73 protein-coding genes and 1 pseudogene (2 of these 74 cut by a window edge) are annotated in these 115,343 nt (G+C 61.7%); 41 read left to right on the forward strand and 33 right to left on the reverse strand.

Annotated features, from left to right (window positions below; all coding sequences use genetic code 11):
* The 8 genes from pheT to ACYU70_RS10115 form a co-directional block, all read left to right on the forward strand.
* A protein-coding gene (gene pheT, locus ACYU70_RS10080) for a phenylalanine--tRNA ligase subunit beta (RefSeq protein ID WP_342296882.1) crosses the window boundary here: on the forward strand, window positions 1–2,127 show its 3' portion. The gene continues 309 nt to the left of window position 1, outside the view; only the last 2,127 of its 2,436 coding nucleotides appear in the window; its start codon lies off the left edge, out of view; it ends in the stop codon at window positions 2,125–2,127.
* 308 nt (window positions 2,128–2,435) lie between these two features.
* Window positions 2,436–5,447 (forward strand): M16 family metallopeptidase, encoded by a 3,012-nt coding sequence (locus tag ACYU70_RS10085; protein WP_342296881.1) that lies wholly within the window; start codon window positions 2,436–2,438, stop codon window positions 5,445–5,447.
* A 256-nt stretch (window positions 5,448–5,703) separates the two neighbouring features.
* Window positions 5,704–6,000 (forward strand): hypothetical protein, encoded by a 297-nt coding sequence (locus tag ACYU70_RS10090; RefSeq protein ID WP_342296880.1) that lies wholly within the window; start codon window positions 5,704–5,706, stop codon window positions 5,998–6,000.
* A gap of 39 nt (window positions 6,001–6,039) precedes the next feature.
* Window positions 6,040–6,333, forward strand: coding sequence for a cell division protein ZapA (locus ACYU70_RS10095; RefSeq protein ID WP_342296878.1), 294 nt, complete (start codon window positions 6,040–6,042; stop codon window positions 6,331–6,333).
* A gap of 147 nt (window positions 6,334–6,480) precedes the next feature.
* Complete coding sequence (gene rny, locus ACYU70_RS10100) at window positions 6,481–8,151, forward strand: ribonuclease Y (protein ID WP_342296876.1); 1,671 nt, start codon at window positions 6,481–6,483, stop codon at window positions 8,149–8,151.
* Window positions 8,152–8,251: 100 nt separating this feature from the next.
* Complete coding sequence (locus tag ACYU70_RS10105; protein ID WP_342296874.1) at window positions 8,252–9,220, forward strand: N-acetylmuramoyl-L-alanine amidase; 969 nt, start codon at window positions 8,252–8,254, stop codon at window positions 9,218–9,220.
* Between the two features lie 79 nt (window positions 9,221–9,299).
* Entirely contained in the window at window positions 9,300–10,544 is a 1,245-nt protein-coding gene (locus ACYU70_RS10110) for a pyridoxal phosphate-dependent aminotransferase (protein ID WP_342296873.1), read from the forward strand.
* A gap of 19 nt (window positions 10,545–10,563) precedes the next feature.
* Window positions 10,564–11,235, forward strand: coding sequence for a cytochrome b/b6 domain-containing protein (locus ACYU70_RS10115; RefSeq protein WP_342296871.1), 672 nt, complete (start codon window positions 10,564–10,566; stop codon window positions 11,233–11,235).
* A gap of 206 nt (window positions 11,236–11,441) precedes the next feature.
* Here the strand turns inward: ACYU70_RS10115 and ACYU70_RS10120 are convergent, their stop codons facing one another.
* The 4 genes from ACYU70_RS10120 to ACYU70_RS10135 all read right to left on the reverse strand — a co-directional run bounded on the left by ACYU70_RS10120 (window position 11,442) and on the right by ACYU70_RS10135 (window position 20,067).
* On the reverse strand, window positions 11,442–13,802 hold the full coding sequence (locus ACYU70_RS10120) for a M1 family metallopeptidase (RefSeq protein WP_342296869.1): 2,361 nt from the start codon (window positions 13,800–13,802) through the stop codon (window positions 11,442–11,444).
* A 235-nt stretch (window positions 13,803–14,037) separates the two neighbouring features.
* Window positions 14,038–14,634 (reverse strand): HupE/UreJ family protein, encoded by a 597-nt coding sequence (locus ACYU70_RS10125; RefSeq protein ID WP_342296868.1) that lies wholly within the window; start codon window positions 14,632–14,634, stop codon window positions 14,038–14,040.
* A gap of 147 nt (window positions 14,635–14,781) precedes the next feature.
* Window positions 14,782–18,984: a beta strand repeat-containing protein gene (locus ACYU70_RS10130; RefSeq protein WP_342296866.1), complete on the reverse strand. Its 4,203-nt coding sequence runs from the start codon at window positions 18,982–18,984 to the stop codon at window positions 14,782–14,784.
* Between the two features lie 402 nt (window positions 18,985–19,386).
* On the reverse strand, window positions 19,387–20,067 hold the full coding sequence (locus tag ACYU70_RS10135; RefSeq protein WP_460615978.1) for a hypothetical protein: 681 nt from the start codon (window positions 20,065–20,067) through the stop codon (window positions 19,387–19,389).
* A gap of 437 nt (window positions 20,068–20,504) precedes the next feature.
* Between ACYU70_RS10135 and ACYU70_RS10140 the strand changes: the two genes are divergently transcribed.
* Window positions 20,505–21,233, forward strand: a complete 729-nt coding sequence (locus ACYU70_RS10140; RefSeq protein WP_460615979.1) for a hypothetical protein — start codon at window positions 20,505–20,507, stop codon at window positions 21,231–21,233.
* Window positions 21,234–21,336: 103 nt separating this feature from the next.
* On the opposite strand, the gene clpB is transcribed toward ACYU70_RS10140, so the two are convergent.
* From clpB to ACYU70_RS10160, 4 genes are all read right to left on the reverse strand, one after another.
* Entirely contained in the window at window positions 21,337–23,946 is a 2,610-nt protein-coding gene (gene clpB, locus ACYU70_RS10145; RefSeq protein ID WP_460615980.1) for an ATP-dependent Clp protease ATP-binding subunit, read from the reverse strand.
* Between the two features lie 152 nt (window positions 23,947–24,098).
* Window positions 24,099–24,923: a hypothetical protein gene (locus ACYU70_RS10150; protein WP_460615981.1), complete on the reverse strand. Its 825-nt coding sequence runs from the start codon at window positions 24,921–24,923 to the stop codon at window positions 24,099–24,101.
* A gap of 408 nt (window positions 24,924–25,331) precedes the next feature.
* Entirely contained in the window at window positions 25,332–25,883 is a 552-nt protein-coding gene (locus ACYU70_RS10155) for a hypothetical protein (protein ID WP_460615982.1), read from the reverse strand.
* 245 nt (window positions 25,884–26,128) lie between these two features.
* Complete coding sequence (locus ACYU70_RS10160; protein ID WP_460615983.1) at window positions 26,129–26,833, reverse strand: DUF4142 domain-containing protein; 705 nt, start codon at window positions 26,831–26,833, stop codon at window positions 26,129–26,131.
* Window positions 26,834–27,327: 494 nt separating this feature from the next.
* Here ACYU70_RS10160 and ACYU70_RS10165 point away from each other — a divergent pair, with 494 nt between their 5' ends.
* Window positions 27,328–27,999 (forward strand): T9SS type A sorting domain-containing protein, encoded by a 672-nt coding sequence (locus ACYU70_RS10165; protein WP_342295996.1) that lies wholly within the window; start codon window positions 27,328–27,330, stop codon window positions 27,997–27,999.
* Window positions 28,000–28,079: 80 nt separating this feature from the next.
* Here ACYU70_RS10165 and ACYU70_RS10170 read toward each other — a convergent pair whose 3' ends face one another.
* Window positions 28,080–29,003, reverse strand: coding sequence for an aromatic alcohol reductase (locus tag ACYU70_RS10170; protein WP_342295995.1), 924 nt, complete (start codon window positions 29,001–29,003; stop codon window positions 28,080–28,082).
* A 463-nt stretch (window positions 29,004–29,466) separates the two neighbouring features.
* Here ACYU70_RS10170 and ACYU70_RS10175 point away from each other — a divergent pair, with 463 nt between their 5' ends.
* A complete protein-coding gene (locus ACYU70_RS10175; protein WP_342295994.1) occupies window positions 29,467–34,839 on the forward strand; it encodes a carbohydrate-binding protein in 5,373 nt (1,790 codons plus the stop codon).
* Window positions 34,840–35,175: 336 nt separating this feature from the next.
* On the opposite strand, the gene ACYU70_RS10180 is transcribed toward ACYU70_RS10175, so the two are convergent.
* Window positions 35,176–36,189: a LacI family DNA-binding transcriptional regulator gene (locus tag ACYU70_RS10180; RefSeq protein WP_342295993.1), complete on the reverse strand. Its 1,014-nt coding sequence runs from the start codon at window positions 36,187–36,189 to the stop codon at window positions 35,176–35,178.
* Window positions 36,190–36,497: 308 nt separating this feature from the next.
* On the opposite strand from ACYU70_RS10180, the gene ACYU70_RS10185 reads away from it, so the two are divergent.
* The 8 genes from ACYU70_RS10185 (at window position 36,498) to uxuA (ending at window position 50,297) form a co-directional block, all read left to right on the forward strand.
* Window positions 36,498–39,701 (forward strand): SusC/RagA family TonB-linked outer membrane protein, encoded by a 3,204-nt coding sequence (locus tag ACYU70_RS10185; RefSeq protein ID WP_342295992.1) that lies wholly within the window; start codon window positions 36,498–36,500, stop codon window positions 39,699–39,701.
* A 48-nt stretch (window positions 39,702–39,749) separates the two neighbouring features.
* The gene (locus tag ACYU70_RS10190) at window positions 39,750–41,264 is read left to right on the forward strand and encodes a RagB/SusD family nutrient uptake outer membrane protein (RefSeq protein ID WP_342295991.1); all 1,515 of its coding nucleotides are present in this window, start codon (window positions 39,750–39,752) and stop codon (window positions 41,262–41,264) included.
* A 125-nt stretch (window positions 41,265–41,389) separates the two neighbouring features.
* On the forward strand, window positions 41,390–43,261 hold the full coding sequence (locus ACYU70_RS10195) for a glycoside hydrolase family 2 protein (protein WP_342295989.1): 1,872 nt from the start codon (window positions 41,390–41,392) through the stop codon (window positions 43,259–43,261).
* On the forward strand, window positions 43,261–44,703 hold the full coding sequence (locus ACYU70_RS10200; protein ID WP_342295988.1) for a hypothetical protein: 1,443 nt from the start codon (window positions 43,261–43,263) through the stop codon (window positions 44,701–44,703). The genes ACYU70_RS10195 and ACYU70_RS10200 overlap by 1 nt, the downstream gene beginning before the upstream one ends.
* A 3-nt stretch (window positions 44,704–44,706) precedes the next feature.
* Complete coding sequence (locus tag ACYU70_RS10205; RefSeq protein WP_342295987.1) at window positions 44,707–45,573, forward strand: sialate O-acetylesterase; 867 nt, start codon at window positions 44,707–44,709, stop codon at window positions 45,571–45,573.
* Between the two features lie 255 nt (window positions 45,574–45,828).
* Window positions 45,829–48,102 (forward strand): glycoside hydrolase family 3 N-terminal domain-containing protein, encoded by a 2,274-nt coding sequence (locus ACYU70_RS10210; protein WP_342295986.1) that lies wholly within the window; start codon window positions 45,829–45,831, stop codon window positions 48,100–48,102.
* A 58-nt stretch (window positions 48,103–48,160) separates the two neighbouring features.
* Window positions 48,161–48,982: an SDR family oxidoreductase gene (locus tag ACYU70_RS10215; protein WP_342295984.1), complete on the forward strand. Its 822-nt coding sequence runs from the start codon at window positions 48,161–48,163 to the stop codon at window positions 48,980–48,982.
* Between the two features lie 148 nt (window positions 48,983–49,130).
* On the forward strand, window positions 49,131–50,297 hold the full coding sequence (gene uxuA / locus ACYU70_RS10220) for a mannonate dehydratase (protein ID WP_342295983.1): 1,167 nt from the start codon (window positions 49,131–49,133) through the stop codon (window positions 50,295–50,297).
* Between the two features lie 22 nt (window positions 50,298–50,319).
* Here the strand turns inward: uxuA and ACYU70_RS10225 are convergent, their stop codons facing one another.
* Together ACYU70_RS10225 and ACYU70_RS10230 are read right to left on the reverse strand one after the other, a co-directional pair.
* The gene (locus ACYU70_RS10225; RefSeq protein ID WP_425293314.1) at window positions 50,320–51,663 is read right to left on the reverse strand and encodes a PQQ-dependent sugar dehydrogenase; all 1,344 of its coding nucleotides are present in this window, start codon (window positions 51,661–51,663) and stop codon (window positions 50,320–50,322) included.
* Window positions 51,664–51,748: 85 nt separating this feature from the next.
* Window positions 51,749–52,150 carry an NUDIX hydrolase gene (locus ACYU70_RS10230; RefSeq protein WP_342295982.1) on the reverse strand — a complete coding sequence of 134 codons (402 nt, stop codon included), beginning with the start codon at window positions 52,148–52,150 and terminating at the stop codon, window positions 51,749–51,751.
* 98 nt (window positions 52,151–52,248) lie between these two features.
* Here ACYU70_RS10230 and ACYU70_RS10235 point away from each other — a divergent pair, with 98 nt between their 5' ends.
* Both ACYU70_RS10235 and ACYU70_RS10240 read left to right on the forward strand, forming a co-directional pair.
* Complete coding sequence (locus tag ACYU70_RS10235; RefSeq protein ID WP_342295981.1) at window positions 52,249–52,608, forward strand: winged helix-turn-helix domain-containing protein; 360 nt, start codon at window positions 52,249–52,251, stop codon at window positions 52,606–52,608.
* A 48-nt stretch (window positions 52,609–52,656) separates the two neighbouring features.
* On the forward strand, window positions 52,657–55,275 hold the full coding sequence (locus ACYU70_RS10240; protein WP_342295980.1) for a TonB-dependent receptor: 2,619 nt from the start codon (window positions 52,657–52,659) through the stop codon (window positions 55,273–55,275).
* 153 nt (window positions 55,276–55,428) lie between these two features.
* Here ACYU70_RS10240 and ACYU70_RS10245 read toward each other — a convergent pair whose 3' ends face one another.
* From ACYU70_RS10245 to nuoK, 3 genes are all read right to left on the reverse strand, one after another.
* Complete coding sequence (locus ACYU70_RS10245) at window positions 55,429–56,958, reverse strand: OmpA family protein (protein ID WP_342295979.1); 1,530 nt, start codon at window positions 56,956–56,958, stop codon at window positions 55,429–55,431.
* A 370-nt stretch (window positions 56,959–57,328) separates the two neighbouring features.
* The gene (nuoL, locus tag ACYU70_RS10250) at window positions 57,329–59,281 is read right to left on the reverse strand and encodes an NADH-quinone oxidoreductase subunit L (RefSeq protein WP_342295978.1); all 1,953 of its coding nucleotides are present in this window, start codon (window positions 59,279–59,281) and stop codon (window positions 57,329–57,331) included.
* A gap of 95 nt (window positions 59,282–59,376) precedes the next feature.
* Window positions 59,377–59,721 (reverse strand): NADH-quinone oxidoreductase subunit NuoK, encoded by a 345-nt coding sequence (nuoK, locus tag ACYU70_RS10255; RefSeq protein WP_342295976.1) that lies wholly within the window; start codon window positions 59,719–59,721, stop codon window positions 59,377–59,379.
* 495 nt (window positions 59,722–60,216) lie between these two features.
* Here nuoK and ACYU70_RS10260 point away from each other — a divergent pair, with 495 nt between their 5' ends.
* Window positions 60,217–68,232 (forward strand): T9SS type A sorting domain-containing protein, encoded by an 8,016-nt coding sequence (locus ACYU70_RS10260; protein WP_342295975.1) that lies wholly within the window; start codon window positions 60,217–60,219, stop codon window positions 68,230–68,232.
* Between the two features lie 480 nt (window positions 68,233–68,712).
* Here ACYU70_RS10260 and ACYU70_RS10265 read toward each other — a convergent pair whose 3' ends face one another.
* The gene (locus tag ACYU70_RS10265) at window positions 68,713–71,082 is read right to left on the reverse strand and encodes an IPT/TIG domain-containing protein (protein ID WP_342295974.1); all 2,370 of its coding nucleotides are present in this window, start codon (window positions 71,080–71,082) and stop codon (window positions 68,713–68,715) included.
* Between the two features lie 336 nt (window positions 71,083–71,418).
* Between ACYU70_RS10265 and ACYU70_RS10270 the strand changes: the two genes are divergently transcribed.
* The 6 genes from ACYU70_RS10270 (at window position 71,419) to ACYU70_RS10295 (ending at window position 74,876) form a co-directional block, all read left to right on the forward strand.
* Window positions 71,419–71,988, forward strand: coding sequence for an RNA polymerase sigma factor (locus ACYU70_RS10270; RefSeq protein ID WP_460615984.1), 570 nt, complete (start codon window positions 71,419–71,421; stop codon window positions 71,986–71,988).
* 114 nt (window positions 71,989–72,102) lie between these two features.
* Entirely contained in the window at window positions 72,103–72,480 is a 378-nt protein-coding gene (locus tag ACYU70_RS10275) for a hypothetical protein (RefSeq protein WP_342295972.1), read from the forward strand.
* Window positions 72,481–72,588: 108 nt separating this feature from the next.
* Complete coding sequence (locus ACYU70_RS10280; RefSeq protein ID WP_342295971.1) at window positions 72,589–72,843, forward strand: autorepressor SdpR family transcription factor; 255 nt, start codon at window positions 72,589–72,591, stop codon at window positions 72,841–72,843.
* A gap of 28 nt (window positions 72,844–72,871) precedes the next feature.
* Window positions 72,872–73,534, forward strand: a complete 663-nt coding sequence (locus tag ACYU70_RS10285) for an SdpI family protein (protein ID WP_342295970.1) — start codon at window positions 72,872–72,874, stop codon at window positions 73,532–73,534.
* Window positions 73,535–73,752: 218 nt separating this feature from the next.
* Window positions 73,753–74,157 carry a peptidase associated/transthyretin-like domain-containing protein gene (locus tag ACYU70_RS10290; protein WP_342295969.1) on the forward strand — a complete coding sequence of 135 codons (405 nt, stop codon included), beginning with the start codon at window positions 73,753–73,755 and terminating at the stop codon, window positions 74,155–74,157.
* Between the two features lie 245 nt (window positions 74,158–74,402).
* Window positions 74,403–74,876, forward strand: a complete 474-nt coding sequence (locus ACYU70_RS10295) for a carboxypeptidase regulatory-like domain-containing protein (RefSeq protein WP_342295968.1) — start codon at window positions 74,403–74,405, stop codon at window positions 74,874–74,876.
* 82 nt (window positions 74,877–74,958) lie between these two features.
* Here ACYU70_RS10295 and ACYU70_RS10300 read toward each other — a convergent pair whose 3' ends face one another.
* The 4 genes and pseudogenes from ACYU70_RS10300 to ACYU70_RS10315 all read right to left on the reverse strand — a co-directional run.
* Window positions 74,959–78,609, reverse strand: a complete 3,651-nt coding sequence (locus tag ACYU70_RS10300; RefSeq protein ID WP_342295967.1) for an ABC transporter permease/M1 family aminopeptidase — start codon at window positions 78,607–78,609, stop codon at window positions 74,959–74,961.
* Window positions 78,610–78,747: 138 nt separating this feature from the next.
* On the reverse strand, window positions 78,748–79,650 hold the full coding sequence (locus ACYU70_RS10305; protein ID WP_342295966.1) for an ABC transporter ATP-binding protein: 903 nt from the start codon (window positions 79,648–79,650) through the stop codon (window positions 78,748–78,750).
* Between the two features lie 299 nt (window positions 79,651–79,949).
* A complete protein-coding gene (locus ACYU70_RS10310; RefSeq protein WP_460615988.1) occupies window positions 79,950–81,470 on the reverse strand; it encodes an outer membrane beta-barrel family protein in 1,521 nt (506 codons plus the stop codon).
* Between the two features lie 270 nt (window positions 81,471–81,740).
* Window positions 81,741–82,439: pseudogene (locus tag ACYU70_RS10315) on the reverse strand (carboxypeptidase-like regulatory domain-containing protein); the annotation flags it as partial.
* Between the two features lie 537 nt (window positions 82,440–82,976).
* Here ACYU70_RS10315 and ACYU70_RS10320 point away from each other — a divergent pair.
* The 4 genes from ACYU70_RS10320 (at window position 82,977) to ACYU70_RS10335 (ending at window position 91,041) form a co-directional block, all read left to right on the forward strand.
* On the forward strand, window positions 82,977–85,670 hold the full coding sequence (locus ACYU70_RS10320; protein WP_342295964.1) for an RCC1 domain-containing protein: 2,694 nt from the start codon (window positions 82,977–82,979) through the stop codon (window positions 85,668–85,670).
* A 240-nt stretch (window positions 85,671–85,910) separates the two neighbouring features.
* A complete protein-coding gene (locus ACYU70_RS10325) occupies window positions 85,911–86,708 on the forward strand; it encodes a 3'-5' exonuclease (protein WP_342295963.1) in 798 nt (265 codons plus the stop codon).
* A 97-nt stretch (window positions 86,709–86,805) separates the two neighbouring features.
* Window positions 86,806–89,391, forward strand: a complete 2,586-nt coding sequence (locus ACYU70_RS10330; protein WP_342295962.1) for a T9SS type A sorting domain-containing protein — start codon at window positions 86,806–86,808, stop codon at window positions 89,389–89,391.
* A 99-nt stretch (window positions 89,392–89,490) separates the two neighbouring features.
* Complete coding sequence (locus ACYU70_RS10335; protein ID WP_342295961.1) at window positions 89,491–91,041, forward strand: serine hydrolase; 1,551 nt, start codon at window positions 89,491–89,493, stop codon at window positions 91,039–91,041.
* A gap of 77 nt (window positions 91,042–91,118) precedes the next feature.
* Here the strand turns inward: ACYU70_RS10335 and ACYU70_RS10340 are convergent, their stop codons facing one another.
* From ACYU70_RS10340 to ACYU70_RS10350, 3 genes are all read right to left on the reverse strand, one after another.
* Window positions 91,119–92,171: an NAD(P)-dependent alcohol dehydrogenase gene (locus ACYU70_RS10340; RefSeq protein ID WP_342295960.1), complete on the reverse strand. Its 1,053-nt coding sequence runs from the start codon at window positions 92,169–92,171 to the stop codon at window positions 91,119–91,121.
* 121 nt (window positions 92,172–92,292) lie between these two features.
* Entirely contained in the window at window positions 92,293–92,991 is a 699-nt protein-coding gene (locus ACYU70_RS10345; RefSeq protein WP_342295959.1) for a DUF1990 domain-containing protein, read from the reverse strand.
* A complete protein-coding gene (locus tag ACYU70_RS10350; protein ID WP_342295958.1) occupies window positions 92,984–93,571 on the reverse strand; it encodes a DUF1990 family protein in 588 nt (195 codons plus the stop codon). The genes ACYU70_RS10345 and ACYU70_RS10350 overlap by 8 nt, the downstream gene beginning before the upstream one ends.
* 101 nt (window positions 93,572–93,672) lie before the next feature.
* Between ACYU70_RS10350 and nfi the strand changes: the two genes are divergently transcribed.
* Complete coding sequence (gene nfi / locus ACYU70_RS10355; protein WP_342295956.1) at window positions 93,673–94,362, forward strand: deoxyribonuclease V; 690 nt, start codon at window positions 93,673–93,675, stop codon at window positions 94,360–94,362.
* A gap of 17 nt (window positions 94,363–94,379) precedes the next feature.
* Here nfi and ACYU70_RS10360 read toward each other — a convergent pair whose 3' ends face one another.
* Together ACYU70_RS10360 and ACYU70_RS10365 are read right to left on the reverse strand one after the other, a co-directional pair.
* The gene (locus ACYU70_RS10360) at window positions 94,380–95,279 is read right to left on the reverse strand and encodes a glutamate--tRNA ligase family protein (protein ID WP_342295955.1); all 900 of its coding nucleotides are present in this window, start codon (window positions 95,277–95,279) and stop codon (window positions 94,380–94,382) included.
* Window positions 95,279–96,145, reverse strand: a complete 867-nt coding sequence (locus ACYU70_RS10365) for a GNAT family N-acetyltransferase (RefSeq protein WP_342295954.1) — start codon at window positions 96,143–96,145, stop codon at window positions 95,279–95,281. Before ACYU70_RS10365 ends, ACYU70_RS10360 begins: the two co-directional genes overlap by 1 nt.
* A gap of 170 nt (window positions 96,146–96,315) precedes the next feature.
* Here ACYU70_RS10365 and ACYU70_RS10370 point away from each other — a divergent pair, with 170 nt between their 5' ends.
* From ACYU70_RS10370 to pgl, 7 genes are all read left to right on the forward strand, one after another.
* The gene (locus tag ACYU70_RS10370) at window positions 96,316–97,653 is read left to right on the forward strand and encodes a serine hydrolase (protein ID WP_342295953.1); all 1,338 of its coding nucleotides are present in this window, start codon (window positions 96,316–96,318) and stop codon (window positions 97,651–97,653) included.
* Window positions 97,654–97,755: 102 nt separating this feature from the next.
* Complete coding sequence (locus tag ACYU70_RS10375; RefSeq protein ID WP_342295952.1) at window positions 97,756–99,222, forward strand: complex I subunit 4 family protein; 1,467 nt, start codon at window positions 97,756–97,758, stop codon at window positions 99,220–99,222.
* Window positions 99,223–99,321: 99 nt separating this feature from the next.
* Entirely contained in the window at window positions 99,322–100,722 is a 1,401-nt protein-coding gene (locus tag ACYU70_RS10380) for an NADH-quinone oxidoreductase subunit N (protein WP_342295951.1), read from the forward strand.
* 194 nt (window positions 100,723–100,916) lie between these two features.
* The gene (locus ACYU70_RS10385) at window positions 100,917–101,459 is read left to right on the forward strand and encodes a M15 family metallopeptidase (RefSeq protein WP_460615985.1); all 543 of its coding nucleotides are present in this window, start codon (window positions 100,917–100,919) and stop codon (window positions 101,457–101,459) included.
* Between the two features lie 160 nt (window positions 101,460–101,619).
* Window positions 101,620–103,122 (forward strand): NADP-dependent phosphogluconate dehydrogenase, encoded by a 1,503-nt coding sequence (gene gndA / locus ACYU70_RS10390; protein ID WP_342295949.1) that lies wholly within the window; start codon window positions 101,620–101,622, stop codon window positions 103,120–103,122.
* Window positions 103,123–103,276: 154 nt separating this feature from the next.
* Window positions 103,277–104,791: a glucose-6-phosphate dehydrogenase gene (gene zwf, locus ACYU70_RS10395; protein WP_342295948.1), complete on the forward strand. Its 1,515-nt coding sequence runs from the start codon at window positions 103,277–103,279 to the stop codon at window positions 104,789–104,791.
* Between the two features lie 2 nt (window positions 104,792–104,793).
* A complete protein-coding gene (pgl, locus tag ACYU70_RS10400; protein WP_342295946.1) occupies window positions 104,794–105,519 on the forward strand; it encodes a 6-phosphogluconolactonase in 726 nt (241 codons plus the stop codon).
* 83 nt (window positions 105,520–105,602) lie between these two features.
* On the opposite strand, the gene ACYU70_RS10405 is transcribed toward pgl, so the two are convergent.
* The 8 genes from ACYU70_RS10405 to purH form a co-directional block, all read right to left on the reverse strand.
* Window positions 105,603–106,475, reverse strand: coding sequence for an EamA family transporter (locus ACYU70_RS10405; RefSeq protein ID WP_342295945.1), 873 nt, complete (start codon window positions 106,473–106,475; stop codon window positions 105,603–105,605).
* Window positions 106,475–107,224 carry a ribose-5-phosphate isomerase RpiA gene (gene rpiA, locus ACYU70_RS10410; protein ID WP_342295944.1) on the reverse strand — a complete coding sequence of 250 codons (750 nt, stop codon included), beginning with the start codon at window positions 107,222–107,224 and terminating at the stop codon, window positions 106,475–106,477. The genes ACYU70_RS10405 and rpiA overlap by 1 nt, the downstream gene beginning before the upstream one ends.
* 84 nt (window positions 107,225–107,308) lie before the next feature.
* Window positions 107,309–108,025: a 3-ketoacyl-ACP reductase gene (locus ACYU70_RS10415; RefSeq protein WP_342295943.1), complete on the reverse strand. Its 717-nt coding sequence runs from the start codon at window positions 108,023–108,025 to the stop codon at window positions 107,309–107,311.
* 195 nt (window positions 108,026–108,220) lie between these two features.
* On the reverse strand, window positions 108,221–110,080 hold the full coding sequence (gene mrdA / locus ACYU70_RS10420) for a penicillin-binding protein 2 (protein ID WP_342295942.1): 1,860 nt from the start codon (window positions 110,078–110,080) through the stop codon (window positions 108,221–108,223).
* Between the two features lie 124 nt (window positions 110,081–110,204).
* A complete protein-coding gene (locus tag ACYU70_RS10425; protein WP_342295941.1) occupies window positions 110,205–110,708 on the reverse strand; it encodes a hypothetical protein in 504 nt (167 codons plus the stop codon).
* Window positions 110,709–110,728: 20 nt separating this feature from the next.
* The gene (gene mreC / locus ACYU70_RS10430; RefSeq protein ID WP_342295940.1) at window positions 110,729–111,667 is read right to left on the reverse strand and encodes a rod shape-determining protein MreC; all 939 of its coding nucleotides are present in this window, start codon (window positions 111,665–111,667) and stop codon (window positions 110,729–110,731) included.
* A 169-nt stretch (window positions 111,668–111,836) separates the two neighbouring features.
* The gene (locus tag ACYU70_RS10435) at window positions 111,837–112,862 is read right to left on the reverse strand and encodes a rod shape-determining protein (RefSeq protein WP_208177625.1); all 1,026 of its coding nucleotides are present in this window, start codon (window positions 112,860–112,862) and stop codon (window positions 111,837–111,839) included.
* A 384-nt stretch (window positions 112,863–113,246) separates the two neighbouring features.
* The gene (gene purH, locus ACYU70_RS10440) at window positions 113,247–114,782 is read right to left on the reverse strand and encodes a bifunctional phosphoribosylaminoimidazolecarboxamide formyltransferase/IMP cyclohydrolase (RefSeq protein ID WP_342295938.1); all 1,536 of its coding nucleotides are present in this window, start codon (window positions 114,780–114,782) and stop codon (window positions 113,247–113,249) included.
* Window positions 114,783–114,965: 183 nt separating this feature from the next.
* Between purH and ACYU70_RS10445 the strand changes: the two genes are divergently transcribed.
* Window positions 114,966–115,343, forward strand: partial view of an acyl-CoA dehydrogenase family protein gene (locus ACYU70_RS10445; protein WP_342295936.1) — the 5' end (the start) only. It continues 804 nt past the right edge of the window; the window shows 378 of its 1,182 coding nt (coding positions 1–378); the start codon lies at window positions 114,966–114,968; its stop codon lies beyond the right edge, outside the window.

A 115,343-nucleotide genomic window follows, 5' to 3' on the forward strand; every position in this document is an offset into this window, starting at 1 on the left:
CCCGCGCAGGGCGAGCCGTTCAAAATCAAGAAAAGCAAGATTCGCGGCGCAGCCTCCGAAGGTATGATTTGCGCCGAGGACGAAATTGGCCTGGGCCAGTCGCACGCCGGCATCATGGTGCTCGATACCGAGCTGCCCAACGGCACACCTGCCGCCGACTACTTCGGCCTGGGCTCGGATACGGTGTATGAAATCGGCCTCACGCCCAACCGGGCCGATGCCGCCTCGCACTACGGCGTGGCCCGTGAACTGCGCGCGCTGCTGCGCCAGCCCTGCCATTTGCCGGACGTGAGCGGTTTCTCCGCGCCTGCTTCGGCAGCATCGAATATCAACGTTACTATTGAAGACATCGAGGCCAGCCCGCGCTACGCTGGTTTGCTGATGGAAAACGTGCAGGTTGGCCCCTCGCCGGAGTGGCTGCAACGCCGTTTGCGCAGCATTGGCCTCTCCCCTATTAATAATGTGGTGGACGTGACCAACTTCGTGCTGCACGAGCTGGGCCAGCCCCTGCATGCCTTCGATGCCGAACAGATTACCGGCGGTCAGATTCGCGTGAAGCGCGCCGAAGCCGGCGAGAAATTCGTGACGCTGGACGGCATCGAGCGCACGCTGAAAGCCGAAGATTTGGTAATTGCTGATGCCAATGGCGCGCCGATGGCGCTGGCCGGCGTGTTCGGCGGCAAGACTTCGGGCGTGAGCGAAAGCACTACCCGCGTGTTCCTGGAAAGCGCCTACTTCGGCCCCGCCGCCGTGCGCCGCACATCGCAGACGCACCAGTTGAAAACCGATGCTTCCTTCCGCTTCGAGCGCGGCACCGACCCCAATATGGTACTGGTGGCGTTGCAGCGGGCGGCGCTGCTGCTCCAGGAAGTGGCGGGAGCGACCATCGCCGCGCCTATCGTGGATGAGTACCCGGCCCCCGTGCCGCCTGTCACCGTGCGCCTGCGCCTGCCCCGCGTGGAGCGGCTGGTGGGCCAGTACATCGCGCCCGAGCGCATCCGGCAGATTCTGACGGATTTGGACATCGAAATCACCGAAGAAAACCCCGATGCCGGCGACCAGGACACCTGGACGCTGACCGTGCCGCCCCACAAAGTGGACGTGACCCGCGAGGCCGACGTGATTGAGGAAATCCTGCGCATCTACGGCTACAATAACGTGGCTTTGCGCCCGAACAACTCGGCTTCCTTCCTGGCCAAATTCCCGAACCCCGACCCGGAGGTGACGCGCGTGAAAATCGCCTCGCTGCTCAGCGGCCAGGGGTATTCGGAGATTCTCACCAACTCGCTCACCAACTCGCTTTATTTTGAGAAGGAAGGTGAGGCGAATAACGCCCTGGTTCGCATTCTGAACTACAACAGCGTTGATTTGAACGTGATGCGGCCCACGCTGCTGCACTCGGGCCTGGAGATTATCCGGCACAACATCAACCGCCGCCAGCGTGATTTGAAGCTGTATGAGTTCGGCAAAACCTACTCACAGAACGAGAACGGCAAGTATCAGGAAAAGAACAAGCTGGTGATTTACCTGACGGGCAACGCTGATGGCGAAACCTGGCAGCACAAGTCGGAAAAAGCCGCTTTCCACAACCTGGCCGGGGCGGTGCAGCAGGTGCTGGCGGCGCTGGGCTTTGGCGGGGCGGCTTCGCAGCCGGTGCAACACGAATATCTGGCGGGCGGCCTCGCGCTGCTGGTGCACAACCAGCCGGTGGCGCAGCTGGGCGCGGTTTCGGCCTCGGTGCTGAAGCGGCTGGACGTGACGCAGCCGGTGTGGTACGCCGAGTTGGACTGGGACGCGCTGAGCAAGAAATACAAGCCCACGCTGGTGGCCCGCGAGCTGTCGAAATTCCCGGAAGTGCGGCGCGACTTGAGCATCGTGGTGGACTCGGCGGTGACGTTTGACCAGCTCCAGCAAATTGCGCGGCGCACCGAGAAAAAGCTGCTGCAAAGCATCAATGTGTTCGATGTGTACGCCGGCGAAAACCTGGGCGCGGGCAAAAAATCCTACTCGGTGAGCTTCACCCTGCAGGATTTCAGCCAGACGCTGAGCGAGCAGGCCATCGACCAGGTGATGCAGAAGCTGATTCAGCAGTTTGAGAAGCAGGCGGGCGCGCTGATTCGGAAGTAAACTTTATTGAACAGTTGATTAGAAAGCCCCTAATCCTGTCATCCTGAGCGGAGCGAAGGACCTTATCACGTTTGAACGAATTGTTCACGAATGGTAAGGTCTTTTGCTCCGCTCAGGATGACAGGACTAGGGTTTTTTTCAATTACTATCCGGCGCGGGCGTAATCCTGACGCAACCCTGACGATGTAGCCATTGCCCTTGCCGCGCAAGACCAACCGCAGCGACTATTGCCGCGCGGGTTGTGTCCGAAGCTGTAAGTTGCAGCCTGATTTGCTTGCCTTACTTCCACCAATCCCCTTTTCCGCAGAATGAACCTTCGTTTCCTGTCCACTCTGGGTCTGGCGCTGATGACTACCGTCAGCTTTGCCCAGCAAAAACCGGCGGCCAAAGCGCCCGCTACCAAAACGGCCCTGGCCACCACGCCCGGCGGCACCAAGCTGGTGGAAAAAGTCACCAAGCAGCCCGGTCAGCTCGTCATTCCCTACGAGAAGTACGTGCTGCCCAACGGCCTGACGCTCATCGTGAGCGAAGACCATTCCGACCCGCTGGTGCACGTCGATGTGACCTACCACGTGGGCTCGGCCCGCGAGCAGATTGGCAAATCGGGCTTCGCGCACTTCTTTGAGCACATGATGTTCCAGGGTTCCGACCACGTGGGCGACCAGCAGCACTTCAAGCTGGTGACGGCCGCCGGCGGCAACCTCAACGGCAGCACCAACCAGGACCGCACCAACTACTTCGAAACGCTGCCCAGCAACCAGCTCGAAACCGGCCTGTGGCTGGAGGCCGACCGCATGGGCTTCCTGCTGGATGCCGTGAGCCAGAAGAAATTTGAAATCCAGCGCTCGACGGTGAAAAACGAGCGCGGCCAGAACTACGACAACCGCCCCTACGGCCTGGCCAGCGAGTACATCTCGAAAACGCTGTACCCCTACGGCCACCCCTACTCCTGGCTCACCATCGGCTACCTCGAAGACCTCGACCGCGCCGATTTGCAGGACCTGAAAAACTTCTTCCTGCGCTGGTACGGCCCCAACAACGCCACCCTGACCGTGGGCGGCGACGTGAAGCCCGCCGAAGTGGTGAAGCTGGTAGAGAAATATTTCGGTCCCATCAAGCGCGGCCCCTCGGTGCCAGTGCAGAAGCTGCCCGAGCCCGTACTCACCGCCGACCGCTACGTGAGCTACACCGACAATGTGCGCTTCCCAATGCTGCAAATGGTGTTTCCGACGGTGCCCCACGGCCACCCCGACGAGATGCCCCTCGACGCGCTGGCCGATATACTGGGCGGCGGCAAAACCTCGCTGCTCTACAAAAACCTGGTGAAAAACCAGAAAACCGTGCAGGCCCAGGCTTACCAGCAGAACTCGGAGCTGGGCGGCTTCTTCGATTTTGTGGCCCTACCCTTCCCCGGTAAAACACTGGATAGCACGGAGGTTATCATCCGCAACACGTTGCGGGAGTTTGAGAAAAAGGGCGTGACCGACGAGGACGTACAACGCTTCAAGGCCCAGACCGAGGCCCAGAACGTGAGCGGCCTGGCCAGCGTGCAGGGCAAGGTGAGCCAGCTCGCCGCCAACCAGACCTTCTTCGGCAACCCGAACTACATTACCGTGGAAACCAAGCGTCTGCAAGCCCTCACCAAGGCCGATGTGCAGCGCGTGTACGACAAGTACATCAAAGGCAAGCACGCCGTGATTCTGAGCGTGCTGCCCAAAACCGGCAGCGTGGCCGCCGCCAAGCCCGACAATTACACCATCGACAAAGCCGGTTACAAAGCCCCCGACTACGGCTACAACAACCTGAAATACACGAAGGCCACCGACACCTTTGACCGCAACAAGCAGCCCGCATCCGGTGCCAACCCGGTGGTGAAAGTGCCCGCCCTCTACCAGGAAACGCTGCCCAACGGCCTGAAAGTAGTGGGTACCCGCAATAGCGAGATTCCGGCCGTGACCATGCGCCTGACCATTCGCGGCGGCCACCGCCTGGAGCAAGCCATGCCCGGCAAGGCCGGCATTGCCGAGCTCACGGCCAGCATGCTGAACGAAGGCTCGGAGAAGTACACCGGCGAGGAAATCTCGGCGGCGCTCGATAAGCTGGGCTCGTCGGTATTTGCGAATGCCAACGACAACGAAACCACCGTGTACGTGCAGAGCCTGACCAAAAACCTGCCTGCCACCATGGCCCTGCTCGACCAGCGCCTGCTGCACCCGCGCTTTGATGCCCAGGATTTTGACCGTGTGAAAAAGCAGCAGCTGGAGAAAATCGCCAACTTCGCCAACCAGCCCGCCGTCATCGCCGACCTCACCTACAACCGCCTGCTCTACGGCCAGAACAACATCGCCGGTACGGCCGTGGCCGGCACCACCGCCTCGGTGAGCAGCCTCACGCTGGCCGACGTGAAGGACTACTACAACAAGTACTACGCGCCCAACGTGAGCTACCTCGTAGCCGTGGGCGACGTGGACCAGGCCACGCTGGACCCGCAGCTCGGCTTCCTGAAAAACTGGGCCAAGAAAGACGTGACCATCCCGGCCGACGTGGCCGGCGCGCAGCCCGACAAGACGACCATCTACTTCGTGAACAAGCCCGGTGCGGCGCAGTCGGAAATCCGGGTGGGCTACCTGACGGACATGAAGTACGACGCCACCGGCCCCTACTACCGCGCCTACTTGGCCAACTACCTGCTCGGCGGTGCCTTCAACTCGCGCATCAACCTGAACCTGCGCGAGAACAAGGGCTACACCTACGGCGCGCGCTCGGGCTTCGCCGGCACGCGCTACGCGGGTCCGTTCACGGCCCAGGCCGGCGTGCGCGCCGATGCCACGGCTCCTTCGGTGAAGGAATTCATGAGCGAGATTTCGAACTACCCGAACGGTATTTCTGATGAGGAGCTGGCCTTCGTGCAGTCGTCGGTGGGCCAGAGCGATGCCTTGAAGTATGAAACCGGTCAGCAAAAAGCCGGCTTCCTGGCCCGTCTGGTGGAGTACAACCTCGACCCGACTTACGTGAACCAGCAAACGGAAATCCTGAAGAACCTGAAGAAGGAAGACGTGCAGGCCATCGCCAAGCAGTACCTGCCGGCCGACAAAATGGCCATCGTGGTGGTAGGCGACAACAAGCAGCTGCCCGCCCTGCAAGCCCTGGGCTACCCCGTGGTGGAGCTGGACATGGAAGGCAAGCCCGTGGCTGCCGAAATGATGAAAAAGCCCATGACCACCCCCACGGAAATGGCCGCGCCGGCGGATGAGAAGATGAAGAAGCAAATGGACGACGGCAGCAAAATCAAAACCAAGACCAAAAAGGGCAAGTCGTAAACATCAACTTGTCGTTGGCAACGACGAATAGAACGTCATGCTGAGCGCAGTCGCAGCATCGCTACCGTGCAGCTAATCCTAACTATTGGATTATTACTGCGGTAGCGATGCTGCGACTGCGCTCAGCATGACGTTCTTTTTTGTGGCTCTTTGCGGTTGCAACTCAAACCGCGCTGAACCACAAGCCGCGAGCAAGCGTCGGGTAAAGCGTAGCTTTCGGCCCGTCGCGTTATCTTCACCCAAAATTTATTCGCCCGTGGCCTCTTCCCAACAGCTTGCGCAACTCGACCGCCTGGAGCGGCAGATTACCACCTTAGTGGCTGCCTATCAGCAATTGCGTGAGGAGCTGGCCGATGCCAACACCACCGTGCAGCAGCTCCGCGCCGACGTGCGCGAGAAGGACCGCCTGCTGAAGGAGCGCCAAAACCAGGAAAATATCGTTAAACTTGTACACACCATAGCTGGGGAACCCACCCACGCCAACGAACTTAAACTGCGCCTCAACGAATACATCCGCGAACTGGACAAGTGTCTTGCCTATTTGAGAGACTAAACCGAACGACCCTCACCCCCAGAGCCTAACTATCGCCGTATGAGCGAACTAGCCATCAAAATTCGTATTGCTGACCGGGACTATCCCATGCGCGTTGACGTGCAGGATGAGGAACGGCTGCGCCTGGCGGGCCGCCTGCTGGGCGAAAAGCTGCGCGAATTCAAAGAAGGCTATGGCATTCAGGACAAGCAGGACTTGCTGGCCATGGTTGCGTTGGCCACGATGGCCGACCAATTGAAAGTGAGCAAGGAAAAGGATGGCACCGATGCGGCGCTAACCGAACGGCTGGCTCGTTTCGACGAGCTACTATCCGGCGTGGTGCTGGCGGGGTAATACCCCCGACTGGCACGCACACAACTCGTTGGCCCGGCAGGGCGGCGCGGCAATCGGCCGCTTCCGCCCGGCCCGGGCAAAATCGTTCTACCCGGTTATGGTTTTTACCCCACCCCAAAAACCATAATTCATATGTCCCCTTTAATAATGTGTCTGCTCACCGCAGTGGCTGCCCTTGTGGTCGGCTTTGTGGTAGGCAGGCAGCTGGCCGGCAAAGCCCGGCTGGACCACGAGGGCGAGGCTCAGGCCCGCGCTCAACAAATCCTCCGCGATGCGGAGGAGAAAGGCAACCGCCTTCGCGACGAGAAAATTAAGCAGGCCGATGAGCGCCTGGAGCAGTCGAAGAACAAGTTCAAGACGCTGCGCAACGAGTTTGACCAGGAAAGCCGCCGCCTCAAAACTGAGCTGGACAGCGAGCTGACCCAGCGCCGCCAGGGCGTGGTGGAGCAAGAGCAGAGCATCAAAATGCTCACCGAAACCACACAGCGCCAGCTCGAACAGATTCAGAAAAAGGAAGCCGACCTGGAGCGCCAGCGCGAGAAAAATCAGACCGATACCCAGCAGCTACGCGATAAGCTGGAAGCCCAGGCCGAAAAGCGCCGTCTCGACCATGAGGAGGCGATGGCTGAACTGGAAGAAAAGCAGCGCGAAGCCGATGAGCAGCTGCACTCCGTACAGCGCCAGCTCGAAACCATCGCCAACCTGACCGCCGCCGAAGCCCGCGAGCAACTGGTGGAAAGCCTCAAAAATGAGGCTCAAATCCAAGCCAGCTCCTTTGTGAAGGACACCGTGGCCCAGGCCAAGCTGACCGCCACCAAGGATGCCAAGAAAATTGTGTTGGAGACCATTCAGCGCACCGCTTCAGAGCATGCCATCGAGAACTGCGTGTCGATTTTCAACATTGAAAGCGACGACGTGAAGGGCAAAATCATCGGCCGCGAGGGCCGCAACATCCGCGCGCTGGAAGCTGCCACGGGCGTTGAAATCATCGTGGACGACACGCCCGAGGCCATCATCATCTCGGGCTTCGACCCGGTGCGCCGCGAAATTGCCCGCCTCTCGCTGCACTTGCTGGTGAAAGATGGTCGGATTCACCCCGCTCGCGTGGAGGAAATCGTAGCCAAAACCCGCAAGAACATCGAGGAAGAAATCGTTGAAATCGGCGAGAAAACCATTATCGACCTCGGCATTCACGGCCTACACCCGGAACTGATTAAAATGGTGGGCCGGATGCGCTTCCGCTCCAGCTACGGCCAGAACCTGCTGCAACACAGCCGTGAAGTAGCCAACCTCTGCGCCACCATGGCCGCCGAGATGGGCCTCGACGTGAAGAAAGCCAAGCGCGCCGGCCTGCTGCACGACATCGGCAAGGTGAGCACCGAAGAGCCTGAGCTGCCCCACGCCATCCTGGGCATGGAGATGGCCAAGAAGTGGAAAGAGCACCCCGACGTGGTCAACGCCATCGGCGCTCACCACGACGAAATTGAGATGACGGCTATGATTTCGCCGCTGGTGCAGGCCTGCGACGCCATTTCGGGCTCGCGCCCCGGTGCCCGCCGCGAGATGATGGAAAGCTACATCAAGCGCCTGAAGCAGCTGGAAGAAACCGCCAACGGCTTCAAGGGCGTGAACCAGTGCTTTGCCATCCAGGCCGGCCGCGAGCTGCGCGTGATGGTGGACGCCGAGAACGTGACCGACGAACGCGCCGCTGAGCTGAGCTTCGAGATTTCGCAGAAAATCGAGAAGGAAATGCAGTACCCCGGCCAGATTAAAATCACCGTAATTCGGGAGATGCGCTCCGTGGCGTACGCCAAATAGCGCGGGCTGACGTTTTGTTACCGGAAGCCCTTGAAGCAGTTGCTCCAAGGGCTTCTTTTTTGCTGTTGCACTGGCAGCTTTGCCGTTTAACCTGTTTCTGATGAAGGCTTATTTACCTTCCCTTTGCTTCGCGGCAACCTTGGCGTTGAGCGCCTGTGCCGCCTCCAAGAACCCCTACGCCACCACCAACAAGTCGTATAAAGCGCAGGTGAAAGCCTATGCCGAGGCCCTACGCGCCACGCCGGTCATCACGCCGGGGGCCGACAGCCTGCTGGGCAAATACTGGGTGGGCACCACCAATTTCAACCTGCGCAAGCCCAACTACGTCGTCATTCACCACACGGCGCAGGACTCTACGGCGCAGACGCTCAAGACGTTTACCATGGTGAGCACGCAGGTGAGCGCGCATTACGTCATCGGGCGCGACGGCCGGGTGTACCATATGCTGAACGACTACCTGCGGGCCTGGCATGGCGGCGTGGCCAAGTGGGGCAACACCACGGATATCAACTCCTCATCCATCGGCATCGAGCTGGATAACAACGGCATTGAGCCCTTCGCCGAAGCCCAGATTACCAGCCTGATGCATATTCTGGCCGGCCTGAAAAAAGCCTACGGAATTCCCACGGCCAACTTCATTGGCCACGCTGATATTGCTCCCAGCCGCAAGAATGACCCCAGCGCCCTCTTCCCTTGGAAGCGCCTAGCGGATAATGGTTTCGGCCTGTGGTACGATGCCGGCCCACTGCCCAGCCCCTTCGTGGCCGATAGCGCCGCTGCCCTGGCCGGCCGCCTGCTCACTCCTCCCCTGCCGACGGCGGATGATGTGCCGACGGCTTCTATTCAGCCTGTGGATACCAGCCGGGTGGATGCCCAGCTGGCGCGACTGAATAGTCCGATTACGGTGTTCAGTCCGCGTGAGGCGCTGCGGATTATCGGGTACGACACGCGGGATTTGCCGGCGGCCATTCGGGCATTCAAGCTGCATTTTATTCAGCAAAACGTGGGCGCGCCGCTGACCGATGCCGACAACCGGATTCTGTATAATCTGTATAAGAAGTGCTTGTAACTAATTGCGGGCCGTTATATTTAGCCAATTGAGGGGCCGGCGGCTGATGCCGCGCCGGTTGGGGAGTTAACTTTATTATATGCCAGAAGTATCCAAGCGCGGGCAGGCCATGCCCGTTTCGCCGTTTCGCAAGCTGCTGCCTTATGCTGACGCCGCCCGCCAACAGGGCAAAGTAGTTTATCCGCTCAACATTGGCCAGCCCGATGTGCTGACGCCGCCCGAAATGCTGGCCGCCGTGCGCGAGGCCGACATCGCGGTGCTGGGCTACGCCCCCGGCGCAGGCACCGACAGCTACCGCCGCAAGCTGGAAACCTACTACCAGCGCGCCGGAATTCCGGCCCGCTTCAAAGACATTATGGTGACCACGGCAGGCAGCGAGGCCATCCTTTTCGCCATGCTCACCTGCCTGAATCCGGGCGATGAGGTGATTGTAGCCGAGCCGTTTTATGGCACCTACACAGCCTTTGCTATTGCGGCCGGCGTGAGCATCGTGGCCGTGTCGGCGCACATCGAGGACGGCTTCGCGCTGCCGCCGCTGGCCGATTTCGAGGCGGTGATTACGCCGCGCACCCGGGCCATTCTCATCTGCAACCCCAGCAACCCCACCGGCTACGTGTACCGGCGCGACGAGCTGGACGCCCTGCTGGGCCTGTGCAAACAGCACGATTTATACCTGCTGTCGGACGAGGCTTACCGCGAATACTGCTACGACGGCGCCCAGGCCACCAGCGCCTTGAGCCTGGTGGGCGGCGAAAAGCACGTGGTGCTGCTCGACACCATCTCAAAGCGCTACAGTGCCTGCGGGGCGCGGGTGGGCGCGTTGGTCACCCGCAACCCGGATGTGTGGCTGGCGGCCTTCCACTTCGGCCAGATGCGAATATGCCCGCCGGTGCTGGAAATGGTGGCTGCCGAAGCCGCCGCCGAGCTGCCCCCCTCCTATTTCGATGGCACCCGGGCCGAGTACCAGGCCCGGCGCGACCTCACCGTGAATGCGCTACGGGCCATGCCGGGCGTGGTGTGCCCAGTGCCGGGCGGTGCCTTCTACGTGGTGGCCCGCCTGCCGGTGGACGATGCCGAGAAGTTCGGCCAGTGGCTGCTGGAGGATTTTACGCTGGATAATCAGACACTGATGCTGTCGCCAGCCAACGGCTTCTACCATACGCCAGGCCTGGGCCGGCAGGAAGTACGCTTGGCCTACGTCATCAACCAGACCGATTTAGCGGCGGCGCTCCACTGCCTGGCGCACGCGCTACTGGTGTATCCCGGCCGCACCGAACCCGTGCCCGCCGCCGCCGTAGAAGCCGGCATTGTCCTTACTATTTGACCCTTTGCCCACCAGCGCCATGAACGAAGTCATTGCCCCCGCCGTCGAAGTACCCATCAAGGATTACCGGGGCTCCATCCGGTTCTGGCACTGGGCCAATGCGCTGTTGATTAGCCTGCAGTTGATTACCATTCTGTTTCAGAAGGTGATTGTTAATTCCCGGTCGGCGGTGCCGGAGTTTCAGCAGGCCATGAGCAAGGCCAACGTGACGATAACCACGAAGCAGGGCGGCGCTTTTGCGCACATCATCAGCGAGCGAATCTGGGACTGGCACATCTACTTTGGCTGGGCGCTGGTGGCACTGTGGGTAATGCGTCTGGGCTTGCAGCTGACGGGACCTTCCAACTTGCGCTTCTCGGCGCGGCTAATGGAAATCCTGCGCCGCTACCGCCTCGCGCCGCCTGCCGACAAGAGCCAAGCCGGCAAAATTCTGTTTGCCAAAACCACCTACGCGCTGTTTTACCTTTTCCTAACCATCATGGTGGCCACCGGCCTCATCATGATATATGAAGATACCGCCTTCTTCGGCCCCATGCACCATACGGCCGAGGAGATTCACAATGTGACGATGTACCTCATTATCGGCTTCATTCTCATCCATGTGGTGGGTGTGGTCTGGGCTGAGAGCAAGGAGGACCACGGGCTCATTTCGCGCATGGTGGGCGGTGAAGCCCCGAATATCAAGGCGTAAATCGTCTGTCATTGCGAGTGGAGCGCAGCGCAACGCGGCAATCCGTCCTCTCGTGAGCGACCAACCCCGAGATGTGATAAAGCCTTTTTTAACAACAGAAAGCCCCGGCACTTCGCAGTGCCGGGGCTTTCTGGTGAAAGAGAGTGTCTGGTTAGTACAGAACGGATTGCCGCGTTGCGCTGCGCTCCACTCGCAATGACAGACGACTAGTTGCCGCTGCTGCCGGGCTTCTGCTCCAGCTTCTGCATGGGGCTGGCTGCGGTTTTGGACTGCTGCATGGGGTTGGCGGGAGCTTGCGGGCGTTGCTGCTCAAACAGCTCGAAGCGCGAGGCGGCGGGCTGGCGCGGGAAGGCATTGTTGCTCAAATCCGTGTCGGCCGTTTGCTGGAAGGGGTCGATAACGAAGCTGATGACGGGCTTTTTCGTCACGATGACTTTGGTGACCTGGGCGTTGTTTTTGCGCCAGATTTCGGCCGGGATGGTCTGGATTTCCTGGGTGTTGTCGGCGTAGGTCATCTGCACGATTACGGGCATTACCAGGCCGCCCACGTTGCGCAGGCTCAGCTCGTAGAAGTTGCTCTGCGAGTCGTTGAGGCGCTGCTGCTGCTCGGGCGTGAGGCCGTTGAGCATGGCGGTGTAGCGCTGCTGGTCGGCGGGCGTCACGGCCAGGGGGTCGTAGTTGTTGTAGAAATCCTTCAGCTCGGGCTTCTCATCCACCAGCGTTTTGGGGATGTCGGTGGCGTTGCGCTGGGCGGTGATGGACTGCGGCGCGGCGGCTTTCTGCTGCTGGAGGCGGGCGTTTTCCACCTGCGGGTTGCGGGTGCTGGCGTTGTAGGATTTCACCGACTCCAAGGCAATGTCCGTGTGTTCGGTGGTGTAGAACCAGCCGCGCCAGAACCAGTCGAGGTCCACAGCTGAGGCGTCTTCCATGGTGCGGAAGAAATCGGCGGGCGTGGGGTGCTTGTAGGCCCAGCGCTGGGCGTAGGTTTTGAAGGCGTAGTCGAACAGCTCGCGGCCCATGACAGTCTCGCGCAGGATGTTGAGGGCCGTGGCGGGCTTGCCGTAGGCGTTGTTGCCGAATTGCAGAGCCGACTCCGAGTTAATCATAATCGGCGATTGCAGGTTATCAGCCGTGGCCATGTAGGCCGCAATGTTGCGGGGCTCGCCGCGGCGGCTGGGGTAGTTGCGCTCCCACTCCTGCTCGGTGAGGAACTGCACGAAGGAGTTCAGGCCCTCATCCATCCACGTCCACTGCCGCTCGTCGGAGTTGATAATCATGGGGAAGAAGTTGTGGCCCACTTCGTGGATAATCACCGAAATCATCCCGTATTTCACCTGCTGCGAGTAGGTACCGTCCTTCTCAGGCCGGCCGCCGTTGAAGCAGAGCATGGGGTACTCCATGCCGCCCACCGGGCCGTGCACCGAAATGGCTACGGGGTAAGCGTAGGGAATCGTGAATTTCGAGTAGGTTTTGATGGTGTGGGCCACCACCTGCGTCGAATACTGACCCCAGAGCGGGTTGCCCTCCTTGGGGTAGTAGCTCATGCACATCACGGGCTTGCCGTTTTGCTTAATCTGCATGGCATCCCAGATGAATTTGCGCGAGCTGGCCCAGGCGAAGTCGCGCACGTTTTTGGCGGCGAAGGACCAGGTTTTGGTGCCGGTGGCGCGGCTGCTTTCGTTCTTCACGGCCTCGTCCTGGCTCACGATGAGCACGGGCTTGGTGGCCGACTTGGCCTGCTCCCAGCGCTTCTGCTGCGTGCTGGTGAGGACCTGGGCGGCATTTTGCAGCGTGCCGGTGGCGCCCACGATGTGGTCGGCGGGCGCGGTGATGCTCACTTTGTAGTCGCCGAAGGGCAGCGTGAATTCGCCGTTGCCGAGGAACTGCTTGTGCTGCCAGCCCTGGTTATCCGAATACACGGCCATGCGCGGGTAGAACTGGGCCATCTCATAGAGGTAGTTCTTGTCGTCGGCGAAATACTCGAAACCGCTGCGGCCACCCTGCTTGTACTGGTCGGTGATGTTGTAGTGCCACTTCACGCTGAACGATACCGACTGGCGCGGCAGCAGCGGCGCGGGCAGGTCCACGCGCATCATGGTGTTGTTCGTGACGGTGTGCAGCGCGCGCCCATCCTTGCCGGTCACGCTCTCGATTTTGAAGCCGCCATCGAAGTTCGACATCATGCCATCCACCGACTGAAACGACATTTTATCCTGCAGCTGGCCCACTTGGGTAGCGTTGGCGATGGAGTTTTTCTCGAAGATGTTCTGGTCGAGCTGCACCCAGAGGTAGGGCAGCGCATCGGGCGAGAGGTTGGTGTAGGTGATGGTTTCGCGGCCGGTGAGGGCCTGCTTGGCATCATCCAGCGTGACTTTGATGTCGTAGTCGGCGCGCTGCTGCCAGTAGTCGGAGCCGGGCGCGCCGCTGGCGGTGCGGTAGCTATTGGGTGTGGGCAGCATCGTTTCGAGCTGCGCAAATTTGTCGGTGCCGGAGTTGGTGGTCTGGGCAGTGGCAGCCTGCTGGCCGGCCACGGCCAGCACCAGGCCAGCGAATAAAAGACGACGCATGGAAAAAGCGTAAGTGGGAAAATCAGATTAGAAATGGCGACCGGTAAGGTCGCTTAAAGTTACGGCAAGGTTGCGGCAGTGCGGCCGTCGGGGCATGTCGGAGTTTTCCGATGTGCCCCGACGGCCGCCCGGACCCCATGTCGATAAACACCGACAGGCCTCCCGACCCGCCGCCCCCCCTGTCGGTAAACACCGATAGGCCTCTCCACAACGCCTCCCCCCTACCCGGCTGCTTCTACGGCCACAGCTGTTGCGCCAGCAGCACCGTGGCAATGCCCAGGGCCGCGCCGCTGGTGGTCAGCAGCCAGTCGCGGCGGGCCACGCGCAGGCTGCCCAGCAGCACCGCGCCGGCCAGCAGAATGGCGGCTACGATGAGGATTTGGCCCAGCTCCACGCCGATGTTGAACGCCAGCAGCTCCGCTAGTGGCCGACTGTTCGGCCCGAGCAAGGCCCGCAGGTAATTAGAAAAGCCCAGCCCGTGAATCAGCCCAAACCCCAGCGCCAGGGCATTGGGAGCCGCTGCCAGCATTGGCGCGCGTCGGGTGATGAGCCGGCCCGCGCCGCGCAGGTTCCACAGCGCCGTGACCATGATGGTGATGGGAATGAGCGCCTCGATGAGGGCCGGCCGGAAGGCCACCAGGCCCAGCGTGGCCAGCGCCAGCGTGAGCGAGTGCCCCACCGTGAAGCTGGTAACCAGCGCCAGCACGCGCCGCCAGTCATTCAGCACGTAGGGCGCGCACAGGGCCAGCAAAAACGTGAGGTGGTCGGCCGCGCGCGGCGTGCAGATGTGCAGAAAGCCGAGTTGCAGGTAGGTCTGGAAAACGGAAGCCATAACACAAAGCTAGCGGCTTCCCCCCCGAATAAGCGGCTCACCAACCAGCACCGGCACTTCCCGGCGGCCATTATCAGGCACTAAAAAAGGCCCCAACCATGTGGTCGGGGCCTTTTTGGGGTAGCAGAGGCTACTGTCGGGGCAGCGCTATTCCTTCGTCACGCGGCGCGTGTCGAGGCCACCTTCGGTCTTCACCCGCAGGATGTAGATGCCCGAGGACAGCTGCGTCAGGTTGACAGGCTGCGTGGTGGTGCCGTTCGAGGCGGGCACCGTGGCCGTGAAGACCACCTGGCCCAGGGCGTTGAGCACGGTCAGCTCAGCGGGGGCGCGGTAGCCGGTCAGCACCACGTTGAGGTTGCCGTCGTGGTTGGGGTTCGGGTACACGTTCAGCGAAGTGCCGGCCAGCGGCTGGGCCGCCGCCGTTACCACCAGCGAGTTCGAAGCCGCCGACTGGCAGCCCGTGGCCGTGCTGATGAAGCGCACCGTGTAGGTGCCCGGGTTGGTGGTGCCATTGGCCGTATAGGTCTGGGCAGTAGCTCCCGCGATGATGGTGGTGGTCGTCCCGGTGGTTAGGTACCACTGGTAGGTGGTGCCGGCCGGGGCCACGCTGCTGGTGAAGAGCACCGTGCTGGGCGTGGGGTAGGTGTAGTTGAAGGTGGGCGTGGCCGGCAGCGCGTTGATGGTCACCGTGGCGGTGCTCATAGCGGCGGCGCAGCCACCGGCAGCGGCCACCGTGTTGGTCACGGTGTAAGTGCCGGCCGTGGAGGTGGCCGGATTCACCACGCCCGTCGTAGCATTCAGGGTCAGGCCCGTGGTCGAGGAGAACGTGCCAGCCGATGCGCCGGTGCCCAGCGTAGCGGGCAACAGCGTGGCCGAGCCCGCGCAGGCGCTGGCAGTAGCGTAGCTGAAGGCAGCCGTTGGAGCGGCCGTGATGGTTACCGTGGTGGTGGCCGTAGCAGCAGCGCAACCGCTGGCAGCGGCTATCGTGTTGGTCACGGTGTAGGTGCCGGGCGTGGACGAAGCCAGCGTGATAGCGCCGGTGGTGGCGTTAATCGTGAGGCCGGTAGTCGAAGAGAACGTCCCAGCCGTGGCACCCGTGCCCAGGGCAACGGCCGGAGCCGTAGTGCCGCTCACGCAGTAGCTGGTGGTGGTGCCGTAGCTGAACGTAGCAACCGGGGCGGCCGTGATGGTTACCGTGGTGGTAGCCGTGGTGGCGGCGCAACCGCCGGCAGCGGCCACCGTGTTGGTCACGGTGTAGGTGCCGGGCGTGGACGAAGCCAGGGTAATTGCGCCGGTGGAGGCGTTAATCGTCAGGCCCGTGGTCGAGGAGAACGTGCCGGCCGTAGCGCCGGTACCCAGTACAACGGCCGGAGCCGTGGTCCCACTCACGCAGTAGGTCGAAGTAGTGCCGTAGCTAAACGCGGCCACCGGAGCGGCCGTGATGGTCACCGCAGCCGTGGCGGAGCTGCCGCAAGTGCCGGCCACCGTGTAAGTCACAGTGTAGGCACCAGCGGTCGAAGCACTTAGGTTGATAGCGCCGGTAGTGGCATTCAGGCTCAGGCCCGTGGTGGAGCTAAACGTGCCGCCGCTGGTGCCCGTCACCGTCGGCGTGGGGTTGGTGCCGCTGGCGCAGAACGTCGCGCCCGAGTAGGCGAACGTGGCCGTGGTGGCCGGGGTCACCGTCACCGTTACCGGAGCCGAAAACACAGTGCGGTTATCCGAAGTGAGGATAACGGCGCGGAACGTGGTGGTAGCAGTCAGGTTGCTGAAGGCGTAGGTGCTGCCCGTGTTGGTGCCGGCCACATCTACGAAGCCCGAGCCGCTGTCGGCCTGGTATTTCACGATGGTGCCCACGTTGTTGGCCAGCGTGATGGTGCCCGAGTTGGTGCCGCCGCACACCGTCGCCACTGAGGTGGTGAGGGTGCCGCCTTCGGTATTTGCCAGCACGAAGAAGTCGTTGCCAGGCGTCAGGTTCAGGGTCGAAACCAAGCCGGTAGTAGGCACGGTAGCCGCTGCCCCGCCAATGGAAGCATACGCGCCGGCCGCCGTAGGGGCCTGGGCCACCACGGCTGTAGCCGCATTGCCCAGCACGTCATCGGCCCCATAGCTCAGCTGCACCGTGGCCGTAGCCGGCAGGTTGGCCGTGTTCTGGAGGCGCACGTAGCGGGTCGGGTTCAGGCTGCTCAGCCCGCCCGATACCTGGCCCCCCGTTGCACCGCTCACCACCGTGGCCGTGAAGGTCTGGTCGGTGCTGGCCGTGATGCCCGTTACCACTACCGGACGCCAGCCGGCGGCATCGCCCACGGCAAAAGTGCGGGCAACTGCCGTGGCGCTGTTTACCGTGATGCCCAGCGGGCCTTTCACGTACGAAGTAGCCAGGCCCGTGGGGAAAGCCCCCGCGAGCGGTCCAATCACTACCGTATTGGCGGCCGTGGTGGTCAGAATACCAGCCGAAAGCAGCAGCGAGGCGTTCGATACGCCGTTTACCAGCAGGTTGCCACCGGCCAGCACTACGCCCGCCGGGTTGGAAATGGTGACCACATCTACCGTGCGGGTAGCCGGAATCTCAAACCCGGTGGTGCGGGCCGTGGCTTCCGGCGCGTAAATCACCTGCAGCGCGCCGCTGCCAAGGTTGAAGACCGGGGCCGAAGTCAACGAACCGCTGGTGCCGGTGTTGGCCGTCACCCCAATCTGAATAACGAAGAAGATGGCCGTGCCGTCGCCAATAGTCAGGTTGCTGGTGCCGTTGAGGTTGCCGGTGAACATGTTCACCCGGGTCGTCACCACGGGTACACTCAGCGTAACGCCGCCGCCGTTGTTATCGACGGTGATGCTACGAATAACGCTAAACGTGCCGGTGCCGCCCAGCGTCTGGGGCACCGAGCCGGCGAAGTACACCGTGCTGCCGGTGGTAGTGCCCGTCAGGGTGCCGTTGTTGGTGATGGTGGCACCGAGTTGCAGCAATAGCTGGCCGTTCAGGTTCAGCGTGGCACCGGGCGTAACCAGCGCCGTACCGTACACGTTGGTCTGGCCCTGCATCACGGCCGTCTTGGGGTTGGTCGTGTTGTCGACGGTCAGGTTCGGGAACGTGCCGCGCACGCGGAAGTCGAAGTTGGTAGCCGTGGCCGCCGTGCCGATGTTCACGGTGCCGCCGGTGTAGGTATAGGTGCCCGCCACGTAGTAGTCGAGCGGCGTGGTGGCCGTGCTGCGCTGCACCAGGTTGATGGTACCGCCCGAAATGGTGGTGGTGCCGTTCACGCCGAACGAGGGCGTGCCCGACGTGTTGCCCACGGTGCTGATGTTCATGGTGCCACCGCTCAGCGTGAAGGTCATGGCCGCCGCCGCCGTGGCGCTGGTGAAGCTCGTGAACCGGCCCACCGTGTTCAGCGTGCCGCCCTCTTGGGTGTACACCGCGCCGGAGCCGAAGTTGATGGAGTTGCCAATGGAGCTGCCCACGTTGTAGGTGCCCGTCGAAATCCGCAGCGAGCCGTTAACGATGGGCGAGCCCGTCTGGCTGGCCACCGTAAAGTTGGCGTTGTTCAGCCAGAAGCCCCCCGTGGCGGGAATGACGTAGGAAGCCGCGTTGCTGAACACCCGGTTGCTGATGGTGGCCGTGCCCGAGATTTTCAGGGTACCGGTCATGTCATCCACCGTGTTGGTGGTGATGCGCGTGGATAGGAAGCCGGTGCCGGCAGTGGTGCTGCCCTGCACCGACAGCGTCGGCAGGTTCATTTCCACAATATCAGCCCGCACCGATTTGGCCAGCGACACCGTTTGCAAATCGGTGGTACCCGTGCCGGTGAAGGCCGCGTTGCCCGCGCCCGTAAAGCGAAGGTCCGAGCCGATGGTGCTGCTGGCGCTCAGGTCCAGCGTGCCATTATTGGTCACGCTGCCCGCCACCTGCAGCGAGTAGGCCGTGGTGGCCGAAGTCAGCAGCGAGCCCGTGGCTGCCACCGTGAGCGAGGCCGCCGTAGCCGCCACGTCCAGTGTCACCGTAGCGCCGGCCACGATGGTTACGTCATCGGCCGCCGTGGGCACCACGCCGCCCACCCAGGTGGCCGGGGCGCTCCAGTTGCCGCCCGCCGCCGTCGAGCTGATGGCGGACAGCACCTTGTGGGCCGCCACGGGCCGGGATGGCTGCACAGCCACCGGAGCCGCCGCCAGCGGCCGGGCCACTCGCTCAGCCGCCTGCGGCAAGGGAAATGCCCGGTTCTGGGCAGAAGCACCCACCGAGAGGGCTAAGAGGCCCAGAGTGGCCACCACGGGCCGCCAGCTGCGGCTGGCTACTGGCGTGCGGCTCCCCGCGAACGGGGATGGCGACGCACCGGCAAAAGGTAAATTATGCTGCATAAAGCAAAAGGTAAAAGGTGGGAAATAGGTAAAGAAATCAATGAAATAGCCCCGACCGATTAACGCCAAACGTCATCAGCCCAACACAGCAAGCCCGTAATAGCAACAAGGTTGATTTGGCAAATCCAGGCGCAATACGTCCTGATGGATTTTCACGGTTGGCAGATGATGAAGGGGAAAGGGAGCGTAAATATGGGAGCTTTATTTGAGCTTTTGCCGGCGTGGCAATCCCCGTTACTGCCGTTCGGCCGGGTTCGGCCTCCATCGTCCGCTTGCAGGAGTTTCCGGGGAGCTTTCGATAAGTTGGATTCAGAACAAAAAATCCCCGTCAGCGCAATGCTGACGGGGATTTTTGCTGCGCGGCGGTGGCGGGCACGGCGGAAGATTCCGGGCCGGCCGGCCCTAGTTAAACTCGTCCAGATACCCCAGCTCGCGGCGCTTGGCCGCCCGCTCCCTGGGGTCGCGGTACTGGGCATCGAGCAGGCTGAGCATGGCTTGCAGCACCTCCAGCACGTAGTCGTGCAGCGACTCGCGGTCGGCAATGGTCTTGGTCACGCCCTGGGCCGTGCTGGTGGCCTGCCCGGTGGCGATGGCATAGCCCTCGCGGATGGGCTTCCAGAAGGCCGTGCCGTAGTCGCGGCCGTCGAAGCCGGCATCCTTCAGGGCCTTCAGCAGCTTGTCGAGGGCCTTGAGGCGCTCGCCCTGGTCGGCGGGCAGCACGTAGCTGTCGCGGTAGGTCACGATGCCGAACTGGGCGTAGTGCTCCTTGGCGCGGGCCTTGGTGAACTTCTCGGCGATGTAGCCCTTCAGGTAGTTCAGCCCGTCCTCCATCTTGGCATCAAGGGCGTGCAGGTCGCCGCTCACTTGGGGGCGTAGCAGGCCGGCTTCTTCGCGGGCCGTTACGGCCGCTTCGAAGGCTTCGGCTTTCGGCCCGTACTCGGCTGCCGTGGTCCAGATAAACGCCAGCTCGGGGGTTTTGGGCCAGGCGTCTTTCAGGCGCAGGGCCAAATCGGCCTGCCCGCGCAGGGCGTTTGGGATGGTCGGGGTGGGGGTTGGGTCGTTGGGGGTAGGTGTGGGCTCCATCAGGAAAGTGGAAAAGGTGAATTATTGCAGTGAAAGTAGCAATATTTCTAGCATTCGCCCGCGCCGGGCGGGGGTGCCGCCCAGGTAAGCCTCCAACGGGCGTCGGCGGCTTACCTGGTTCCTAGGTAGGCCGTAAACGCAAGCTTGGGACTTGCCTAGGAGCCAAGTAGGGTGTAAACGCCGGTTTGGGGCATACCTGGGGGCTAGGTAGGGTATAAGCACAGGTTTGGGGCTTACCTAGGTCCTAGGTAGGGCATAAACGCAAGTTTGGGGCTTACCTAGGAACTGGGGAGGCTGGAGAAGCGGCTGGGTGGGGAGGAATGACAGGGTGAAATCTTTATTAGCTTGGCGCCTTTGAAACACACATGGCTTAATCTGTTACCAGATTTGATACCTTTAACTTTGGTATCAGCCCGTCATAAATCGTCAAGTAGACTATGAAAAAACCTACAACTTTATTCTACATTTTCCTCTTAGCAACTCTTTTTGCTGGCATAGGAGCTTTTGCAGGAAACTACTTTCTTGAGAGAACTGTCGAAAAAGACTATACGGACTTTTCTAACAGCCTAGCATTTAAAGATTCATTTTTTGATTACACATCAACACCAGTAGCAGGAGTATGCTTGGGCAAGCAATTTGACATCACCTCTGGAGGATTTTCAATCACTGAATACAAGAATAATGCAAGTGGGTTTGAGCTTTCAAACTATGTTTTAAAGGGTATTGAGTTTGAGAAATATGGCTGCTTACCTCCTGAAGACATAATTACAGTTTGCAATTACGGGCTTGGCGACCTGCTGACCAAAGAAATTCCTACGCACTACTATACTGGTACCGTGATGGAGAAGCTGGTTAATTCAGAACATATGCAGGGCTTCTATACAAAACTTAAGGAACTCCCTGAATTGAAATCAGAATATCATTTAGTCGCCAATGACGACAACATGCTTCCAACAGGCTTCCCACATACTGTAACCTCACAGAGCAGATTTAATGGCATTGTATGCAAGTTGCTAATAACAGGCAATTCTGGTATTCGATATCGCATTGCTGAAAACAGAGATGCAATCAAGAAAGCAGAGTTAATTTATCAATTAAGCGGAACATTCATTGGTTTTATAGTAGCCTGTTTGATTAGCTTCGTATTCTTTTTTAATCGGAAGTAGCATATGAAATTCCAGATTTGAATAATGCTTAAATCACTATTACAAGAAAGCCCCGCCAGCACAACGCTGACGGGGCTTTCTCATTCACTAAACCAACCGACAATTACACCGTCGGCAGCTCCACGTTTTCAAACTTCACCGCGCCGTCTTCCAGCACGGCTTCTACCACAGCATCCTTGCTCACGCGGCCCGAGAGAATGTCTTTCGACAATTCATTCAGAATCACGCGCTGCAACACGCGTTTCAATGGCCGTGCGCCGAACTGCGGGTCGAAGCCGGATTCGCCCAGGTAATCGAGCACTTCGTTCGTGGCTTCGAGCTGGATGCCGGCCTCGGCCAGGCGCTGCTGGATTTGCTTGAACTGGATGTCGACGATGCGGCGGATTTCCTTGCGCTTGAGGGGCTGGAACATCACGATTTCGTCGATGCGGTTCAGGAACTCGGGGCGCATGTGCTGCTTGAGGCGCTCCACCACTTCGTCGCGGGTGCGGTCGACGACCTCCTCGTGGTTGAACTCGTTGAGGTCCTTGAAGTTCTTCTGGATGATGTCGGCCCCGGTGTTCGAGGTCATGATGATGATGGTGTTCTTGAAGTTCGCCACCCGGCCTTTGTTGTCGGTGAGGCGGCCGTCATCCAGCACTTGCAGCAGGATGTTGAACACGTCGGGGTGCGCTTTCTCGATTTCGTCGAGCAGCACCACCGAGTAGGGCTTGCGGCGCACGGCCTCCGTGAGCTGGCCGCCTTCGTCGTAGCCCACGTAGCCGGGAGGCGCGCCGATGAGCCGCGACACGGCGTGGCGTTCCTGAAACTCGCTCATGTCGATGCGGACCATGGCGTTTTCGTCGTTGAACAAATACTCGGCTAAGGCCTTGGCCAGCTCGGTTTTGCCCACGCCGGTGGTGCCCAGGAAAATGAACGAGCCGATGGGCCGCTTGGGGTCTTGCAGGCCGGCGCGGGAGCGACGTACGGCATCGGAGATGGCCGCGATGGCCTCGGCCTGGCCGGCCACGCGCTTGCCTAGCTCGGCTTCGAGGTTCAGCAGCTTCTCGCGGTCCGATTGCAGCATTTTGCTCACCGGAATGCCCGTCCACTTGGCTACCACCTCGGCGATGCTCTCGCTGGTCACGACTTCCTGGAGCATGGCGCCGCCGTCTTTGTTGGCGTTGGCTTCGTCCTGCAAGGTTTTCAGCTTGGCTTCGGCTTCCTGAATCTTGCCGTAGCGCAGCTCGGCCACGCGGGCGTAGTCGCCCTGGCGCTCGGCCTGCTCGGCTTCCAGCTTGAACTGCTCGATGGCTTCCTTCTGGGTTTGAATGCCGGTGAGGACACCTTTTTCGCTTTCCCAGCGGGCTTTGAGGGTGTCGCGGCGGTCGTTCAGTTCGGCCAATTCTTTGCTGAGGATGGCTTCGCGGTCGCGGTTGTCTTCGCGGCGGATGGCTTCGCGCTCAATTTCGAGCTGCATGATGCGGCGCTGGATTTCGTCGAGCTCCACGGGCATGGAATTCAGCTCGATACGGAGCTTGGCGGCGGCCTCGTCCATGAGGTCGATGGCCTTGTCGGGCAGGAAGCGGTCGGTGATGTAGCGGGCGCTCAGCTCCACGGCCGCAATCACGGCGTCGTCGGTGATGCGCACGCCGTGGTGCAGCTCGTACTTTTCCTTGATGCCGCGCATGATGCTGATGGCGTCCTCAATCGTGGGCTCGTCCACCATCACGGCCTGGAAACGGCGTTCGAGGGCCTTGTCCTTCTCAATGTATTTCTGGTATTCCTTGAGCGTGGTGGCCCCGATGGCGTGCAGCTCGCCGCGCGCCAGGGCGGGCTTGAGGAGGTTGGCGGCGTCCATGGCGCCTTCGCCCCCGCCGCCAGCCCCGATGAGGGTGTGCATTTCGTCAATGAAGAGCACAATCTGGCCGTCGGAGTCGGTCACTTCCTTGATGACGGCCTTGAGGCGCTCCTCAAACTCGCCCTTGTACTTGGCCCCGGCCACGAGCAGGCCCATGTCGAGGCTCATGATGACTTTGTCGCGCAGGTTTTCGGGCACGTCGCCGGCCACGATGCGCTGGGCCAGGCCCTCCACGATGGCGGTTTTGCCCACGCCGGGCTCGCCGAGCAGCACGGGGTTGTTTTTGGTGCGGCGCGAGAGGATTTGCAGCACGCGGCGGATTTCCTCGTCGCGGCCAATCACGGGGTCCATCTTGCCGGCGCGCACCTGCTCGTTGAGGTTGCGGGCGTAGCGGTTCAGGCTTTGGTATTGGTCTTCGGCGCTCTGGCTCGTGACTTTGCGCCCGCCGCGCAGCTCCTTAATGGCGGCTTTCAAGTCCTTGTCGTTGAAGCCGGTGTCTTTGAGCAGCGTGGCCACGGCATCGCGGCCGCCGAGGATGCCCAGCAGTAAGTGCTCGACGGACACGAACTCGTCGCCCATGTCCTTCATGGCCGTGTTGGCGCGCTGCACGGCGGCGGCGGCCTCGTTGGCGAAGTAGGGCGAGCCACCGCTCACCTTGGGGTAGGCGGCCACGAGGGCATCGAGCCGTGGCGTGAGAATGTTGAGGTTGGCGCCCAGCTTGTTGGCCAGAAACGAGAAGACGCTTTCGTCGCTCTGGAAGAGGCCCTTCAGCAAATGGCCCGTTTCGACGGCCTGCTGCTGGTTGCCCCCGGCTATTTCGGTGGCCTTCTGCACGGCCTCCTGTGCCTTGATGGTGAAGTTTTTAAAGTCCATTTTGGGTTGTCTCTAAGTAGGTGCTTCGGGTTAGGAAGTTGTACGAAGGGACTAGCAAATGGGGTGCGAGAAGGATTTTTCGGACTTTTTGGCGGAATAAAACAAGTTTTCCTGCTAAAATATCGACTAACTGTCAGAAGGCATTTAACAAGTTAGTCAATTCCCATTGACGTTTTAACGTCATCAATATCACCTGAATAATCGTCCCAATCCCCCATCTGTCCGTCTGTTAGAGCATCAAAGGTTTCCTTTTCCCAATTGTAATTACGATAATGATTCATGTCAGATTCTTCTTCATCCTCTAAATCAAAATTCCATTGCCCAATCACCTTATTCTTGATTAAATTAATTCCAACTGCTTTGGCGTACAAACTATTTTGCAGAAGCCTCCTATCAGTCATAATCCTATTATCTAATACAAAGCCGTTTACATTGACAACACACCACAGCAGATAACTTGGATTCCTTTCTAACATCTCTTCCAACGATGAGTTTGCATAATCTCCAAAACTCATTTTTTGTGAAATTTTATACAAGTTCAATTGATTGGGATTGTAATTTTTTTCCAATAAATAGCTTAAACCATCTTTGTTTTGAATGTGTGTTCCAACCAAGCTTTCTATTGGTTGGAAAATAATTTCGTGGCCATATGAAATATTATTAGCATTATCAGCCAAAAACATACATTTTAAATAAATATCTATAGTTTTTAAGTCTCTTAATTTGTGCTCCTGTAAGAAAACTCTGTAACAAAGCGCAGCATTAGTGAATTTCCCGTTTCTTGCGAACAATATGGCTTTGTTTAATAAATCAAAGTATGGGTCGTCTTCACAAAGCTTAAGCAATTCTTTGAGCAGTTGTTCAAGCTCACGATTATCCTCAGTTTTGCTTCCTACAGCGCTAATAACTAGCTGCAGATTCCTCTGGCATTCAACGATAAATTTTTCGCAGCTCATAATTATTCTGTTTTTTTTCACAAAGCACAAACCTTAAAATAGAAAGCATCGTTAATTTAGCACACCCTAATTGGCCACTAAAGCTTGACTAATTTAATACTCCATTACGCATTGCGCGTGTCTTCATTGACTCATCATGCTAGCTCTTTTGGTTGATTGAGCGAGAAAAGCATGAGAAAGGAGACTAAATTATGACAGCAATAGTAGTGGTAGTTCTGCTCTTGAGCCAATTATTAAGAGACTTTACTGAGCTTATCAAAGCCAAGAAGGGTTAATATTGGAACGGGAGCGACCTAAGCTGCTCCCGTTTTTTTTGCATAAACTACTCATAATCTGTAGTTTCTTCAGCGGCGGGGGCGGCGGGCGGAGGTGGTGGCACGCGGGCAATAGCAGTAGGCACCGCCTAGTCTCTTGCCACTCTCTGCCTAGCTATTGGTTGACACCCGGGACAGTGGTGCCGGCACGCCGAAACAGCCAGCCCGACCCAGCCCACAGCCCCGCAAACACGGTATTCAGGGCCAGCACCTGCACTAGGCCCAAATCAGCCTCGGGCTTCCAGATGGCCATTGCAACAAAGGGGACCAAAAACTGCGTGAGCGCCGCCGCGAACATGGCGCGGGCCATCCCCAGCGGCCGGAAGCGTGCAGCAATGGCTCCGATAATGCCAACGGCCAGCACCCCGCCATACAGCAGGTTGGCCGGGTTGTTCTCGCTGCCGATGAATCCCACCGCCAGATTCCCCCACACGAGCAGGAGGCCTGCCACCACCGCCACCCCCACGGCCACCCGATAGGTGGTACTGCCTCCCATGCGTGCCACCAGGGTATAGGCGAGGCCCGACCCAAATAGCAGGATGCCCGCGATAATGAAATCATCCAAAGTCCAGGTCACTTCCTTGGTAAACTGCATGGCCACCAAGGGTATTAGTAGCAGGAAAGCCGTGGCAAGCGCAATGCGGGTAATGCTTCGGGTGAGTGTCATGAGAGTAGGGCTTTAGGGTTGTAAATGGGCCAAGGCAGGGTGCACAGGAGCGATACAAAGAAAAGCAAAAGAACTTTGCATTACAAAGTCAATAAGCAAAAAACTATTCCCCTTCGTAAGGAGAACCCTGCTACCGCAAAGTCCCAGCCTATACTGGATGAGGCCCTGGTGGTAACAGGGCCGGTTTTCGGGCCAATGCGGTTTCGCTGGTTTCGGCGTGGAAACAACTGTTTTCACCGGTTAGCTCAGTCCACCTTATTCTCAATTTTATCGGCCAGCGCCCTGCGGGAGTGCAGCAGGGGCAGGTTTCGGGTGGCAAAGCTTTTCACGGCCGGGTTCTCGGCATTTTTGCTCTTCACCTCGAACATGGCGATGTCCAGCTTGTGGGCTTTTTCCATCAGGTCCATGTAAGATTCGTCGAAGCTTTTGCCGGTTTTGCCCAGCATCCGGTCGGCCAGATGCTGGTGCACCGGCAGCATGGTGGTGGGGAGCGTAGCGTTGAGCTCGCGGGCCAGGGTTCTCAGCTCCTGGTCGTTCTGGGTGTGGAGGGCTACCATCGATTGTGCGAATTTCCGCACGTCGGGGCTGGCGGCCTTTTGCGCAGCCAGCTCGCCTACCTGAATCTCCAGGATGTTGCTGCTGCCCGCATCAATCAGAAACACGGGGTCGGTCATGGTGGAGAAGGTGCCCATAAAGACGGCCAAATCGCCGGCCGGAACGTCGGCCGCCGCCACGCTACCCATGCCGGTGCCGGTATCGCCGGTGCTGGACGTAGCCGCTCCATTAGCGGTGCCGGCGGGCGGGTTGTTGGCCACGTCAGTGCCGGATGGCATAGCGCCCACGCCACTATCGGCGGTGGCATCCGAGCTGGTTTTGGAAGAGCTACAGGCCCCACCAACCAGCAGGGCACCCATTACCAGAAAATGAGGAAGCGCTTTCATCGTTTTCATGGGATTGAAGTTTTAGATTATATTAATAAATATACTTATTAATATATAAATCATCCCGAAGCGACTCTCCGGATTTGCTTTTCTGAAAGCGAATCCGAAGACTCCGGCCTCCTGAAGCCCTGGTATTGAGCTGCCGGGCTTATGCATCCACCAGCAGACGGCCGTTGGTGAGGGAATACTCATGGCCGGGCACGACGGCGAGCTGCACCGCGAGCAGAAATCAGCAAATAGCGCCTGATTTGTTTTGCTAAATGGCGGTATTTTTTTGACTTGGCCCCGCTTAAAGTGCAAACGTTTGTACCTCATCAAAACCGACCAAATAACGTATGTATGCCAACTACTTTCGGGCTATACAGGAGCTAGACGGAATATATTCCAGCATAACCATCCTCATTAAGGGCGAAAAATTTACCCCAAGCCTGGTACAATAAAACACAATTCAGCCGTACTTTTGAGTCACAATTCCCAACCAACATTTTTAAACAATACGCTTTATGAAAAAATCTACGCTCAAGTTCAGCTTCCTGCTGGCTTTCATGTTCTCGGCCACCGCGTCGATGGCACAACTGGCATCATACGGTACCATCGGTGTTATCGGCACGGCTACTAGCCCAACTGGTGCTGGCACCGGCTGGGACAACTCTATTGCCATGACCCGGACGGTGGCTGGCGGCCACGACTGGACGATTACCATGCAGTTTTCGGCATTCGAGATGAAGTTCCGCGCCGACAATGCCTGGGCGAACAGCTGGGGTTCAACAGCCTTCCCGACCAGTGCCCCCGGCGCTGTTACGTACAATGGTGCCAACATCCCGGTATCCCCGGCTGGCCGCTACACTGTGCGCTTCAACGACCAGAGCGGTGCTTATTCATTCAGCCCTGCGCTGGCTACCAAATCGGCCAGCGCGGCTATCCTGCAACTGGCTGTTTCGCCGAACCCAGCTTCGGAGTCGGCCAGCGTATCGTACGAGCTGCCCGCTACGGCTACGGCCGCCATCACGGTGCAGAACCTGATGGGCCAGTCGGTGCGTCAGTTCACGGCCGTGCGCCAGAACGCTGGCCTGCAAAGCCAGAACCTGTCGCTGCAAGGCCTCGCCTCGGGTATCTACCTGGTGAAGCTGGAGACGGGTGCCCTGACCCAGACCACCCGCCTGGTGGTAGAATAGTGTTTGCCGCCCGGGCCTGAAAAGGTCCGGCGCTTTGGCCGCCCCCGCCCCTACCGGAAACGGATGGAGCGGGGGCGGTTTTAGTTACGGGCAGCCAGTACTTCGCGCACCGAGGTCCAGCTTATTTCAGGGTAGCGGGCGTTGTCGAGGGGGGTGAGCTTGGGCAGGCCCGTGAACATGTTGTGCAGGTACTGCATGCCCTGCCAGGGCGGAAACACCTCGTCGGGGGCGGGCATGATGGTTTTGGTCACGCTTATCATCGTGCCCAGCACCCAGAGGCCGCCCACGCGCAGCAGCTTGAAGGGCGTGCCGGTGACGGCGGTGGCGGCAGCTTGCAGGCCGCGGATGCTGGCTACCTCGCCGGCCACGCGCAGGTAGCGGGGGGTAGTGGGGTCGAGGGCAGCAGCGGCCGTGAACTCGGCGGTGTTGGCGGTGGTGGTGAAGTCGAGCGGCTGGTCGGCATCGCCGTAGTACAGCACCCGTTTCATCCCGAACAGGACTACCGGGGCCTGCCCGGTGAGCAGGTCGGTGAACATGCCGTTGAGGATGGACGTGGCCTGGATGGGGGCCTGGTCGAGCCGCTGGTTGAATTCGCGGCGCAGGTCGAGGTTGCGGTTGGAGCCGGCGGGGAGTTTGGTGTAGTCGATGCAGTAATCGGACGGAATGAAGCGGGGCACACCGGCGGCCACGGCCGCATCGAGCAGGCGCTTTTGGGTGTCCACAATCACCTCGCGCAGGCCCGAGAGGGCCGACACCACGCAGGCCGCGCCCGCGCAGGCTTTGGTGAGGGCCGTGACGCTGTTGAAATCGACGGTGGCTATTTCGGCCCCGAGGTCCTGCAATTCCGTCACTTCGGGCTTGCTGTTGCCGGGGCGCACCAGCGCCCGCACGGTCGCGCCGCGTTTCAGAAGCTCCCGGGCGATGCGGAAGCCGAGGTCGCCGGTGGCGCCGGCCAGCACGATGGGTGCCGAAGGGAGCGGCGGGGTGGATGGAGGAGTTGCCAAAACGAAGCCGGGGATTTGCTGGGTGGAACCTCCCAGCGGGAGGCGGGGCGTTGCCAGCACGCCGGGGGCAAGCTACGTCCAAACTGAGGTTTTCCGTCGTGTGGTGGGGGTTTCGGAGCTGCTGATGCCCGCCCGGGGGTATCCGCTCCGGCGGGGTTTCACCGCAAACGTTTTCGTAGATAAATCCGCTAACCTCCTAGCTTTTAGGCTCGGCAGGACAATACCTTTAGCCACTTGTTCGCCTTCGGTGGTCGGTTTCTGCCCGGCCGGGATGCGCTGGCCAGGCGCGGACGGCGCTGATTCGCCGGCTGCCGGCGGATGCGGGCTGCTCCGGTTTCAGCCCCTATTTTTTCTGGTTCCTATTCGCCGCCGCTGCTTTTCGGCTGGCCGGCTGGCTACGTCCTTTTCGGGAGGGCCGGCCCCTGCCCTACCCTCCGTCATTCCCAACCAAACTCCCACCCTGATGAAGAAACTGCTATCAATCCTGCTGCTGAGCTGGCTGACGCTGGGCACCGGCCACGGCCAGGCCATTTCGCCCTACCTCGCCGGCCAGAACGCCTGGCTGCCCACGGCCCTGGGCACCGCCGTCTACAACGGGCAGCTTGACTACCTGTGGCCGGTGGTGAAGAAGTCGAAGGTGCGGATGGTGCGCGTCGGCGGCAATGGGGTGAACTCCAACCTGGTGACCAACGCCCAGTACATCGCCCTCATCGACTCCATCCGGCGCATCGGGGCCGAGCCGATGGTGCAGGTGTCGGAGGGACGCGGGCGCTTCACGGCGGCCCAGGCGGCGCAGGTGGTGCAGTACGTGAACGTGACGATGGGCCGCAACATCCGGTACTGGATTATCGGCAACGAGCCTGATTTGAACAATACCGCGCAGCCCAACCCCGTGCCCGTGGCCGGCGTGGCGGCCTACATCAAGGCGTTTGCCTCGGCCATGAAAGCGGTGGACCCGACCATCCTCACCGTGGGGCCGGAAAACGCCTCCTACGGCGGCAGCTACATGCCCTCGCTGGTGGGCGGGGCCAACGACATCACCGGCACCGATGCCAACGGGCGCTACTACATCGATGTCATCTCTTTCCACAGCTACGCCTTCAACGGCACGCAGACCCGCGCGGCCGTCCTCACGGCCGCCCAGACGTTGACCAACAACGTGACCAATCTGCTGGGCCTGATGGCCAATGCCAACGCCCTGCACAACCGCACCGGGGCCAGTGCCCTGCGCTGGGCCCTCACCGAATTCAACATCGACTACGCCAACCCCACGGCCAACACCGTGGAGGGCGTGGGCGTGCATTCCTTTCTCAATGGCCAGTACTGGGCCGAGGTGTTTGGGGTGGGGATGAAGTATGAGGGGGTGTCGATGCAGCCGTGGTCCATTCACGAGGGCAGCGGGGCGCGCGGGACGGGCGATTTGGGCTACCTGGACGGCCCGACGGCCGCCACCGTGAAACCCCGCTCGGCCTACTGGCACGAAATGCTGGTGTCGGAAAACCTGCACGGCACCAACCTCAACGCCACCGACAACCAGACCACGGTGAAGGTGCTCAGCAGCACCGATAACGGGACCACCGCCGTGATGGTGCTGAACGAAAGCGACGTGACGGACTACGACTTTACGATGCAGCTGGACGGGAACACGGTGCCCGGCGCGGCGGCTTTGAAAATCAACGTCCCGGCCGGCATTAATGCGGCTTACAATGATAAAATCTACGCCCAGTCCACGTTGGTGCTGCTGTTTAATGCGCAGGGGGCGCTGACACGGAAGATTGTGTACTCGCTGCAACACGCGCAGCAGACGCTGCCGCCGACTTACCTCAGCCCCGGCCACAACGTCACGCTGGCGTCCTTTTCAGCGGACAAGACTTTTACCTGCGTGGCACCCGAGGCGGTGAATTTCACGGCCTCGGTGCTGGGCGAAGCCACTTCCCTGACCTGGGATTTCGGCGCGGGGGCCACGCCGGCCACCGGCACCGGCCGGGGGCCGATTGCGGTAACCTACGCCACGGCCGGCAACAAAACCATTTCGCTGACGCTGGTGAATGCGGACACCACCATTGTGAATACCAAGGTAAATTACCTGCCCGTGAGCAGCTGCATTCGCACGCCCTACCCCACCACTACGCCCGTGATTCCCGGCGTGGTAAAGGCCATTGAGTACGACAACGGCGGCGAGAACGTGGCCTACCACGACACGGAGGTGGCCAACCGCGGCACCGTGGCCGACCCCAACGCCCCCCGCCCCACCGAGGGCGTGGACACCAGCAACAGCGGCGAAGGCATCGGCGAAGTGGGCTACACGGCCGCCGGCGAGTGGCTGAAATACACGGTGAACGTGCTACGCACCGGCCTCTACCAGTTCCGGGTGCGGGTATCGACGGGGGCGACCTCCACGGGCTCGCTGCGGCTGTTGGTGAACGATGTGGACCGCACCGGCACGGTGGCCGTGCCCGCCACGGGCAGTTTCGGGACGTACCAGGACGTAGTTATCAACAACGTTTACCTGGAAGCCTCGGCCACTACCACGCTCCGGTTCGACATCGTGAGCGGGGGGTTCAACTTCTCGAAGCTGACCTTTGCAGAACAGCCCCTCACCGGCATTGTGGTGAACCGCGCCTACAACGGCAGCTCGACCGCCGATGGCTCCACCGATGCCGTGGAGCTGCTCGTGACGCAGGACCACCTGGATATTCGCGGACTGGTGGTGAAGGACTTCGAAACCAACCTGACCAGCGATACCGGCGGCAAGCTGCAGTTTAAGGACAATGCGCTGTGGAAGGACCTGCGCGTGGGCACCACCATCGTGCTCCGGCGGCTGGCTTCGGGCATCACCGGCTACGCCACGGATACCGACGCGTCGGATTTCACGGTGGATATGCTGATGGAGAACACCACTTATCTAGCCGACCTATCGGGCACCGGACAGAACTTCAACCTGACCAACACCGACATGGTGCTGCTGAAGACGGGCGCGGCCAGCGGCATCGATAACCCGGTCCACGCGCTGGTTTCCAACAACGGCAGCACCAACGCCCTCTACACCGGCCTCACCGGGCCGAAGCTGGTGTTCAATACTGCCCTCGGCACCGGCGCGTTCCTCTACCCCACCAACCCGGCCCAAAGCACTGCTGACTACAACGGCACCGCCGTGGCCAGCAGCACCAGCACCGCCCGCAACTGGGGCTTCGGCTTCGGCTCGGGCAACATCGCCTACATTCAATTACTGAGAAATCAAGCCTTTGCCCCGCCCACCATCGTGGTGAACCGCGTGTACAACTCCACCAACGACGCCAATGGCAACCAGGACGCCGTGGAGCTGCTCGTGATTCAGGACCACCTCGACCTGCGCAACCTCGTGGTGAAGGATTTCGAGAGCAGCAACACCACCGACAACGGCGGCAAATACCGTTTCAACAACACCACCTTCTGGAGCGACGTGCGCAGCGGCACCACCATCGTGCTGCGCCGCCTGTTCGGGCCCACCGGCTACGTGCAGGACACCGATGCCTCGGATTTCACCCTGGATTTGGTGATGGATAACGCCACTTATTTGACCAATCTGGCCCCGACCTTGTCCTACAACATCACGCAGTACGACATGGTGATGGTGAAAACCGGCACCGCCGCCGGGGTGGCGGGCTCCATCCACGCCTACGCCACCAAGGGCGGCGGCAACGCGGGCGTGCCCTCCGCCTTATACCTGTCGGTGGCGAGCGCCAAGCTGACTTCGCCCGATGGCACCGATGCCGGCGGCGGTACCTTCCACTACCCCCTCAACCCCACCCAAGATGCCACCGACTACAACGGGGCCAAGGGCGCGCTCAGCAAAAGCACCGCCTTCAACTGGGGCTACGGCTTCGGCCAGCCCAACATCGACTACATCCAGAGCCTGCGCAACGCCGTGACCGGCCCCGACCTGGTGGTGCCCGACGGCCTGCGCCTCACCGCCGGCGGCACCTACAACAGCATCACGGTGCAGGCCGGCGGCGCGCTCACGTTGGTGGGCGCTACCAGCGTGGCATCGGAGGTGGTGGTGCAAACGGGCGGCGTGCTCAGCACCAACTGCAAGGCGCTCACCGGTGCGGCCACCTTCGAATTGCAGGCCGGGGCCGAGCTGCAAATCTGCGAGCCGGCCGGCCTGGCGGCCACTGCCGCCACCGGGGCGGTGCAGGTCAGCGGCCTCCGCACCTTCGATGCGGATGCTTCTTACACCTACAACGGCACCGCCGCCCAGACCACCGGCGCGGGCCTGCCCGCCCAGGTGCGCAACCTGACGGTCAACAATGCCCTCGGCCTCACCCTGAGCCAGCCGGTGAGCATCGCCCAAGTGGCCCGCCTGCAAGCCGGCAACCTGAGCACCAACGGCCAATCGTTCACGCTGCTGTCCTCGGCTGCGGGCACGGCCCTGATTGACAATACCGGCGGCGTGGTCATGGGCAGCGGCACCATGCAGCGGGCCATCACCGGCGGCGTGACCGGCCCAGCCTACCGCCATTTCAGCTCGCCGGTGGCCGGGGCCACGTTTGCCAGCCTGAGCACGCCGGGCTTCGTCCCGACGTTCAATCCGGCCTACAACACCAGCGCCACGCCCGGCGCGGTAGCGCCCTTTCCCACGGTGTTTGGGTATGATGAGGGCCGGATTGCCACGGTTACTTCGAATTACAGCGCCTTCGACAAGGGCTGGTTTTCGCCCGCCGATGCTACCGACGTGATGCAGCCTACGCGCGGCTACACCGTGAACGCGCCCGCTACGGCCGCGCCCGTGGCCTTCACTGGTACCTTCAACAACGCCGCCCAACCCTCCGGCACCTTGAGCCGGGGCACCGATGCCGACGCCGGCTGGCACCTGCTGGGCAACCCCTACCCCAGCCCCCTCGACTGGAGCACCGTGACCGCCGCCCAGCGCCCCGGCCTCGACGCCGCCGCCTACGTGTACCAGAGCACCGGGCACTACGCCGGCACCTACCGCAGCTACGCCAACGGCATTGGGACCACGCCCCTCGTAGTTGCCGGCTCGGGCTACTTCGTGCGGGTGAGCACCCCCGGCACGCCCGCCGCCGTGAACCTGACCAACGCCAACCGCGTCACCACCTTCGCCCCCCAGCCTGTGTTCGGGCGCGGCCTGGCCGATACGCGGCCCCTGCTGCACCTGCAGCTCACCGGCCCCACCCTGACCGACGATGCCTTTCTCTACCTGCAAGCCGGGGCCACGGCCGGGGTCGATGCCGAATTTGATGCCGTGAAGCTGCCCAACCCCACCGGCCTCGACCTGGCCACCCTGGCCGCCGCCCGCCCGCTGGCCATCAACGGCCTGCCCCTGCCCGGGACCACGGAAGTGGTGGTGCCGCTGCACCTGCGCGTGCCGCAAGCCGGCACTTTCGCCTTCGAGGTGGCTGATTTGAATAACTTCGGCCCCGCCACGGTGTACCTGCGCGATGCCCTGATGGGCACGCAACAGCTGCTGGCGGCGGGCACCACGTACGCCTTCACGCTGGCCACGGCCACGGCGGGCACCGGCCGTTTTAGCCTGGTGCTGCGCCCGGCCACCGTCACGGCCACCCGGGCAGAGCTGGATGCCGCCTCGGTCAGCATCTACCCCAACCCGGCCCACGGCCGCTTCACGGTGCTGCTGCCGCCGCTGGCGGGCCAGCGTGAGGTTCGCGCCACCTTGTTCAATGCCCTGGGCCAGGCGGTACTCACGCGCATCATTGAGTTGAATGCGGCCGGGGCCACGGCCGATTTCGCTACCCCGGAACTGGCTGCGGGCGTGTATACCCTGCGCCTGCAAGCCGCCGGCCAGGTCCTCACCAGGCGCGTGGTGCTGGAGTAAATCCCCAAACCAAGGAATGTAGGGGCGGGGCCTACCGCCGCCCGCCGTTGAACGGAATCATTGCAACGATGCGAACGGGCGGGCGGGGGCAGGCCCCGCCCCTACAACGCTCAGCACGTACATCCCCCCGAAACCGTCGGTTTCCCGTGGTGAAATCAGTTTCCGCCATTGCCGAAAGTTAAATCACCGTCCGGTTTATGGTTTTCACCATGGGGTTGACGCTTTCCGCCATCCCGGAAAACGTTTTTACCATCGGTTAATCGATTTTCGCTCCCGGTTTAGCGTTGGGGCGTGGCCGGGCAAACGCGGGGTGGTCCCGGACTTCCATTCCGGGCTTCAGCCGGCGGTGGACTGCCGCGCGAACAGCGTCGACTCCAGCACCACGCTTTGGCTGGGGAGCACGGCTTTCTTCTTTTCCACGGCGCGGAGGAGGATTTTGGCGGCTTCGCGGCCGATGTCGTAGGCTGGCTGGGTGATGGTGGACAGCGGCGGGTCGAGCAGGGCGGCGGCTTCGAGGTTGGAGAAGCCGATAACCTTGATGTCCTCGGGGATGCGGCGACCCAGCTCGTTGCAGACGTGGTAGGTGCTGATGGCCAGCCGCTCGACGGACGCAAACACGCCGTCGATATCGGGCCGGCGCTGCAGCAGCTCGCGGATAAGGCCGACGTTCTGCTGGTTATCCATCACGCCGTGCAGAATGAGGTCGGGGTCGGCGGGGCGGCCGTGGGCCGTGAGGGCATCGAGGTAGCCCTGCAGGCGGAACTGGCCGATGGAGAGGTTATTCGAGATGAGCAGGTGGGCGATGTGCTTGCAACCCGCTTGGATGAGGTGTTCAGTGGCCTGGTAGCCGCTTTCGTAGTCGTTGGTGGTGACTTTGGCGGTGGCCACTTCGGCGCACACGCGGTCGAAAAACACGATGGGAATGTTGGCTTCGCGCAGGCTTTTGATGTGGGCAAAGTCCTCGGTGCCGCTGGCTACGGACATCAGCAGGCCATCGACCCGGCCGCCTTTGAGGTGCTGCACAATGGAGACTTCGCGGGCGTAATCATCGTGGGTGAGGTAGATGAGGACGTGGTAGCCGGCTTGGCGGGCGGCCTCCTCTATTCCATTGATGGCCAAGGCAAAGAAGTGGTTGGCCACCTTGGGAATCACCACGCCGATGGTCTTGCTGATGTTGCGGCGCAGGCTGCTGGCGTAGGCGTTGGGCTCGTAGTGGCGGGCGGCGGCGAGGGCGCGCACGCGCTGCTTGGTGGCTTCGGATACTTCGTGGCTGTCGCGCAACGCCCGCGACACCGTGGCGATGGACATGTTCAGCTCTTCGGCCAGCGACTTCAGGTTCACGGGCGTCATGGGGGGAGGGTGGCTTTGGGACAGAAAAAAGGGGAGACAGCCTTTTTCGGGGCTGATGAATGTCTGGCAAGTTACAAAGCCCAACCGCTAAGCACCCAAAATGGCCCGATTTGCTGCAAACGTTTACGTAAATAAAGGCCTGCTATTGCATTAGATAGCAGATTACAATCCGGTAATTCGCAGAGCAAAGCTCCGGTTTTAAGCTCCGCGTTTGAGCTTCGGACTTGCACCAGTCCCCGATGAGCCCGCCCTTGTGCGGTGCGCCGGCCGGCTTCGTCTCCCTCTGTCACCAAACTCCCACCCCCAATATGATGGTCACTTTACGACTTGATTTCCGGCGCTGCCTGCGGCCCCTGGTGCTGCTCCCAGCCCTGAGCCTGGGCCTCGGCCTGCACCTGGCCACGGCCGCCGACCTCCCCCCTGCCCCGCGCGCCGTGCGGGCCGACATCACGATTACGGGCCGTGTATTGGACGAAAAAGGCGCGGGCCTGCCCGGCGTCAACGTCATCGTGAAAGGCACCAGCAACGGCACCCAGACCGATGCTGACGGCAAATACACCATCAAAGCCCCCGATGACGCCACGCTGATTTTCACCTTCGTGGGCTATCTGCTCAAGGAGGAAGCGGTGAATGGCCGCAGCAGCATCAGCGCCGCGCTGGCCCCCGATGCCAAAAGCCTCGACGAGGTGGTGGTGGTGGGCTACGGCGTACAGGAAAAGAAGCTACTGGCTACGTCCATTTCCTCGATTTCGGCCAAGCAGGTCGAGCTGATTCCGGTGGCCTCGCCCTCCGAGGCGCTGGTGGGCCTGGTGGCCGGCGCGCAGATTACCGAGCCCTCCGGCGAGCCGGGTGCGGGCGCCGTTATCCGTATTCGCGGGCTGGGCTCGATTTCGGCCGGCAACTCGCCGCTCTACGTGGTGGACGGCTACCCGCTCAACAGCCCCGACAGCTACTACCAGATTCCGCCGGCTGATATTCAGAGCATTCAGATTCTGAAAGATGCGGCGGCCTGCGCCATCTACGGCTCGCGCGGCGGCAACGGCATCGTGATTGTAACCACCAAGCGCGGCGTGGCCGACGGCAAAACCCGCTTCAACTTCACGGCCAACGCCGGGGTGGTGGAAGTGGCCAAGAAAGTGGATTTGATGAACCGCGACCAGTACCTGGAGTACCTGCGCGAGTCGTACACCAACGGCGCCAAGACCCTGCCGGCCACGCTGGCACCCGGCGCGGCCGAACTGCCCAACACCGACTGGCAGAACGAGATTTTCGGCACCGGCTCGCAGCAGCAGTACCAGCTGTCGGCCTCGGGCGGCACAGCGGCATCGCATTTCTACATCTCGGGCGGCTATTTCAACCAGAAAGGTGTCATCAAGAACACCGGCTACGACCGGTTTTCCCTGCGCGCCAACTACGACGCGCAGCTAAGCCCTAAGCTGAAAATCGGCCTGAGTCTGGCCCCCAACTTCTCGCGCACCGACGTGAAGCCGATTTCGGGCAGCTACAACGGCGGCAACATTTCGGGCGGCGGCCCGGGCGGCGAAACGGCCATCGTGACGGCGGCCCTGATTCTGCCGCCCATCATTCCGGTGCATTTGGCCAATGGCGACTACGGCGCCATCCGCAACTCGGGCTCGGGCGTGACCACCCCTGGCGACCTGTTGAACCCAGTGGCCACCATCGACCTGTACCAGGACCGCACCACCGCGGTACGGGCGCTGGGCTCCACGTTCCTGGATTTTGAGGTCGTCAAGGGGCTGACCCTGCGCACCAACTTCGGGGCCGAAATGCTCAATAACCGCCGCTCCATTTACGTGCCGGCCACGCTGGGCACGGTGAGCAACGCGGGGGCCAACCTCTCGACGCCCATCCTGAACAACATCGACGCGCGGCAGCAAAACGGCACCAACCTCAACTGGGTGTGGGAAAACACGGCCACCTACAACCGCCACTTCGGCCCCGACCACAACCTGACCGTGCTGGCCGGCTACTCGGCCCAGCGCAACACCAACGAGAGCAGCACCGTGCTGGGCCAGACCGGCACCTACACCAACACGGCCATTGAGTATTCTACCGCCGCCGGCCAGCTCTTCGGCCAGGCCGGGTACAACGCCAACGCGCTGACGTCGCTGTTCGGCCGCGTCGATTACGCCTTCAAGGAGCGCTACATCCTGACGGCCGCGCTGCGCACCGACGGTTCCTCGCGCTTTGGCCCTGATAACCGCTACGCTACGTTCCCTTCGGCGGCCCTGGCCTGGCGCGCTGGCGAAGAGGCCTTCATTAAGGCCATTCCCGCGATTTCGGAACTGAAGCTGCGCGGCTCGTTCGGCGTGACGGGCAACAACAACATCGGCGACTACAACTACCAGAGCTACCAGACGGCCGCCAACTACGTGTTTGGCACCGGCAACGGCGTGCGCAACTACGGCTTCGCCCCCAACGGCCTGGCCCTGCGCAACCTGGGCTGGGAAACCAATACCCAGGTGGATGCCGGCTTCGACCTCGGCTTGTTCAAGGACCGCATTTACCTGACGGTGGCCGCCTACCAGCGCAACACCACCGATTTGCTCCTGAACACCAACATTCCGTCGGTGCTCGGCTACTCGTCGCGGGCGCTGGCCAACGTGGGCGAGGTACGCAACCGCGGCCTGGAATTCCAGCTCAATACGGTGAACCTGGAGAAGGGTGATTTCACCTGGAATAGCTCCGCCAACCTGTCCTTCAACCGCAACCAGGTGCTGGCGCTGTCCGGGGCCAACGAGCAGATTACCTTCGATGCCGTGTTTGGCTACACCAGCTCCATCCGGGTGGTGCCGGGCCAGCCGCTGGGCGTGTTCTACGGCTACCAGCAGGAGGGCATTTACCTGAACCAGGCCGACGTGGACAGCAGCCCCAAGTGGACGGGCAGCAACCTGGCTGTTAAGCCCGGCGACTTCAAGTTCAAGGACGTGAACGGCGACGGGCAGATTAACTCGCTCGACATTGGCGTCATCGGCAACCCATTCCCGGACTTTACCTACGGCCTGCAAAACACCTTCGGCTACAAAGCCCTCTCGCTGGCCGTCACGCTGCAAGGCTCGCAGGGCAACGACGTGCTCTACGCCGGCGACCGGTACACCTTCAACGCCCCCGGCGCCACCAACGGCCGCGTGGAGCTGACCAACCGCTGGCGCAGCCCCGACAACCCCGGCGACGGCAAAACGCCTTATGCCACCACGGCTTCCTCACTGCGCACGGTTTTCAACTCCTACTTCATTCAGGACGGCTCGTTCCTGCGCATTCGCAACGTGACCCTGCGCTACAACATCCCCACGGACTGGGCCAAGAAGGGCGGCCTGCAAAGCGCCGGCATCTACACTTCGGTGCAGAACCTTTACACCTTCACCAAGTACGTGGGCTACAACCCGGAGGCCAACATCAACGGCAACACCACCAACCCCACCTACGGCGTGGACCAAGGCTCGTACCCGATGAACCGCACCATCACGCTGGGCCTGCAGCTCGGTTTCTAAGGCCGGAGCCTGACGGACTGCCCCAATCACTACTGACTAATTCCCACCATGACTATAAATAAACTCTTTTCGGGAGCCGCCGTGGCCACGCTGCTGGGCCTGGGCACGCTGAGCACCACTTCGTGCCAGAAGGAATTCATCGACCTGAATGACCCCACGCGCATCCCCACCACCGAGAGCTACACCGATTCGCTGAGCATCCTCAACGGGGTGACGGCCGCCTACTCGTCCATGCAGGACCTGTACGGCCGCTCGGGCGGCAGCCGCGGCATGTTCATCTTCGGCGAAATCCCGTCCGATAACAGCTATACCGTGACTTCGGGCGAGCGCCTGAACGAGTTCAACGACTTCTCACTGTTCAGCGACAACCCGAATATCCAGAACCACTGGCTGTTCACGTACCGCGCCATTGCCCGCTGCAACATCATCCTGAGCCGGGCCGGCGGCGTGAAGCTCACCGATGCCACCCGCAACCGCTACTACGCCGAGGTGCGCTTCCTGCGGGCCCTCACCTACTTCAATGCCGTGCGCATCTGGGGTGCGGTGCCGCTCGTGACCCAGGAGATTCAGGCCATTCCCGATGCCTACCAGTACGGCCGAGCGCCCATCACCGAGGTATACGCCCAGATTGAAAAAGACCTGGACTTTGCCGAGAAGAATCTGCCCGTGACGTACACCGGCACCACCAACCTAGGCCGCGCCACCAAAGGCGCCGCCACCGCCCTGTTCGGCAAGGTGCTACTCACCCAGAACAAGTACCAGGCAGCCGCCGACAAGCTGCTGCCCCTGGTCACGGGCACGACCTACGCGCTGCAGGCCACCTACGCCAACATCTTCGCCACCAGCAACGAGATGAACAGCGAAATCATCTTCGCGGCGCGCTACACCAAGGGTACCCTGGGCCTAGGCAGCGCCTTCACCACCTGGTTTATGCCGGCCTACACCACGGCCCAGTCCACATCGCTGTTGGGCGCGGCCTACACCGGCCAGCAGTTCAACACCGTGGACCCCGACCTGATTGCGGCCTTCACGGCCAGCGGCCCCACCGATGTGCGCGCGGCCACGTCTTACGTGCTGCCCGCCGGCGCAGCCACCTCGCTGGGTTACTACACCAAGAAGTACATCGACACGCCCACCAGCGCCACCGATGCCGAAAACGACTGGATTGTGCTGCGCCACGCCGACGTGCTGCTCATGTATGCCGAAGCCGTGAACGAGGCTACCGGCCCCAGTGCCGCCGCCCTCACGGCCATTAACCAGGTTATCCGTCGCTCGCGCGGCCTGCCCGTGGGCACTGCCAATGCCACCGTGGACCTGCCCAGCACCACCACCGCCGACGTGCTGCGCACACGCCTGGAGCTGGAGCGCCGCCTGGAGCTGAATTTTGAAGGCCACCGCTGGTTCGACCTCGTGCGCACCGGCCGCGCCATCCCGGTGATGAATGCCTTCTTCGCCCGCAACAACTCCACGGTGCGCATCACGGCCAACAACTTGCTCTTCCCTATCCCGGTGCAGGAAATCAACACCAACCCCATTCTGACCCAGAATGACGGCTACAAATAGAGAATTGGTGAAATGGTGAGGTGATGAGTACGCGACAGCCCCGTTGGCCTCTGCAAGGGCCGGGGGTTGTCGCCTCTTCGCTTCACTCTTTTTTTGCCACTTCCCGTCTACTTTTTCCTTTGATAATGACCCACCCCACACCGTTGAAAATGCTGCTGGTCCTCGTGCTGGGCATTGCTGGCTTCTTCACTGGCTCGTCGGCCCAGGCCCAAACCAGCCTCATTCAGAATGCCCCGGCCCGCCGCGTGCTCAGCCTCAACGGCAGCTGGAACTACATCATCGACCCCTACGAAAACGGCTTCTACGATTACCGCCGCGAGGCTTTCGATAAATCGGCCAGCGGCAAAGGCGGCTACTACGACAACCAGAAACCCAGCACCGCCCAGGAGCCTGAGCTGATTGAGTACGATTTCGACCACTCGGTCGCCCTGCAGATTCCTGGCGACTGGAACTCGCAGGACCCTAAGCTGCTGTATTACGAAGGCACGATTTGGCTCAAAAAGAGCTTCAAAATCACGCCCACGGCCGGCAAACGCTATTTTCTCTACTTCGGGGCGATTAACTACGAGTCGCACATTTACCTGAACGGCAAGAAGTTGGGCATGCACCAAGGCGGCTTCACGCCCATTCAATACGAGGTGACCGGCAAGCTGAACTCTAGCGGCGAAAACTTCGTGGTGGTGAAGGCCGACAACACCCGCCACCTCGACGCCGTGCCCACCATCAACACCGACTGGTGGAACTACGGCGGCATCACCCGCGACGTGTTCATCGCCGAAGCGCCGGAGACGTTCATCGTCGACTACAAAGTGCAGCTGGCCAAGGATAATATGAGCCAGTTGGCCGGCTACGTGCAGCTTGATGGCGCGGGCAAAAGCGGCCAAGCAGTGACGCTGAACATTGCCGAAGCCGGCATCAAACAAACGCTGAAAACCGACGGTGAAGGCCGCGCCACCTTCAGCCTGCCGGCCAAAAAGCTGAAGCTCTGGTCGCCGCTGAGCCCCAAGCTGTATGCGGTTTCATTGACCAACGGCACCGAAACGGTGCAGGACAAAATCGGCTTCCGCACCATCCAGACGCGGGGCCAGGACATTCTGCTGAACGGCAAATCCACGTTCCTGCGCGGCATTTCCATTCACGATGAAAACCCGCTCATCCCCGGCCGCGCCCGCGGCGAGGGCGACCTGCGAATGCTGCTCACCTGGGCCAAGGAGCTGGGCTGCAACTACGTGCGCCTGGCCCACTACCCGCACAACGAAACCATGCTCAAGCTGGCCGACGAAATGGGCCTGCTGGTGTGGGCCGAAGTACCCGTGTACTGGACCATTGCCTGGCAAAACCCCGCCACCTACCAGAACGCCGAGACCCAACTCTCCGACCTGATTTCGATGGGTAAAAACCGGGCCAGCATCGTGGTGTGGTCCGTCGGCAATGAAACCCCGCTCGGCGCCCCGCGCCTCACCTTCATGACCAACCTCGTGAAAAAAGCCCGCGCTCTAGACGATACGCGCCTCATCGCCGCCGCATTGGAGCTGCACCGCACACCCGACAATGTGATTCACGTGGACGACCCGTTGGGTGAGTCGCTCGACCTAACCAGCTTCAACGAGTACGCCGGCTGGTACTGGGGCGGCAAGCCCGGCGAAATCACGAAGTACACCTTCGACATCAAATACAACAAGCCGGTGATGATTAGCGAGTTTGGCGGCGACGCCCTGGCCGGCTACCACGGCGACGCCGACACCCGCTGGAGTGAGGAATACCAGGAGGCGCTGTATGTGAACCAGCTGAAGATGCTGAGCACCATCAAAGGCCTGCGCGGCATGACGCCCTGGATTCTGGCCGACTTCCGCGCCACGCGGCGGCAGCACCCGGTGTATCAGAACGGCTTCAACCGCAAGGGGCTGATTTCGAGCACAGGCGTGAAGAAGAAGGCATTTTTCACGCTGCAGGAATATTACCGGCAGCAGGCGGCGAAATACGATACTGGAAAATAATGACTGCAAAATCATCCCAATGGCTGGCCGCTGCGCTCGTCCTGTGCACCCTCACGGCCCACGCTCAGTCCCGCGACAGCGCCGAATACACCCTGCGCGTCGCCGCCAAAAAGACCATCAACAATTCCACCGTCGATGGCAAAGCCGGCTTCTCGGAGTATAAGAATTACCCCACCCGCACCATTGCCACGCTGCAAGGCTTTGCGCCGGCCACCACCAAGCTAGACAAATACGGCGGGCGGCTCGATAAGAAAACCAAAGCCACCGGCTTCTTCCACGTCGAGAAGATAAACGGTCGCTGGTGGGCCGTGGACCCGGACGGCTATTACTTCTTGCACAACGCCCCAAATGATGTGCAGCCCGGTGGGTCCGAACGCACTCAGAAAGCACTAAAGGACAAGTACGGCGACCGCGCCGGCTGGATGACGGCCACCCGCAAGTTCTTCTTTGCGAATGGGTTCAATGGCGCGGGCGCGTGGTCGGCCACCAAGGAGATTCAAGCGGAAAACCTGAAAGCCGACCAGCCGCTGGCCTACACCATCAACCTGGATTGGATGAGCGGCTACGGCAGCAAGCGGGGCGGCACCTACGTGCAGCCCGGCCACAAAGGCTACCCCAACGACGTGATTTTCACCTTCGACCCGGGCTTCCCGGAGTATGTGGAGGAGCAGGCCAAAAAGCTGGCCGCGAATAAGAAGGACAAGAACCTCTTCGGCTATTTCTCCGATAACGAGATGCCGCTCCTGCGCAAAAACCTCGACGGCTACCTGAAGCTGTCCCCCACCGAACCCGGCTACGTGGCCGCCAAAAAGTGGGCCGACGAGCGCAACATCACCCTCGAAACCATCACCGACCAGAACCGGGCCGATTTCCTGGCCTACGCGGCCGACCGCTACTTCAGCATCGTGGCCAAGGCCATGAAGAAGTACGACCCCAACCATATGTACCTGGGCTGCCGATTCCACGGCGCCCAGCGCTACTACCCGGAGCTGATAAAGGTGGCCGGCAAGTATCTCGATGCCGTGAGCATCAACTACTATAACAACTGGACGCCCGAAAAAACCTGGGTGCGCGACTGGGAAATCTTCGCCGGTAAGCCGTTCATCGTGACCGAGTGGTACGTGAAGGGCGAGGACGCCCCCGGCCTGGCCAATACCGCCGGTGCCGGCTGGGTGGTAAAAACGCAGGCCGACCGTGGCCTCTTCTACCAGAATTTCACGCTGGGCCTGCTCGAATCGAAGAATTGCGTGGGCTGGCACTGGTTCAAATACCAGGACAACGACCCCACGCTGGTGGGCGCCGAGCCCTCGAACACCAACGCCAACAAGGGTATCGTGGACAACAACCTCGAACCCTACCAGCCCCTGCTGGACAAGATGAAAGAATTGAACCAACAGATGTATCACCTGGCCGATTTCTTCGACCAGCGCCAGCCGCAATAACCCATGAAACCCACCCGCTTGCTCCTGCTAAACATCCTGCTACTGGCTCTACTGCCAGCAGTTGGAGCGCGGGCACAAGCGTTGAAACCACGCCTCCGCCAAGTAGTAAGCCCGCCGGCTCGTAAGGAGAAATTCCAGCTCTACCTGCTGATTGGACAGTCGAACATGGCCGGGCGGGGCATGGTGGAAGCCGAGGACACGGTGCCCAACCGCCACGTGCTGCGCCTGAATCCAGGCGGGCAGTGGGAAGTGGCCAAAGACCCGATTCACTTCGACAAAAGCATTGCCGGCGTGGGGCCGGGGCTGACCTTCGGCCGGTTCATGGCCGCGGCAGACACCAGTGTCACCATTGGGCTGATTCCGTGCGCGGTGGGCGGCTCGGGCATTGATGCCTGGACGCCCGGTGCCTACTACGATGGCAACAAATCGCACCCCTACGATGATGCCCTGGCCCGCGCCAAAACCGCCCTGCAGGCGGGCACGCTTGTCGGCATCATCTGGCACCAAGGCGAATCGGACAGCAGCCCTGAAAAAAGCTCCCTGTATCAGCAGAAGCTGAAGATTCTCATCAAGCAGTTGCGAGCCGATTTGCAAGCGCCCAACCTGCCCTTCGTGGCCGGGCAGCTACCAGCTTTTCAGCTTACCAAAACCAGTCCCGACGGCCGGCCCCAAATCAACGATGCGGCCGTGCGCATCAACGAAGCCGTGGCCGGGCTGCAAAAGCAGGTACCGCATTACGCTTTTGTCACCGCCGAGGGCACGGCCGATATCGGCGACCACACCCATTTCAACGCCGTTTCGGCGCGGCTGATGGGGCAATGCTACGCGGCCGCCATGCAACTGCTGCAACGCCCGGCCCGGCGCAAGTAACCAGCTTAATATCCTCCTGCAAATCTATTCTTTCTCCATTTCCTGATTCCCCGGGCTCGCCCGGAATCTCTGTGCTTATCTGGTGGCCGCTGGCCGTACCGGAGTCCGAAAAACAGCCCTCCCGGCCGGAACTGCGCCTCACGAGAATGGTGGGAACGTATGACTGAGGCCCCGGCCGGGGCGGCTGTGGCCGGTGGCCGCCAGAATGCACAACCCCTTTTCCCAGCTGCTGAAGCGGCTTTTTATCGCAACTAAATGACTCTTTCGTTTCCCAAGCCCTTGTTGCCGCTGCTGTTGCTGGGCCTATTGCCCAGCCTGCCCGCGTTGGCACAAAAGAAAAAACCGGTGCCTGCGGTAACCACCACCAGCCCGGCTGATATCGAGCAGCGCATCTCGGCCCTGCTCGCTCAGATGACGCTGGAGGAAAAAGTGGGCCAGCTCAATCAGTATTCGGGCCGCGAGGTGACCGGCCCGGCCAGCGACCGCAAGAACACGCTGCTCAGCAGCATCCGGGCCGGGCAAGTGGGCTCGATGCTGAACGTGAAGGGCGTGAAGGACACGCGCGAAATCCAGGCCGTGGCGCTGGAATCGCGCCTGCACATCCCGCTGCTGTTCAGCCTCGACGTCATTCACGGCTACCAGACCACTTTCCCCATTCCGCTGGCCGAGGCCGCTTCCTGGGATTTGGACGCCATCCGGCTTGGCGCGCACGTGGCAGCGAAAGAGGCCGCTGCGTCCGGTATTCACTGGACCTTCGCGCCGATGGTGGACATCGGCCGTGACCCGCGCTGGGGCCGCGTGATGGAAGGCGCCGGTGAGGACACCTACCTCGGCTCGCAGATTGCGAAAGCCCGCGTGCTGGGCTTCCAGGGTGAGAAGCTGGGTGGCACCGATGCTATCATGGCCTGCGCCAAGCACTTCGCGGCTTACGGAGCCGCCACAGCAGGACGCGACTACAACGCCGTGGACATCAGCGAGCAGCAGCTGTGGGAAACCTACCTGCCGCCCTTCCGCGCCGCCGCTGAGGCCGGCGTGGCCACGTTCATGAACTCGTTCAACACCCTGAACGGCATCCCGGCCACCGGCAACGCCTACTTGCAGCGCGACATCCTGAAAGGCCAGTGGAAATATCCCGGCTTCGTGGTGAGCGACTGGGGCTCCATCGGCGAGCTGGCCAACTGGGGATACGCGGCCGACAAAACCGATGCCGCCCAAAAGGCCATCACCGCCGGCTCCGACATGGACATGGAGAGCGACGCCTACCACCAGAAACTGGTCCAACTGGTGCAAGCCGGCAAGGTGGATGTCAGTCTCGTGGACGATGCCGTGCGCCGTATTCTGCGCAAGAAATTCGAGCTTGGCCTATTCGATGACCCGTACAAATTCTCGGACGAGAAGCGTGAAAAGCAAGTCCTGAGCGACCCGCAAAACCGCGCCGCCGCCCGCCAGATGGCCCAGAAATCCCTGGTGCTGCTGAAGAACGAAAAAGCCACGCTCCCCCTCACCAAAGCCCTACGCCGCGTAGCCGTCATCGGCCCGCTGGCCAAGTCCCGGCGCAACCTCAACGGCAGCTGGGCCGTGGATACCGACACCACCCGCATCACCTCACTCTACGACGGCCTGCGCCAGCGCGCCGGCAAAACCACCGAGCTGCTCTACGCCAAAGGCTGCAACGTGAGCGGCGACAGCCGCGCCGGCTTCGAGCAAGCCGTGGCCGCCGCCAAAAACGCTGATGTCATCATCCTCACCGTGGGCGAGGCCTGGGACATGAGCGGCGAGGCCAAGTCGCGCACCGATATCCACTTGCCCGGCGTGCAGGAGGATTTGTTCAAAGCCCTCAAAGCCACCGGCAAACCCGTAGCGGTGGTGGTTTTCGGCGGCCGGCCGCTAATTTTCGATGCCATATCGGAGCAGGCCGATGCCATTCTCTATGCCTGGTGGCCCGGCTCGGAAGGCGGGACCGCCCTGGCCGATGTGCTCTACGGCGACTATAACCCCGCCGGCAAGCTGCCCATCACCTTCCCGCGCAGCGTGGGTCAGATTCCCATCGCCTACAACCAGCAGTACAACACCGGCCGCCCCATCACCAAGCCCGGCGATATCCGCTACAAGTCGGCCTATATCGACTCGCCCAACACGCCGCGCTACGCCTTCGGCTACGGCCTGAGCTACACCACGTTCAAGTATTCAGACCTGAAAATCAGCCAGGCTCAGCTGAAAGCCAGTGAGTCGGCCCAGGTCAGCTTCACGCTCACCAACACCGGTAAAATAGCCGGCGAGGAAGTGGCCCAACTCTACCTCCGCGACCCCTTGGCCTCCGTGGCCCGGCCGCTCAAGGAGCTCAAGGACTTCCGCAAAGTCAGCCTCAAGCCCGGCGAGAGCAAGACCGTGACGTTCACCATCGACAAAGACAAGTTGGCCTTCTACAACTCGAAACTAGAGTGGGCCGCCGAACCCGGCAAGTTCAACCTAATGGTCGGCAGCGCTTCGGATGATATCCGGCTGGAAGGCGTGCTGGAATTGCAGTAACACGATTATTGAGCGTCATGCTGAGCCGCCCCAATTAACCTCTACCAAAAACAAACTTATGCCTTCCCTATCCCAATTTTCCCTCGCTGATAAGGTCGTTATCATCACCGGCGCTACTGGCGTGCTGGGCGCATCTATGTCGCTGGCCGTGGCTGAGGCCGGGGCCAAAGTGGCCATCCTGGGCCGCAACGCCGAGCGGGCCGAAGCGCGGGCGGCCGCCATCCGCGCCATCGGCGGCGAGGCGCTGGTGGTGCTGGCCGATGTGCTTGACGTGGCCCAGATGAATGCGGCCTGCGATAAAATCATGAGCACCTGGGGCCGCATCGACGGGCTGGTGAACGCGGCCGGCGGCAACATGCCGGGGGCCACCGTCGGCCCGAGCCAGAATCTGTTCGATGTGGGCATCGAAGACACGCGCCGGGCGGTTGATTTGAACCTGTTCGGCACCGTGATTCCGACCACCGTTTTCGGGCGCGTGATGGCCGACCAGGGCACGGGCTCCATCGTCAATATTTCCTCGCTCACGGCCCAGCGGCCCCTCACCCGAGTGATGGGCTACACGCTGGCCAAAACCGCCATCGAAGGCTATACCCGCTGGATGGCTACCGAGCTGGGCCTACGCTACGGGGGCGGCATTCGCATGAATGCCATCGCGCCGGGCGTATTCCTCACCGAGCAAAACCACGACCTGCTCATCGCCGCCGACGGCTCGCACACCGAGCGGGCCACCAAGTTTATCAGCCACACGCCCTTTCAGCGCTTCGGCGAGCCGGAGGAGTTGACGGGCACGCTGATTTATTTGCTGAGCAACGCCTCACGGTTTGTGAACGGCGAGACGGTAGTGGTGGACGGCGGTTTCAACGCCTACAGCGGTGTGTGATTTTGTTATTCATTGATGAACAATAACAGCCCGTCATGCAGAGCGTAGCGAAGCATCTTTACCGCAGTAGTAACTAATTGCGTTGCGCGGTAAAGATGCTTCGCTGCGCTCTGCATGACGTTCTTACTAAACAATACCCCATCCCAAAATGCCCATTATCCAAAGCTGGCGCTGGTACGGCCCGAACGACCCCGTGAGCCTCGCCGACATCCGCCAAGCTGGCGCTACCGACGTGGTGACGGCCCTGCACCACATCCCGAATGGCGAGGTCTGGACTGTGGCGGAAATCCAGAAGCGCCAGGAAATCGTGAAGGCCGCCGGCCTGACGTGGAGCGTGGTGGAAAGCGTGCCCGTGCATGAAAACATCAAAACCCGCACCGGCAATTTTCAGCCATACATCACCAATTACCAGGAGTCGCTGCGCAACCTGGCGGCCTGCGGCATCTTCACAGTGACGTATAATTTCATGCCCGTGCTGGACTGGACGCGCACCGACCTGGCCTACGAAGTAGCGGACGGCTCCAAAGCCCTGCGCTTCGAGAAAGCCGCTTTCGTGGCCTTCGACACCCAGCTACTGAAGCGCCGGAATGCGGCCCAGGACTATACGCCCGAAGAATTAGCAAAGGCCGAAGCCCGCTTCGCCGCCATGAGCGCCGAGGAGAAACAGCTGCTCCAGCGCAACATCATCGCCGGCCTGCCTGGCAGCGAGGAGAGCTTCACGCTGGAAAAATTCCAGAAGGCGCTGGACGCTTACGATGGCATCGACGCGGCCAAACTGCGTGAACATCTAATTCTGTTTCTGCGGGAAATTGTGCCGGTGGCCGAGCGGGTGGGCATTAATCTCGCCATTCACCCCGACGACCCGCCCTACCCCATCCTGGGCTTGCCCCGCGTGGTGAGCACGGCTGAGGACGTGGCCGCACTGGCGGCCGCCGTGCCTTCGCCGGCCAACGGCCTGTGCTTCTGCACCGGCTCCTTCGGCGTGCGGGCCGATAACGACCTACCGGCCATGGTGCGCCAGTTTGCCGGGCGCATCCACTTCATCCACCTGCGCAGCACCCAGCGCGACGCGGAGGGAAATTTCTACGAAGCCAACCACCTCGAAGGCGACGTGGACATGTACGCCGTAATGCGCGAGCTAATAGAGGCCATGCACCGGCGCAACGTGCGCCTGCCCATGCGCCCCGACCACGGCCACCAGATGCTCGACGACCTGCACAAGAAAACCAACCCCGGCTACTCGGCCATCGGCCGCCTGCGCGGCCTGGCCGAATTGCGCGGGCTGGAAATGGGCATCGCGCGCAGCCTGGCGTAGGTTATCAGCCGGAAATCAAGGCTTACTTAGCGACACTCACGCGCCAGATTTTGTCGGCCGCGTCATCAGCCACCAGCAGCGAGCCGTCGGGCAGCGTGGCCACGCCCACGGGGCGGCCGTAAGCGTCCTTCGTGTCGCCGCCGGCCAGAAAACCGGTGAGGAAGTCCTCCGGTTTGCCGGGCTTGCCATTGGCAAAGGGCACGAAAACTACTTTGTAGCCCGAGAACCGCGTGCGGTTCCAGGAGCCGTGCTCGCCGATGAAAGCGCCGTTGCGGTACCTGGTGGGGAAGGCGTCTTTGTCATAAAATGTGAGGCCCAGCGCGGCTACGTGCGCCCCCAGCGCCACGTCGGGCACCAAGGCTTTTTTGACGAGGTCGGGCCGCTCGTTTTTGCGGCGGGGCTCTTCGTTTTGGCCGAAATACGAGTAGGGCCAGCCGTAAAAGCCACCTTCTGTCACGCTAGTGAAGTAGTCGGGCACCAGCTCATCGCCCAGCTCGTCGCGCTCGTTCACCACGGTCCAGAGCTTGCCGGTGCCGGGCTGCCATTGCAGACCGATGGGGTTGCGTAGGCCGCTGGCGAATATTTTCTCGCCCGTGCCGTCGGGGTTAATTTGAAGGATATTGGCGCGGCGCACTTCTTCCTCGGCCCCGTGCTCCTGCACGTTGCTGCTCGAGCCCACGGTCACGTAGATTTTGGAGCCGTCGGGCGCGGCCAGCAGGTTGCGGGTCCAGTGGTTGTTGTAGCCACCTTTGGGCAGGTCGAGAATGCGCTGGCCCGAGCCCGTGATTTTGGTAGCACCCGGCTGGTAGGGGAAGCGCAATACGCCATCGGTGTTGGCCACGTAAAAGTTGTTGCCGATAATCAGCATCCCAAACGGCTGGCTGAGGCCCGCCAGGAAAGTGGTGCGCAGGTCGGGGGTGCCGTCGTGGTTAGTGTCGCGCAGCAGCGTGATGCGGTTGGCGCTGTGGTCGCGTAGCGAGCGGGACTTGTCCAGCTTTAGCTCGGCTATTACTTTGCGGCTCATGCTCAGCGGGATGGTGCTGGCTTCGGCCACCAGCACGTCGCCGTTAGGGGCCACGTACAACCAGCGCGGGCTGTCCAGCTTCCCGGCGTACTCCGCCACCGTGAAGCCGGCGGGCGCTGTGGGCATTTTGCCGGCCGGCCAGGGCTGGATATTCACCCGGTTGGACACTGATTTGGTGGCATAGGGCGCGGGCAGATGCACTGAGTCGGCGGCGGGCGTGGCCACGGTCTGGGCCGGCGTGTTGGCGGCGGCCTCCCGCTTTTCCTGTTGGCTGGGTCCACCGCAGGCGGCCAGCAGGCCCAGACCGGCCAGCAGTAGCGGAATGTTTTTCGACATCATCATGGAGAGCGTAGCGCACGCAACTGATTGGAGACGCGCGGGGGCAGCTGTCTTTACTTCCGAGTGCCGAATTGGTTGCGGCGCAGCTTTACTCAGCTAATAATCCCTGTTCCTTCAGCCAGTCAAAAATCAGCTGGTCGACGGCCGATACCTGGGCCCGGTGCCGGTAGGTCAGCCACACTACTTCCGCGATTTCGGCGGCTGGTTGCAGCGTGCCGGTATAGCGGGCGTAGTAGCAGGCCATGCGCACCAGCACGCCCGCCGGGTGCCCGTGGGCGGGAGCCTCAAACGTGCCGGCGTGCATCAGACTGGCCGGGTCGAGGGCCACGGTCAGCTCCTCTTCGATTTCGCGCAGCAGGGTTTGGGCATCGGTTTCGCCGGGCTCGCGCTTGCCGCCGGGGAAATAGTACCGGTCTTTGCCGTGGCTGCGGGTGCTCAGCACCTGGCCATCACGCAGGTGCAGCCAGGCTATTTTGTCGATGATTGGCATAAGGAATGGCATTGGCCCATAACTATTAAACTGGTGGCAATACCACTGTCGAAAGGTAGCACAGCCCCGGCAAGGGCCGGCTACATTATACTTGCCTCATGAAATCCCTCCTGCTACCCACCCGCTCCTACCGCCTCAACGGCCGCCTCTGGCTCGAAACCGACGACGGCCGCTTTCTCGGCATCGGCCGGCTGGAATTGCTGGAGCAGATTGCCGCGCTGGGCTCCATCTCGAAGGCCGCGCAGGCCATGGGCATGTCCTACAAGCGCGCCTGGGACCTAGTAAGCTCCATGAATGCGCAGGCCGCCACGCCGCTGGTGAGCACCCAAACCGGCGGCACCAAAGGCGGCGGTGCTGTGGTGACGGAGGCCGGCCAGGCCGCCATTGTGGCCTTTAAAGCCCTGCAAGCTCGTTTCCAGGAATTCATGGCGCTCGAAACAAACCGGATACACGAGTAAGGATATAAAACCGGTCGTTATATCTTTACGGATACAACGGCCGTTTTCATGTCCATGCTCCTACCCAACCGCGCCCGCCCAGCGCTGCTTGCGGCCGTCGCCCTCCCGGCGATGGCCGCCCATAGCCAAACCGTAGCCCCCGCCGATACGACCCGCAAAAAAGTTGATTTGGAGGAAGTGGTGATATCCGCTTCCAAAGTCGAGGAAAGCTTCTTGCAATCGCCAGTGACGGTGGAAAAGCTGAATGCCCGGGCGCTGCGGCTCACGCCCACGCCGTCGTTTTTCGATGCTATTGAGCATCTTAAGGGGGTGCAGGTGATTACACCCAGCCTGGCTTTTAAGGTGATAAATGCCCGGGGCTTTACTAACACCACCAACGTGCGTTTCGCGCAGCTCGTGGATGGCGTGGACAATCAGGCCCCGCACATCAGCGGGCCGATTGGGAATGTGTTGGGACCGACTGATTTGGATATCATATCAGTGGAAATCGTGCCGGGCACGGCCGCCGCGCCCTACGGGCTGAACGCCATCAACGGGCTGGCCAATTTTCGGACGAAAAACCCTTTTGATTCCCAAGGGCTGAGCGTGCAGCAGAAAACGGGAATTAACCACGTTAATGATGCCAATACCGGGGCTAAAATCTTCTCCGAAACTAGCTTGCGCTACGCGAAGGTGCTGAGCACGAAGCTGGCATTCAAGGTGAACGGCAGCTACCTACGTGGCTACGACTGGGTGGCCAACGACCAGACCGACATTAACCCCAACGGCAACGCCAACACCGGCCTGTTCGGGGCTGAAAACCCAGCCCGCGACCCCGTGAACGGCTATGGCAACGAGTCATCGGACCGCAGTACGCTGAACCTGGGCGGCAAAAACTACCAGGTGGCCCGCACCGGCTACGCCGAAAAAGACGTGGTGGACTACCACCTGCGCACCCTCAAAGGCGATGCCGCGCTGCACTACCGCTTCCGGCCCGGCACCGAGCTGGCCTACACCTACCGCGTGGCCAGTTTCGATAACGTGTACCAACGCTCGAACCGCTTCCAGCTTCAGGATTACCGGCTCCAACAGCACGCCCTGAGCCTGACCACGCCCGTGGTGCAGGCCCGCGCCTACTTCACCCAGGAAAACACCGGCCAGAGCTATAACCTGCGCTCCGCCGCCGAGAACATCGACCGCAGTTACAAGCCCGATGCCACCTGGAACCGTGACTACACCACCGCCTGGAACGCCGCCACCCAGGCCGGCCAACCCATTGCCCAGGCCCACGCCACCGCCCGCGCCGCCGCCGATTTCGGCCGCCCCCAGCCCGGCACTCCCGCCTTCCAAAACAGCCTTAGCACCGTGCAGGGCATCAATAACTGGGACGTGGGCGCGGCCCTGCGCGTGCGCGCCGACCTGCTCCACGCCGAGGGCCAGGTGAACCTGGCTGAGGCCCTGCGCCGAGGCGGCCACCGCCTGCCCGCCGCCCTGGATGTGCTGGCCGGGGCCGACCACCGCACCTATATCGTGGTGCCCGACGGCAACTATTTCATCAACCCCGAGAAGGGCAAAGACCCGCTCGGCGACAACCTGACCTACTCCAAAACCGGCGGTTTCGTGCAGGCCGGGGCGCGGCTGCTCAAGGAGAAAATCCGCCTCACGGCCACCCTGCGGGCTGATAAGAACGATTATTTCGACCTGAAATTCAACCCGCGTTTCACGGCCGTATATTCGCCCGGCCAGCAGGCCAATTTCCGGGTGAGCTACCAGAGTGGGTACCGGTTTCCGAGCTTGTTTGAGGGGTTTTCGAATGTGAACAGTGGGCAGGTGAAACGCATCGGGGGGCTGCGGGTGATGTCGGACGGCGTGTTTGAGAACAGCTATTTGCGCACCAGCATTGATGCTTTTGGGGCCGCCAATACGGCTTACATCAACGCCAATACGCCCGCCAATGCCACGGCCACCCAGAAGCTGGCCATTCAAAACCAGGCCATCGCGCAGAACAAGGGCCTGCTGGTGAAAAACCCCTACACCTACCTCAAACCCGAGCACATCAACTCCCTCGAAGTGGGCTATAAGGCCGCGCTGCTGCCCAAAGGCCGCCTGTTGGTCGATGTGGATTTTTACTACAACACCTATCGCGACTTCATTGCCCAGGTGGAAGCCTACGTGCCCAAAACGCTGAATCCGGACTCCACGGCCATTTACCTCAACGCAAAATCCACCCAGAACCGTTACCGCCTCTGGACCAATGCCCAGAGCAAAGTCTATAACTACGGCGGCTCAGTGGGCCTGCGCTACGAGCTGCCCGGCGGCTACCTGGCAGGGGCCAACACCACCTATACCCGCCTCGACCGCACCGAAAGCGGCGATGGCCTCGAAGACGGTTTCAACACCCCGCGCTGGGCCTACAACCTGAGCCTGGGCAATGAAAACGCCTACCGCAACTTCGGTTTCGGCCTCAACTACCGCTGGCAGCAGGGCTATTATTCCCAAACTTTCCTGGTGAATGGCAACGTGGCCGCCTACCACACCCTCGATGCCCAACTGAGCTACACCGTGCCCGCGCCCAACCTGCGTTTCAAGCTGGGGGCCAGCAATGCGCTCAATAATTACTACGTGTCCTACCTCGGCGGGCCGAGCGTGGGCGGGCTGTATTACTTGGCCATCACCTATTCGATGTAGCCACCCTACCACCTGAAAAATGAACTCGCTAGCGGGGGTCCCCGCCAGCAATTACCGTTCTGTGAAAGCCTGGCGAATCGCCAACGGCCACAAAAAAAGGCCCGCTCTCATCGAGCGGGCCTTTTTCATTCATCAGCTAGCGCTGAGCCTTGATTACTTCTTGCGCTTGGCCGGGGCCTTTTTGGCAGGAGCTTTCTTGGCGGGAGCCTTCTTCACCGGAGCAGCTTTCACTGGCTCGGGCACGATGGTCGGGGCCGGGCCGTACTTCACTTCCGAGGCGTTGGGGTCGCCGGTGAGGTAGAGGTCGAACTCGACGCGACGGTTCAGGGCCTGGCCGGCGGCCGTGGCGTTGTCAGCAATCGGCTTGGTTTCGCCGTAGCCATGCGACACGATACGGTCGGCGGGCACAGCCTGGCTCAGCATGTAGGTGCGGGCCGAAGCAGCACGGGCATCCGAGAGGTTCAGGTTGTAGTTGTCAGCGCCTTTGCTGTCGGTGTGGCCCGAGATGCCCAGCGTGTAGTCGGGATACTCTTCCATGATTTTGGCGAGGTCCTTCAGCGTGGGGTACGAGCTGGGGAGCAGCACGGCCTTGTTGAATTCGAAGTTGATGTACTTCGTGGCCTCCTGCAGGCGCTTCTTGGTTTCAGCTTTCACCTCGGGGCAGCCTTTGTTGCTGGCCGGGCCGGGGCGGTTGGGGCAGCGGTCCTGGTAATCGGGAACACCGTCGCCGTCGGTATCAATGGGGCAGCCGTTAGCGTCCACTTTCACACCCGATGGGGTGTTGGGGCACTTGTCAGCGGCATCGGTTACACCGTCGCCGTCAGCATCGGGGCAGCCTTGCAGGGCGGCGATGCCGGCCACGTCGGGGCACTTGTCATCGGCATCGGTGATGCCGTCGCCGTCACGGTCGGGGCAGCCTTGCAGGGCGGCCACGCCTTTCACGTCGGGGCACTTATCCTGATAATCTGGAACGCCGTCGCCGTCTTTATCAAGCGGGCAGCCGTTGGGGTCAACTGCTACGCCGGCTGGGGTGCCGGGGCACTTATCCTTCTTGTCCGACACGCCGTCGCCGTCAGCATCCTTCATTTTGCCCAAAGCCACCGTGATGCCGGCCTGGTGCAGCAGGAACCGGTCATACAGCTTGTCGGTGGGGCTGCTCATGTTGTCTACCCGGTCCGTGAAGGGGTAGTGCTGGCTGGTGGTCAGGTCCAGGAACACGGCATCGCTGAGCCGCACCCGAATACCGGCCAGGCCAAATACCTCGGGCCGCCGAATCTGCGTCACGCCGAAATTAGCACCGCGCACCTGCCCCGAGCTATTAGCCAGGAACATGCCGCCGCCACCCATCAGGTAGGGCTGAATGCGGGCGTCTTCTTTCAGAATCTTGCCGTTGTTGAGCTTGAGCTTAATCCCCAAATCCACCATGCCGGTGCGCGACTCAAAGTTAGTCGCCTGGAACAGCTCGCTGCTAAACTTGTACGTCTCGTAGTAGCCCAGCAGGGCCACATCGAACGATGGCGACAGGTAGCGGGTGATGGTTCCGCCGCCGCCCACCGACAGGTCATTGCCGGAACGGTTCCAGAAGTCGGAGCCTTGGTTGCCGCTGTATTGCATCAGGCCGATATTGGCACTGAGCGCCGTTTTGCGGTCGGCGGTTTGGGCCTGAGCACGCGGAGCGGCCATGCCAAGCACGACTGCTCCCAGGGCAAGGCCACGTAGGAGATTAGGTTTTGAGACCATAAATTTTAGGTGTGTGGAATAGATGCGATATCCGCTGCGAGCCATTCAGCCCATCTTGCATTGGATGTGCAGCTATACCCCTTCCAGCTAAAAAAGTTGTTCTCTTCGCTCTTTAGCATCGAATCACCAAAACAGAATAATGATATGAGTCAAGTAATTACAAATGCAAATGTTTGGCTTTATTCTGCTATCGACGGCCTTATCCACTTAGCAAACCAGCCTCTTTAAGCTGCCTGCCAACGGGCAATCACATAAAAAAAGCCGCCTGTTTTCACAGGCGGCTTTCCCAATTATTATCCCGAAAATTCAGGTCCTAGAACCGTCCGAAATTCAGTCCCAGAATCAGCACGATGCCGATGACCATCAGTATCAGATAGGTTTCCACGGCACCGGTCTGCACGTAGCGCAGCAGCTGGCCACCGCCATTCACCGCGCGGCCAAAAACGCCCACCACGGGATTGATAACGCCGTTTTCCACGAACTTATACAGGCCCGTCGACAGCGCCATGATGGGCCGCGTGAACACGTTATTGTACAGCTCATCGATGTAGTATTTGTGATACACCAGGCTTTCGGGAGCCGAGCGGTGGGCCTCGTCTTCGGCCGGGCGCGTGGCGCGGGCCACGTACATCACATAGGCCAGAATGATGCCCAGCAAGCCAGCGGCAACCGAGGCAATCATGAGCATCAATTCGGTGTGCTCATCGGGCTTGGCCGAGAAAACCTCGGGCAGAATACGCTGCGAATACGTAAAAATCGGGGCCAGATATTCGGCCAGGTAATGGTGCCCACCGGTAAACATCGGCGCGCCCATGAAGCCGCCCACGGCCGCCAGAATAGCCAGCACGATGAGCGGGAACGTCATCGAAGCGGGCGACTCGTGCAGGTGGTGCTTCTGCTCCTCCGTACCCCGGAACTCGCCAAAGAAAGCCAGGAAGAGCAGGCGGAACATGTAGAACGCCGTCAGGAAAGCGGTGAGCAGGCCCATGGCCCACAGCACTTTGTTGTGTTCAAAGGCGTGCGCGAGGATTTCATCTTTCGAGAAGAAGCCCGAAAACGGCGGAATGCCCGAAATGGCCAGACAGCCGATGAGGAACGTGAGGAAGGTGATGGGCAGCGCCTTGCGCAGACCGCCCATGCGGCGTAGGTCCTGCTCGTTGCTCATGGCGTGAATCACGGAGCCGGCCCCGAGGAACATCAGCGCCTTGAAGAAGGCGTGGGTGAGAACGTGGAACAGAGCGGTGGAGTAGCCCATCACGCCCAGCGCCAGAAACATATAGCCCAACTGCGAAACGGTGGAGTAAGCCAGCACCTTCTTGATATCGTTCTGTGCCAGGCCGATGGTGGCCGCAAACAGCGCCGTAGCCGCGCCCACAATGGCGACAACCTGCAGCGTATCGGGCGAGAGCGTGAACAGCACGTTGGCCCGCAGCACCATGTAGATACCCGCCGTTACCATGGTAGCAGCGTGAATGAGGGCCGAAACCGGCGTAGGGCCGGCCATGGCGTCGGGCAGCCAGGTGTAGAGCGGCAGCTGGGCCGACTTGCCCATTGCGCCCACAAACAGCAGCAACGTGATGGCCGTGCAGATGCCCACGCCATACGTGCCGAACTGGCCGAGGCTGGCCTTCTGGAACACCTCGGCGTACTGCACCGAGTTGAAGGTGAGGTAAATCAGGAAAATACCGAGCAGGAAACCCAGGTCACCGATGCGGTTGATGATGAAGGCTTTCTTGGCGGCGTTGTTGTAGGCCGTATTCTTGTTCCAGAAGCCGATGAGCAGGTAGGAGCACAAGCCCACGCCTTCCCAGCCGATGAAGAGAATGACGAAGTTGGCCCCCATCACCAGCAGCAGCATGCTGAAAATGAACAGGTTCAGAAAGCTAAAAAACTTGCCCACGTTCTCGTCGTGGTGCATGTAGCCGATGCTGTAGACGTGAATCAGGAAGCCCACGCCCGTCACCAGCAGCAGCATTATAAGGCTCAGCTGGTCAATCTGGTACTGGAAGGGAATCTGGAGCGAACCCACCGAAATCCAGTCGAACAGCTGCACGGTGTACTGATACTGGAAATTCAGGAACAGCATCACCGAAATCAGGAACGAGCCCAGCACGGTGGCGCTGCCGATGAGACCGGCCACGGTACCGGAAAGCTTCTTGTTCAGCAGTCCATTCAGCAAAAAGCCCAGAAAGGGCAGCAGCGGAATCAGGACGTAGATGAACGTAGAATAAGGGGCGTTGGCGCCGGGGAGAACGGTTTCTTGCATGTACGTAGGGGCGGGGCTTGTCCCTGCCCGGCTAGCGGAACGATGAAATCAGGAGAATAACGGCGCGAACGGCCGGGCGGGGGCAAGCCCCGCCCCTACCACTTCAGACGACTCAACAAATTGACGTCGGTGGTCTGGAAGTTGCGGTAAATCATGACGATGATGCCCAGGCCCACCGAGACTTCGGCGGCGGCCACGGCCATGATGAAGAACACGAAAATCTGGCCGTGGGGGTCGGAGCGGTAGGCCGAAAAGGCCGTCAGCAGGATGTTCACGGCGTTGAGCATCAGCTCGACGCACATGAAGATGATGATGGCGTTGCGCCGCACCAGCACGCCCGTGACGCCGATGGCAAACAGGGCCGAGGCGAAGAAAACGTAGTACTGAAGCGGTACGGTCCGAATGACTTCGGGGATGGTCTGGGAAACGGTTGGGTCCATACAGGAAGGGCCGGCGAATGGGCAACGTGCAGCCGGCCGGCCGGCAAAGGTACCCGAAAAACCACCAGTCCAAAAATCACAATTCAACCCGTGGCGCTTCGGGGCGGGGCAAAGGAGCCGTCCCTGCTCCTATGCTATCCAAAACCAGGGGCGCGGACCGTTTTCGCATCCAGTAAAGTGGTTGCATCGTGGGCTATGCACAATAAACAACTATTCAAATCAATATAAATAATTATGGTTAGAGAAAAACCGTCTCATAAATAATTTATAACAAAAGTTCAATTGGCAAATCAAGAGAAATATCGCCTAATATTAAACTTTTCCATGATGAAGCTAACTCCATTAAAGATAATCGGGCATTACTTTTCCCGAGCGCCAAAGCTGCTTTTTCTAATGGATTAATTATGCAAACTTTGTATTATGTAGAACTATAGCCACATTTCCTTAACTCCTGCTTACCCTTTTTTACCGAATTATTCACATTCCCTTCTTTTCATGAAACCATTCTTACTTGGATTATTATCCATATTCTGGAGTACGTTGGCAATGGGTCAGACCTTGTATACGTTCAACGGAGGCGGAACCACCGGCGATTGGGACGCCGCCTACAGCTGGACGACTGACCCCACGGGCTCAACCAGCATCAATGCCCGGGTTCCGGCGGCCAACGACAATGTGGTAATTACCAACAGCTTCGTGCTGTCAGTAAAAAACCTGGTGGCAGCCACGGGCCTGAACGTGACGGTGCAGAAGGGCGGCGTGCTCGACCTGACTACGGCCACCAACAACCTGCCGGCGCTGGCCAGCCTATCCGGCCAGGGCACGCTGCGCATCGCGGGGCCATATTTCCCGACGGTGACGACCAACAACTTCGATGATGCCAACACGGGCACCGTCGAATTCTATAACTGGGCCGCTGGTCCTACGGCCTTGCCAATCCCGGTTTCGGGCCTGTACAACAACCTGCGGCTGCTGAACACCACGGCCACCGCCTACAGCACCTACCTCGATGCCAACCTGACGGTGAACGGCAACCTAACGCTGCTGCGCTCTAACGCAACGGCTTTCCCTTCGGGCAATGACAACGCTACTGCTGCCGCCGCTGCTGCGGCCGCGGGCATTTCGCTTAGAATAGGAAACGCGGCGGCCAACCGCGCCCTTAGCGTGTATGGCGACATCACGATTGGCGGGGGCACGTTTTTGGGCGTGGGCAGCGCCAACAACGGCACGCATACGCTGACGGCCTACGGCAGCTTCATCAACAACGGCACGGTGAACCTACACAACGGCACCGCCGACGACAATCAGGTGGCCACGCTCGTTTTTTCGGGTGCCACCGGTGCCACGTTCGCCTGCAACGGCGATACGGACCTCGATATTCTGAAAGTAGACAAGGGCATCGACAGCCAGGTACTGCTGAATGTGACCTCGGCGCAGGGCTTGCACGGCAACGCCCAAGGCAACCTGCGCCTCGGCCACGTAGGCGCTAACGTGGACCTGCTGGTACTGGTGAACGGCATAACCAAGCTCGGCAACAACGTTTATCTGGCCAAAATCAGCAACGTTACGACCACGGGCACCGGGTTTTCGCTCGGGTCTTCGTCCACCAGCCCCACGCTTTGGATAGCCGGGGCCACGGTTATTAACAATTACGCCAACGCCTTCATCGTATACGGCACGTATCGGATTAGCGGGGGTTCGCTGACCAGCGTTAACTATGATGCCATGGTGGTGCGCGAGGATGGGCAACTGCTCATCGAGGGCGGCACCACTACGGTGGATAAGTTTCGGCCGTCGAGCACCTCGTCGTCGCACCGAGGCTCGTTCATCATCTCTGGCGGAACGTTCGAAGCGGTCGGCACCTATGTTGGGTCTGTTTACGTGGCCCAGGCCCGCTTCTCGATTCCTTACCTCACGCAGGGCTTCCGAATGACGGGTGGCACCATCCGGGTGAGCAACCCCGCCAACTCGACCGGCGCTTTCCACATCGGAGTCGACCCGAATAACGCCAGTGTTAGCGGCGGCCTCATTGAAATCATTCTGCCTAATACGAACACCAACGCCCCCATTCTGTCGACGGCCCCGCTCTGGAACCTGACCATCCGGAAGCCAACGGCGGGCGGTACCAGTAAGGCATTGCTCGCGAACATTACGTCGGAATACACGACCGGGGCCACCAACAATGCCCAGCCCATCACGGTGCTGAACAACTTCACGCTCGACGCCACGAACCCCACTACGTTCGATGCCGCTAACTTGGACGTCAACATCCAGGGCACGCTGGCCATCGGCACGGGCTGCACCTACCTGCCCGGCACCAATACCACGACTTTCAGCGGCCCGCAAAACCAACTGCTGACCAACAATGGCACCATTGGGGCCACGGCTGGCATTGGCACGTTCAATAACTGGACGGTTAACAAATCGGCCGGTACGCTCACGCTGGGCGGCACGGTCACGACCTACCGGGTGCCGGCCACGGCCACCCTCTCGCTGCTGAAGGGCGTGCTCAACGACGGCACCAAAACCATCAACGTGCTGGGCAATATGGTGAACTCGGCAGCGCACACCAGCGCCGGCGGCTCGGGTAGCATTGTGCTCAACGGCACGACCAACCAAATTGTGAGCGGCGATGGCAACGGGGTATTTGGCAACCTCAAAATCAACAACTCGGCCGCCACGGGTACCGTGGCCGTCACGTTTACGGCCAACATGAGCGTGGCCAGCACGCTCACGATGCTGAGCACCAACATTCTCGCCATTGGCTCGAACCGCCTGGCCCTGACCAACGTGGAAAGCTCGGGGCAAACGGGCGCACTGGCCCTGGGGCCGGGCAACGCCTTCTCTACTTCGTGCTTTATTCAGACGGCCGGCAACCAGAGCGATTTGGGCCTGCAGAAAACCTACGGCAAAGGCGATTCCTTCACCTTTCCGGTGGGCACGGGCCTGGGCACTACGGCCCGCTACGCCCCGGCAGTGATTGAGCTGCGCCTGGCCTCTTCGGCCCCTCTCGACAAGTTTGGGCGGGTGAGCGTGAGCCCGGTGAGCTCGCGTAATCCGTTCGTAACGGGCACCACTAATTCGCTGGCTTACTACTGGAAAGTGCGCAGTGCCGGCTTTGGGCCCATCCCCGCGGGTTCGATATACGAGCAGTTTACGATGACCAATACCGATGCGCCCGGCACCCGGGCCAACTACGTACCGGCCCGTTACCTGCCCATTGCCTGGACGAAGTACACCACCAACGACATGAGCATTGGCTCGTCGCTCTCTTACATCAACTTCAGCGCCATCGACCAGGTCGACGGCGAGTTTACCGCCGGCGAACCAGCTGCGTTCGGCACCGTCACGGCATTCTACAGCCGTGGCAGCGGCAACTGGGAAACCCCCGCTACCTGGAGCACCAGCAGCTTCAGCGGCGCAGCGGCCACCACGGTGCCCGGGGCCGGCAACCCGGTTTTCATCGGCTCGGCGGCCGATGGGGCCAACCACACGGTGACCGTGACAGCCAACAATGCCAAAGCCGGCTCGCTGGTGATTGACAATGGCTCAACGCTGGATGCCCAGGCCTTTACGGGGCTCAATTTCGGCGCTTTGCCGGATTCGAAGCCGGGCGGGTCGGGTTTGCTGCGCATGGCCTCGACCACTACCCGCACGGGTGCAAATAAAAAGAATGACCCTTATGTGTACACGACGACGACCACCTTCCCGGGCGGTGATTTCGGGTCTTTCCTGCAAGCGGGCGGCGGTACTGTAGAATACTACACAACGACTACCGCTTATGCCGCAGACCCTTATAACCAAGCGGTAACGCTGCCCACTACTTCGTCGACGGGCCTGGCCCTGACCTCGTACAACAACCTCTCCCTGAATGCCCTTCCCAACACGAGCGTTACGCTTCCCGACGCGGACCTGCGCATTTATTCGCAGCTAAAGGCTGGTACGGCCGCCGCGTACACCGGCGATGCGTACCTGAGCGGCACGGCTAACGGCGACCTGCGCATCGGGACGCTGCTGGGTGTGCAGACGGGCGCGCTGCACTTCAGCAATGGTAATGCGCGCAATCTGTTGATTGAAGGCGATATCCAGGTTAGCAGCGGGGCTACTTTCGACACCAACGGCAGTGGCGCTGCGGTTGCCAACACTTTGTTGGTGAGCGGCTCGACTACCAACAACGGTACGCTGAACTTCAACACCGGCGGCAAAACGGCCGCCCTCACCTTCACCGGCGGCCAACCGGCGAGCATCACCGGTCCTACGGCCAACACCACCAACCTATATTCGCTCACGGTGAACAAGGGCATCGGCCGCACGGCCACGCTGAACCTGGACGTGGCGGGCACCCTCACAACGCCAACCAGCAACTGGCTGACCCTGACCAACGGCACGCTGCGCTACGCCAAGAATTCGGGCACGCAGCCCCTGACCATTCACAACGCGGCCAGCCCCTACCTCATCACCGACAACGCGGGTCTGACCGTAGATGCGCCCAATGCTGCGGTGACCGTAGCCACGAACACCAGCGCGGCCGCCGACCTGAAAATGGCGGGCCAAGTGCAGGTGCTGCAAGGCAGCCTGAGCGTGGGCAGCACCGCCGGCACCGGCAACGACCTGGAATACGCCAGCGCGGGCACCCCCACCCTGAAGGTGAGCGGCACCGCCACGCTGTACGTGAACGGCCAGATTCGCCGCACGGTAACCAACCTCGACGGGGCCTTGCGCTTCGAGCAGACCGGCGGCACCATCGACATCGACGGCAAGGGTGCTACGGCAGCCCAGAGCAACGAGCGCGGCCTGTTTGAAGTGCAGGGCAAGGGCAGCATCTTCCGCATGAGCGGCGGCACCATGAACCTGCACCGCTCCAACGGCCGGCCCACCATCGCGGCCGACCTGTACCTGGCCCCCGACTCGACGGTAGTAACCGGCGGTACGGTGGTGCTGGGCAACACCGCCGCTGGCGCGGGCAACGTGACCGTCAGCGTGAGCTCGACGGTGCCGCTCTACGACCTGCGCGTGGAAACCGGTGCCAACAACACGAACACCAACACCGGCCTGCTGACGGGCGTACTCCCGCTGACGCTGAAAGGCTCGCTGACCATTGGCAACGACAACTCGTTTTTCAATGCCAACAGCTTGGGGCTGAACATTTATCAGAGCCTCATCAATAATAACACTTCGGCCAGTACGGCCCTGAACGCGGGCGGCTTCCAGCCGATTTCGACCACGCAGACCACGACCTTCCTGGGCGGCATTGCCACGCAGCTGCTCACGGGCACGGCCAGCAACCTGACCGTATTCGGCGGCCTGGTGCTGAACACGCCCCAGACCAACGGCAAGCTGCAGCTCGGCGGCAACGTGCTGACGGCCGGCACCCTGACCCTGACCAAGGGCACCCTCGACGACAACGGCAAAACCCTCACCGCGCTGGGCGACGTGCTGAACTCGGCCACGCACACCAGCACGGGCGCGGGCAGCATCGTCCTGGCCGGCACCGCCAACCAAAACATTGGCGGCAACGGCGCAGGCCGCTTCGGCAACCTGACGCTGAACAACGCCGCTGGGGCCACCGCCACGGCCAACCAGGAAATCACCCAGGTGCTGGCGCTGAACAACGGCGTGTTCACCATTGGCTCGAACCTGCTGTGGCTGAGCAACCCCGCCGCCGGGGCCGTGACGGGCTTTAGCGCCGCGCGCTTCATCCGGACCAACGGCATTGTGGCCGACCTGGGCCTGCGCAAGAGCTACCCCGCCAGTGCGCTGAACTTCACCTTCCCTGTGGGGGCAGCTGCCAAGTACACGCCCGTGCAAATGAACCTGACCGCCAACGCGGTGGCCGGCACCATCACGGTGCAGCCCATCGCCCTGGCCCATCCTTCGACCACCAACCCGCTGGCCCGGGAGCTGAACTACTACTGGAAAGTGAGCAGCACGGGCCTGAGCGCCTCGCCCACGGTCACCCAGCAGTTCACCTACATCGACAACGGCGCGGGCAACGACGTGAATGGCACGGAAACCAGCTACAAGCTGGGCCGTTTCCTGAACGGGGCCTGGAACCCCATCAACGGCATCAGCGGCAGCGTGGTGGATGCCACAGCGAACACCCTCACCAACACCGGCGTCAACTACATCAGTGGCGACTACACGGGTGGCGAGATTTCGGAGTTCGGCGCGGTGCCCACCTACTACAGCCGCAACGCTACGGCCGGCCTGGCCGCCGGCGCGGCCTGGGACCTGGCTTCGTCCTGGACGTTTAATGCGGACGGTACCGACTCCGGCCCGCTGCCCACCAGCTTCCCCACCCTGGCCAACCCGGTGGTGATTAACAGTGGCCACCTCATCAACTCAAACGGCCCGGGCCGTGGCGCGGCCACGCTGCAGCTGCTGGGCACGCTGGACCTGGCGGCCAACGCGGCCAACAACTTCAACACCGTGACCGGCACGGGTACGCTGCGCATTGGCTCGGCCCTGTTTCCGGCCGGTAACTACAGCAACTTCGTCGCGCCCAACACCGGCACCGTGGACTTCACGGGAGCCGTGCAGCTGCCGGCCCGCGATACGTACAATAACCTGACCCTGTCGGGCGGCAATGCCAAGCAGTTCACCAACCTCGACCTGACAATCAACGGCACCCTAAACGTGGCCGCTGGCACGACGGTGGACAACCCCACCAGCCAGAACATTGCCCTGGCCTCGGCCACGAGCGGGGCCACGGTGGCCGGCACGCTCAACCTGAACGATGGCCAGCTCACGACCGGGGCTGCGCTCACGACGACCAGCACTGGCACGGTGAATCTGGGAGCCGGCGCGGTAACCCTGGGCACCGCCCTGACCAACAACGGCTCGCTGGTGCTGGGCAACGGTAACTTCAAAACGGGTACCTCGCTCACCAACGGCGGCACGTTCGATGCAACGAAAGGCGCGGGCGCTATCACCGTGGGCACCAGCTTCAGCAACAGCGGCACCTACCTGGCCGGCACCGGCAACCTGGACGTTAACACGACCTTCACCAACACGGCAGCCGGCAACTTCTCGGCCGCCACCGGCGAGGTGAATGCCACCGGTTCCTTCACCAATGCGGGCTACTACGCTGCCACCGCCACCAACCTGCTGCACGCCAATGCGGATTTCAGCATCCCTGCGGGCGGTTATTTCTCGGCTGGCACTTCCACGCTGGTGCTGCGCGGCAACTTCACCAACGCCGGCACCTTCGACCAAGGCACCAGCCTGGCGCAGTTCCTCACGGACGTTAACCACTACATCACCGGCAACACCACTTTCTGGGACTTGCAGAAGTTCGGGGGCAATACCCTTGTGATGGGCTCGAATACCAACGTGACGGTAGCCGACCTGCTGACCCTGCAGAATGGCCTCTTCTACACGGGGCCGGCGGGCTCGAGTAACACGCTCAGCCTGACCAATACGGCCACCCAGCCCATTATCGGCAACACGCTGAGCTCCTACGTGTCGGGTCGCCTGGCCATGACGCTGCCCAACGACGCCGCCAGCATCCGGGTGTTCCCGGTGGGCGCTGGCGGCCGCTACCGCCCCGTCACGATTAAGCCCCTGGGCGTTTCGTCGAGCCCGGTGGTGCTGGTCGAAATCATCAACGGTGCCCCGGCCGGTTCAGTCGATGGCACGCTGTCGAACCTCTCGGCCAACCGCTACTATCGTATTCAGCTGCTGTCGGGCACCATCACCCAGCCCACGGTACAGCTGAGCTTCAACACCGATGTGGTGGATGAAACCGTGAACGTGCCCGGCAACCTGCGCGTAGCCCGCTCGGCTGGCGCCAGCGGCCCCTGGAGCACGGCCGGCGGCGCGGGCGTGTACTCGCCCGATGCCCCCCGGGGCTACACCGTTTCTGCGGCCAATCAGACCGTTATCAACAACAACTCGTTCTTCGCCCTGGCCTCGACCAACAGCGTGGATAACCCCCTGACCGGCTCCGCGCCGCTGCCCGTCGAGCTGGTGCAATTCACGGCTACGCTCAAAGGCGCGGCCGTGCACCTGGACTGGGCCACGGCTTCGGAAAAGAACAGCGCTTATTTCGCAGTGGAGCGCTCGGCCGACGGCCAGCGGTTCAATGAGATTGGTCGTGTAGTGGCGCAGGGTAGCACTACCCTGCACCACGACTACGCCCTGGTAGACGCGGCTCCGCTGACCGGCCTGAGCTACTACCGCCTGCGGCAGGTAGACAATGACGGCACCCTGGCCTACTCGCCGGTGGCTACGGTGCGCTATGCGCCGGAAAATGCCGCACCGGTGCTGCAGGCCTACCCCAACCCTGCCACCCACGCGGGCTTCCAGCTGGCCATCACCGGCCTCACGGGCAGCACGGGTAGCACGGTGCAGGTGTTCGACAACGTGGGCCGCCTAGTGCTCACGCAGGCCGTAGCGCCCAACACGATGCAGACCGCCATTCAGCCGGCTCGTCCGCTGGCGACGGGCATGTACTTCGTAACCTGGACGACGGAGGGCGCCAAGCTGACCACCAAAGTGGTGGTAGAATAGCGCAACGTAACCTTTCTGAATCCTACCTCCAAAACCCCGGCTGCACTAGCAGCCGGGGTTTTTTATTTTGGGCCTGCTGCTGGAGCGGGGCCGCCCTGCCGACAACGCTTCAGTACCGGAATACCCAGCAATATCAAGGCTTGCACATTAGCATTTCACGCAGTGTTTCGGGGTGTTCAAGCGCAGTATTTCGCAGTGCTGTTCTGGAACGACACGGCGAAACACTGCGCTTGAACACCCCGAAACACTGATGAAATAAGAAAACCTATTTTGGTGCGGAGCCCTACCCCATCGGGGCTTTTTTGCCCACTTATTCCCAACTGTTTATCAGTGATTTGGCTGATAAACATCTACGTCATCTGAAGAAAACTCACTCCGCACCATCAGTCAGTTCACACAAAAAAGAGCCCCACCGGAAAAATCCGGTGGGGCTCTTTTTTTAAGCAAGCGGCCGGTTTGGGGCGGCCGCCCGGCAGCGGCTTAGCGCTTCTCGATGCGCCGCACGGCCGTCAGGCCTTCCTGCTGCACTTCGAGGAAATACACACCGCTGGCCAGGGCGGCCGGCAGCGCCAGACGCTTGTCGGCGCCGAGGGGGGCCGGGGCCAGCACCAGGCGGCCCGTCAGGTCGCGGAGGGCCACGGTGGCCGGAGCGGCCGAGGGCAGCGCCACGGTCAGGTTGTCGGTGGCGGGGTTGGGGAACACGCTCAGGCCGGGCAGGGCCTGGCTGGCCAACGTGGCCGACACCAGGTTGAACGACGTGGCGCTGGTGGCCGTGCCGCCCGGCGTGGTCACCATAATCAGGCCATTAACGCTGCCCGTGCCGGTAGGCAGCGCTGCGGTAATGGTGGTAGCATTCACCACCGTGAAGTTGGGCACGTTGAACGAGCCAATACGCACGGCCGTAGCACCCGTAAAGTTGGTGCCCGTGATGGTTACCAACGTACCGGGGCCGCCCGTGGTGGGCGTGAAGCTCGTGATGGTAGGCGCGGGCACGGTCACGGTGAACGTAGCCGCGGCCGAAATACTGTTGGCAGGGTTAGTCACCGTTACGTTGAAGGTGCCAACCGTAGCAACGGAGCTGGCGGGCACCGTAGCCGTCAGCTGAGTAGCCGATACAAACGTCGTGGTCAGCACGATGCCGTTGAAACTCACTACCGAGCCCGACACAAAATTGGTACCCGTTACGGTCAGGGTGAAGGCAGCGCTACCGGCCACCGTCGTATTCGGCAATAACGCCGTGATGGTGGCAGCCGGAGTCACAATGAAGTTAAACGGAGCCGATGCCCCTCCGCCCTGGGCCGGGTTGGTGACAATAACCGGATAGGTTCCTACTACCGCGCCAGTAGGCAGGCTAATGGACAACTGCGTGGCCGAAATGTAGGTGGCTGGCAGTGACGTTCCGCTGAAGGTCACGGTCGAAGTCGGCAGGAAACCCGTGCCGATGATGGTAAGGGTGAAAGGACCGGAGCCCTGCGCCACCGAAGCCGGCGAAAGGCTGGTGATGGCCGGCGTGGGGTTGGGCACAGTCACCGTGAAGGTGCCCGTGCTGGTGGCCGTGCCGCCTGGCGTGGTCACGGCAATCGGGCCGCTGGTCGCGCCCGTAGGCACGGCAAAGGTGATTGTCGTCGCGTTCACCACCGTGAAGCCCGTTACCGCTACCCCGTTCAGGGTGAGGGCCGTGGTGCCGGTCAGGTTGGAACCCGTGACGGTAATCGTGGTACCTACCGGCCCACTGGTGGGGCTGAAGCTGGCAATAACCGGGGCCGGTGCCACCGGCGCAAAGGCAATGCCGCGAAAAGCGGTGTTGGTAGCGGCCGTGGCCACCGGAGCCGGAATGCTGGTCAGCGTAGGGGCCACGTTGTAGCCGGTAGTGTCGGAGAGCAGGTACAGGCCGGTGGCGCTGGTGGCTATCAACGACACCGTGGTGCCGCTGGTGTTGCCATCGAGGCCGCGCACCGTGGCCGTGGCCGACCCGGCAATGATGCCGTTCAGCGTCCAAGTGCCCGCCACCAAGCTCCATTTCTGAATACCACCGCCGGTAACGCTTCGGTCATCAGCCACATACACTACGTCCACACCCGGCACGGTCGTGCTCAGGTCGGCAAAATAGAAGCCGTAGGGGCTGGAGCCGGCCGTGGTGGCCGGGAAGCCCGGCAGCACCGCCACGGTTTGCCCCGCCGCCGTGGGCAGGCCCGTGCCCACCGTGCTCAGGCCGATGTAGGGGCTCGAAGCCGCCGAGATATACAGGTTGCCCCCGGCCACGCTCACGCCGCGCAGGTTGGTGGGTGCCGTGTTCAGCTGCGTAGGGTTGAAGCCGCCGAAGGTGACGTATTGCACGCCCGAGTTGCCGCCCACCACATACAGGTTCGTGCCATCTGCCGAGGCCACGGCCCGCACGTTGGAGGCGCTGAAAGCATTGCCCAGGCTGGTGCTCGTGTCCACGGTGCCATCGGGGCTCACCACCCCCACCACGCGGGCCACGTCGGCGGCCGTGGAAGCCGCCACGCCGGTGGTGCCGGGAGCAGTGCCGTAGCCGGCCAGCAGCAGGCTGCGGCCATTGCCGGTCCGGGACAGCACCAGCTCCGACGTGGCGTTGCCGCTGGCGGTGAGAATGCGGTTGTTGCCGGTTACGGCCGTGGGCAGGGCCACCGACTGCACCAGTACGCCGGCCGGCGTGTATTCATCCAGGTACACTGCCGTGGCCGCCGTGGTCAGGGCGGCCGTTCCATCGCCTACGCGCGTCACCACAATGTTGCCCGGCGTGAAAGGTGCTGCGGATGCCAATGCCGGCCCCAAGCACAGCCACCCGACGAAGCAGGCCAACAATTGCTTAAAGTAGGAATAATTCATGGTAAAAGGTGAAAATGGGGGAAATTATGAAAGGGTTATTAATCAGTAATATTGTTCTATTCAAAGGTACTGCCCCCCATCCAATAGTTTGGCAGGTATCAGGATTAGCAATGAATGAAATGTGAATTTTAACAGAGTGATTCGCCTCCTGCCTAATGCGTATGCCGGCTGGTCCCGCACGTTGCCCGCCGTCGCCGACCGGCATATCCGCTGCGCAGGCTCGGCCGCTGATTTTGTTGCGCAAATCGAAAAACCTTAAAGTAATTTCACCGGGTCATCGTCTGTTTATTCAGAATGACAACCATGGCACTTTCGCTCCCCTCTCCCCTCCTGCCGATGACGGCTTCGCAGCAAGACCGCCAGATTGCCGAAGCCGTGCGCCAGCAGCGCCCCCGGCTCCTGCAGTTCATCCGGCGGCGCATCCCCGACGAAGCCGAGGCCGAAGACCTCCTACAGGACGTCTTCGCTGAGCTCGTGGAAAGCTACCGGCTGCTCAAGCCCGTGGAACAGGCGGCGGCCTGGCTCTTCCGGGTGGCCCGCAACCGCATCACCGACCTCTACCGCCGTAAGCGGCCGGTGAGCCTGGAAGCGGCCTTTGGCGCGGCCGAAGCCAGTGACGACGGTGAAGGCTTGCTGCTGGCCGACCTGCTGCCCGCCCCCGACGACTCGCCCGAAAACCGCCTGCTGCGCGAAACCCTCATGGAAGCCCTCAGCGAAGCCCTGGCCGAGTTGCCGGCCGCCCAGCGCGAAGTATTTGTGTGGCACGAGCTGGAAGACAAAACCTTCCGCGAAATGGAAGAGGAAACCGGCGTACCGCTCAAAACCCTCATTTCGCGCAAGCACTACGCCGTGCTGCACCTGCGCAAGCGCCTGCAAAAGCTCTACACTGAATTATTCACCGACTAACGGTGAAATGGTGATGTGGTGAACTAGTGAATTTGACGTTTTGCCAATATCTGTTGGCCGCTCAAATTCTCATTCGCCTGCTCACCACCTCACCAGTTCACTATCTCACCAATCATGGACCGTAAATTCTGGCTGCTCCGCGGCCTCCGTTTCTTTTTCTTCGCGGCGCTTTTCATTGCCGTTGCCGGGTTTGCCACGCAGGCCCTCTGGAACTGGCTGATGCCATCCTTGTTCCGTCTGCCCACCATCACGCTGGGCCAAACCTACGGCCTGCTCCTGCTGAGCCGCATCCTGTTTGGCGGCTTCCGGGGTGGGCGGCCGGGCGGCTGGGCCCGCAAGCGCCGCGAGTGGAAGCTGCGCATGGCTGGCCGCATGGAGCACCTCAGCCCCGAAGCCCGCGAAAAATTTCGCCAGCAGATGCAAAGCCGCTGTGCCGCTTGGGGCCGCCGCCCCGAAACGACCGCCGAAGCCACGGCGCAGCAACCGGCCTAGCAGCCGGGCCTGCCGAAATTATTTTAGCAGCGCGGCCCCTTTCAGAGGGGCCGCGCTTTTTTATTCCAATTTTATTTAGACATTTGCCTAATCATTGAAACACCTAGTATGAATGCTCTCTTCAAAGCCCTGAACGACCCCACGCGGCGCGCCATCCTGGAGCGGCTGCGGGGCGGGCCGGCCACCGCCGGGGCCATTGCCGAGCAGTTCCAGTTCTCGGCCCCCACCATCAGCCACCACCTCGACCTGCTGCGCCAGGCCGACCTCGTCACCAGTCAGAAGCAGGGTCAGTTTGTGGTCTACACCCTCAACATGACGGTATTTGACGAGCTGCTGGGCTGGCTTTATCAGTTCAAATCCTAATTTTTCCACTTCCTTTTTTGCGGTACTCATGAAAAAGAATCTGCTCCTGTGGCAATTGCTCACGCTCGTGGCCGTGCTGGCTCCGTCGCTGTACCTGCTTTATGTGTGGCCGCAGCTGCCCGCCCAGGTGCCCACGCACTTCGACGGCAGCGGGCAGGCTAACGGCTACACCAGCCGCGACCACATGTGGCTCCTCACGCTGGGTTTGCCGCTGGGCATAGCCCTGTTTTTCAGCGTCCTGCCCTACCTGGACCCCAAGCGCCGCCTCGACAGCAACAGCGTAAACTTCCAGAAGCTGCGCCTGGCCGTGGTGGCCATGCTGGGCGGGCTGGCCGGCTACGGGCTGTACATGGCGTTGCACCCTGGTACTTCGGGCGGGGGCCTGCTGGTGCTAGTGGGCCTGTTTCTGGCCTTTATGGGCAACTACCTCACCACCGTGCAGCCCAACTACTTCGTGGGCATCCGCACGCCCTGGACGCTGGAGAGCCCCACCGTGTGGGCACGCACGCACCGCGTGGGCGGCATGCTTTTTTGCCTGACGGGAATGCTGATTGCGGGCCTGGCGCTGGTGGTGCCCGCGCAGCAGATGCACCTGGTGCTGGTGGGGCTGCTGGTGCTCACGGCGGTGTTTTGCTACGGCTATTCCTACTTCGTTTTCCGGCAGGAAGAGCAGGGGCGCAACGTGGCCTAAGCCCGCCGTGGCAATGCCCAGGGTATCTGCTTCTTCCTCAAAAGCCTCTGCACGCAAGTGCGGAGGCTTTTTTTATTGATTCCTGATGGGTACATCGAAACTTAATTGCGCTTATCCAATAATAAAAGTGAATTTATTATTACAAACACTTGCAACATGCGGTGATTTTATTGTACGTTTGTATCCTCCAATAAAAAATGTCATTAGTGCAATACGCTATGAAATCCGGCCTCGCCTCCACCGTTGTTGCCATTGGCCTTTTGCTGGCCGCCATGCCCAGCCAGGCGCAATATGCGTACACCCAACCCGGGGGCAAGCCGGAAGAAACCACCAGCACCGACCCTGAGGAAAGCGCTAACCCCGCCACAACCAAAGTCATCCACGGCGTGGTGCAGGGCCGGAAAGGGGTATTGCCCGGGGCCACAGTGTGGCTACACGGCACCCGCACCATTGTGGTCACCAACTCGGAAGGCGAATTTGAGCTGCGCGTGCCCACCAACGTGAAAGAAGTGGAGCTGACCTGCGGCTTCGGCGGCCTACGCGAAGAAGTGGTGCGGCTGGCTGCCGTGCAGGCGCTGGGCTCGGTATACCTGCTGCGTGACACCGCGCCGGACACCAACTAAGTCTTTTCCAGCTGATTTACGGCACTTACTGTTTACCATACCTTTTGTTCTGCATTCCGCTTTTTGAAGAAGCCCTGGCCTTTGAAGCCAGGGCTTCTTCGGTTTTCAGCGGCCCGCGAATCCACTGATTTGGCAAATCCAGTCATTCGCTGGGAGTTTGGCGTGGTTGAACGAGGCCAGCTTCTACCCCATTAATGCAATACGACATTTGTATCATTCAAAATCATCCGAAATTACTTACTCCAATGCGCCTCCTCTCTGTACTCGCCGCCACCGTTGCTACTTGTGTTATCAGCCTCGCCTCACTTACGGCGCAGGCCCATCAGCCGCTTGCCAGCACGGCTTATGCCATGACGGCGGCTACTAATGACGGCGATACAAAGCCGGAGAAAATGACACTCATCGGCAAAATCACCAACCCGGCCGGCCCGCTGCCCGGCGCGGTGGTCATCCTCACGGCCACCAAGCAGATGGCCGTGACCAATGCCGACGGCGAGTTCGAGTTTGAAGTACCGGCCAACGCCGGGGCGCTGCAAGCTACGGTAACCTACGCCGGCTACGCCGATGAAACGATGACCCTCAATGCCGCCGCCAACGAATCGACGGTGAGCCTGACCAACGCCCACGTTATCGTGGTATCGCGCAAGCAGCAGCTCAAGCGCTACCTCAAAACGGCTCACAAGCAGGTAAAGCACGACCTGCGCCTGGCGCGCCAATAAGCACCAAGAGGCAATCCAAACGCACAAAAAAATCCCCGGCCAGCGCGGCCGGGGATTTTTTTGTACCCTTCGGTTTCAGGGCCTACAGGTCTTTGGTGTTGTCGTCGAGCTGACGGTCCATTATCAGGTGGTAGGGGTCGACGGCGACGGAGGCGGGCTTTTTGCTCACCACGAAGCGCAGCTGGTTGTCGCCGGTGCGCAGGCGGCGCTTCTGGAGCAGCAGCGGGGCTGCGGGCTTTTTATCGGGGCCGGGCTCGGGGAAAATGGCCACGGGCAGGGCATCGCGGGTTTGGTCGGCGGGCTTCTGGGTGCCCAGGCTGTCGGCGTAGAACTTGGCCGACTTCACGGTGAAATCGACCTGGTAGCGGCCGTCGGGCAGCTTTTTACTGGTGGCGGCGGTCACGCGGTTGTCGAAGATGGTGATGCGCTCAAGCTGGTCGGTTAGGTAGGACTGGAGCGAATCGGGGGCGGCGCGGCGCAGGTAGCCGATGAACTCGGTGGAGTTGGTGTAGGGCGGCTGCTGGTAGGCCACGGCGGCCACGTACTGCTTCAGGGCGGCGTTTAGGGTGGCCTCGCCCAGGTAGTCCTGCAGGCCGTACATCACCACCGAGCCCTTGGCGTAGTGGATGTACTGCTGGTTTTCGACCAGCGCCAAGGGCACTTCCTTCTTCCGCTCGAAGGCGCGGCCGGAGAGGTAGCGGTTCATGTCGAACTTGAGGAAGCGCTGCATGGTGGCCGGGCCGTTGTGCGCCCGCAGCACCATCAGGGCCGAATATTCGGCCATGGCCTCGGCCATCAGCGTGCTGCCCTGCACGTTGCCGCCGATGACCTGATGGGCCCACCACTGGTGGCCCACCTCGTGGGCCGTCACGTAGTACGGGTAGTTCAGGTCTTCGGGGTCTTTGTCGTTCACCTTGGCAATGAAGCCGATGGCTTCGGAGAAAGGCACCGTGTTGGCAAAGCTCTGGGCGAATGACTGGTAGCGCGGAAACTCCAGGATGCGCAGCTGGCGGTGCTGGTAGGGCGAGAAGTTTTTGGAGCAATACGCCAAGGCATCCTTCGCGCCTTCGGCCATGCGCTGGAGGTTGTACTCGTGGCCCGGCTGGTAGTAGATGGTGATGGGAATGGTGCGGTGCCCGGCCGTATCAACCCACTGGCTCTTATACTCTTTGTAGCGCGCCGAGAGGAAGGTGTAGAAGTTGAGCATGGGCCGGTCCATCACGTAGGTGAAGTAGCGGCGGCCGTCTTTCACCCACTCTTTTTGCAGGTAGCCGGGGGCAATGGCGGTCTGGTCGGCCTCGGTGCTGACGGTGGTGCGGAAGCGAATCCAGTCGGCATCGGCGCTGATGTAGGTGTTTTGGCGGGCCTTCAGGTCGTTCACGGGGGCCATGCGGGGCTTGGGTTTCAGGCCGTAGTTTTTGCGGTCCTGGTCGCCGCTCAGCTCGGCATCTTCGCGGTAGCCTAGGCCCGGCAGGTAGTTGCTGCTGATGAAGGTGCCGTTGTACACGATGTCGGTATTGGAACCCGAGTTGGGGAAGCCGCGCTCCTGGTAGCGAATGTCCATGTTCAGGGCCAGCGAATCGCCGGGGGCCAGCGGCTGGGCCAGGCGGTAGAGGCGCACGCCGTAAGTGGTGTCGTTCAGGGCCAGGGTGGCCTGGCCGGATTTGCCCAGGCTCAGGGCCAGCACGCGGGGATTCTGCTCCACGGGAATGCTTACGATAACGGTATCGAGGGCGCGGGCGTGCTTGTTTACCAACGTGAACTGGCCCCGAAACCGCACGGCGCGGGTGCCGGGGAAAATCTCCGTGTTCATATCCACGGCCGTGATGCGGGGCTGGGCCACGTCCTTGAGGCGGCGGTACTGCTTTTCGTAGGCCACCTGGCGCTTTTCGCCTTCTTTGGGCGTCAGGTATTTGTTCAACACGTTGGTGTTGTAGAAGATGTAGTAGCCTGCGCCCAGGCTCATAAGCAGGCCTAGGGCCAGGGCGGCGCTGCTGCCGGGGCTCCAGCGGCGGCGGGCTTCGCGCAGGCGGCCGGTGGCGTCGGTGCCGCGTGTCCAGAGCAGGCTGGCCAGCAGCACCAGCAGCACGGCCACGCCGGCCCACAGCAGCTTGGTCCACCAGAAGGCCGGCAGGAAGTGCCCGTAGCCGTTCATATCCGAGTACGGCCCCGGCGAGCCGCCGCCGCCAAAGCCCAGCAGCCGGTGGCCCAGACCAATCTGGCTGCGGAAAAGGTTGGCTACGTAGTAAACCACCATCACCGCGAAGCCCAGGTACTTGTTGTTCACCACCACCTGCGTCACCATGCTCAGCACGCACAGCAGCAGCAGGAACGGCAGCTGGTACAGGAACAGCGCCTGCAGGTAGAGGCCGATTTCGTAGTGGAAATAGCCCCGGAACGTCTGAATAACCAGACCGCACACCATGATGACGGCCAGCAGCACCACCTGCACCAGGCCCAGGGCGGTGAGCTTGCTCAGCAGCGGCACCCAGCTGGGCACGGGCACGGCATCGGTAATCTGGGCCACGCCGGCCTCGCGCTCGCGCCACACCAGCTCGCCGCTGTAGAAGATGATGATGGCCAGAAAGAACAGAAAGAAGGAGCCGGTGATGGCCTCCAGCATCTCGTAGGTGACGGGGTAGGTGGCGGTATCGAAGGTGCGGCCCACCTGCGCCGACGTGGCCAGCAGCAGGATGACGCCCGCCCCGGCAATGGCCAGAAAGTAGCGGCTGCGCACAATGCCCCGGAATTCCAGCTTGGTCAGGCTCCACCACTGGCGCCGGCTCATAGCACCGGAAAAGACCTGGGCCACGCGCGGTAGCAGCAGGCCGCCGGGCTGGGCGGCGGGGGCTACGTCGGCATCGGCAGCAGCCACGCGGCGGCTCTTTTTCTCGGGCTTCTCTGAGGCGAAGACCGAGAACCGGAACCGGGCGTAGCACAGCGCCAGCAGCCCCAGCCCAACGGCCAGCCACACGGCCCGGTTCAGCAGCACGTAGCTGGAGAGGGGCAGCAGCAGGGTGTTCTTTTCAGCCGAGGTCCAGTAGCGGGTTGTGAATTCGATGGCCGAGATGCCGAAGGCATCCAGCGCGGCTACCAAGTGCTCATTCTTGAGGTCCTGCAGGTAGGCTGTGGCCACCAGGTACACCACCAGCAGCAGCACCGAGCCAATGTAGGTGCTTAGGATATTGCGCGAGAGCGTGGCCCCGGTGAAGAAAATAGCCCCCGAAAACAGCAGGTTGGGCAGCACCATCACGAGGTAGGGCCACAGGTAGGTACCCATCGGAGCCACGGCCAGAAACCGGTCGGCCTGCACCCAGGGCATGAGGCCCGCCACCGCCGCGCCCAGCGCGACGCCGCTGAATACCAGCGCCGCAATCAGGTAAGAGCCCAGGAAACGCCCGCCCAGATAACCGAACTTGCTGATGGGCGTGGTGTAGAACAGCGAATGCGTGCGGTACTCGAAGTCGCGGTAAACGGGGTTGCCCATCAGCGAGGAGGCGATGATAATGCCGAACACGCTCAGAATCGTGGTGATGATGTTGAGCGAGAATGGGGCGTTAATTTTCACCGCTTGCCCATCGCCTCCCAAGGAAACGTGCACGCCCGTGCCGAAGCCGCCGCCGGCCGCCGTCACCAGCAGAAACGCCATGAGGAACAGCAGGAAGAAGTAAATCCAGGTGGCGGGGCGTTTGAGCCGGTATTTAAGCTCGAAAAGAAGTATTGCTAGGAACATAGTCGTCTGTCATCCTGAGCGCAGCGAAGGACCTTATCACGTCCGCGCTGCGCGGGTTAGGTAATGCCCGGGAAGGGCGTAAGTCTGACGAAAGCAGCCGTGATAAGATGCTTCCTTCGTCAGCATGACAACGGCCTGTCAGGCCATTACCGCCCCGGCCTTGCTCCTTACTTCGTAGTTCTGGATTTCCGAGAAATACACGTCCTCCAAATCCGGATTCACCGCTTCAAAGCCGCTATCCGGCGCGCCATCGGCCAGGACGTGCACCACGGTCTTGCCCGCGAACAGGCGGGAGCTGATGACCTGCTGGCTGGCTTGCAGCGCGGGCAGTTCGGCCTTTTCGATGAGCTTGCGCCAGATGCGGCCTTTCAGGTTGCTCATCACCGATACCGGGTCGCCGGTGAGGAGGACTTCGCCCTTGTTGATGATGGCCATGTGGCGGCACAGGTCGGCCACGTCGCTCACGATGTGGGTGCTGAGGATGACCACCAGGTTTTCGCCAATCTCCGAGAGCAGGTTGTGGAAGCGGTTGCGCTCGGCGGGGTCGAGGCCGGCGGTGGGCTCGTCCACGATGATGAGGCGGGGGTTGCCGAGCAGGGCCTGGGCGATGCCGAAACGCTGCTTCATGCCGCCGGAGTAGCCGCCCACGTGCTTCTTGCGCACGTCGTAGAGGTTGGTTTGGTGCAGCAGGGCGGCCACCATTTCCTTGCGCTCGCGGCCGTTGGCAATGCCTTTGAGGGTGGCGAAATGGTCGAGCAGCTCCTCGGCGCTCACGCTGGGGTACACGCCAAACTCCTGGGGCAAATAGCCCAGTACGCGGCGCACGGCCTCTTTGTCGCGCAGCACGTCGATGTCATCGAGCATGATGCTGCCGGTGTCGGCATCCTGCAGCGTGGCGATGGTGCGCATCAGGCTGGACTTGCCCGCGCCGTTGGGGCCGAGGAGGCCGAACATGCCGTTGGGGATGTTGAGGCTGACGTTTTTGAGGGCCTGCGTGCCGTTGGGGTAGGTTTTGGAGAGATTGGTAATGGTGAGGGCCATACTTTTTTTTGCAGAAAGTGAAAGAGGTGAGCCGGAAGGTACTGTGCGCCACTGAATCGCCGGAGCGGCGGGCGGCATTACAGCGGGTATGGCCGAGAGATGCGCGGCGGGGGGCCGGGGTTGCCTGGATAAGCGGTACCAGACCGATGAAATGGAAAAAGAACGTCATGCTGAGCGTAGCCGAAGCATCTCTACCGTGCCACTAATCCTTTCGATTGGATTGCTATTGCGGTAGAGATGCTTCGGCTACGCTCAGCATGACGTTCTTTTTTTCCGGACTTCCGGCCTGATTCCCCCTCCTACTGCCCGCCTTGCTTACTCCCGCCGCCCTTCACGTCGTCGTTCGAGATGGACTTGCGCTGCTTGGTTTGCTGGGCCTGGCCGAAGCGGTAGTTGAAGCTGAGGCGGAACGAGCGTTGGTAGGCGTAGTTGCGGTTGGTTTCGGTGAAGGTGGGCGTGTCGGTGGTGTTGCGGTAGAGCCAGTAGTCGTTGAAGGGCGCGGCGAGGTTGAGCACCACATCGGCCTTGTCCTTGAGGAAGGTTTTCTTGGCCCCCATCTGGTAGTAGAGGTTGCCGGAGCCGCGGCCCTGCAAGTCGGGCGAGGGCAGCGAGGCGAACACGAAGCCTTGCAGAGTGAAGTTTTTCGGGAGCTTGTAGGAAGAGTTCAGGTTGAGGCCGGCCGTGAAGCCGCGCCGCTCGATACCCAGCGAAGGGCTGCGGCGCACGATGTACTGAATATCGGGCCCGCCGCTGATGTCCCAGCCCTTGGCCGGCTTGGCCGAGCCGTAGAAGTTCAGCTGGTAATAGGCATTGGCAGCCACGTTGGCGTAGGTCTGCTGGGTTACGCCATTGGCATCGGGCCCGAGGCGGATAGACTCGATGGCGTTGCCCGTGCGGCGCATAGAGGCCGCGATGTTGAGCGAGCCGGCCTTGCCGTTGGTGTTGAAGCTCAGCTCGTAGGAATCGGTCAGCTCGGGGTTGAGGTTGGGGTTGCCGTACACCAGGTTCTTCGGGTCGGAGCGGTCCCTGAAGGGGTTGAGGTAGTCGATGTAGGGCCGGGTGATGCGGCGCGAGTAGGCGGCGCGCACGCTGTTGTTGTCGCTGAAGGAATACTGCGCGTTTCCATTGGGCAGCAGCGTGAGGTAGCTGCGCACGAAGCTGGTGTCGTTGGTGCGGAAATCGGCCGCGAGGCCGGTGCGCTCCAGGCGGCTGCCCAGGCTCAGGGTCAGCTTCTTGGTCAGCTTGTTGGTGTAGGTGGCGTAGGCCGACTGCACGTTCTGGTCGTAGCTGAAATCGGTGGAGCGGCCGGGCAGGCGCACAAAGTCTTCGGTTACGCCCCGGGTCAGGCCATCGACGTTGGCCACCGAGCCGGTGCTGCGCCAGATGGATTTGAGGCCCGTTTCCAGCGTTTGCTTCTCGCCGAAGGGCTGGGTGAGGTCGGTTTGCAGGGTCACTTCCGAGCCCGGCGTGCGGCCCCGGCTGCGCTCGCGGTAGCTGGCACTGCCCACCTCCAGGTTGGTGGTGGAGTTCTGGTATTGGTCGAAATCGTAGCCGAAGGTGCCGTCGTTGCGGGCGTACTGGCCCAGCACGCTCCACTCCTTGCGGGGCAGGGCGTAGGTTTTGGTGTAGGTGCCGGTCAGCTCGCCGTTGAGGCCGCTGAACACGCTGTTGGTGGCGCGGGTGAACAGCTGGTTGGTCTGCGGCTGGGCGGGCGACACGTAGTCGTTGAGCATGTTGTTATAGTCATGGCCGGCGTAGTGGTTCACCGAGGCGGCCAGCGACAGGCTCTGGTGCTCACTCAAATCATAGTCCAGGCCCATTGAGCCGTACAGCCACTGCCCGCTGTAGTTGCCCACGCCCTCCTGGGTCAGGGTCGATTTGTCCAACTTGCCGAAGCGCACCCGCTCCGACTTATTGGGGCCGTACCAGCCGCCCGTGCCGCCCGAGGAAGTGAAGCCCAGCTTCTTGGTTTTGAAGTTGAGTGAGCCATTCACACCCGAGTTGCGGCTGCCGAGGGAGGTGCCCACGCGGCCGTTCAGGCCCTGCTCCACGCCTTTCTTCAGCACGATGTTGATGATGCCGGCGGTGCCTTCGCCGTCGTATTTGGCGGGAGGCGTGGTGATGATTTCCACCGACTTAATCTGCTCGGCAGGGATGCCCTTGAGGGCTTCGGCCAGGTTGCTGGCCAGCGTGGGCGAGGGCTTGTTGTTCACCAGCACTTTAAAGTTGCTGGAGCCGCGCATTTTCACGTTGCCGTCGCCGTCCACGGCCAGCAGGGGGGCTTTGCGCAGCACGTCGGCGGCGGTGCCGCCGGCATTGGTGGCGTCCTGGTCGGCGTTGTACACCATGCGGTCGGGGCGGATTTCCACCACCGGCTTCTGGCCGATAATCACGGCCTCATCCAGCGCGGTGCCGGCCGTGGGCAGGCGAAAGGTGCCCGCGTCGGTGGCCCCGGCCGTGACGGTCACGGCCCGCGTCTGGGTGCCGAAGCCCACGTAGCTCACCCGCAGCCGGAACGGGCCGGGCGTGAGCTTGCTGAGCGAGAACCGGCCGGCATCATCGGCGGCCACGCCGGTGATGGGCTTGTCGCCGGTGGCCGGCAGCAGCACCACGGTGGCATAGGGCACGGGCTCCTTCTTCAGCGAGTCGAGGACGGTGCCGGTGAGGGAGCCGGTGCCGGCGGGCAGCGCCGGGGCGGGGGCCGGAGCCTGGGCGGCGGCGGGCCGGACGGCCCCGGTCAGGAGCAGGCACAGCAGGCCCGCCGCAAAGCAATGCGTAGATAGTTTCATCGGTGCAGGGGGGAAAGGGAAGAAGTACGCCCTAACAGATGGCCCGGCCGGGGCCGGGGTTGCCTGCGGGCGGTATTAAATTGGTGTGAAGTCCGGGGGAGTATCGGGCCCGGGACCCAAACGTTACAGAGGCCCATATTATTTGTTGGGGAAGCGCCCCGCCCGGCGCAAGGCCGGAGGGCGGGCAGGAATTGGGCTCAAAGGTCCGGCCGGGGGCGGGGGGGCCGCGCTTCATATCCTAAGTTGGGACGTGCCAATACGGGATTTGGGACGGGTGGTGGCCAGCTACTGGATGAGCGTGACAGCTGCTGCCGCGGATAAGCCATTCTTGATATGTTTACAATTTTACAACCCGATGCAAGACGCATAAGCCAGTGAGGCCACGGCGTGTATGATTATGGCCTATAAGAGGTTTAGTCAGCCGCCGGGTCGTAACTTTACCGGTGCCAAGCCCGCGCGTTGCCGGCAGATAATTCAATTGACTACGTGAAGCACTTCTTTCGCACCACTGGAGGTATGGCCGCGGCCGGGCTTTTCATGCTTATTCTTTTGCTGCTGGCTCCGGGCCGGGCCGGGGCGCAGGCGCTGCGCGGCACCATCGCGGCGGGCAGCAGCTACTCGCTCAGCATTCACGCCGATGGCAGCCTCTGGGCCACCGGCCGCAACACCAATGGCCAGCTTGGCACGGGCACCACCACCAGCAGCACCGTCTGGGTGCAGGTGGGTAGCGATACGGACTGGGTGCAGGTGGCAGTGGGCACCAACCACAGCCTGGGCCTGAAGGCCAACGGCAACGCCTACGCCTGGGGCGTGAACACCTACGGCCAGCTCGGCGACGGCACCACCACCCAGCGCCTGGTGCCCACGCCCATAAGCGGGGGCGGCAGCTACACCCAGCTGGTGGCGGGCACCTACCACAGCCTAGGCCTGAAAGCCGACGGCACCGCCACCGCCTGGGGCTACAACGGCGACGGCGCGCTGGGCGACGGCACCACCACCACCCGCCTGGTGCCCACTCCAGTGAGCGGGGGCGATGCCTACACCCAATTAGCCGCCGGTACCTACCATAGTCTGGGCCTGAAAGCCGACGGCACCGCCACCGCCTGGGGCTACAACGGCGACGGCGCGCTGGGCGACGGCACCACTACTAACCATTTGGTGCCCAATCCGGTAAGCGGGGGCGGCCTGTACACTCAGTTGGCGGCGGGCACCTCTCATACCCTGGCCCTGCGGGCAGATGGCACCGCCTATGCCTGGGGTCGCAACGCCACCGGCGAGCTCGGCGACGGCACCACCACTAACCGCCTGTTGCCCACGCCCGTGAGCGGGGCCGACCTGTACACGCAAGTGGCAGCGGGCGCTAACTACAGCCTCGGGTTACGGGCCGACGGCACCGCCACCGCCTGGGGCCACAACGCCGGCGGGGCGCTCGGCGACGGCACCACTACTCAGCGCCGGGTGCCCACCCCGGTAATCGGGGGTGGCCTGTACACGCAGCTGGCGGCCGGCCAGTACCACAGCCTGGGCCTGAAGGCCGATGGCACCGCCTATGCCTGGGGCTACAACGGCAGCGGCGAGCTTGGGTGTGGCAACACCACGCAACGCAACACGCCCACCGCCACGGGCACGGCCCTGCCCACGCGCAGCACGGCCGCGGGCGGTGCCTTCGGCCTGGCCGTGCGGGCCGATGGCACGCTGTGGGCCTGGGGCGACAACACCTATGGGCAGCTGGGCATCGGCACGGCGGGCCCCGACACCAACCGTAACAGCCCCATGCAGGTGGGCACCGATAAGGACTGGGTGCAGGTGGCCGCCGGCCAGTACCACAGCCTGGGCCTGAAAGCCGACGGCACGGCCTACGCCTGGGGCGACAACCGCAACGGCCAGCTCGGCGACGGCAGCACCACCAATCGCAGCGTGCCCATACTGGTGGGCACGGCCACCGACCGCTACACCCAGCTGGCCGCCGGTGCCCTACACAGCCTGGGCCGGCGAGCCGATGGCACGGCCTACGCCTGGGGCCAGAACAGCTTCGGTCAGCTCGGCGACGGCAGCACCACCAATCGCAGCGTGCCTACCCCGGTGGGGGCCGCCACCGACCGCTTCACCCACCTGGCCGCCGGCTCCTTCCACAGCCTGGGCCTGATGGCCGACGGTACGGCTACCGCCTGGGGCTACAATGGTTCCGGCCAGCTCGGCGACGACACCACCGCCGACCGCACTATGCCCACGCTGGTGAGCGGAAGCGGCACATATACCCAACTGGTGGCGGGCCAGTACCACAGCCTGGGCCTGAAAGCCGACGGCACGGCCTACGCCTGGGGCGACAACGGCAGCGGCCAGCTCGGCGACGGCAGCACCACCGACCACGGCATGCCCATGCTGGTGGGCACGGCCACCGACCACTACACCCAGCTGGCCGCCGGCGCGGCCCACAGCATAGGCCTGCGGGCCGATGGCACGGCCTACGCCTGGGGCCGCAACGCCGAAGGCCAGCTTGGCGATGGCAGCACCACCAACCGCAACACCCCCACCCAGGAAGCCACCCTGGGCACCGGCTGGACCACCCTGGCCCCGGGCCCAGCAGCCTCCTTCTCGCTGATTCGCACCCCCTCGGGCTACAACTTCGCCAGCACCGGCCAGAACCCCAGCGGCCAGCTCGGCGACGGCACCACCACCAGCGCCAGCCGCTTTGACAGGCTGAACCCGCTACGCTCCCTACAGCCTCTGCCCGTGGAACTGGTCAGCTTCAGCGCCCGCCGCACCGGCCCCACTGCCGTGGCCTTGGCCTGGGCCACCGCCTCGGAGAAGAACAACGCCGGCTTTGTGGTGGAGAAATCGGCCGACGGCCGGGCCTTTGTCCGCCGGGGCTTCGTGGCCGGGGCGGGCAGCAGCACGGCCCCCCACGCCTACACCTTCGCCGATGCCGATGCCCCCACCGCCGCCTACTACCGCCTGGCCCAGACCGACGCCAACGGCACGGTGACGCACTCGCCCGTGCAGTTCGTGCCCGCCGCCGATGCGCCGGCCACGCTGGTGCTGGTGCCCAACCCCGCCCACGGCGGCCCGGTTCAGGTGCTGGGCGCGCCGGCCGGGTCCCTGCTGCTGGTGTATAACAGCCTGGGCCAGCTGGTACGCCCCGCCGCCCCGGCCCTCGACGTGGCCGGCCTGCCCGCCGGGGTGTACGTGGTGCGTGCCGGCACCCGCGCCGCCCGCCTGGTGGTGGAGTAGGGCAATTCCGAAGCCAGCACAATGTAGGGGCGGGGCTGGCCCCCGCCCGGACGCTTGCCCTATCTCAACGATTCCGTTCAACGGCGGGCGGGGGCCAGCCCTACCGGGTACGACCCCGCTCCTACATCGCTCTGAATTAGAAACCGCTTTACGCTTTGGATGCAGGGCCTCTCTTGCTGTAGCTTTGAGATACACGGGTGGCGCGGCCGCCGCCCCCGCCAGCTTGCTTCTACCCTTCTCATGCAGCACCTCCACCGCACCCCACTCGACCAGCTTTTCGTCATCGACATCGAAACCGTGCCCTGCGTGGATTGCCACGACAGCCTCGACGAGATGCTGCGGCAGCTGTGGGAGCACAAGAGCGAGAGCCTGCGCCGCCAGCAGGGCTACACCGGCCGCCCCCAGGCCGCCGAGCCCTTCCCCGAGCACCTCACGGCCGCCAGCCTGTTTGAGCAGGCTGGGATTTATGCAGAGTTTGGAAAGGTGGTGTGCGTGTCGGTGGGGTATTTCGTATTTGATAAAGAGGAAGAAATCGTGCGCTTCCGCGTGAAAAGCTACGCCGACCACGACGAGAAGCATCTGCTGCGCGACTTCGCCGGGCTGCTGGCCAACAAACCGAAGTTCCTGCTCTGCGCCCACAACGGCAAGGAATTCGACTTCCCCTACCTCGGCCGCCGCCTGCTTGTGAATGGCCTGCCCCTCCCCCCGCAGCTGGACATGGCCGGCAAAAAGCCCTGGGAAATCCCCCACCACGATACCATGGAGCTGTGGAAGTTCGGCGACCGCAAGTCCTACACTTCCCTCAACCTATTGGCCGCCCTGTTTGGCATTCCTACCCCAAAAGACGATATCACCGGGGCCGACGTGGCGCGGGTGTATTGGGAGGAAAACGACCTGCCCCGCATCGCGCACTATTGCCAGAAGGACATCATCACCACGGCCCGCATCCTGCAAAAATTCCGGGGCGAAGAGCCTGTGCGCGACGAGCATATCGTGTATGCCGATGCTACGCCCGTGCCCATGCGCCGCGTGGTGTAATCTGGCGGCTACTTAGCTTTACGAGGGTTTCTAGCGGTCAAATCTTTTGGCGGCCGGGGGCTCCCATTCCTTTCCTTTTTTTCCCGGTTCGCTGCTTATGCGCTTTCTCTACTCTTTATTGGTAATTATCGGGCTGCTGGGTGGCCGGGCAACATCGGCGCAGGCCCAAACGCTCGATGCCGGCTTCGCAGCGGGCCTGACTTCCTTCGGCGGCTCCATCGAGGCCGCCGTGAAGCAGCCCGATGGTAAGGTCATTCTCAGCGGCGACTTTCATTTGCTGAACGGGCAGGCCACGGCCCGGGTGGTGCGCCTCAATGCCGACGGCACGCCCGACTTGGCCTTCCGCGCCCAAGTGGGCAGCGGCCCCGATGGGGCCATTTCGGCCATCGCCCTGCAAGCCGACGGCAAGATTCTGCTGGGGGCCGAGCAGGGCCTGAGCTATTTCAACGGCCAGCCGGCCCAAAGCCTGGTGCGTCTCAACCCCGATGGCAGCCGCGATGCCACTTTCGGCGCGGGCGGCACGCTGTGGGAAGCCGGCTTTATCGGGTCCATCGCCGTGCAGGCCGATGGGAAGATTCTGGTGGGCGGGGCTTCCTCCAGCACCTTCAACGGCCAGCCCATCAAAGGGCTTGTTCGGCTGCTGCCCAGCGGCCTGCCCGATGCCAGCTTCAACATCGGGACGGGCGTGGCGTTGGGCAGCGGCGGCGGCTTTATTAAGAAGCTGCTGGTGCAGCCCGACGGGGCAATTCTCGCGGGCGGGCAGTTCAGCACCTTCAACGGGCAGGCCCGGCCGCTGCTGGTCCGGCTCCTGCCTTCGGGTAGTGTCGATGGGTCGTTTGCTTCGCTGGCCCCCGCCACCACCTCCAACGGCTATCTGGGCGATTTAGCGCGCCAGCCCGACGGCAAGCTGGTGCTGGGCGGCTCCAACCTCACGGGCAATAGCTCCACGGCCACCGACCTGATACGCTTACTGCCCAGCGGCGCGCCCGACCCGGCCTTCACCAGCAACGTGGACGGCAACGGCTACGTGGCCAGCGTGGGGGTGCGGGCCGATGGCAGCCTGCTGGTCGGGGGCATCTTCACCGCGTTTGGGGGCAGCCCCCGCGGCGGCCTGGTCCGGCTGAGCAGCACCGGTGCCGTGGACCCCGCCTTTGCCACGGGCGGCGGGACCTATGGCTACATCCCGGCCCTGGTGGAGCTAAATAACGGCCAGTATCTGGCCGGAGGGGGCTTTTCGGAGTTCGATGGACAACCGGCCACCGGGCTGGTGCGCCTCAGCAGCACCGGCCTGCTCGATGCCAGCTACGCGGCCCAGCTCTACTTTGTGGTAAACGCGCAGCTTACGCCCCTCAACAGCGGGCAGCTGCTGGTCAATGGGCCGTTCACCACGGCCGGGGGGCAGGCAGTGGGGTATCCGACCGGCACCGCGCCCCGCTTTATTCTGCTCAACGCCAACAGCACGTATAATTCGCAGCCGGTGCTGCCGGCTCCGCTGGCGCTGGCCAACAACCGTACGTACTACAACGACGTGGTGCCGCAGCCCGACGGCACCTACTTCGCCACCTACCAGAACACCGACACTACCACCCTGGTGCGCCGCATCCTGGCCAACGGCACCTTCGACCCGGCCTACGCGGCGGTCGAGCTGCAGTTTGGCACCGCCTACCCCTACCCGTTCTGCTGCGCCGGGGTCAGCTTCACGCCCACGCCGGGCGGGCAGGTGCTGGTGCGCGGCGGCTTCGGGCGGGTGAATGGCCAGCCGCGCCGCTACCTGGCCCGCCTCAACGCCGATGGCACCCTCAACACCACCTTCGCCCCACCCACCAACGCCGTGTGGCAGGTGCCAAATGTGGGTACGGGCACTCCCAATGGCATCCGCAACGTGTACGGCTTGGCCAATAACCAGACCCTAGTGCACTGGAACGATGCCGTCCGCAGCTACCTGACCCGCCTCAACGCCGACGGCAGCATTGATAACACGTTTTCCATTGGTACGGGCGGGGGGACCAACGCCCTGTTTACGGTGCTGCCCCTGGCCAGCGGCAAGCTGCTGGTAATGGGCAGCTTCACCACCTTCAATGGGCAGGCCGCCCCCTACGGCGTGGTGCGCCTGCTGGCCAGCGGCGCGCCCGATGCCACCTTTGTGGCCGCCAGCCCCGCCACCAATGCCGTGGAGCAGCCCGATGGCAAGCTGGTGGCCATTGCCCCCGGGGCCACGGTGCAAAGCCAGCGCCTGCTGCGCCTCACCCCCACCGGCAGCCTCGATGCCGGCTTTCAGCCGCTGCTGGTGGCCAACGAGTCGTACCGCCAAGCGGCGGCGCGCGTGTACCTGCAACCCGGCACCAACGCCCTGCTGCTCGCCGGCGACTTTACCAGCGTGGGCGGGCAGCCGCGCTTCGGCTTGGCCCGCGTGGTGAACACGGCCCTGGCCGTGCGCGGCGCGGCCGCCCTTGCGCCGGTAGATGCCTTCCCCAATCCGACCCACGACCAGCTGCAGCTGCGGCTGCCCACTCCGGCTACCGGCCCCCTCACCCTGCTCGATTTGCAGGGCCGCGTGGTGCGGCGCTGGCCGGCCGCACAGGCGGCGGGCGGCGTTTCGGTGGCCGGGCTGGCCCCGGGCGTGTACGTGCTGGGCATTCCGCTAGCGGCGGGCCAGCGCTGGCAGCGTCTGGTGGTGGAATAGGTTGCTGCCGCCCCACCCGTTTGCGCCTTAGTTTTGGGCCGGCCAAACTGCCTCCGGGGCCGTTTCGGCCGGCTTTCTTTTTGCTTTCAACCTCATTCTATGCGCCTTCCTGCTCTTGTGGCCGCGCTGGCTTCGGCCGCCGCCTTTGTTTCTCCCGCCCACGCCCAAACGGCCAACCCCAAATCCGCCGCCGGCAATGCCTTTGTGCGCGACAGCCTAGCCAGCTACGTGCAGCGCGGCCTCAAACTCTGGAACATCCCCGGCCTGGCCGTGACGGTGGTGAAGGACGGGCAGGTAGTGGTGTCACAGGGCTTTGGGGTGAAGGCCGTGGGCAAGCCCGAGCCGGTGGACGGCAACACGCTTTTCCTCATCGCCTCCAATTCCAAGCTCTTCACCGGCACCGCCATTTCACAATTGGTGGAGGAGAACAAGCTGAAGCTAGACGACCCGGTGCGGAAGTACCTGCCCGATTTCCGCCTCTACGATTCCACCAGCACGCGGCTGGTCACCATCCGCGACGTGCTGGGCCACCACATGGGCACCAAAACCTTCCAGGGCGATTTCACTTTCTGGGATTCCAACCTGAGCCGGGCCGAAATCCTGCAAAAAGTGCGCTATCTGAAGCCCACGGGCCTGTTTCGGCAGCAGTACGGCTACAGCAACTACGGCTTCCTCACGGCGGGCGAAATCATCCCCGTCGCCACGGGCGGCACCACTTGGCAGGACTTCGTACAGCAGCGCCTGCTCACCCCGCTGGGCATGAATAACACGTATCCCCTCTCGGCCGGAGCCGGCCAGCGGGCCAACGTGGCGCTGCCCTATACCACGGCCTTCGGGCCACTCACGCGGGTGCCGTTTGATGAGGTGGATAATTTCGGCCCGGCCGCCAGCCTGGTTTCCAACGTGAATGACCTCGGCCACTGGCTGCGCTTCCAGCTCGATAGCGGCAAGTACAACGGCCAGCGCGTGCTGCCCTGGGCCACGCTGCGCCGCACCCGCGAGGGCAATACGCTGGTGAGCGCCAGCAAGTCGCCCATCTTCCCCAGCCATTTCCGCACCTACGGTCTGGGCGTGTTCTCAGCCGACTACAACGCCCGCCAGATATTCTGGCACACGGGCGGGGCCAATGGATTCGTGACCAACGTATGCTTCGTGCCCGAGGAAAACCTGGGCCTCGCCGTGCTCACCAATCAGGACAACCAAAGCTTCTTCGAGGCCCTGCGCTACCAGCTGCTCGACGCCTACCTGGGCGTGCCCTACGTGGACCGCAGCCGCCAGCTCTACGCCATCGCCAGCAAAGGCAACGCCGAAACCGCCAAGACCGTGGCCGAGCTGGCTGCCCGTGTGGCGAAGAAAAACAAGCCCGCCCGCAACCTGCAAGTCTACGCCGGCACCTACCAGCACCCCGTCTATGGCACCATCACGGTGGAGCCCAAGGGCAAGCAGCTGCTCGTGCGCTTCTCGCACCACCCCGCCCTCACCACCACGCTGGATTATATGGACGGCGACACCTTCCGCAGCACCTTTTCCAACGCGGCCTACGGGATTTTCGCGGCCCCTTTCACCGTGGAAAACGGGCAGGTGAAGACGTTGGAAATCCGCGTGAACGACGGGCTGGAGCAGGACCCGTACGTGTTCACGAAGCAGTAGATGAGGGTTAGACTTAAAACAGAAAAGGCTCCTGCTAATTGCAGGAGCCTTTTCTGTTTATCGACAGTTAAAATCCGCTAGTTATTCAGCGTCGCCAAATCAATCACGAAGCGGTACTTCACGTCGCCTTTCAGCATACGCTCATACGACTCGTTGATGTCTTTGATATCAATGACTTCGATATCGGACATGATGTTGTGCTCGGCGCAGAAGTCCAGCATTTCCTGCGTCTCGGCAATGCCGCCGATGAGCGAGCCCGCGATGCGGCGGCGGGCGCTGATGAGGTTGAAGGCGTGGATGTGCGGGGCCTCGGTGGGCACACCCAGCAGAATCATGGTGCCATCGCGGCGCAGCAGGTTCACGTAGGTGGCCAGGTCGAGCTGGGCCGATACGGTGTTGATGATGAAGTCGAAGTAGTTGCGCACCGATTTCAGCTGCGCCTCGTCTTTGGTCACCACAAATTTGTGGGCCCCCAGCTCTTTGGCATCGGCTTCTTTGTTAGGCGAGGTGCTGAGTACGGTTACTTCGGCACCCATTGCAACGGCGAGCTTCACGGCCATGTGGCCCAGGCCGCCGAGGCCCATCACGCCCACGCGGTGGCCGGGGCCCACTTTCCACTGCCGCAGGGGCGAGTAGGTGGTGATGCCGGCGCACAGCAGCGGGGCCACGCGGGCCAAATCCAGCTTCTCCGATACCTTGAGGGTGTACTTTTCATCCACCACAATCTGGCTGGAGTAGCCGCCGTAGGTGGGCGCGCCGCTGCCAATTTCACGGCTGTTGTAGGTGCCCACCATGCCGGTGGTCTCGCAGTACTGCTCCAGGCCCTCCTGGCAGCTGGGGCAGGTGCGGCAGGAGTCTACCATGCAGCCTACGCCGGCCAGGTCGCCCACTTTGAAGTTTTTCACGTGGTCGCCCACCTGGGTGATGCGGCCCACGATTTCGTGGCCGGGCACCATCGGGAAGATGGAGCCGCCCCACTCGTCGCGCACCTGGTGCAGGTCGGAATGGCACACGCCACAGAATTGAATATCAATGAGTACGTCGTGCGGGCCGACTTCACGGCGCTCGAAGTTGAAGGGCTCTAGAGGAATATTAACGGCCGGGGCGGCGTAGGCTTTCGTTGGAAGCATGTTGGGGGAGGGTTTGGATATAAACAAGCAGGGTGCGGGGCTTGCCCCAGTCCGTCGTTGCACGGCCTGTATCTGAGTCGTTCAACGACGGGCGGGGCAAGCCCCGCACCCTACAAAAGACTTAACTAGCCATTACGGGTAAGGTTTGCGGCAATGGCGTTCCGGCCAACGTTTTGCCCACCAGCTCCTTCATTCGACGCAACGACTCACGGGCAAACTTGCGCTGGAGTATCCGCCCAAACAGCTTGAAACCCACCCAATAGAACGGGTTGCGAATCTGGCCGGGCTGCGACACGGCATGGATGCGAAATTGCACCGCCCCGGTAGCCAGGTTTTTGTGAATGGTGAAGTCGATTTGCCCTTTTTCGAAGTGGCCTTCCAGGGTGCGGTAGCCGTAGCCCCACACCCGCTCCGGGCCGCCGGGCGTGGCGCGGGCGGCCTCGTCGGTCACCTCACTCACGCGCACGCCGAAGTAGAAATTAAAGACCAGAAAGTGCGCCCGCAGCACCATGATGCGCTTTTCGAGCGGGATGTTGGGGTCGAAGTAACCGGTGATAAGGTCGGGCGGCGGGAAGGCGTAGCGGCGCAGCACGTCCTGGGCGGCGGCGAAGGAGCCGGCGGACTCGGGCGGGCCGGGAGCTTCGGCGGGCAGGTCAGTTTCGTAGTCGTCGAGACGCCAGCCGGTGGCGCTAGTGTACTCGTTCTGGCGTGAGAAGTCGTAGTTGACCTGGGCGTGGGCGTAGGAATCGAGGCGGGCGCGGTACTGCTCCCAGGCGGGCGGTTTTGCCGAGGCAGGAACGGCGGCAATCTGGTTACTCATGGCGGGTGTGCTGAACGTGGCCGGCCTCGTCGTGCCGGAAGGTTTCGACCACTACATCGGCCAGCGCATGGCCGCCGCTGGCCGCCGCCACGCGCCGGCAGAACTCGGTCCAGGTAGCTTCCTGCATCAGCTTGCCGCCGCCGAGAGTGTCGTAGGCGAAGGCCACCAGCCCATCGCGTGAGCGGGCCGAAGAGCGGATTTCAAACCGCAGCACATCGGGCGACTCATCCAGATAATGCGTTTCGAAACGAATGCAGCCGGCCTCGGGGTGGCCTTCCAGGGTGATGAACTCAAAGGACGTGGCGCTGACCTCGGTGACGCGCACGCAGCCGTCCCAGGGACCCAAAATGGTGATGCTGAACTCGTCGCCGACTTTCAGGCGGCCATCTTCGCCGTCCTTTTTCGTGAAATTGGCCAGCGCATCGGGCGAGAAGCGGGGCACGTCGGCCTGCACCTCGGCCATGAGCTGGGCCGGCGATTTTCGGGCGCGCGCCAAATCAATAAAATAGCGGCGCTCCAGCAGCGGGCCGGAGCCGGTGGAAGCGGGTTGTTCGGAGTGCTTAGCGTTGGAATCAGACATGGCCGACGAAGAAACGTATGGCCCTCATACGCCCCACACCGCCGCAGGATGCTACGGTTGAGCTATTCTAACCCTTTCACCCTAATTTTTACCTGCCTCACATGGCCTACTACCGCCCGCCCAGCCCCCCACCCGACCCCGCCCTCGTCAAAAGCCTGACCGAGCAGCAGCACGAAATGCGCCAGCGCGTGCGCAATGAACCTTTGGCGGGCGAGCCACGCCTCATTGCCGGCTGCGACTCGTCGTTTCCCACGCCCGACACCATCCTATCGGTCTTTGTAGTGCTGAAATTCCCTTCGCTGGAGTTGGTGGAAAAGGTGTACAACTACGGCCCCGTGGATATGCCCTACGTGCCCGGCTTCCTCTCCTTCCGCGAAGCCCCCAACGTGATTCACGCCTTCGCCAAGCTCGAAAACAAGCCCGATATCATCATGGTCGACGGCCACGGCATTGCGCACCCGCGCCGCATGGGAATTGCCGCGCACCTGGGCGTGCTGCTCGACATGCCCACCTTCGGCGTAGCCAAGCAGAAGCTGACGGGCATTTTCACGGAGCCCGGCCCAGAGCGGGGCAGCATTGAGCCGCTACTCGATGCCAAATCCGGCGAGCTCATCGGCGAAGTTATTCGCAGCAAAGACAAAATACTGCCGCTGTTCGTGAGCCCCGGCCACCGTTGCGACCAAGCCACGGCCACGCGCCTCACGCTGGCCTGCCTGCGCGGCTACAAGCTGCCGGAACCCACGCGCTTGGCCGACCACTGGGCCGAGCAGTTCAAGAAGGAAGTGCGATAGGCATTTTCGGACAGAGTTTAAAGAGAGGGCAAAGGGAGTTTCACCGCGGTGAAGGCTTGTTGGAGCGTCGGCAATGTGGCAGCCGCTTCTGCCGGCAGCTTCAGCAGTTGCGCCACCGCTGCAAATACTGCCGTTCGGCCGCCCGTTGAGGCCAGCACTCCCGCATCCAAAGGCAACTGCTGCGACTTGGAGAGCTTCTGACCCGCCGCATCGGTCAGCAGCGGGTGATGAAAAAACTGAATGCGTGATGCATTAAATGCCGCCGTTTCCGATAGCTGCCCAGCCAGCCAGAGTTGCGCGGCGGTGCTGGCTTGCAGGTCCAGCCCGCGCACAATCAGGTTGGTACCGAGCCGCAAATCATCCACTACCGACGCGACCTGATACGCGGCCACGCCGTCTTTTTTGCGAATCACGAAGTCGGGCATCAGCGCGCCGAGCGGTACGCTGGTTTCGCCCTGCCAGGCATCGGGGAAAAGAATTCTGGTGGTTGGCGGGACGTGCGCCCGCCAGGCCGCGCCCGGCGTTTCGAGCGCAACTGCAGCCTCGGTCCCATTGGTGCGGGTGCGCTGGCTGGCCTGTACCAGGCCCGGCACCAGCGTCAGCCGGCGCAGCACTCGGTTGTATTCGGGCAGATGCAGAAGTTGCGACTGGTGCCGCAGGAAGTCGTCGGGGCCACTGGGGCCTTGGTCGAAATCAATGCCCAGCCAGTCGATGACGCGGAAAATATTATCCAGGTAGGCCGGGCGCAGGCGGGCCCGGTCCAGGTCGTCGATTCTTAAATGCAGCGTGCCGCCGGCTCGCCGCGTGAGCAGCCAGGTGAGCACGAAGTTCACGGCGTTGCCGAGGTGCAAATAGCCGCTGGGCGTGGGCGCGAGGCGCGATACCACGGACGGATTGTCAGGCAATAGGTTAGACATCAGGCCAGCAACAACTCCATCTGCACGTCGGCCCGGGCATAGGGCGACGGGTTGGGCTCGGCCAAATCCTGAAAGCCCAGCTTGCGGTACAGCGCCAGCGCCGGGGCCAACTTCGAGTTGCTTTCCAGATACACGCGGGCCCCGCCCAGGTCGCGCACCCGCTGCACGGCCGCCTGGCCCAGCAAATAGCCAATCTGCTGTCCCTGCGCCGCGGGCGAGACGGCCATTTTGGCCAGCTCGTAGCTGCGGCCGTCGTCCATCTTAATCAGGGCGCAGGTGCCCACTACCTGCCCGCCCACTTCGGCCAGCAAAATGCAGCCGCCCGGTGCCAGAATGTACTCTTCGGGATGGTCGAGGGCCTTCAAATCGGCGGGTTCGAGGGTGAAGTAGTGCGAAATCCACTCCTCATTAAGCTGCCGGAAAACGGGCTGGTCGCCCGGCTGGAAATCGCGCAACGTCACCGGTGAAGCTGCTTGCGGTGCCCACGCGGCTTGCTGCAGCACCACGCGGTAGCCATCAGGGTCTTCGAAGGTGCGGCCGTGCACATCCCAATACGGGTTATATGATGGGACCGACACGAAGCCAGTGGCCTCCATGCGCTGCACGGCGGCTTGCCACTCGTCAGCATCGGGCAGGTAGAAGACGAGCAGATTGTCGGAAGTGGGAGCGCGGCCGACGACATGGCCGGGCTGGTGCGTGAACTCCAGATGATACGGGGCCTGCGGGTGGCCCAGCATGAGGCCGTCGAAGCCATTGTGGGCAGTGAAGGATGCCAGTTGCTGCAGGCCCAGGCCGTCGCAGTAGAAGTGTCGCAGGGCGGGCAGGTTGTCGGTGGGCCGGGCCACGCGCAGGATGGGAGTCGTCATAGGTATAGCGCGAAATCGTAGCGCGAGCTTTGTAGTGCGCTTCCCCTCGCCGTTAGAACCGTGTGACCTTCTTTCAGAGACGCGCACCACAAAGTTCGCGCTACGGCCTTAAACCTGAGTCAGCCCGGTTAGTCAAGCTGAATATTCAACTGTTGAAGTTCTTTGTGTCGATGAAAAACGCGTTACTCCTGACGGGCCTGCTGATTCTCCCGCTGCTCCTGACAGTCAATCAGGCCAAGGCCCAGACATCCAGCCTGTACTTCCCGCCCGTCACGGGCAGCACCTGGGCCACGACCACGCCCGCCAGCCTGGGCTGGTGCCAGCCACAGTTAGATTCGCTCATTGCCTTTGCCGGGCGCAAAAGCAGCAAGTCATTATTAATCCTGAAAGACGGCCGGATGGTGGTGGAGCATTACTACGGCACCTACACCGCCGATTCGGCCTGGTACTGGGCCTCGGCGGGCAAGTCGCTCACGGCCACGCTCGTGGGCCTGGCCCGGCAGGACGGCCTCCTGAGCCTGACCGACAGCACCTCCAAATACCTCGGCCGCTGGACCAGCGCCACCCGCCCGCAGCAGCGCCAGATTCAGCTGCTGCACCAAATCACCATGACCACCGGGCTCGACGACAGCCCGCCCGCGCCCTGCGACAACGAAAGCACCACGCCCAGCTGCCTGCTCTACCTCACTACGCCGGCCACGCGCTGGGCCTATCACACCGGTGCCTACCGCACCCTGCAAAACGTGCTAGTGCAAGCCAGCGGCGTTGCCAGCATGACCACCTACACCAGCCAGCGCCTGGGCACCCGCATCGGCATGACGGGCCTGTGGGCCAATGACGTATTCTACAGCAAAGCCCGTAGCATGGCGCGTTTCGGCCTGTTTATCCTCGCCCGGGGCTCCTGGAACGGCACTCAGATTATGACCGACACGGCTTATTTCCGCCGCATGACTACCCCCAGCCAAACCCTGAACCGCAGCTACGGCTACCTCTGGTGGCTCAATGGCCAGCCCAGCTACAAGCTGCCCGGCTCCCAAATCACGCTGCCCGGCCCGCTCATCCCCTCCGCCCCCGCCGACCTCATCGCCGCCCTCGGCAAAAACGACCAGAAGATTTACGTGGTGCCCAGCCTGGGCCTCGTGGTGGTGCGGCAGGGCAATACGGCCGGAGCCAGCCGCCTGGCCGCGTCCTCCTTTGATACCGAGCTGTGGACGAAAATCATGGCCGCCGTATCCTGCCGACCCACGGCCGCCGCCGCCGCAGCCGAAGCCGCCGGTTTCCTGGCCTTCCCCAACCCCGCCACCGAAACCCTCACCCTGCGCCAGCCCGCCCGTACCACCGCCACCGTGCGCCTGCTCGATGCCCTGGGCCGCGAAGTGCTGCGCCAGCCCACGGCCGCCGCCGAGACTTCGGTTTCGGTCGCGGCGCTGGCTCCCGGGCTCTACACGGCGCAGTGGCTCGATGCCAGCGGGCGCGTGCTGATGAGCCGCAAAGTGGCCCGACAGTAGAAGTTGCACAAAAACGGTGGTGCCTTCCTAGTCCGTGCGTAAGTTTGCGGTCAATTTGCGGGTGGGTTCCCCCACCCTGCAACGCGCCCAACCCGCCTGCTGATGCTGACTGCTGTACTGCTTTTTCTCCCTTTAGCCGCCGCCCTGCTGCTGCTAGTCGTTAAGGGAGCCGCCGCCCGCGCCCTCGCCTTCGGGGCCTCGCTCCTCGAATTCGCCATCGCCGCCTACGTCGCGTTCGACTTCACCCACCACGGCTCGGCCGCCTTCAACCTCGATTACCGCTGGATTCCGTCGGCCGGCATCAACTTCCATATCGGGCTCGATGGCCTGAGTTTGTTGATGGTGTTGCTCACCACCTTCCTAGTGCCGCTCATTCTACTGAGCGCCTTCAAGCGCGACTACGACAACCCGTCCACGTTCTACGCCCTCGTGCTGTTCATGCAAACGGGCCTGCTCGGCGTATTCGTCTCGCTCGATGCCTTCCTGTTCTACTTTTTCTGGGAAGTCGCCCTTATTCCGATTTACCTGCTGGCGGGTGCCTGGGGCGGCGAGCGCCGCATTGCCGTCACCCTCAAGTTTTTCCTTTACACCGTAGTCGGCTCGCTGCTGATGCTGGCCGGCTTCGTATATCTGTATTTGCAGACCGGCCCTGCCGCCGGCTCGCTGGCCCAGCACTCCTCGGAGCTCACCGCCTTCTATAACCTGAAGCTCAGCGCCTCGGAGCAATCCTGGCTGTTCTGGCTGATTTTTGCGGCCTTCGCCGTGAAGATGCCCATTTTCCCCTTCCACACCTGGCAGCCCGATACTTACACCGAAGCCCCCGCCCCCGCCACCATGCTGCTCTCGGGCATCATGTTGAAAATGGGCATCTACGGCACCATGCGCTGGCTGCTGCCGGTGGTACCGCTGGGAGTGAGCCAGTGGCAGAAGCCGGTTATCATTCTCTCCGTCATCGGCATTATCTACGGGGCCATCATCGCCATTCGGCAGCGTGATGTGAAGCGTCTCATCGCCTACTCCTCCCTCTCCCACGTTGGGCTGATGGCGGCCGGCGTATTCTCGCTCACCCAAATTGGCCTGCAGGGCGCGGTGGTTCAGATGCTGGCCCACGGCGTGAACGTGGTCGGGATGTTCTTCATCGCCGATGCCATTGAGCGCCGCACTGGCACCCGCTTCATCCCCGACCTCGGTGGCCTGACGCGCCGCACGCCCATCCTCTCGGTGTGCTTCCTGATAATGCTGCTGAGCACGGTGGCGCTGCCCCTCACGGGCGGCTTCGTAGGCGAATTCCTGCTGCTGGCCGGCGTGTACCAATACAATGCCTGGGTAGGTGCCGTAGCCGGTCTGACCATCATTTTCTCGGCGGTGTACCTGCTGCGCATGTTCCAGCGCGTGATGCTCGGCCCCGATTCGTCGTTCTCCGAAACCATCACCGACCTCACCGGCGGCGAGTTGCTGATTCTGGTACCGCTCATCGCACTGGTGTTCTGGATTGGCTTGTTTCCGAATACCTTCCTGCACATCTCGGAGCCGGCCGTTACCAACATTCTGGCGCTGGTTGGCCGATAACCTCTTTGTCATTCCGAACGCAGTGAGGAATCTGGGTTCGGCACTGCCAACGGTTTGCTCCAGATTCCTCACTGCGTTCGGAATGACACCCTAGTACTTATGACCTCCATCATTCTCCTCTCCGTCTTCGGCATCCTCAACCTGTTCCTGGGCTTTTTGCGCTCGAATAAGGTGCTGCTGCCCGGCGCCATGCTGCTGCTGCTGGCCGTGTTCGGGGCCAACTTCGCCGACTGGAACGTGGCGCACGCGCCCTACTTCAACCACATGCTGGTGGTGGATAACTACACGGTAGCCTTCACCGGCATCGTGCTGCTCACCACCATTCTGCTGCTGCCCTTCTCGCGCAGCTATGTGGTATCGGGCGAGCCGAACCTGGCCGAATACTACGCGCTGCTTCTCTTCTCGCTGGTCGGGGCCATCATGATGATTGGCTACGACCATTTGCTGATGCTGTTTGTGGGCATTGAAATCCTGAGCATCAGCATGTACGTGCTGGCCGGCAGCAGCAAGCGCGATTCGCGCTCGAACGAGGCGGCGCTGAAATACTTCCTGATGGGCGCATTTGCCACCGGCATTCTGCTCTTCGGCATCGCGCTGCTTTATGGCGCTACCGGCACGTTTGCCCTCTCGCAGTTAGGCGCGGCCGTGGCCAACCCGGCCAATGCCAGCCTGCAACCGATGCTCTACATCGGCATTCTGATGATGATTATCGGCATCGGCTTCAAAGTATCGGCCGCGCCGTTCCACTTCTGGACGCCCGACGTGTACGAGGGCACCCCTACCTTCTTCACCGCCTTCATGAGCACGGTGGTGAAGACGGCCGGTTTCGCCGCTTTCCTCAAGCTGCTGGCGGTGGCACTGCCGGCCGCGCAGGGCTTCTGGATGCCGACCATTCAAGCCATGTGCGCCCTCACGCTGTTGCTCGGCAACGTGGGCGCGGCCGCCCAAACCAACACCAAGCGCATGCTGGCCTACTCCAGCGTGAGCCACGCCGGCTACCTGCTAATCGGCCTCGTGGCCAGCAAAGGCATTCTAACGGGTGATGCCGCCAGCGGCATTTTCTTCTACTCGCTGGCCTATTCCATTGCCACCGTAGCAGCCTTCGGGGTGCTGAAACTGGTGGCCGAACACCGCCAGGAAGACCGGTATTCCGGCCTCAACGGCCTGGGCAAAACCAACCCGCTGCTGGCTTTCGTGATGACGGTGGCCATGTTGTCGCTGGCGGGCATTCCGCTCACAGGCGGCTTCTTTGGCAAGTTTTTCCTGCTGGCGGCGGCCGTGGGCCAGGGCTATATTGGCCTCGTGGTGTTCGCGGTTATCATGAGCATGGTGGGCCTGTACTACTACCTGCGGCCGATTATCGCCATGTATATGCAGCCCGCGCCCGAGGGTGCCACGCCAGTACCGGTCGACGGTATCCAGACAGTGACGCTGGTGGTGCTGGCGCTGCTCACGATTCTGCTAGGCATTGCGCCGGGCTTTATGAGCGGAATTTTGTAATCGAAATACTTTGTGCGAATACAGAAAAAGCAGTCCAACGGGCTGCTTTTTCTGTTTATTTGACTTTCCGCCCGCTGGCTCTCGCTATGAATCGTGTCCTGCTACATCTGTGGTTGTTATGCTCCCTCATTGTCGTCGGTAGCTGTGCGGCTCGGCCACCGCACGAAGCTGGTCCTTTCCGCCCCGGCGAGCTGGTGGAACTGACCAAACTCGACCCGACCATTCGGCTGGATATCCGCTACGCCACCAGCCACAATTTCATGGGCCGGGTGCTGTATCCGCAGGCTCGGGCATTTTTGCAGCGCCCCGCCGCCGAGGCTTTAGCGCGAGTGAACGCCGAGTTGAAACCACTAGGCTACTGCCTGCTGGTGTTCGATGGCTACCGGCCCTGGCGCATCACCAAACAGATGTGGGACCACACGCCTACTGACAAAAAGGAATTTGTGGCCGACCCACGCAAGGGCTCACGCCACAATCGGGGCTGTGCCGTTGATCTGAGCTTGTGGGATATCGCGGCCAATCAAGAAGTCGCTATGCCCGGCGAGTACGATGAAATGAGCCCACGCTTCTACACCGCTTATGCCGGTGGAACGACGGAGCAGAAAGCCCGCCGGGACCTGCTTCGCAGTACCATGGAACGCAATGGCTTCACGGTACTGCCCGCCGAGTGGTGGCATTTTGACTATCAGGATTGGAAATCTTATCCGATTCAGGACATTCCGTTCAGTCAACTTTAATAGGTTAATAATAAGGTCAACCGTGTAAGCTTCCAACCGATAGCACGGTGCAGGCCCACGCCAGCAGCCGACCTCTCCAAAACTTTCGCGCGGGTTTCGCCTTTTTCTGGCGTAACTCGTTTCCCTGACCTGAACCCTGCTTCTTAACCCCTCTTTTCTGATGAGCGCAACTCCCGCATCCAAGCCTTCTTTTGGCATGATTGGCCTCGGTACCATGGGCCGCAACCTGCTACTAAACCTGGCCGACCACGGCTTTCCCGTGGCCGGCTACGACAAGGCCGCCGACAAAATTGACCTACTGGCCAAAGAAGGCGCGGGTAAGCCCGTGCAAGGCTTCACGGACCTCGCCACCTTTCTCAACGGCCTGCAAACGCCGCGCGCGGTGATGATGCTGGTGCCCGCCGGCCCCATCGTGGACAGCGTGATTGCCGAATTGCAGCCCCTGCTTTCGCCCGGCGACATCATCATCGATGGCGGCAACTCCCACTTCACCGACACCGAGCGGCGCGCCAAGGCGGTGGAAGCGGCCGGCTTCCACTTCTTCGGCATGGGCGTGAGCGGCGGCGAGGAAGGCGCCCGCTTCGGCCCCAGCATGATGCCCGGCGGCGACAAAGCGGCCTACGCGGTGATGCAGCCAATGTTTGAGGCCATCGCGGCGCAGGTAGATGGGCAGCCGTGCGTGACCTACATCGGTCCCGGTGCGGCCGGTCACTTCGTGAAAATGGTGCACAACGGCATCGAATACGGCCTGATGCAGCTCATCGCGGAAACCTATGCGGTGCTGAAAACGGGTCTGGGGATGGATAACGCGGCCATCGGACAAGTGTTTGCTAAATGGAATGAGGGCCGGTTCCAGTCCTTCCTGCTGGATATTACGAAGGACATTTTCGGTTTCATCGCCCCGAATACCGACCATTTGCTGCTCGACGACATCAAGGACGAGGCCCGCTCGAAGGGCACCGGCAAATGGACTTCGCAGGTAGCTATGGATTTGGAAACGCCGCTGCCCACCGTGGACACGGCCGTGGCAATGCGCGATTTATCGAAGTACAAGGCCCTGCGCGAGCAGCTGGCGGGGCTGTATGGCCCGGCCGCCGGCCCGCTGCCGGGCGACCACGCGGCTCTGCTGGCGCAGCTGGAGCAGGCGTTCTATTTCAGCATGGTCATCACCTACGCCCAGGGAATGCAGCTGCTCTCGAAGGCCTCGAAGGATTTTTCCTACGAGCTGAATTTGGCCGAAATCGCCAAAATCTGGCGCGGCGGCTGCATCATTCGCTCGGGCTTTCTGAACGAGATTTACAACGCTTATAAACAGATGCCCGACCTGGCCCACCTGCTGCTGGATGCGCAGGTACAGCAGCTGGTGAACGAGGCCGTGCCCGGCAGCCGCGCCGTAGTAGCGGCCGCAGCCACCGCCGGCCTGGCCCTGCCCGGCTACATGGCTTCGCTGAGCTACTTCGACACCTTCCGCACGGCGCGGATGCCTTCCAACCTCATTCAGGCCCAGCGCGACTACTTCGGGGCGCATACTTATGAGCTGATTGGCAAGGAAGGCGTATTTCACACGCAATGGACGCCGGAGCACGAGGAGGCTTCCAATAAGAAAGATGCGCAGGTGGAAGAGCACGGCCCGGTGAAAGAGCCGGTGACGCCGAACAGCTAGGAGCTTTTCCGTCTGTCATCCTGAGCGGAGCGAAGGACCTTATCACGCTCGCATAAATTGCGCTAACCTGATAAGGTCCTTCGCTCCGCTCAAGATGACAGGCTTTCTCCTACCATCCCCTCCCTCCCACTCGCCTAACATTCGCCCCCTGGCAATGAATAATAACAACATCAAGCCCACTGTCTTCGTCATCTTCGGCGGCACGGGCGATTTGAACGCCCGCAAGCTCTCGCCGGCGCTGTATAACCTGTTTCTCGACGGCTGGCTGCCGGAGCAGTTTGCCATCATCGGCACGGGCCGCACCAAGCTCACCGACGAAGAATTCCGCACCAACCTGCTGGCCGACCTCAACCAGTTTTCGCGCAGTGGCAAGGCCAAGAAAGAGGCCTGGGATAAGTTTGCGCCGCACATTTTCTACCAGGTTTCCGACGTGAAAACGCCGGCCGCCTACGAGGAATTCGGCCAGCGCATCGCCGCTTTTGAGAAGGAATGGGACGCGCCGGCCAACGTGATTTACTACCTGGCCGTGGCACCCGAGTTCTTCCCTATCATTGCTACGGGCATTGCCCAAAGCCATTCTGATGATGACCCCACGCGGGTTCGCATCGTGATTGAGAAGCCGTTTGGGCACGATTTGGAGTCGGCCCGGGCGCTGAACAAGCTGCTGGCCCAGCACTTTCAGGAGTGTCAGATTTACCGCATCGACCACTACCTGGGCAAGGAAACGGTGCAGAACATCATGGCTTTCCGCTTCGCCAACGCCATTATGGAGCCGCTCTGGAACCGCAACAGCATCGAGCACGTCCAGATTTCGGTGACCGAGCAGCTGGGCGTGGGCGAGCGCACGGGCTATTACGACGGCTCCGGCGCGCTGCGCGACATGATTCAGAACCACTTGCTGCAGTTGCTATGCCTGGTGGCGATGGAGCCGCCCGTAAACTTCACGGCCGACGAAGTGCGCAACCGCAAGGTGGACGTGCTGCGCGCCATGCGCCGCTTCACGCCCGAGGAAGTGCGCGAATCGGCCGTGCGCGGGCAGTATGGCGCGGGCTGGATTGAGGGCAAGGAGGTGCCCGGCTACCGCGAGGAAAAGGACGCCAACCCCACTTCCAACACCGAAACCTTCGCGGCCGTGAAGTTTTTCGTGGACAACTGGCGCTGGCAGGGCGTGCCGTTCTACGTGCGCACCGGTAAGCGGCTGCACCGCTCGGCGTCCATCATCAGCATCCAGTTCAAGGACGTGCCGCACATGATTTTCCCGCCTGAAACGGGCGAGAGTTGGCAGCAGAACCGCCTTGTTATCAGCATTCAGCCCGAGATGAGCATCCGTCTGCAGGTGCAGGCCAAACGCCCCGGCCTCGACATGATGCTGAACACCGTGGACATGGTGTTCGACTACCAAGGTACGTATTCGGCCGAAGCGCCCGAAGCCTACGAAACGCTGCTGCTCGACACCATGCTCGGCGACCAGACCCTGTTCATGCGCGGCGACCAGGTGGAAGAAGCGTGGGACCTGGTAATGCCCATCCTGAATTCCTGGCAGGGCCGCCCCAGCCTGAATTTCCCCAACTACTCGGCCGATTCCTGGGGCCCGGAAGTGGCCGAGGCGCTCATCGCCCGCGACGGCTTTCACTGGTTCACGCTGCCCCTCAACGGCAAAAAGAAATAGCCATGCCCCAGCACGTTTTCGCCTCCGTGGAGGAGGTTTTGCACAGTCTGGCCGACTTCTTTGTAGAGCAGGCCAGCCAGGCCGTAGCGGCGCGGGGCCGGTTTTCGGTAGCGTTATCGGGCGGCAGCTCACCCAAGAAATTGTACGAGCTGCTGGCCTCGCCCACCTACCGCGAGCGGGTGCCGTGGGCCGAGACATTTTTCTTCTTCGGCGATGAGCGCAACGTGCCGCCCACTGATGCGCAGAGCAACTACCTCATGGCCAAAAACGCCCTGCTGGCCCCGCTGAACATTGCCGACGACCATGTTTTTGCCGTGAATACCCTGCTGCCGCCCGCCGAGGCGGCGCAGGCGTACACGCAAACCATCAAGGCCTTTTTCGGGAATGAAACCGCGCAGTTTGATTTGATTCTGCTGGGCTTGGGCGACAACTCCCACACGGCTTCGCTGTTTCCACACACAGATGTGCTTCACGCCACCACGGCCGATGTGCAGGCCGTTTTCGTAGCCGAAGTTGATGCCTACCGCATCACGCTCACGGCTCCGCTCATCAATCAGGCCCGCACCGTGGCCTTTCTGGTTTTCGGGGCTGATAAGGCGGCAGCCGTGCGACGGGTGCTGCTGGGCGAACGGAACGTGGAGGAATATCCCGCGCAGCTCATCGCGCCAGCATCGGGCGAAGCAGACTGGTTTATGGATGAGGCAGCGGCGACGGATTTAGAGCGGTAGCCAATTATTGTCGAGTCTATAACGGAAAGGCCGTAGCGCGAATTTTGCGGTTCATGTTACGGCCTTTCCGTTGTAAAACAACTTCAGTCTCCCACCATAGCTGGCGCGTCGCGGCGGGCCGTAAACGTTGCCCCCACGCTGGCCACCACAATGAAGCCCACGGCCAGCCATTGCCCAAAAAGCAGCCGCTCGCCTAGCAGCAGCCAGCCTGATATGGCCGCCGCCACCGGCTCCAAGCTCATCAGAATACTGAACGTACGCGTGGGTAAAGTACGTAACGCCTGCATTTCCAGCGAAAACGGCAGCACGCTGGAAAACAGTGCCAGCAACCCGCCCAGCAGCAACAGGTGTGGTGTGAGGCTCAACAAACTGCCACTTGCCACGCCAAAAGGCAGCACCGGCAACGCCGCAAACAACATCCCGATGGCCACCGCCTGCTGGCCCGGCAGCACCGCCGCTGTGCGCTGGCCCAGCACGATGTACACGGCCCAGCACCCGCCCGCCGCCAGCGCAAAGGCCAGCCCCAGCAAGTCAACCCCTTGCCCGTGCCACGGCGCAATCAATGCGATGCCCGCGGCAGCCAGCAGCGCCCACACCGCATCGCCCCAGCGGCGCGAGCCCGCCAGCGCTAGGCCCAGCGGCCCCACAAATTCCAGCGTAACAGCCAGCCCAAGCGGAATCCGGGCCAGCGCGCAGTAAAACAGGAAATTCATCAGCCCCAACGCCAGGCCATAAGGCACCACCGCCCGCCACTGCGCCGACCGTAACTGCCCCAGCTTCGGGCGTACCACTAGCAACAGCACCAGCGCCGACAGCCCGATGCGCAAACTGGTAGTCCCGGCCGCGCCCAGCAGTGGAAACAGGCCTTTGGCAATGGCCGCCCCGCCCTGCACGCTCACAATGGAAAGCAGCACGGCAGGCACCGCCGGGAACGTAAATCGGCCAGAATCAGGCATTACGGGAGGGTCGAAAATGCAGCGGCCGGCACCGCTGCCTGGCCTGGGCGCAACACCTGCACTTCACCGCTCTGTACGATGATAGCAGCCCGCGCCAAGCCCAGGAATAAACCATGCTCAACAATACCAGGGATAGTTTTCAACTGGCGGGCCAGTTCGGCCGGGTTCTCAATTTTCTCGAAATGGCAGTCCAGCAGCAGATTGCCCTGGTCGGACTGGGCCAGCTCACCGGGGTTTAGCTTATTTACCCGCACCACCGGCGCGCCGCCCAAAGCCTCCACGGCGTCCATCACCCAAGGCAGGGCGAAGGGCACCACTTCCAGCGGCAGCGGAAATCGGCCGAGCTGGGCCACGGCCTTCGAGGAATCGGCCACGATGAGCAGATAATCGGAAGCGGTGGCAATGACTTTTTCGCGCAGCAAAGCCCCTCCCCCGCCTTTAATGAGCTGAAGCTGCGAGTCGAGCTCGTCGGCACCATCCACGGTCAGGTCGAAGCGCACGCCGCGCCGGGGTTCCAGCATCGGGATGCCCACGCGGCGTGCCAATTCGTCGCTGGCCCGCGAGGTAGCCGTGGCCTGAATGCGCAACCCTTCCTCGCGCACCCGCTGGCCGAGCAGTTCAATAAATGGCGCTGCCGTGCTGCCGGTGCCCAGCCCCACCACCATGCCATCCTGCACCCAGCGGGCGGCGGTGGCGGCAACGAGTTGTTTTTCCTGAGCGAGCTGCTGCTGAATTTCGGGGCTTGACATAGACTTCGGAGCATTTGATTAAAACCAGAAACGCCCCCGCAGCCTGGCTGCGAGGGCGCTTCGCCAACAATTCGATGCCCGAAATTAAGGGTTTGTCGACCACATGCCGGCCTCTTTAATAAAAATGCGACGGTTCAGCTTCAGTTGCGCCACCATGAACTCGGCCAAATCCTCGGGCTGCATCACCTTCTCGGGGTTGCCGTCGGTGAGCTTGTTTTCGAGGGCCAGCGGCGTGGCTACGGTGCTGGGCGTGAGGGCCGACACGCGGATATTGTGCTTGCGCACCTCCTGCATCAGCGCCTCCGTAAGGCCCAGCACGGCAAATTTCGAGGCGCTGTAGGCGCTGCTGCCAGCGGCGGCACGCTGCCCCGAAGTCGACGAAATATTGATGATATCGCCGGTCTGACGCGCAATCATCACCGGCAGCACGGCGCGGGTCACGTAGTAGGTACCCAGTACGTTCACCTGAATGATGTGCTCCCACTGCTCGGGCTCCATCTCCAGGAACTTGGCAAAGGAGCCTATGCCGGCATTGTTGATGAGGATGTCAATCGGACCGAGCTCTTCGTGGATTTTGGCCACGGCAAGGTTCACGGCGGTGCGGTCGGCTACATCAGCCACGGCGGTGACGACGGTGCCGCCAGCAGCAATAATTTCGGCAGCTACTTCCAGCAGGTCGCTTTCGGTGCGTGCCAGCAGGCCCACTTGCACGCCTTCGGCGGCCAACGCCAAGGCCACCGAACGGCCAATGCCTTTGCCCGCGCCGGTCACGAGGGCGACTTTTCCTTGAAGGGATTCCATATGAGTTGAAACGTTGATTGGAGAGGTGATACAACCCGGAAATGGGATAGAATGTTGGGCTGAGTGGTGTAAAGACGCAAAATATTGCGTCTCATCATTGAACGGCCGGAACCGCGCTAAACTGCGCAGATTAAACAACATCAGCAACGACGAGACGCAAAATATTGCGTCTCTACCCCGTTCAATGTCGCCACCCTACATCCCATGCAGGTGCTTGGTGAAGTCGCCGTACATCACCCAATCTTCCCAGCGCTTGCGGTGCGGGGCAACTTTGCCGCGCAGGTATTTCTCAATCATCAGGCCCGCCGCCGGAGCCGCGCTGGTGCCCCCGAAACCACTGTTTTCGATGAACACGGCAATGGCAATTTTGGGGTCCTGTACCGGGGCGAAGGCGGCGAAGGTGGCGTGGTCGAAACCGTGGGGGTTCTGCACGGTACCGGTTTTGCCGGCCATCGTGATGCCGTATTGCGAGAGCGAGGCCAGGTTGCCGGTGCCGCCGTTACCGTCCACCACCATCTCCATGCCGGGGATGATGTATTTGAACAGTGTCGTATCCACGGCCGTGTAGTGCTTCTGCTGGAACTCCGGCAGCGGGCCGCCATTGCCGATGCCGCGCACGAAATGCGGCGTGTAGTAGTAACCCCGGTTGGCAATGGTGGCCAGAACATTAGCCATTTGCAGGCCCGTGATGCCGATTTCGCCCTGCCCGATGCTGAGCGAATACACGTTGCGGAAGCTCCAGCGGTGCTGGCGGTTTTCCTTTTTATTGAAAAACTTGTGGTCGTAGAATTCCGGTGACGGAATCAGGCCGCGCTTTTCCTGGCTCATGTCCACGCCCAGCTTTTCGCCCAGGCCGAAGGACTTCACCATTTTCTGCCACTGCGCCAGTCCTATATGGGCATCGTCGTATTTATTCGGGGCCTGCCCGCGCTGCACCACGGCACGCAGCACCTGGTAGAAATAGGGATTGCAACTGTTTTTGATGGCAATGCTCACATTGCCCGGATATTCATGTCGGTGGGTGCATTTCACCAGCTTCTGATTACACTCGAAGCCCGTGCTGGGCTGCACAACGCCCAATTGCAAGGCCACCAGTTCATTCACCAGTTTAAAAACCGAGCCCGGCGGGTACGTCGCCATCAGCGGCCGGTCGAATAACGGCCGGTCGGGGTTGTTCAGCAGGGCCATATAGCGGTTGCCCGAGCCCTTGCCCGTGAGCAACTTAGGGTCGTAGCGCGGGGCTGAAACAAAGGCCAGAATCTCGCCCGTCTTCGGGTCGATGGCCACTATGGAACCGCGCCGGCCCGCCAACAGCTGCTCGCCATAGGCCTGCAACTCGGCATCAATGCTCAGGTGCAAATCCTGCCCGGCCACCGACAGCGTATCGAACTCCCCACCCCGGAACTTGCCTTTTTCGATGCCGCGCACGTTCACCATCTTGTACTGCACCCCGCGCCGGCCCATCAGCGTTTGCTCGTAGTAAGACTCCAGACCCGAAATCCCCACGTTTTCGCCGGGCTGGTACTTGGCGTACTTGGGTTTCTCAAGAAAAGCGGGCGTAATGGCCCCCACGTAGCCCAGGGCGTGGGCCAGGTTGGGTGTGCGGTAGGCCCGCGCCATGCGCGTCTGGGTGCGGAACCCCGGAAAGTCGCCCAGCTTGTCGAGAATGATTGCCAAGTCGGCCGTCGTCAGGTTTTGCAGGATGGGCGAGGGCTTGACGCGCGAATACTTTTTAGCCGCTATTAGGCTGGCCCGCAGGTCCTCCAGCGGGATTTGCAGCAATTCAGCGAAGCGGAGTGTATCAAGGTTCTTCACCTCTCGGGGCACCACCATCAGGTCGTACACCGGCGTGTTCTGCACCAGCGGCACGTTTTTACGGTCGTATATCAGCCCGCGGTACGGCGTCTGCACCAGGCGCTGCAAGGTGTTTTTGTCGGCGGCCAGCTTGTACGTTCCGTCCAGCACCTGCATGAAAAACAGGCGGGTGAGGAAGATGAGCGCCACCACCAGAAAGATGCCCTGCACGACGTATTTGCGGCCTTCGAGGTATTGCATAGTTCACGTTTGTCATCCTGAGCAGAGCGAAGGACCTTACCACGCTTGCACCCGTTATAGTTCGGTAAACAGTTCAGCGGTGATAAGGTCCTTCGCTCCGCTCAGGATGACAGAAATAACAAAATTAACTCCTCCCCCGGCGCACCGGGAAGAACAATAGCTGCACAATCAACAACGAAAGGCCGGTAAAGAGTGCGCTCACCAGCATTTTCCCCAGCGTGGTGCCGAAATGCCGGAAGCTGCCCAGTTCCAGCAGGAAAAACGCGGCGTGGTGCAGCAGCACCAGCAGCGTCAGGTATACGCCAAACCACTGCCAGCCCATCTGGTGCACGTTCACCGAGTCGGCGCTGTCGTAGCCGTCACGCGGGGTGAGCAGGCGTAGCACCCACGGCCGTAGAAAGCCCAGCAGCACCGCCGCCGCCGCGTGCAGCCCGCCCGTATCATAAAAAATATCCATGGTCAGCCCCATGCCGAAGGCCAGCAGCAGCTGCACCACAATGGGCGTGGCCAACGGCAAAAACAGCAGGAAGCCCAGATAGAAAAAGCACCAGCCCAAATCAAACAGCACCAGCCGGCTGATGAGCATAATGTGCACGCCCGCATACAGCAGAAAGCGCAGCGTCTGCACAAAAATGAACCGTAGGCCGTTCATGGACGCGCCCCTCCTTTCGGCAGGATGCCCGTGTGGGTTTCCACGGTATCGCGCTCGGGCTTGTTGCGGTTGGTCACAATGTACACGTAAGTCAGATTGGCAAAATTGACTCCCAGCTTCACCCGGATGGTCCAGAAATTCTTATCCGGCTCCTTCACGAAGGACTCGATGGTGCCAATGAAAATACCCTCGGGAAATACCGAGTTGTAGCTCGATGTCATCACAGTATCGCCCTTCACCAGCTTGGTTTCGCGCAGTACATTGTCCAGCAGCGCGTGGGTAGGGTCGTCGCCCTGCCACTTGATGGTGCCAAACGTGCCGTCGCGCTTGATTTTGGAGGCGATGCGTGTTTGCGAATGCAGCAGGCTGGTAACGGTAGCGTAATGCTCGCTCACCACTTTCACGCGGCCTACCACGCCGCCCGCCGCTATTACGCCCTTGCCGGGTACCACACCATCGGCGCTGCCTACGTTTAGCGTGAGATAGTTGTCCACATTATGCAGCATGTTGTTGATAACGCGGGCCGGAATAAGTGGATAACTCGGGTCGCGGGCTGGAATGCGCTGCTGCCCGAGCAATAAAGTATCAGGCCTGGTAGCCGGCCGCTGGTAGCGCACGCGCTTCAATGAGTCGGTGCGGGCCGGGGGCAACGCCACCGAATCAGCTTCACGGCGCACCGAATCGGCCGGGTACAGCTGCTGGCGGAGCGCGGCATTTTCGGCGGCCAGCTGCTGGTTCATCTCGGCCAGATGGAAGTAATCCAGAATCTGGGTGCGGCGGGCCAGCACCGTGCCCGCGTAGGTATTGGCCGAATTAAAAAACGCCGCCCGTTGGTATGAATTACTGGTAATAAATAAATACAGACTTATGATTTCCAATAAGCCAAATACCAGCGCCCCGCGGAAGCGAAATAGGAAAAGAAATAAATTCCGCACGGGGTTAACCGAATTAATTAATTGGCAATTGAACGACTAGCAAAAGAACGTCATGCTGAGCGTAGTCGAAGTATCTCTACTGCGAAGAGTAATCCAATCGAAAGGGATTAGTTACGCGGTAGAGATGCTTCGACTACACTCAGCATGACGTTCGATTATTATCCTGTAATTACGTCAGCAGCACACCTTTAAAAGCCTGGATATCCTTGATAGCCTTGCCGGTACCGCGCACCACGGCGCGCAGCGGGTCTTCGGCAATGTGAATCGGCAGCTTGGTTTTGGCAGCCAAACGCTTGTCCAAACCGCGCAATAGCGCGCCGCCGCCGGTGAGGTGAATACCGTTTTCGTAAATATCGGCCGACAATTCGGGCGGCGAAATTTCGAGGGCTTTCAATACGGCTTCTTCAATTTTCGCCACCGATTTATCGAGGGCAATGGCAATTTCCGAGAACGTTACTTTAATAACTTTCGGAATGCCCGTCATCAGGTCGCGGCCGCGCACTTCGTGGTCGGGTGGCGGCACGTCGAGCTCGGTGAGGGCCGCGCCAACCTCAATCTTGATACGCTCAGCCGAGCGCTCGCCGATGAGCAGGTTGTGCTGACGGCGCATGTAGTCGAGGATGTCTTGGTTGAAGACATCACCGGCAGTTTTAATCGACTGGTCGCACACGATGCCCGACAGCGCGATAACCGCGATTTCCGTCGTCCCGCCTCCGATGTCGATAATCATCGAGCCCACGGGCTGCTCTACATCGATGCCGATGCCAATGGCGGCGGCCATGGGCTCCTGAATCATCCAGACTTCCTTGGCCCCGGCGTGCTCGGCGGAGTCCCGCACAGCGCGTTTCTCCACTTCGGTGATGCCTGACGGGATGCAGATAACCATGCGGTGCGACGGCTGAAACAGCCGGTTCCGCGTGTCAATCATCTTAATCATGCCCTTAATCATTTCCTCGGCGGCGTGGAAATCGGCAATTACGCCATCCTTCAGCGGGCGGATGGTGCGGATGTTATCGTGCGTTTTTTCGTGCATCTGCTGGGCTTGGCGGCCCACGGCGATGACTTTATTGGTGGTGCGGTCTTTAGCGATGATGCTCGGCTCATCCACCACGATTTTGTCGTTATGGATAATGAGCGTATTGGCCGTACCCAGGTCGATGGCGATGTCGCTGGTCAGGAAATTAAAGAAACCCATTGAGTTAGCTGCAATAAGGCGGAGTCCGGTTATAGGGTCGGACAGAATAATGCGCAAAGGTACGGAAGGTTTGCGCGGGCATGGTGAACGGAGTTATGGCATTTATGGAAATGAGTCTCCCGTCATTACGGGGAGAGCGCAGCGCGCAACGCAGCAATCCGTCCTCACATTGCGCTAACCTTGAATTGTGATAAATTTTCCTCTGAGCACAAAAGCCCCGACTCTTATGCAGAGGCGGGGCTTTGTCACATTATTGGGTTGGTCAACTCGTCACACAGTAGGGTGCGGGGCTTGCCCCCGCCCGTCGTTGAACGGCGTCGTTGAAACGGCACAAACGACGGGCGGGGGCAAGCCCCGCACCCTACATCTTTTCGCAACCCAAGCCTAGTGCTTGAAGTGCCGCACGCCCGTGAGCACCATGGCCATGCCCAGTTCGTCGCAGGCTTTGATGCTGTCGGCATCCTTGATGGAGCCGCCGGGCTGCACCACGGCGCGGATGCCGGCCGCGCCGGCAATTTCCACGCAGTCGGGGAAGGGGAAGAAAGCGTCGGAGGCCATAACAGCACCGTGCAGGTCGAAACCGAAGGTGCGGGCCTTCTCAATAGCCTGACGCAGAGCGTCAACGCGGCTAGTCTGGCCGACGCCGGAAGCCAGCAACTGGCCGGCGCGGGCCAGCACGATGGTGTTGCTCTTGGTATGCTTGCAGATTTTGCCGGCGAAAACCAGGGCCTCCGTTTCCTCAGCCGTGGGAGCCGACTGGGTGACGGTGCGGAAATCTTCGGCGGTTTCCGTCTGACGGTCAGCGTCCTGCTCAATGATGCCGTTGAGCAGGGTTTTGATTTGCTTCTTAGGAAACTCAACGGGCTTTTGCAGCAGCAAAATCCGGTTTTTCTTGCTCTGGAGCACGGGCAGCGCGTCGGCGGCGAAGCTGGGCGCAATCAGGACTTCGAAGAACAACTGGTTGAGCTCGACGGCGGTGGCCGCGTCTACTTCCTTGTTCACGATGATGACGCCACCGAAAGCGGAGGTCGGGTCGCAGCTCAGGGCGTTCACGTAGGCCTCGCGCAGGGTGGCGGCCTGGGCCACGCCGCAGGCATTGGTGTGCTTGAGGATGGCGCAGGCCGGCTCACCGTCGGTGAATTCAGCCATGAGGGCTACAGCGGCATCCACGTCAACGAGGTTGTTGTAGCTCAGCTGTTTGCCGTGGAGCTGGTCGAAGAGCGCCGTCAGGTCGCCGTAGAAGGTGCCGGCCTGGTGGGGGTTTTCGCCGTATCGCAGGGGCGTGGCGGGCTGGGCACTGAGGCGCAGGGCGGTGCCGGCTACGGCGGTGCCCTGGCTCATGTATTGGAAAATCTCGGTGTCGTAGTGCGAGGTGGTGGCGAAGGCGGCGGCAGCGTAGTGGCGGCGGTCTTCGAGGTCGGTAGTGCCGTTTTTGGCGGTGAGCAGCTCGGTCACGGCCGCGTACTGGTCGCGGCTGCTGATTACGAGCACGTCGCGGAAGTTTTTGGCGGCGGCGCGCAGCAGCGAGATGCCGCCGATGTCAATTTTCTCGATAACGTCCTGCTCCTCGGCTCCGCTGGCTACGGTTTCTTCGAAGGGGTACAGGTCAACCACCACCAAATCGATGGGCGGGATGCCGTGCTGCTCAGCCTGGGCGAGGTCGCTGGCTTCGTGGCGGCGGTGCAGAATGCCGCCAAACACCTTGGGGTGCAACGTCTTTACGCGGCCGCCGAATACTTCGGGGAAGCCGGTGAGGTCTTCCACGGCGGTTACTTCGGCCCCTTCATCTTCGAGGAATTTCTGTGTGCCACCAGTGGAGTACAGCGTGACGCCATGCTGGCGCAAAACCTGCACCAGCGGAGCCAGACGGTCTTTGTGATACACGGAAAGCAACGCGGCGCGAATGGGACGGGACGACATAAAACGGGCGAAAAAGCTAGGCACAATTGCCGCCACGAAGGTACGCCCGGGCTTAGCCAGCATCCCGCAGGCTGTGTTACTGAATTGTTACCACCTCATCCGGCGCGCCCAAATCATCCCCGGCCGAACACTGCACCGCTTTGAGAAGTATAGCAAGCTCCGTTGCTTTTCCCGTCCTCGCATATGTCCAACCCCGCTGCCACTTTGCCCGCTACCGAACCCGACCTTGCCGAAACGACTACCCCGGTGCTGACGCCTGCCGAAGCCGAAAAGGCCGCCGCGGAGCTGGCCCCACGCCTGTTTGCCCAGGCCGCCGCTACCGATGTAGAAGGTGGTTTTCCTACTCAGGAATTTGGCTGGCTGCACGCGGCCGGGCTACTCACGGCGGTGCTGCCGGCGGCCCTCGGCGGCGCCGGGCTGCACACGCCGGCGGCCACGCTGCCGCTGTTGCGGGTTTTGCAGCACATCGGGCGGGGCAATCTGGCGGTGGGCCGCGTGTATGAGGGCCATGCGAATGCACTGCTGCTGATTCAGCAGTTGGCCACGGCAGCGCAGGTGGTC

Source organism: Hymenobacter segetis, from assembly GCF_054776495.1.

Bases quoted from the DNA above. Each gene is read 5' to 3' on its own strand.
- ACYU70_RS10215 (WP_342295984.1), top strand. From the start codon at position 48,161: ATGCCTTCCCTATCCCAATTTTCCCTCGCTGATAAGGTCGTTATCATC.
- ACYU70_RS10345 (WP_342295959.1), bottom strand. From the start codon at position 92,991: ATGAGTAACCAGATTGCCGCCGTTCCTGCCTCGGCAAAACCGCCCGCC.
- gndA (WP_342295949.1), top strand. From the start codon at position 101,620: ATGAGCGCAACTCCCGCATCCAAGCCTTCTTTTGGCATGATTGGCCTC.
- ACYU70_RS10415 (WP_342295943.1), bottom strand. From the start codon at position 108,025: ATGGAATCCCTTCAAGGAAAAGTCGCCCTCGTGACCGGCGCGGGCAAA.
- ACYU70_RS10330 (WP_342295962.1), top strand. From the start codon at position 86,806: ATGCGCTTTCTCTACTCTTTATTGGTAATTATCGGGCTGCTGGGTGGC.
- ACYU70_RS10110 (WP_342296873.1), top strand. From the start codon at position 9,300: ATGCCAGAAGTATCCAAGCGCGGGCAGGCCATGCCCGTTTCGCCGTTT.
- ACYU70_RS10240 (WP_342295980.1), top strand. From the start codon at position 52,657: ATGTCCATGCTCCTACCCAACCGCGCCCGCCCAGCGCTGCTTGCGGCC.
- ACYU70_RS10200 (WP_342295988.1), top strand. From the start codon at position 43,261: ATGACTGCAAAATCATCCCAATGGCTGGCCGCTGCGCTCGTCCTGTGC.
- ACYU70_RS10140 (WP_460615979.1), top strand. From the start codon at position 20,505: ATGAAAAAACCTACAACTTTATTCTACATTTTCCTCTTAGCAACTCTT.
- nfi (WP_342295956.1), top strand. From the start codon at position 93,673: ATGGCCTACTACCGCCCGCCCAGCCCCCCACCCGACCCCGCCCTCGTC.
- ACYU70_RS10225 (WP_425293314.1), bottom strand. From the start codon at position 51,663: ATGATGATGTCGAAAAACATTCCGCTACTGCTGGCCGGTCTGGGCCTG.
- ACYU70_RS10295 (WP_342295968.1), top strand. From the start codon at position 74,403: ATGCGCCTCCTCTCTGTACTCGCCGCCACCGTTGCTACTTGTGTTATC.
- rpiA (WP_342295944.1), bottom strand. From the start codon at position 107,224: ATGTCAAGCCCCGAAATTCAGCAGCAGCTCGCTCAGGAAAAACAACTC.
- rny (WP_342296876.1), top strand. From the start codon at position 6,481: ATGTGTCTGCTCACCGCAGTGGCTGCCCTTGTGGTCGGCTTTGTGGTA.
- ACYU70_RS10380 (WP_342295951.1), top strand. From the start codon at position 99,322: ATGACCTCCATCATTCTCCTCTCCGTCTTCGGCATCCTCAACCTGTTC.
- ACYU70_RS10085 (WP_342296881.1), top strand. From the start codon at position 2,436: ATGAACCTTCGTTTCCTGTCCACTCTGGGTCTGGCGCTGATGACTACC.
- ACYU70_RS10195 (WP_342295989.1), top strand. From the start codon at position 41,390: ATGACCCACCCCACACCGTTGAAAATGCTGCTGGTCCTCGTGCTGGGC.
- ACYU70_RS10290 (WP_342295969.1), top strand. From the start codon at position 73,753: ATGAAATCCGGCCTCGCCTCCACCGTTGTTGCCATTGGCCTTTTGCTG.
- ACYU70_RS10310 (WP_460615988.1), bottom strand. From the start codon at position 81,470: ATGGGCCTGGACTATGATTTGAGTGAGCACCAGAGCCTGTCGCTGGCC.
- zwf (WP_342295948.1), top strand. From the start codon at position 103,277: ATGAATAATAACAACATCAAGCCCACTGTCTTCGTCATCTTCGGCGGC.
- purH (WP_342295938.1), bottom strand. From the start codon at position 114,782: ATGTCGTCCCGTCCCATTCGCGCCGCGTTGCTTTCCGTGTATCACAAA.
- ACYU70_RS10335 (WP_342295961.1), top strand. From the start codon at position 89,491: ATGCGCCTTCCTGCTCTTGTGGCCGCGCTGGCTTCGGCCGCCGCCTTT.
- ACYU70_RS10130 (WP_342296866.1), bottom strand. From the start codon at position 18,984: ATGCAGCATAATTTACCTTTTGCCGGTGCGTCGCCATCCCCGTTCGCG.
- ACYU70_RS10115 (WP_342296871.1), top strand. From the start codon at position 10,564: ATGAACGAAGTCATTGCCCCCGCCGTCGAAGTACCCATCAAGGATTAC.
- ACYU70_RS10340 (WP_342295960.1), bottom strand. From the start codon at position 92,171: ATGCTTCCAACGAAAGCCTACGCCGCCCCGGCCGTTAATATTCCTCTA.
- mrdA (WP_342295942.1), bottom strand. From the start codon at position 110,080: ATGCAATACCTCGAAGGCCGCAAATACGTCGTGCAGGGCATCTTTCTG.
- ACYU70_RS10320 (WP_342295964.1), top strand. From the start codon at position 82,977: ATGCTTATTCTTTTGCTGCTGGCTCCGGGCCGGGCCGGGGCGCAGGCG.
- ACYU70_RS10205 (WP_342295987.1), top strand. From the start codon at position 44,707: ATGAAACCCACCCGCTTGCTCCTGCTAAACATCCTGCTACTGGCTCTA.
- ACYU70_RS10270 (WP_460615984.1), top strand. From the start codon at position 71,419: ATGACGGCTTCGCAGCAAGACCGCCAGATTGCCGAAGCCGTGCGCCAG.
- ACYU70_RS10120 (WP_342296869.1), bottom strand. From the start codon at position 13,802: ATGCGTCGTCTTTTATTCGCTGGCCTGGTGCTGGCCGTGGCCGGCCAG.
- ACYU70_RS10325 (WP_342295963.1), top strand. From the start codon at position 85,911: ATGCAGCACCTCCACCGCACCCCACTCGACCAGCTTTTCGTCATCGAC.
- ACYU70_RS10165 (WP_342295996.1), top strand. From the start codon at position 27,328: ATGAAAAAATCTACGCTCAAGTTCAGCTTCCTGCTGGCTTTCATGTTC.
- uxuA (WP_342295983.1), top strand. From the start codon at position 49,131: ATGCCCATTATCCAAAGCTGGCGCTGGTACGGCCCGAACGACCCCGTG.
- ACYU70_RS10260 (WP_342295975.1), top strand. From the start codon at position 60,217: ATGAAACCATTCTTACTTGGATTATTATCCATATTCTGGAGTACGTTG.
- ACYU70_RS10265 (WP_342295974.1), bottom strand. From the start codon at position 71,082: ATGAATTATTCCTACTTTAAGCAATTGTTGGCCTGCTTCGTCGGGTGG.
- nuoK (WP_342295976.1), bottom strand. From the start codon at position 59,721: ATGGACCCAACCGTTTCCCAGACCATCCCCGAAGTCATTCGGACCGTA.
- ACYU70_RS10275 (WP_342295972.1), top strand. From the start codon at position 72,103: ATGGACCGTAAATTCTGGCTGCTCCGCGGCCTCCGTTTCTTTTTCTTC.
- ACYU70_RS10245 (WP_342295979.1), bottom strand. From the start codon at position 56,958: ATGGCCGCTCCGCGTGCTCAGGCCCAAACCGCCGACCGCAAAACGGCG.
- ACYU70_RS10285 (WP_342295970.1), top strand. From the start codon at position 72,872: ATGAAAAAGAATCTGCTCCTGTGGCAATTGCTCACGCTCGTGGCCGTG.
- ACYU70_RS10365 (WP_342295954.1), bottom strand. From the start codon at position 96,145: ATGACGACTCCCATCCTGCGCGTGGCCCGGCCCACCGACAACCTGCCC.
- ACYU70_RS10185 (WP_342295992.1), top strand. From the start codon at position 36,498: ATGATGGTCACTTTACGACTTGATTTCCGGCGCTGCCTGCGGCCCCTG.
- ACYU70_RS10135 (WP_460615978.1), bottom strand. From the start codon at position 20,067: ATGGAGCCCACACCTACCCCCAACGACCCAACCCCCACCCCGACCATC.
- ACYU70_RS10155 (WP_460615982.1), bottom strand. From the start codon at position 25,883: ATGACACTCACCCGAAGCATTACCCGCATTGCGCTTGCCACGGCTTTC.
- ACYU70_RS10350 (WP_342295958.1), bottom strand. From the start codon at position 93,571: ATGTCTGATTCCAACGCTAAGCACTCCGAACAACCCGCTTCCACCGGC.
- pgl (WP_342295946.1), top strand. From the start codon at position 104,794: ATGCCCCAGCACGTTTTCGCCTCCGTGGAGGAGGTTTTGCACAGTCTG.
- ACYU70_RS10370 (WP_342295953.1), top strand. From the start codon at position 96,316: ATGAAAAACGCGTTACTCCTGACGGGCCTGCTGATTCTCCCGCTGCTC.
- ACYU70_RS10305 (WP_342295966.1), bottom strand. From the start codon at position 79,650: ATGGCCCTCACCATTACCAATCTCTCCAAAACCTACCCCAACGGCACG.
- ACYU70_RS10375 (WP_342295952.1), top strand. From the start codon at position 97,756: ATGCTGACTGCTGTACTGCTTTTTCTCCCTTTAGCCGCCGCCCTGCTG.
- ACYU70_RS10095 (WP_342296878.1), top strand. From the start codon at position 6,040: ATGAGCGAACTAGCCATCAAAATTCGTATTGCTGACCGGGACTATCCC.
- ACYU70_RS10230 (WP_342295982.1), bottom strand. From the start codon at position 52,150: ATGCCAATCATCGACAAAATAGCCTGGCTGCACCTGCGTGATGGCCAG.
- ACYU70_RS10210 (WP_342295986.1), top strand. From the start codon at position 45,829: ATGACTCTTTCGTTTCCCAAGCCCTTGTTGCCGCTGCTGTTGCTGGGC.
- ACYU70_RS10280 (WP_342295971.1), top strand. From the start codon at position 72,589: ATGAATGCTCTCTTCAAAGCCCTGAACGACCCCACGCGGCGCGCCATC.
- ACYU70_RS10360 (WP_342295955.1), bottom strand. From the start codon at position 95,279: ATGTCTAACCTATTGCCTGACAATCCGTCCGTGGTATCGCGCCTCGCG.
- ACYU70_RS10300 (WP_342295967.1), bottom strand. From the start codon at position 78,609: ATGTTCCTAGCAATACTTCTTTTCGAGCTTAAATACCGGCTCAAACGC.
- clpB (WP_460615980.1), bottom strand. From the start codon at position 23,946: ATGGACTTTAAAAACTTCACCATCAAGGCACAGGAGGCCGTGCAGAAG.
- ACYU70_RS10435 (WP_208177625.1), bottom strand. From the start codon at position 112,862: ATGGGTTTCTTTAATTTCCTGACCAGCGACATCGCCATCGACCTGGGT.
- ACYU70_RS10235 (WP_342295981.1), top strand. From the start codon at position 52,249: ATGAAATCCCTCCTGCTACCCACCCGCTCCTACCGCCTCAACGGCCGC.
- nuoL (WP_342295978.1), bottom strand. From the start codon at position 59,281: ATGCAAGAAACCGTTCTCCCCGGCGCCAACGCCCCTTATTCTACGTTC.
- ACYU70_RS10125 (WP_342296868.1), bottom strand. From the start codon at position 14,634: ATGGCTTCCGTTTTCCAGACCTACCTGCAACTCGGCTTTCTGCACATC.
- ACYU70_RS10405 (WP_342295945.1), bottom strand. From the start codon at position 106,475: ATGCCTGATTCTGGCCGATTTACGTTCCCGGCGGTGCCTGCCGTGCTG.
- ACYU70_RS10180 (WP_342295993.1), bottom strand. From the start codon at position 36,189: ATGACGCCCGTGAACCTGAAGTCGCTGGCCGAAGAGCTGAACATGTCC.
- ACYU70_RS10105 (WP_342296874.1), top strand. From the start codon at position 8,252: ATGAAGGCTTATTTACCTTCCCTTTGCTTCGCGGCAACCTTGGCGTTG.
- ACYU70_RS10175 (WP_342295994.1), top strand. From the start codon at position 29,467: ATGAAGAAACTGCTATCAATCCTGCTGCTGAGCTGGCTGACGCTGGGC.
- ACYU70_RS10160 (WP_460615983.1), bottom strand. From the start codon at position 26,833: ATGAAAACGATGAAAGCGCTTCCTCATTTTCTGGTAATGGGTGCCCTG.
- ACYU70_RS10190 (WP_342295991.1), top strand. From the start codon at position 39,750: ATGACTATAAATAAACTCTTTTCGGGAGCCGCCGTGGCCACGCTGCTG.